This window comes from Sphingomonas sp. BE138 (assembly GCF_031456125.1).
Taxonomy (GTDB): Bacteria; Pseudomonadota; Alphaproteobacteria; order Sphingomonadales; family Sphingomonadaceae; genus Sphingomonas.
Genome location: NZ_JAVDUC010000005.1, coordinates 169,338 through 266,258, shown reverse-complemented (window position 1 = coordinate 266,258; position 96,921 = coordinate 169,338). Strand labels below are relative to the sequence as shown.

The following is a 96,921-nucleotide window of genomic DNA, read 5'->3' as shown; positions in this document are numbered from 1 at the left end:
ATCGCGGCGGCGGTTTCCTCGAGCGACGCCGCCTGCTGCTCGGTGCGCTGCGACAGGTCGTCGGAGGCCTGGCGGATGTCGCTGGCGCCGTTGGTGATGCCCGTCGCGCTCACCGATACCGCCGTCATGGCGGTCTCCACGGCGTCCATCGCGTTGTTGAAGTCGGCCTTCAGCTTCGCGAACGGCCCGGTCAGCTCGGCATCGACCCGCGCCGTCAGGTCGCCGCGCGCCAGCGCATCAAGTCCCGTCCCGACGCTGTCGACGATCAAGCGCGTCTGCTCCTCCTTGGCCTTCTCCGCAGAAGCGAGCTGATTGCGCAGGCCGGTCATGGCGCCGGCGAGGTCGCCGACCTCGTCGCTGCGCTCTTCCACCGGCACGTCGACGTCCATACGCCCGGCGGCCAATTGGCCCAGCGCGCCGGTCATCGCCGTCAGCGGTCGAGCGATTCCCCGAACAAGCATGCTCAGGATCGCCAGCAACAAGGCCGCAACGACGGCGACCGCCGCCATGGTCAAGCCGCGACTCCACCCGTATAGCAGTTGAGCATCGCGAGCGACGGTGTTCATAACCTCGGACTGAGCTTCCTGAACGGCAACCGCGCTCGAATTCGCCTGCTCGAAATCCGCGCGGATCGAATGATAGGTCGACAAGGCTGATTTGCTGTCGCCCTGTCGCGACAGGGCGAGCATGGCATCCGATCTCACCCGATACCGGGCCCAAGCCGCCTTGAATTTCTCGAGCGCCGCACGTGTCGTCGCCTTGTTGATGCGCGGCTCCAGGTACTTCAGCTTTTCCGCCACAAGGGACCGTTGCGCTTGCAGGGCCACTTCTGCCGACCGCATGTTCGACGGATCACTCGCCAAGACATGGGCGCTTTCTGCCACGCGATAATCCGACATCGCGGTGTTGATCGCGGCAGCCGCCTCCAACTTGGCGCGACGTTCGACACCAAGGTCAAACACCATGTCGTTCAAGCGACTCTGGTTGTATAGCGCCAGTCCGCCGATCGCCACGACCGCCAGGAACAGAATAGAGAAGCACAGGATAAGCTTTTTGCCGATGCGAAGGTTTTTCATTTCAGAAGCCATTTCGACGTTATCGCATCGATCCTAGCGCAACGACGTTAACACTTTCATTTTGATCCATGTTTTTGATTGTCGTGGCGCACAGGTCCGTAGCGATTCGCTGCTCAACGATGATGCCGTCACAAGTATGCTGCGCATCCGGTGAGATCAGGGTGGCGACAGCTTGGCGTTGCTGCGCAAGTTTAGCTCCGGACCTTTGCGCTAGCAGGCAGGAATGCCGCCGCAGCTGCATACCGATCTCAGGGAGAAAGGCGGCGGTCTGTCGATGGCGGCGCGATAGCGTGTCATCTGGATGATGGCCCCCCATGGCCGGGGACATTCGTGGCTCCGCCTGCGTTGGGCCGATATGCGTCAAGCACCGTCAATGCCCGCCGCCGACGCGCTGTCATGGGCGATCCTGCTCGGTATGCTCGGAAGCTGCGTATCGCTTGGCCTCGCAATGGGTTTTAGTATCGCAGCCGAGCGGGCGATGGCGCCCGCCGCCGGCCTGACCCTCCTCCTTAGCGGCGTCGTGATGGGCAGAAGGGCTGGGCGGAAGCATGTCTCCGCCGCTGCGGTGGCGCTCCTCCAGATGACGCTCTTCACTATCCTGGGCGTCACACTGGCGTATCTTTTCGCTGCCCGCGCCGAGCCGCTGTGGGACGCCGGTCTGGCCGCGGCCGACGCCAGGCTCGGGCTGCACTGGCCCGGCCTTCTCGCCGCTGCGGATCGATTGCCTGCGCCGCTGCTGATGTTGAGCGGTCTCGCCTATCATAGCCTGGCGGTGCAGATGGTGATCTGCATCCTCGTGCTCGCCGCGACGGGGCGGATCGAGCGGTTACGGCTGATGGTGGCGGCGGCCGTGCTGGCCGGCGTGGCGACGATCCTCATCTCCGGCCTCATGCCGGCGTTCGGCAATCTCTTCGCGCCGAGCGCCTACCGGCAGCTCTGGCCGTCGGTCGCCTGGCTGGAGCGCGATCTGATCGCAGGGCTGCGAAACGGCAGCCTCCGGCAACTCGATCTTTCGCAACTGATGGGGATCGTCAGCTTTCCGAGCTATCACGCGACCCTGCCGGTTATCCTGGCCTGGTCGCTGCGGCCGATCCGCGGCGCGTTCTGGCCTGGCGCGTCGTGGGCGGGGCTGACGGTGATGGCGACGCCGCTGTTCGGCGGCCATTATGCGGTGGACGTGATCGCGGGGCTACTGCTCGCCCTGATCGCCATCGCCGCCGTCCGCCCGCTCGCGGCGAGCGATGCGGGCGTGCCTGGCTCGGCGGGCGGGATCAGGGCGGTGCAGGCAAAGGGCACCCAAGCGATCCATGGTCTGGTATGAGACGCCATCGGTCGTCACAGCGGCAGCCTCGACCGTGGAATATTGCACCCTGCGGCGCATGATGGCGTCCTGTATGCTGTCGTTCACGACATGGTTCATGAGCGATTCGGATGAGATGGCGGCAAGCGTACCGCGTTCGCCATGCATGAAGCGCAAGGAGGCAAGGTGAGTTTCGGTATCCTCTTCGCGCCCGGCCCCGATCGGCCGAACGCCGCTTGCGGCTGCGAGTGGATCGGTGACTGAGCCAGCGATCCTTCGGCGACGCGGGCGACGCAGCATGGCGTTTGCCGCCGCGATCGGTGCTGCGTGGTCGACGATCCACATCGGCGGCATCTTCTTCTGGGAGTGGACGGCGGCGGGCCTGGCGCTCGCCATCGGACTGGTCCTGGTTCAGGCATGGCTCAGCACCGGGCTGTTCATCGTCGCCCACGACTGCATGCACGGGTCGTTTGCGCCAGGGCATCCGCGTTTGAACACGGTGGTGGGCTCGCTCTGTCTGGCGGCCTATGCCGGCTTGTCCTACGCTGCCCTGTTGCCGAAGCATCATGCGCATCACGCGGCGCCGGGGACTTCTGCCGATCCCGACTTTCACGTCACCGCTCCCAGCCGGGCCTTGCCCTGGTTCGTCGGCTTTTTCCGAAGCTATTACACGCACGGGCAGCTCGGGAGGATTACCCTGGCGGCGACCCTGTACGTGATCCTGGGCGCCTCGCTCCTCAACATCGTCGTCTTCTGGGCGATCCCTGCGCTGATTGCGCTCGCGCAGCTCTTTGTCTTCGGTACCTTCCTGCCGCATCGGCACGGCGACGAGCCGTTCACCGACGCGCATAACGCGCGCAGTTCCAGGCTGCATCCGAGCTTGTCCTTGCTCACCTGCTACCATTTCGGCGCCTACCATCACGAACATCACCTGCACCCCGGCACGCCGTGGTGGCGCTTGCCGGCGCTCAGGCGCGAGATGTCAGCGCCGCGTCGATGATCGCCGCCGCACCGGCTCCGCCACCGCCTGCGGCCATGGCGCCTGCGATCCGACGAGAGGCGTTTCTGTAACGCTCGTCATCGAGGAGATCGCGCAGCGCGCGCGCCAGTGATGCGGTGCTGAGCCGACGGGGCGACAGGACTTTGCCGGCGCCGATATGGGCGATGCGGGCCGCGGTGCCGGGCTGTTCGAACCCGATCGGCAGAACCATGACCGGGATCCCTGCGGCCAGTGCATCGAGGACCGAGTTGAACCCGCCGTGCAGGATCGCCGCAGCACATCGGTCGAGCACGGTACGTTGCGGCCAGAAGGCACGCACCAGGGGATCACCTGGTAACGAGGCCTCCTCCGCCGCGGAAAGCCCGCCGCCATGTCCGATCACCGCGCGTGCGCCCACGGCAGCGCAGGCCGCGGCCATGATGCGGAACAGGGCCGGACGCGCACCCTGCAGCGTGCCCAGCGAGCAGAAGATCAACGGGCGCCCGTCGCCGGCAAGCGCGACATGCTCCGCGTCGGGCAACCGCCATGGTGATCCGTAATGAAGGGCGGTCGAACGGGAAGGCCGAGGAAAGTCGAGTTCGCGCGGGCATTGCGCTACCTGCGTCGCGATCTGCGTGTCCCGATCGGCAAGCCGCCAGTCCCTCCGACGTGCCTCAATGACCGAAGCGATCGGCCGCATCAATTGCGCCGCGACGAGGTAGCCCGAACGGTTGCGAAAACGACCCCATGCGTCGTCACGGTAGCGCCAGCCTACGTACGGCGGTGGCACCGCGTCGTCCCTCGACAGCGGCAATCCCGTGACGACCCCGGCGCACGGCAGGCCGAGGCGTGCCGCGATCAGCGGCCCGGATGGCTCGACGGCATCCGCCAGCACGGCGGTGGCGCCGATCCGCTCGAGCACCGCTGGAGCCTGCGCCAACAGCAGTTCGGTCATTGTGGCCGTCATTCGGATCATCCGCCGCAATCCGATCGGTCCCGTCGGCTGTGCCAGGGCCGCGAGGTAGTTTGCGAACAGGTCGTCGCTCTCGCCGGGTAGCGCCGCGAAGTCGAGCGAGGAACGGGTCACCAGCCGCTGCGCCGCGGCGATGTGGACGATCGACACGCGCCAGCCGAGCCGCCGCAGATGGACACTCACGGCCGTAACCGGATTGAGGTGGCCCGACAGGGGCGCCGTGATGATCGCGATATGTCCGCTGGAGGGGGGACGGCTCATGCGCCGGCGCTAGCTTGAATGGCCCGTTGCGATCCATGCCTTCTATCAGTCAGTTATGCATTTCTCCCAAGGTTCTCCTCGCCACCTCGTCGTTCAGCAGCTGGAGTACGATGCTGCTCGGGGGCTGCGATCCCGCATCGCGGCAGCTCAGCGCTGGTCGGCCACCTCCGCGATCTCCACCACGCGATGTTCCCGCGCGCTGATTTCCGCGGCAGCGCCGATCTGAACGGCGCGCAAACCGTCGAGCGCGGTGACGTGTACCACCCCGTCGCCGCGCACTGCTGCCGCGAAGGCGCGATGCTGGAAGAAGGTCGCGCCTTCGTGGCTCCCGGCGGCGAGGGCGACCGGGTCGATCGCGACGCGCGTGCGTTCGACGCGCTTCGCCTGACCGAAGCCGACGCGAGGGCTGAAGACCAGCTCCCCCGGCGGGATCAGGACGTCGAGGCGGGCGGCGTCGCCCGTTGCGGTCATTTCCTCCTGGTGCTCGGCGCCATCGGCGAACATCGACAGATCGAGCATGGCGCGGACGCCATTCGCGAAATCGACGGTGGTGAAGCTGTTGTCGATGATGTCGGGACGGGCACCGTCATATCGCTCCTCGACATGGTTCACGTCCATCGCGCCCGAGCAGTAGACGCGGACCGCTTCGGACTGCACGATCAATCGCATCAGATCGAAGAAGTGGCAGCATTTCTCGACCATCGTGCCGCCGGTGTTGCGCGCGAAGCGGTTCCAGTCGCCGACCTTGGGCAGGAAAGGAAAGCGATGCTCGCGGATCGACAGCATCCGCAAGGCGCCGACACGCCCGGCATGGACCTGTTCGATAAACGCGGCGGCCGGGGGCATGAAGCGATATTCCATCCCGGTCCAGAACGGGCGCGGGTGCGCTGCGGCGCGATCGACGATCCAGCGCGCATCGGCCACGGTGGTGGCGAGCGGCTTTTCGCAGAGGATCGCAGCGTCCATCCCGAACAACGGTTCGAGCACGGCACGGTGGGTGTGGTTGGGCGAAGCGACGACGATGGCGTCGACCGACGCTTCCTGTGCGAACGTCTCGACGTCGTTGAAGGTCGCGACCGCATCGGCCTTGGCGCCCAGCGCGTCCCTCGCCCACCCCAGCGACGTCGCGACAGGGTCGACGACCGCGACGACCTCGGCATCGGGAAGGAGCGCGATGTTGCGCAGATGCTCGACCCCCATCATGCCCGTGCCCACCACGCCGTAGCGGATTTTCGCCGTCATCGTCGCTCCTTGCCCTTTCTTTGCGCGCGCTTTCCCGCCGATCATGGGCACGCGACAACAGGGCAAAGCTTTACGGAGGGAAAGCGCGGGCATGTGGCAGGCGCGGCGAAGCGCTGGCATGAACGCGGCCGGACAGGCCGATGGAGAGCAATATCGTGACGACGACCGCCGGGCCGTGCGAGATCAGCTGGTTCTCCGCCTTGTGCGACGACGACTATGAGTTCCTGGGCGTGCCGGACCCGGCGCTGCGGTCGAGCTGGGAGCATTGCCGCGACATCGTGCTGCAGGCCGAGACGGCGGGCTACGACAATTGCCTGCTGCCGTCGGGCTATGCGCTGGGGATCGACACGACCGCGTTCGCGGCAGGGATCGCGCCCATGCTGCGGCGGATGCGGCTGTTGATGGCGGTTCGGATCGGCGAGAGCTGGCCGCCGCAACTGGCGCGGCAGATCGCGACGATCGACCGCATGCTGGGCGGGCGGCTGACCGTCAACATCATTTCCAGCGACCTGCCGGGCGAAACGCTGGACAGCGCCCCTCGCTATGCGCGCACCGTCGAGGCGATGCACATCCTGCGCACGCTGCTCGACGGACAGCCGCTCGATCACGACGGTGACTTCTGGAAGCTGAAGCTCGATCCGCCGCGCGTGACGACGGCGTCGGGACGTTGCCCGCCCTTCTACTTCGGCGGCTTGTCGGAAGCGGCGCGCGAGGCGGCGGCGACGGGCGCCGACGTCTATCTGATGTGGCCCGACACGATGGACGGCGTGCGCGGGATCGTGTCCGACCTGCGCGCACGGGCGGCGCGACGCGGGCGGACACTTCGGTTCGGCTACCGGGTGCACGTCGTGGTGCGCGAGACCGAGGCGGAGGCGCGCGTCGCCGCCGACCGGTTGCTGTCGAAGCTGGACGACGCCGCGGGTGCCGCGATCCGCGCCCGGTCGCTCGACTCGCAATCGGCCGGGGTTCGTCGGCAGGCCGAGTTGCGCGAGGGCGCGGACGATGGCTATGTCGAGGCGAACCTGTGGACCGGTATCGGCCGCGCGCGTTCGGGCTGCGGCGCGGCGATCGTCGGCGATCCCGATCAGGTGCTCGCCAAATTGCAGGCGTATCGCGCCGCCGGGATCGATGCGTTCATCCTGTCGGGCTATCCGCACGCCGCCGAGGCCGATCTTTTCGCGCGCCATGTCCTGCCGCTGATCGATCATGCGCCGCTGACGCTGTGAGCCGTCCCGTCGCGGAACTGAGCGGGCGGCACCGCGCGCTGCTCTTCGCGCTGGTCATCACCGCCGGCGTTCTCAATCTGGTCGACCGGCAGGTGATCGCGGTGCTGAAGCCTGTGATCGCCGCCGATCTCGGCTGGAGCGACGACGATTACGGTACGCTGGCGGCCTGGTTCCAGGGCGGCGCGGCGGTCGGCTTCCTGTTCAGCGGCTGGATCGCGGATCGGCTGGGGGTGCGCTGGGCCAATCCGGTCGGGGTCGCGGCGTGGAGCGTGGCGGCGTTGCTGCACGGCTGGGCGCGATCGATGACCGAGTTCGTCGCGGTGCGCGTCGCGCTCGGCGCGACCGAAGCGATGGGGACGCCGACGGGGATCAAGACCGTTGCCGCGGTGCTGCCGCCGCGCTGGCGCTCGACCGGGTTCGGCGCGGGCAATGCCGCCAACAGCCTGGGCGCGATCCTCGCGCCGCTCGCGATTCCCGTGCTCGGGCTCTCGCTCGGGTGGCGGGGGACGTTCGTGGCGGTCGGGCTCCTCGGGTTGCTGTGGGCGTTGGCGTGGCTGGTCGCGGCGCGCGGCATTGTCTTCGCGCAACCGGTCGCCGCCATGGCTGCGCCGCTGCCGGACCGGCCGCTGCTGCGTGACCGCCGGATGTGGGCGGTGGCGGGTGCGAAACTGCTGTCGGATGCGACCTGGTGGCTGCTGCTGTTCTGGCTGCCCGATTTCTTCCATCGCCAGTTCGGGTTGTCGGGGGTCGCGCTGGGGGTGCCATTGGCGCTGGCCTATGGCGGTGCGGCGATCGGGTCGCTGCTGGGCGGGGTGATCCCGACGCGGTGGCTGGGGCGGGGCGCGTCGGTGAACCGCGTCCGCAAGGGCGTGTTGCTGGGCGCGGCGCTGGCGGTGATGCCGATCCCGCTGGCGCTGGCGACGCACAGCTATCCGCTCGCGGTGCTGCTGATGGCGCTGGCGCTGGCGGGGCACCAGGCATTTTCGACCAACGTCTTTGCGATGATCGCCGACATCGTGCCGCAGCGGCGCGTCGGGCGCGTCACCGCATTCGGCGCCTTCTGCGGCAATATGGGCGGCGTGGCGATCGCGAAGATCGCCGGGCTGACGCTGGCGGCGGGGCTGGGGTACCTGCCGCTGCTGTTGTTCGCCGGCGTCGCCTATCTGGCGGCATGGGGGTGGATCCAGTTGTTGCTGCCGCGGCTCACGCCCATTGTGGACGGGTAAAGTCGGGCTGAACATGGGCGAGGCGCTTCTTTATACCCGATCGGAGGACTAGGAGTTAGCGTTAGCATCGATTGAAAAGGGGAGCCGATGTTCGACCGACGCCTGCCTGCGCTGCTTGCCACCACTGCCTTCACGCTGTTCGCCACGCCGGCCGTCGCGCAGGACACGACGCCGCCGCCCGCCGAAGCGCCCGTAGCGAAGGACGAGGGCGATGTCGTCGTCACCGCGCGCTTCCGCAACGAGACGCTCCAGCAGGTACCGATCGCGATCACCGCGGTCGACGGACGATCGCTGGCCGAGCGGCAATTGAACAACCTGGAGCGGATCGCGGCGTCGATCCCGTCTGTCGGGTTTCGCAGCGGCGCGTCGAACAAGGACCGCACGATCTTCATCCGCGGCATCGGCACGATCACCACCTCGCCGGGCGTCGAGCCTTCGGTGTCGACCGTGCTGGACGGCGTCGTCCTGACGCGCCCGGGCCAGTCGACGCTCGACCTGGGCGAGGTCGAGCGGATCGAGGTGCTGCGCGGGCCGCAAGGTACGTTGTTCGGGAAGAACGCCTCGGCCGGCGTCGTCAACATCGTCACCCGCAATCCCACCGACGAATTCCATGCCTTTGGTGAGGCGGGGGCGACCACCGATGAGGAATATCGCATCAAGGCGGGGGTGTCGGGGGCGATCGTGCCGGGCAAGGTGCAGGCGCTGATCGGCGGGCTGTACAGCGACTTCGACGGCAATCTGCGCAACGTGGTGACGGGGAACGACGCCAACGGATCGCGGCGCTATGGCGCACGCGGCAAGTTGGTGGTGACGCCGTTCGACGTGCTAAAGCTGACCGCGATCGGTGACTATCTCAACACGCGCGAGACGGTCGCGGGCGTGTACCAGTCGACGCAGCAGATCGCCTATCCGACGCGCGCGATCACCGACTCCGCGCCGCTTGCCGCCGCGCTGGCGGCGCGCGGGATCGTGGCGGCGCCGGGCAACCGCCGGCTGGCGACCGACATCGACACGAGCGTCCGCGACGAGAATTACGGCGGGTCGCTGACCGCCGACCTGGCGCTGGGCGACTATCAGGTCACCTCGATCACCGCGTGGCGGCAATGGCTGAACCACCAGCGGCAGGATTACGACGGACTGGCGCAACTGACCACGACCTTTCCGTCGGGCGCCGATGACGGCAGCGTCGACAGCCGGCAATTTTCGCAGGAACTGCGGCTCACCTCGCCGCGCGGCGGGCTGATCGACTATGTGCTGGGCGCCTATTACCTGCGCGCGCGGACCGACGAGCGCTATCAGCGATCGCTGACGACGCTGGCGGGCACGACGCAGACCGCGACCACGGGTGTCGCCGATTACGGCATCACCAACCACAATTACGCGCTGTTCGGCGAGACGAACGTCAACTTCACCGAGCATTTCCGCGCGATCGCGGGCTATCGCTCGACATGGGACTCGCTCGACTTCTACCATGTCCGTACGTCCAGCAACGACCCGACGAACAGCGGTGCGGCCACGCTCGACCGTCCGGGTATACGCGCCTACCACAATGCGAAGGGCAGCACCGATGCGCGCGGCGACAGCTATCGGCTCGGCCTGCAGCTCGATCTCGGCGAGCATGCGCAGACGTATTTCACCTATTCACGCGGCTATAAGGGGCCGGCGTACAACGTCTATTTCAACATGCGCTCGCTCAACGCGACGACGCTCCTCGACGAAGTGCCGCTGAGCCCGGAGACGTCGAACTCCTACGAGGCCGGGATCAAGGGCAGCACCGCCAATCGCGCGCTCAGCTACGCGCTCGCGGTCTATACCACCGACTTCGACGGGTATCAGGCGAACTTCACGGATTCGGTGGGCGGCGCGCCGGTGACGCGGCTCATCAACGCGGGGTCGGTGCGGTCGCGCGGTGTCGAGGCCGACGTGACCTTGCGCCCGACCACCGGGTTCACGATCGACCTGTCGGGCGCCTATACCGACGCGACGGTGCGCGACTTCAATTGTCCGGTCGGGGCGCCGGTCAGTTGCAACATCAACGGACAGCCGCTCCCCTACGCGCCCAAGGTGCGGCTGTTCGAAAACGCGACCTATCGCTTCGCGCTGTCCGATGCGCTGTCGATGGAGCTGCAAAGCGACGTGACGTTCAGCAGCAAGGTGCAATATTCCCTGGCGCAGACGCCCAACACGATCCAGCCCGCCTATGCGATCTGGAACGCCAGCGTCGCGTTGCTGCGTCCGGGCGACGGTTGGCAATTGCGCGCTTACGTCAAGAACATCGCCGATACGCCCTATGCCAGCTTCCTGACCAACGGCACGTTCGCGGGCACGGTGCGGTTCGTGCCGCGCGACGATCGGCGCTATGCCGGACTGTTGCTGCGCAAGGATTTCTGATGACCGACGATACGACGCGCCGTGGCGTGCTGCTGGCCGGGACGGGCGGGGCGTTCGGGTTGTACTCGATGGCGGCCGGCGCCGTGCCGGCGGCGCGGCGGTCGCGGCGGTTGCCGCGCCTGCCGGGCGTGAAACCGCGCAACATCCTGGTCGTGCTGACCGACGATCATCGCTACGACGCGATGGGCTTCATGAAGGCACAGGATTTCGGCGACACCCCGACGCTCGACCGGCTGGCGCGCGAGGGGACGCATTTCCGCAATGCCTTCGTCACCACCGCCTTGTGCTCGCCCAGCCGCGCGTCGATCTTCACCGGACTGTACGCGCACCAGCACAAGGTGGTCGACAACAACCACCCGATCCCGCCGGGACTGGTCTTCTATCCGGAGTATCTCCAGGCAGCGGGCTACGACACCGCGTTCATCGGCAAATGGCACATGGGCGACGAGGGCGATGCGCCGCAGCCCGGTTTCGATCACTGGGTGAGCTTCAAGGGGCAGGGCAGCTACCTGCCGAGTGCCGACGGGCTGAACGTCGACGGCCGGCGCGTGCCGCAAAAGGGTTACATAACCGACGAGCTGACCGACTACGCACTCGACTGGATCGGCAAGCGGCCGGCGGGCAGGCCGTGGATGATGCACCTCGCGCACAAGGCCGTGCATTCCGAATTCATCCCCGCCGAGCGGCACAAGGGGCGGTACGACAAGGAGGTGTTCCGCTATCCGGCGTCGATGCAGCCGCGCGCGCCGGGGCGGCCGATGTGGGTCGAGAACCAGCGCAACAGCTGGCACGGCGTCGGCTTTCCGTATCACGGGACGCTCGACATCGGCGATTACTACAAGCGCTACATGGAAACGCTGCTCGCGGTCGACGAGGGGCTGGCGCGGATCATGGACCTGCTGGAGAGGCGCGGCGAACTGGACGACACGCTGATCCTCTACCTTGGTGACAACGGCTTCATGTTCGGCGAGCACGGGCTGATCGACAAGCGCACCGCCTATGAGGAATCGATGCGCATCCCGATGCTCGCGCGCTGCCCGGCGCTGTTCCCGGCCGGCAGCGTCGTCGAGCAGGTGGTCGCCAACATCGACATCGCGCCAACGCTGCTGGCCGCGGCCGGGCTACGCGCGCCGGACACGATGGCCGGCAGCAACGCACTGCCGCTGGTGCGCGACCCGCGCGCGCCGTGGCGGAGCGAACTGCTCTACGAATATTATTGGGAGCGCAACTTCCCGCAGACGCCGACCGTCCACGCGCTGCGCGAGGATCGCTACAAGTACATGCACTTCCACGGCATCTGGGACATCGACGAACTCTACGACCTCGCCGCCGACCCGCACGAGACCGACAATCTGATCGCGCGGCCGGGGCATGAGGATCTGGCCGAGCGGATGAGCGGAAAGCTGTTCGCGCTGCTGGAGAAGACCGATGGGATGGCGATCCCGCTGAGCGCGGATGCGGGCGTGCGCAACGCGCTGCGTGACCCCGCAGGCCCGGCACAGGCGCCGTTTCCCGCGATCCTCCAGCGCCCTGGGTAAGTCGCGCTCGTCCTGCGCTGATCGGCATCGCTCGTCGTCGCCATCGAGTCGGCGGGCTCTGCGAAGCGTCGGCGATCCTCGTCGATGGCTCGCCTGTTCCGGCTCCTTGCCCGCAGGCTCCAGGAGGCCAGCGAACCTGCCCGCATGCCTGCATCGCCGCCGCAGCCGGCAGTGCCATCGGCGACACGCCGCGATCCTCGCGTAGCAAGGGGCTGGGCGAAGCAGGTCGTTCGCGATATCCCGCGCTCGTGAGGATCGCGATCATCGATACCAGCACCACGCGCGCCGCGATCATCTCGGAGGGGTTGCGCGACGCCGGGCTCAGCGACCTCGTGGTCATCGATCCCGCCGGGCCGCTCGTCGCGCAGGTCGAGGCGAGCGCGCCCGAGGTGGTTTTGATCAACCTCGAAAACCCCAGCCGCGACCTTCTGGAGGACTTTTTCGCGATGTCGCGCGCCCTGGCGCGGCCGATCGCGATGTTCGTCGACCAATCGGATGCGCAAAGCACGATGGCGGCGGTGGATGCCGGCGTGTCGGCCTATGTCGTGGACGGGCTCGCCAGGCAGCGCATCAAGCCGGTGCTCGATTTGGCGATCCGCCGCTTCCAGGCGTTCTCGCGGCTTCAGACCGAACTCGCCGAGGCGAAGTCGGCGCTCGCCGATCGGCAGACGGTCGACCGAGCCAAGGCGATCCTCATGAAGCGCCGCGGGCTGGACGAGCCCGCCGCCTATGCGCTGCTGCGCGGCCATGCGATGAAGTCCAACCGCCGCATCGCCGAGGTGGCGGAGGCGATCGTGACCAGCGAGGCGCTGATGGGAGAGCTGCCGTGAGCGCCGAGTTGTTCCGCATCGGCTTCGTGCCGCTGGTCGATGCCGCGCTGCCGATCCTGGCGCACGAACTCGGCTTCGCCGCTGCCGAGGGCGTGCGGATCGAGCTGGTGCGCGACCTCACCTGGGCGACCGTGCGCGACCGGCTGCTCTACGGCCATACCGACGCCGCGCACATGGTCGCGCCGCTCGCGATCGCGACCGCTTTGGGGCGCGATCGCCCGGCGGTGCCGATCACGGTGCCGTTTGTGCTCGGGCTCAATGGCAATGCGATCACCTTCTCGACCGCCTTGGGAGAGGCGTGCGGACTGGGCGATTCGCTCGGCGATCCGCACCTGCTGGGCGACGCGCTGAAGGAGGTGGCGGCGCGGCGTCGGGCCGACGGCCGGCCGCTGCGCTTCGGCGTCGTCCACCGGTATTCCAGCCACAATTACATGCTGCGCTACTGGCTGGCCGGGGTGGGGATCCGTCCCGACAGCGATGTCGCGATCACCGTCACCAGCCCGACCTTCGCCGCCGACGCGCTGGCGGCGGGCGAGGTCGACGGCATTTGCGTGGGCGAGCCGTGGAACTCGATCGCGGTCGATCGCGGGGTCGGGCGTATCGCGCTGGCGACCGCGCAGATCTGGCGACGCGGCGTCGAAAAGGTGCTGGCGTTGCGCACCGATACCGCTGCGGCGCGCCCGGAGGCGCTCGCGGCGTTGCTGCGCGCGCTCCACGCCGCCGCGGCGCATTTCGTGCGCCCGGAGACGGTGCAGGACAGCGCGGCGCTGCTGGCGCGGCGCGACTATCTCGACGCGCCGGTCGACGCGGTCTTGCGCGCGATCACCGACCGGATCCGCGTTACCCCGGGCAGCGTGCCGGTCCACTATCCCGATTTCATGTTCCAGCATCGCGAGGCGGCGAACTTCCCGTGGCGCAGCCAGGCGGCGTGGCTCTACGCGCAGATGGTTCGTTGGGACGGCATGCCGTTCAGTTCCGATGATGCGGCCGCTGCGCAAGGCGTGTTCCGGCCCGACCTGTATCGCGCGGCGCTCGCCGGGTCGGGCGCACCGCTCCCCAACGCCAGCTCGAAGCTGGAGGGGGCGTTGGACGCGCCGATCGGCGCGGGCTCGACGCAGGGGCGGTTGCTGCTCGGGCAGGATCGCTTCTTCGACGGCCGCGCCTTCGATCCCGACGACATCGCCGGCTATCTCGCCCGCCTCCCGTAACCGCTGCGTGCTGCGCGTGCGAAGGGGACTTGCATCGCGGCCGCGAATCAGGCAGCTTCTCGGTCGCCAGGCAATGATGCCGGGCACGAGATAGCAGCGATACGCCTCTCCAGCGCCGGGGAGGTTCACGCTGGCGGAGCAGGGCGGCACGCCCCGCATCCGTACCGAGGCAACGACGCCGCCAGGACGCACCCGAGAAGGGTCGCCGTCCTGGCGGCTTTTTCTGTTTGGAGCACGGGCGATGGCGACGGCGTTCTGGGATCGCGAACGAAGCGGGGGGCGACAGGCGAGCGGCGGCGGAAGCTTCTGGGCGAGCGGGCACACCCCGACGCTCGTCGCCGCCTTCCTCTATTTCGACCTTGCCTTCATGGTGTGGGTGCTGCTGGGGCCGCTGGCGCCGTATATCGCCAAGGCGCTGGCACTCGGCCCGGCCGAGAAGGGGCTGATGGTCGCGGTGCCGACGCTGGCCGGCGCGGGGCTTCGCGTCGTCAACGGCCTGCTGGTCGACCGCATCGGGCCGAAGCGCTCGGGCGCGATCAGCCAGCTGATCGTCATCGCCGGTCTGTTTTCGGCGTGGACGCTGGGGGTCAGCAGCTTCGCGGGCACGCTGGCGCTCGGTGTCATCCTCGGCTTTGCCGGTGCCAGCTTCGCGATCGCGCTGCCGCTCGCCAGCCGTTGGTACCCGCCCGAGCATCAGGGCAAGGCGATGGGGCTCGCCGGCATGGGCAATTCGGGCACGGTGTTCGCGGCGCTGTTCGCGCCGGCGCTGGCGGCGCTGTTCGGGTGGAATGCGGTGCTCGGGCTGGCGTGCATCCCGCTCACGGTCGTGTTCCTCGTCTATATGGCGCTGGCCAAGGATCCGCCGAACCCGCCCGCGCCGAAGCGGCTGGCCGAATATCTCGCCCCGCTGCGGCAGGGCGACGCCTGGTGGCTGATGGCCTTCTATTCGGTGACGTTCGGCGGCTTCGTCGGGCTGGCGGCCAGCCTGCCGATCTATTTCACCGACCGCTTCGCGCTCAGCCCGATCCACGCCGGCTATGCCACCGCCGCCTGCGTGTTCGCGGGATCGCTGGTTCGCCCGATGGGCGGCGCGCTGGCGGACCGGATCGGCGGGGTGCGCGCGCTGACGGGTGTCTTCGCGCTCGCCGCGCTGGCGTTGGTGGGGGTCAGCATGGCCGGCACCTTCGTCGCCGCGCTCGCCTGCTTCGTCGCCGCGATGCTGGCGCTCGGCGTCGGCAACGGCGCGGTGTTCCAGCTGGTGCCGCAGCGCTTCGCCGCCGAGATCGGGGTCATGACCGGGCTGGTCGGCATGGCCGGCGGCATCGGCGGCTTCTACCTCGCCTCGTCGCTGGGCCTCGCCAAGCAATGGACCGGCAGCTTCGCGCCCGGCTTCCTGATCTTCGCCGCGCTGGCGCTGGTCGCGCTCGCCGGGCTGACGATCGTCAAGCGCGGCTGGCGTGCGCGCTGGGGCACCGCCGCCGGCGTGCGGATCTGAGGGGGCCACCATGAAGCACGAACCGATCCGCATCGACCAGGCCGACACCCGGCCGCACCTGATCGTCATCGGCAACGGCATGGCCGGGTGCCGGGCGGTCGAGGAACTGCTCGCCCGCGATCCCACGCGCTACCGCGTGACGATCGTCGGGGCCGAGCATCACCCCAATTACAACCGCATCATGCTGTCGCCGGTGCTCGCGGGCGAGAAGACCTTCGCCGAGATCGTCATCAACGATCACGACTGGTACGCCGCCAACGGCATCACCCTGCTGGCGGGCGACCCGGTGATCGCGATCGATCGCCCAGCGCGCACCGTCACCACGCGCGCCGGGATCGTGATGGACTATGACCGCTTGCTGATCGCGACCGGCTCCGATCCGTTCATCATCCCGGTGCCGGGCCGCGACCTGCCCGGCGTGATCGGCTTCCGCGACATGACCGATGTTGGCACGATGCTGGCCGCCGCCGAAAAGGGCGGGCGCGCGGTGGTGATCGGCGGCGGACTGCTGGGTCTGGAAGCCGCGCACGGCCTCGCGCTGCGCGGCATGACCGTCACCGTCCTCCACCTCATGCCGACCCTGCTCGAACGGCAGCTCGACGAAGCGGCGGCGTGGCTGCTGCGTCAGGCGCTGGAGGCGCGCGGGCAGACGATCCTGACCGGTGCCGACACCGCCGCGATCCTGGGCGCCACGCACGTCACCGGCGTTGCGCTGAAGGACGGGACCGAGCTTCCCGCCGACCTGGTCGTGATGGCGGTCGGCATCCGCCCATCGGTGGCCTTGGCGCGCGAGGCGGGGCTCGACGTCGGGCGCGGCATCCGCGTCGACGACCATATGGTCACCAGCGATCCCGCCGTGCTGGCGGTCGGCGAGTGCGTCGAGCACGGCGGGCAGGTGTATGGCCTCGTCGCGCCGCTGTGGGACATGTGCCGCGCGCTGGCCGATGGCCTGGTCGAGCAGCCCAGCGGCTACCGCCCCGCCCCCACGGCGACCAAGCTGAAGGTCGCCGGGCTTGACGTCTTCTCCGCAGGCGACTTCTCCGGCGGCGACGGCGCGCAGGACATCGTGCTGCGCGATGCCAGCCGCGGTATCTACAAGCGGGTGGTGGTGCGCGACGACCGCATCGTCGGCGCGGTGCTCTACGGCGATACCGCCGACGGCAATTGGTATTTCGACCTGCTCAAGAAGGGCGAGGACATTGCCTCGATCCGCGACTCCTTGATCTTCGGTCAGGCCTTCGCCTCCGGAGGTGGGCAGGCGGACCCTAGGGCGGCCGTTGCGGCGCTTTCCGACGAGGCGGAAATCTGCGGCTGCAACGGCGTGACCAAGGGCCGCGTGCTGGCGTGCATCGACGGCGGCGCGCGCAGCCTCGACGCGGTGCGCTCGGGCTGCAAGGCCTCGGCGAGTTGCGGGTCGTGCACCGGCATCGTCGAGAGCCTGCTGGCGCTGCGGCTCGGCGCGGAGGTCGAGGCCGGACCGAAGACGATGTGCAAATGCACCAGCTTCGGCCACGACCATGTCCGCCGCGAGATCGTCGCGCAGGGGATGCGCGCGATCCCGGAGGTCATGCAGAAGCTGCACTGGTCGACGCCCGACGGCTGCTCGTCGTGCCGCCCGGCGCTCAATTACTATCTGCTCTGCGCGCTGCCCGGCGATTATGTCGACGACCAGCAGAGCCGCTTCGTCAACGAGCGGATGCACGCCAACATCCAGAAGGACGGCACCTATTCGGTCGTCCCGCGCATGTGGGGCGGCCTCACCAGCCCCAAGGAGCTGCGCGCGATCGCCGACGTAGTCGAGAAGTTCAACGCGCCGATGGTCAAGGTCACCGGCGGCCAGCGGCTCGACATCTTCGGGATCAGGAAGGAGGATCTGCCCGCGGTCTGGGCGGATCTGAACGCCGCCGGGATGGTCAGCGGCCATGCCTATGGCAAGTCCCTGCGCACCGTGAAGACGTGCGTGGGAAGCGAATGGTGCCGCTTCGGCACGCAGGATTCGACGGGGCTGGGCGTGAAGATCGAACGCGCGACCTGGGGATCGTGGATGCCGCACAAGTTCAAGATCGCGGTCAGCGGTTGCCCGCGCAATTGTGCGGAGGCGACGATCAAGGACTTCGGCGTGGTCTGCGTCGACAGCGGCTACGAGCTGCACGTCGGCGGGAACGGCGGGATCAAGGTGCGCGCCACCGACCTGCTGTGCAAGGTCGCGACCGAGGCGGAGGCGATGGAGATGTGCGCCGCTTTCATCCAGCTCTATCGCGAGGAAGCCCGCTATCTGGAGCGCACCGCGCCGTGGATCGAGCGCGTCGGGCTCGACTATGTCCAGTCGCGGCTCCTCCCCGATGCCGAGGCGCGCGCCGGGCTCGCCGCGCGCTTCTTCTACTCGCAACGCTTCTCGCAGGACGATCCCTGGGCGCAACGCGCCGCGGGGGCCGAACGCGAGCATCACGCGCCGCTGGCGCGCTTCCAGCCGCAGGAGGAACTGGCATGATCCCCCCTCTTCTTACCGGCGACTGGCTCGACGTGGGTCGCGTCGACGAGATCCCGCTGCGCGGCAGCCGCACCGTCCAGGTGGCGGGCGGCGACGACATCGCGATCTTCCGCACCGGCGAGGATCAGGTCTTCGCGCTGCGCGACCGCTGCCCCCACAAGCACGGGCGATTGTCGCAGGGCATCGTCCATGGCGGCGCGGTCGCGTGCCCGCTCCACAATTGGCGTATCTCGCTCAGCACCGGCGAGGCGCTGGGCGAGGACAAGGGCTGCACCCCGACCGTGCCGGTGAAGATCACCGCCGGTCGCATCCTGATCTGCCGCGCCGGCACGCTGGCGGCCGCGGCATGAGCGCGCGTGTAAGCCCTCTCCCCTCCGGTGAGAGGGCTTCGCGATGATCAACACCACCTGCGCCTATTGCGGCGTCGGCTGCGGCATCCGCGCCACCGTCACCGGTCCGCGCAGCGTGGCGATCGCGGGCGATCCCGATCACCCCGCCAACCGCGGTCGGCTCTGTTCCAAGGGCACGCACCTGGGGGAAACGGTCGGGCTGGAGGGCCGGCTTCTCCACCCGCACATCGGCCAGCGCCGCGCCACCTGGGACAAGGCGCTCGATCTCGTCGCGCGCCGGTTCCGCGAAACGATCGCGCAGCACGGCCCCGACAGCGTCGCCTTCTACGTCTCCGGCCAGCTGCTGACGGAGGATTATTACGTCGCCAACAAGCTGATGAAGGGCTTCATCGGCAGCGCGAACATCGACACCAACTCGCGGCTGTGCATGTCCAGCGCGGTCGCCGGGCACCTGCGCGCATTCGGTGAAGACGTCGTACCCGCCAGCTACGACGATCTCGACGCCGCCGACCTGATCGTGCTCGTCGGGTCGAACACCGCCTGGTGCCACCCGATCGTCTATCAGCGCATCCGCGCGCGCTGCGCCGCAGGCGCGAAGCTGGTCGTGATCGACCCGCGCCGCACGGAGACAGCCGAGGAGGCCGACCTCCATCTCGCGATCCGACCCGGCAGCGACGTCGCGCTGATGAACGGTGCGCTCGCCTGGTGCCGCGCGGCCGGCGTGCTCGACGAACGCTTCCTCATCGATCACGTCGCGGCGCCCGAGGGGTTCTGGGCGGCGCTGGGCGAGGGATACGATCTCTGGTCGGTCGCGCGCACCTGCGACGTGCCCGCCGCCGATCTGCGCCGCTTCTACGAGCTGTTCGCCGCCACCCCGCGCACCGTCACGATGTTCAGCCAGGGCGTGAACCAGTCGCTGGCGGGCACCGATCAGGTCAATGCGATCCTCAACCTGCACCTGGCCACCGGTCGCATCGGCACGCCGGGTGCCGCGCCCTTCTCGATCACCGGGCAGCCCAATGCGATGGGCGGGCGCGAGGTCGGCGGGCTCGCCACCACGCTCGCCGCGCACATGGATTTCGCGCCGGAGAACCGCGATCTGGTCCAGCGCTTCTGGGCCTCGCCGACGATCGCGCCCAAGCCGGGGCTGAAGGCGATCGATCTGTTCCGCAGCCTCGGGGAGGGCCGCATCAAGGCCTTGTGGGTCATGGCCACCAACCCCGCGGTGTCGATGCCCGACGCCGGCCGCGTGCGCGAGGCGCTGGCGGCGTGCCCGTTCGTGGTCGTCTCCGACGTTATCGCCGACACCGATACCGGCGCGTTCGCACACGTCCGCCTGCCCGCCGCCGCCTGGGGCGAGAAGGACGGCACCGTCACCAATTCCGACCGCACCGTCAGCCGCCAGCGCGCGCTGTTCCCGCTGCCCGGCGAGGTGAAGCCCGACTGGTGGATCGTCTCGGAGGTCGGGCGCCGCATGGGCTGGAAGTCGGCCTTCGCCTACGATCGCCCCGCCGACATCTGGCGCGAGCATGTCCGCCTGTCGCGCTATGGCAACCACGGCCAGCGTCTATTCGCGCTGCCGGCGCCCAACGGCGGCAATGCCGGGTACGACGATCTCGCGCCGTTCCGCTGGGGCGGCACGCCGTTCGCCGATGGCCGCTTCTCCACCTCCGACGGTCGCGCACGGCTGGTCGCGGTCGCGCAGAAGCCGCTCGCCGCGCCGCTGCCGCTGTGGCCCTTGACGCTCAACACCGGCCGCTACCGCGACCATTGGCACACGATGACGCGCACCGGCCTCGCCCCGAAGCTCGCGCGCCACCGTGCCGAACCGTTGGTCGAGGTCCACCCCGACGATGCCGCGCGTCTCGGCATCGCCGACGGCGGGCTGGCGCGCGTCGCCACCCCGCAGGGCGACAGCCTGTACCGCGCCAGCGTCGTCGCGACGCAGCGCCCCGGCGAACTGTTCGTGCCGATTCACTGGACCGATCGCACCTCCAGCGGCGGGCGCACCGGCCTGCTGCCGCGCCCGCTCGCCGACCCGCACTCCGGGCAGCCGGGGTTCAAGGCCACCCCGGCGTCGATCGCCCCGGTCGCGACCCGCTGGCGCGGCTTCGCGCTGCTCGCCGACATGGCCGACAAGCGCCCCGACTGCCTGTGGGCGACGCGCGTCGCGGTGCCCGCGGGTACGCTCTGGGAGCTTGCGGGAGACGGGACGCCCGCCGTGCTCGACGCGATCCTGCCGCCGGGCGAGCGCGTCGAGGCGCTCGATCCGGCGCGCGGCACGCGCCGCGTCGCGGTGCTCGACGGCGGGCGGCTGGTCGCGGCCCTGTTCGTCACCGAAAGCGGCGAACTGCCGGCCCGCGACTGGCTGATCGCCCAGCTCGCCGAACCGCACGCCGCGCCCACGGTGCTCGCCGGTCGCGCGCCCGGCGCGACCGCCGGTCGCGGAGCGTTGGTCTGCGCCTGTTTCGACGTCGGCGTGCGCACGGTCGTCGCCGCGATCCGCGACCGACAGCTGACCGACGTCGCCGCGATCGGCGCCGCAATCGGTGCCGGCACCAATTGCGGCTCGTGCCGCCCCGCGCTCGCGCGCCTGCTCGCCCAGGAGAAGACCGATGCCGCATGACGATTTTCCGCCCGCCAGCGTATGGCTGGTCGGCGCCGGCCCGGGCGATCCCGAGCTGCTGACCCGCAAGGCCGCGCGGCTGATCGCCGCCGCCGAGGTGATTTTCTACGATGCGTTGGTCGGCCCGGACGTGCTCGAACTCGCATCGCCCGCCGCCGAGCGGGTCAGCGTCGGCAAGCGTTCCGGGCGGCACTCGAAGGATCAGGCGACGATCGATGCGCTGATCGTCGCCGCGGCGCTCGGCGGCCGCCGCGTGATGCGGCTGAAAGGCGGCGACCCGGCGATCTTCGGGCGGACGCCCGAGGAGGTCGCCGCCTGCCACGCCGCCGGCGTCCCGGTGCGCATCTGCCCTGGCGTCACCGCCGCCAGCGCGGCGGCGGCGGCGGGCGGCACCGCGCTGACCTTGCGCGGCACCGCCCGCAAACTGACCTTCGTCACCGCGCACGCACGCGCCGGCGAATCGCTCGGCCTCGACTGGCAGGCGCTGGCCGACCCCCACGCGACACTGGCGGTCTATATGGGCCGCGCCGCCGCGGCGACGGTCGCGCGGCAGCTGATGGCCGCCGGGCGTCGTGCGGACACGCCGGTGATGGTCGTCGTCAACGCCTCGCTGCCGAGTGAGCGGATCATCCGCGGCCGGTTGTCCGCGCTCGCCTTCCTGGTCGAGACGATCGGCGACCGCGATCCCACGCTGCTGCTGGTGGGTGAGGCGGTGCGCCAGCGGGAGGGCGCGGCGGCACGGTCGGGTGCCGAGCCGGCGGTGGCGGCGGACCTGCGATGAACCGCACGGCCCGCGCCTTCGCGACTCCGGCATGCGGATGGCCGCGCTTCCTTCTCTATGCCGCCTTGTGCTGCGTGGCATGCCTGCCGCTGCTGTAAGCCGCCGCATCCGTCATGCATATTGCAAGCGACTATCATAATTAATAAGCGCGTTCCAACGGCGGTGGACACGGCCGGTCAGGGGAACTCGCGATGGAATGGTTGGTGCTGGCGGCGCTCGCTGCCGGTGGTCTCGGCGCGCCTGCGCCCGATGCGCAGGCGGTCACGGCAGATGCGACGCCGCAACGCGACGAGCCTGCGCTCGACGAGGAGGCAGGCGACGGCCGGGACGTGCTGGTCGTCGGGCAGCGCAGCGCAGGCTTGCGCGCCGACACGGTACAGATCGGGGCGTTCCGCAACCGCGCGCTGCTCGATACGCCCGCCACCGTCGCGGTGATGACGCGCGCGCTGCTGGATGCACAGGGTGCGCAGGGGCTGGAGGACGCGCTGCGCAATACCGCCGGTGTCGGGCAGCAGTCGACCAGCCCGATCACCACCAACAGCTTCGTCTCGCGCGGTGTCTTCATCAACCCGCGCACCAACTACCGGCTCAACGGCGCGCTTCAGATCGTCAACATGGGGCCGATCCCGATCGAGAACAAACAGCGTGTCGAGATGCTCAAGGGCGTCTCTGCGCTCTATTACGGGCTGTCGACCCCATCGGGGATCGTCAACGTCGTGACGAAGCGCGCGGGCGACCGCCCGGTGACGCAGGTGCAGCTGACCGGCGATGCGGAGGGCAGCTATGGCGGCGGCGTCGACATAGGGCGGCGTTTCGGCACCGTCGGCGTACGGCTGAACGGCTATGCCGGGCACCTCGAATTTCCGATCGACTGCGTCGACGGCCGTCGTGCGATGGCATCGGGCGCGTTCGACTGGCAGGCGACCGCACGCCTGTCGCTCAAGCTCGACCTGGAATATTACCGCCGCGCGACGGACGAGCCCGGCGGCATCCGCCTGCCCGACGCGGTCGGCGCGGTGCGCGGCATCGGCGGCACGATCGCCTTGCCCGACATCCCCGATCCGCACCGGCAGCTCGCCCCCCGCGACGCGCCCTACGTCACCTGGGTCAACAACGTGCTGGCGCGCGGCGACTATGACCTTGGCGGCGGCTGGGGGATTCGCGTCGAGGGCGGACGCGCGCAGGCACGCCGCGACCGCGCGCAATCCAATCTGGAGCGCATCGACCTGGCGACCGGCGAGGGCGTGCTGGTCAGCGTCCAGACCCGCGACCAGGACTACCGCAACACGTACGTCCGTACCGAAGTGAGCGGCGCGCTCGGCACGTTCGGTATCCGCCACGAACTGCTGTTCGGCTACACGCGCAATCGCCAGGTGCAGACCGACCAGACCCGGCAGAGCTTCCGCAACGTCGCGCAGAACCTCTACGCCCCGCGCAGCATCGCCTTCGACACGCTCGTCCCCTCCAGCGTCCGCATCGGTGCGGGCAGCGTCAACGTCGACAGCGGCCTCTACCTCATGGACACCGCGCATCTCGGCGAGCGCTGGCTGGCGATCGCAGGCGTCCGCCACGTCGACTATGCGACGGAGGCGGGCGCGCAGGACTTCACCATCCGCACCTGGACGCCGACCGCGGCGCTGGTGTTTCGCCCGACCGCGCGCAGCAGCGTCTATGCCACCTACATCGAGGGGCTGGAGAGCGCCGGCACCGCGCCGGACGGCACCGCCAACGCGGGCGACGTGCTCGCCCCGGTGCGCAGCCGCCAGTATGAACTGGGTACCCGCATCGAGATCGCCGGCGCGATCGCCTCGCTTGCCGGCTTCGTCATCGACCGCGGGCTCGATTACGCCGATGCGCGCAACGTGCAGGTCGTCGACGGCCGCGCGCTCCACCGCGGGGTGGAGGCATCGTTGCAGGGACAGCTGCGCCCCGGCCTCTCGCTGCTACTGTCCGGCCAGTATCTCGACGCGGTGCAGCGCCGTACCGGCAACGCCGCGCAAAACGGGAAGCAGGTCGAGAACACGCCGCATTGGGCGGGCTCGGCCTTCGTCGAGTACCGCCCGGCGCGTCTGCCCGACCTGTCGCTCAGCGCCGGCGCCTATCACAGCGGGCGCCGCTGGTCGGATCCGCAGAACCGCGCGCTCCTGCCCGCCTATACGATCTACAGCCTTGGGGCGAGCTACGGCTGGACGCTGGCGGGCGGGGCGCGGATGACCGCGCGCGTCAACGCCGACAACCTGCTCGATGCGCGCTACTGGGCCACGGGCGGCACGACGCTCTATGCCGGGCTGGGGCGGACGGTGCGCGCGTCGCTGACGCTGGATTATTGATCGAGGAATATCGACCGGCGGCGCGTGACCCGGCGGCGCTGCCGGGGTACAGCCCCGCCATGCCTGCATCTCCGACGCGTCGCCGCTGGACCCTCGGGCGCGTCCGCGCGCTGCTCCGGTCGCGCGGGCCGACCTCCGTGCTGTTCCGGCGGCGCGTCGCGGTGGTGGCGGGTGCGATCGCGATCGGGGTGATCGCGGTGCTGTTCGCCGGCGCCGCCGACCGCGCGGGCGAGGCCTATGCAAGGCTGGCGCGTGACTGGCGCTGGCTGCCGCTCGCGCTCACCCCGCTCGGCTTCGTCGCGCTCGTCTGGCTGACGCGCCTGCTCGCGCCCGCCGCGCGCGGCTCGGGCATCCCGCAGGTGATCGCCGCCCGCGAACTCCCCGATCTCGGCGTCTCGACGCTCCTCACGATGCGCACGGCGATCGTGAAGGCGGTGCTGACGCTCGCCGCGCTCCTGACCGGCGCCAGCGTCGGGCGTGAGGGGCCCACGGTGCAGCTCGCCGCCTCGATCATGGCGCTGTTCCACCGCATGCTGCGCGTGCCGATGCGCGGCTCGGTGGTGATCGCGGGCGGCGCGGCCGGCGTCGCGGCGGCGTTCAACACCCCGCTCGCCGGCATCCTTTTCGCGATCGAGGAACTCGCCGCCGCCTACGAACAGCGTGTGACGCTGCTGGTGCTGTCGATGATCGTCATCGCCGGCATGGTCGCGCAAAGCCTGATCGGCGATTACGTCTATTTCGGCGTCAGCGGCGCGACGATCCCGCTGCACACCGCCTTGCTGGTGGTGCCCGTCGCGGGGCTGGTGGGCGGGGCCGCCGGCGGGCTGTTCTCGCGGTTGATGCTGGCGGCGGCGCTCGGCGACCATCCGGTGTCGCGCCTCGCCAAGGCGCGTCCGCTCGTCTTTGCCGGCGCGTGCGGGCTGGTCGTCGCTGCGCTCGGCGTCGCCAGCGGGCTGACATGGGGGACGGGCTACAGTGCGGCGCGCGCGATGATCCAGGGCGTGGACGCACCCTTGTGGTTCGGCCCCGCCAAGTTCGTCAGTACGCTGGCCACCGCGGTCGCGGGGCTGCCCGGCGGCATCTTCGCGCCCAGCCTGGCGGTTGGCGCCGGCGTCGGCAACCTGCTGCGCGCGGCGTTTCCGGACGGCCCGGCCGGCGCGATTGTGATCCTCGGCATGGTCGCTTATTTCACCGGCGTGGTGCGCGCTCCGCTGACCGCGGTCATCATCCTGGCCGAGACCACCGGCAGCCGCGGGCTGATGCTGCCGATGTTCGCCGCCGCGTTCGTCGCCGACTGGGCGAGCACGCAGGTATGCCGGGAGAAGCTGTACCACGGCCTGTCGCGAGGCTTCGCGCCCGCGACACCGGCGGCGCTGTCCGGCGCGCCTCCCGCGCAACCGCTATCATCGGAGTGATGATCTTCAGCGAGGATAGGCCATGAGCCGTGCAGCAAGGGCACCGGGTCTGTGCCGCAGGTCTGCGCAGATCGCACCGCGGTGGAGCTGCCGATGTAGCTCGGTCGGTCTCGTTTGCATGCATTCCCGCCGCGCAGGCGGCCGGGACGGCACCCCGGCGCCGTGATGCTCGGGCCTTCCGATGCGCCCCGAAGGGAATCTATGTCAGGAAAATGGTGCTGCCGGTGAGGATTGAACTCACGACCTCAGCCTTACCAAGGATGCGCTCTACCACTGAGCTACGGCAGCACTTCCCACCGCGTCGGCGGGAGCGGGCCTAAGAGCCGACGCGGGCGCCGTTGTCAAGGCCGTTCGCTCGCGGTAGCGGATATTCCCATGAGCGATCGCGACGAACGCGCCGCGCGGCTGGCCGCGCAATTGCGGGCCAATTTGCGCCGCCGCAAGGATCGCGCCCGCGCGGAGGCCGATTCGCCCGCCCCGCGCCCGACCGCCGCCGACGGGAACGACGATCCCGCCTGACGGCGGTGGTCAGCCGCGCGCGAGCGGCGCGCACCGCTCCTCGAGCCAGGCGCGGTCGCCCGCGTCCAGCAGCGGGCCCAGCTCGCGCGCGACGCGGGCGTGATAATCGTCGATCCACCGCAGCTCGGCGCGCGTCACCAGCGTGGTGTCGATCAGGTCGCGGTCGAGCGGCGCGAGCGTCAGCGTCTCGAACGCCAGCATCTCCGCCTCGCCGCCGTCTACCGTCCGCACGACGACCAGCAGCAGGTTCTCGATCCGGATCCCGTATTCGCCCGCCTTGTAATAGCCGGGCTCGTTCGACAGGATCATGCCTGCGCGCAGCGGCTCGGACGGGCCGGCGCCGGGGTAGCTCGGCTTGGCGATCCGCGCCGGGCCTTCATGGACCGACAGGAAGCTGCCGACGCCGTGCCCGGTGCCGTGCGCGTAATCGAGCCCGGCCTGCCACAAGGGCGCGCGCGCCAGCGCGTCGAGCTGCGCGCCGGTCGTGCCGTGCGGGAACACCGCGGTGGCCAGCGCGACATGCCCCTTCAGCACGCGCGTGTAGCGGTCGCGCATCTCTTCGCCCGGCACGCCGATCGGCACCACCCGCGTCAGGTCGGTGGTGCCGTCCTCATATTGTCCGCCCGAATCGACCAGATAGAGCTGGCCGTGCTCGATGGCGCGGTTCGACTCCGCGGTGACGTGGTAATGCGGCAACGCGCCGTTCGGCCCGGTCGCGCTGATCGTATCGAACGACAGGTCGCGCAGGTCGCCGCCGGCCTCGCGGAACCGCAGCAGCGCGGCGGCGGCCGACAATTCGGTCTGGCCGCCGCGCGGCGCTTCGGCGGCGATCCAGCGCAGGAAGCGCGTCACCGCCGCCCCGTCGCGCAGCGAGGCGGCGCGGTGCCCGGCGATCTCGACCGGGTTCTTGCATGCCTTCGCCAGGATCGTCGGGTCGCGCAACGCCACCGTCGTGCCGCCGCCCGCCTCGACGCCATCGAAGATCGCCGCCACCGCCAGCGCCGGGTCGATCGCGACGCGCTTGCCCGCGAAGCCGGTCAGCGCGTCGGCAAAGCCGTCCCGCGGGAACACGCGCACCGCGTTGCCGAGATGCTCGGCGACCGCCGGCGTCACCTTCTCGGGCGCGACGAACAGGTCGGCGGTGCCGTCGGCGTGGACGATCGCATAGGACAGCGCGACCGGGGTGCGGGCCACGTCCTGCCCGCGCACGTTGAACAGCCAGGCGATCGAATCGAGCGCCGGGACCACCACGGCGTCCGCGCCTTCCTGCTCCAGCCAGTCGGCGACCGCCGCGCGCTTCGCCGCGGACGACGCGCCCGCCACGGCGTCGGGCTGGACGATCATCGGCGCGGGCGAGGGGGCGGGGCGATCCTCCCACACCGCGTCGATCGGGTTGCGCGCGACCGGCACCAACGTCGCGCCGCGCGCCGCGAGCGCGGCGGCGGTCTCCTCGACCCAGCCGCGCGTGTGCAGCCACGGATCGTACCCGATCCGCGCGCCCGCGCCGACGCGCCCGGTCAGCCAGCCCGCCACGCTCTGCTCGGGCACGTCGACATACGTCCAGTCGTCGCCCGACACCTGTTCGCGCACCTGGATCGTATAGCGTCCGTCGGTGAAGATCGCGGCGCGGTCGGCCAGCACCACCGCACTGCCCGCCGATCCGCCGAACCCGGTCAGCCATGCCAGCCGCTGCGCATAGCCGCCGACATATTCGCTCATATGCTCGTCGGTGAGCGGGACGACGAAGCCGTCGAGGCGGTCGGCGGCAAGCCGGGCGCGAAGCGCGGCGAGGTTCCGGGAAGCGGTCATGCGCGGACAGGTGCCACAGACGCCCGCTGCCGTCATCCCCGCACCCCACCCGGTCGCCCACGTCACCAGTGGGGTGGCGCCGGCCCGCGAAATCCCCGCCCCTTGAAGCGATCGGCCGCGCCTGTCATCATGGCGTCACGCCACGGCGCGAAAGCACGCGGCACGACGAGTAGAAGGTAAGGGGGACGTTCTGACGTGTTCCATCCCGACCTGATGCGGCACCCGGACTCCTGTCCGACCCTGGTGCTCAATGCCGATTACACGCCGCTGTCCTATTATCCGCTCAGCATCTGGCCGTGGCAGACCGCGATAAAGGCGGTCTTCCTTGAGCGCGTCGATATCGTCGCGCACTACGAACGCGAGGTGCACAGCCCCAATCTGACGATGCGGCTGCCCTCGGTCATCGCGCTGCGGCAGTTCGTGCGGCCGTCGCAATTCCCCGCCTTCACGCGCTTCAACCTGTTCCTGCGTGACACCTTCGCCTGCCAATATTGCGGCAGCCACGTGCGCGACCTGACCTTCGACCATGTCGTGCCGCGCGCGCAGGGCGGGCGGACGACGTGGGAGAATGTCGTCACCGCCTGCGCGCCCTGCAATCTGAAGAAGGGCGGGCGGACGCCGAAGCAGGCGGCGATGCCGCTCGCGATCGAGCCGATCCGTCCCACCAGCTGGCAGCTGCAGGAACATGGCCGTCGCTTCCCGCCCAATTATCTGCATGAAACGTGGCACGACTGGCTCTACTGGGATGTTGAGCTGGACGCCTGAGCTTTTCAGGAACTGAGTCCATTCGGGAGACGTGACGGACATGCGGGTGTTGATCGTGGTTGCGGGTGCGCTGGCGCTCGTCGCATGTTCGAAGGCGAAGGAACCGAACCCCGAGGAACAGGCGGCGCTCGCCAATTACGTGCCGCCGTTCGTGATGTCGCGGCTCGACTTCGGCGGGGTGGTCGAGCGCCGCTTTCGCCGGCTCGACGTCAACCATGACGACAAACTGACGCGCAACGAAGTGTCCAAACGGCTTCAACCCCGCTTCGACGAGGTCGACCGCAACAAGGACGGCAGCATCTCGAACGAGGAATGGAGCGCGTGGATGATGGCGCGCTTCGATGCGCAGGACATCAATCACGACGGCACCGTCACCAGCGACGAGCGTGAACGCGCGCGCGAGCTGAACGACCCCGACCTGCCGACCCCTGCCGAGGAACCGGCGAACAACGCGGCGCTCCTGCGCAATTAATTGATAGTCGATCGGGGCTGCCGGGCAGCAATCAATCGTTGACCCGGCCGTTGCGGCAGCGCAGCAAGGCGCCATGAGCACGCTGCCCCCCATCACCAACAACCCGGACGTCCGCTACCTCGGCCGCGTCCTGGGCGACGTCATTCGTGCGTACGGCGGGGAGACGCTGTACGAGCGGACCGAGGCGATCCGCTCCGCATCGGTGGAGCGGCACCGTGGCAATCACCAGGGCTCGCCCGATGCCGAACTCGGCGCACTCGACCTCGACGAGACGCTCGATTTCGTCCGCGGCTTCATGCTGTTCTCGATGCTCGCCAACCTCGCCGAGGACCGGCAGGGGATTGCGGCAGAGGAGGGCGCCGACGTCGCCTCCGCGCTGGCGCGGCTGGAGGCCGCCGGCATCGGGCACGACCGCGTCCGCGCGCTGCTCGAACAGGCGCTGGTCGCGCCGGTGCTGACCGCGCACCCCACCGAGGTGCGGCGCAAGAGCATGATCGACCACCGCAATCGCATCGCGCAGCTGATGGCGCTCCGCGATGCCGGGCGCGACACGACCCCCGACGGCGATCTGGTCGACGAGGCGATCGTGCGCCAGGTCGCACTCCTCTGGCAGACGCGCGTGCTGCGCCGCGAGCGGCTGTACGTCGTCGACGAGGTCGAAACCGCGCTCAGCTATCTTCGCGACGTGTTCCTGCCGGTCATTCCGGCGCTCTACCAGCGTTGGGACCGCGCGCTCGGCGGGCGCGTGCCCGCCTTCCTGCGCCCCGGCAGCTGGATCGGCGGCGACCGCGACGGCAATCCGTTCGTCACCGCCGACTCGCTCCGCACCGCGCTGGCCAAGGCGGCGCAGGCGGTGCTCGGCTTCTACCTCGAACAGCTCCACGCGATGGGTGCCGAACTGTCGATCTCCGCGCACCACGCCGCGGTCGATGCCGGCGTGCAGGCGCTGGCCGAGGCGAGCGGCGACACGTCCGAGACGCGCAGCGACGAGCCGTACCGCCGCGCATTGTCGGGCATCTACGCGCGTACTGCCGCCACCTATGCGAAGCTGACCGGCCAGCCCGCGCCGCGCCCCGGCCCGCTCAAGGGCGAGCCATATCCCGATCCCAAGGCGTTGCGCGCCGACCTGATCGCGATCGCCCGGCCGCTGTCGGCGGGTGGCGACGGGCTGCTGGGCAGCGGCGGCGCGATCGGGCGGCTGATCCGCGCGGTCGACGTCTTCGGCTTTCACCTCGCCACGCTCGACCTGCGGCAGAACAGCGCGGTGCACGAACGCGTCGTGGCCGAGATGCTCAAGGTCGCCGGCGTCACCGACGATTATGCGGCACTGGACGAGGACGCGCGGGTCATGCTGCTGCGCCAGGAGCTGGCGACGCCGCGCCCGCTGACCACCCGCTTCGCCGATTACAGCGAGGAGACCGCCGGCGAGCTCGCGATCGTGCAGGCCGCTGCCGTTGCGCACGCGGCCTACGGCGCGCCCGCGATCCGCCAGTATATCGTCTCGATGACCAAGTCGGTGTCCGACCTGCTGGAGGTCCACCTGCTGCTCAAGGAGGTCGGCCTCTACCGCCCCGGCGATCCCGCGACCGCCGCGATCATGGCCGTGCCCTTGTTCGAGACGATCGAGGATCTCGAGGCCGCGCCTGCGATCATGGCCGAATGGTTCGCGATCCCCGAGGTGCGCGCGATCGCGAAGGCGCGCGGGCATCAGGAAGTGATGATCGGCTATTCGGACAGCAACAAGGACGGCGGCTACCTGACCTCGACCTGGCAGCTGTCGAAGGCGTCGACCGCGCTCAAGCCCGTCTTCGACGCGGTCGGCGTCGGGATGCAGCTGTTCCACGGTCGCGGCGGCGCGGTCGGGCGCGGTGGCGGCAGCAGCTTCGCCGCGATCCGCGCGCAGCCCCCCGGCACCGTGCAGGGCCGCATCCGCATCACCGAACAGGGCGAGGTGATCGCGGGCAAATACGGCACGCGCGAGAGCGCCGCGACCAATCTGGAGGCGATGGCCTCGGCGACCTTGCTCGCCAGCCTGGAGCCCGAAGCGCTGTCGAACGGCGACAACGAGACGTTCGCCGCCGCGATGGATCGCCTGTCGACCGCCGCGTTCCGCGCCTATCGCGGATTGGTCTACGAGACGGAAGGCTTCCGCACCTTCTTCCGCCAGATGACCCCGATCGCCGAGATCGCGGGGCTCAAGATCGGCAGCCGCCCGGCCAGCCGCAAGCAATCCGACGCGATCGAGGACCTGCGCGCGATTCCGTGGGTGTTCAGCTGGGCGCAGGCGCGCGTCATGCTGCCGGGCTGGTACGGCGTCGGCCACGCGCTGGCGCAGGTCGAGGATCGCGCGCTCCTCAAGGACATGGCGCAGGGCTGGCCGTTGTTCGCCGCGACGCTGGCGAACATGGAGATGGTGCTCGCCAAGTCCGACATGGGGCTGGCCGAGCGCTACGCCGGGTTGGTCGAGGACTCAGGGCTGCGGCATCACGTCTTCGGCCAGATCCGCGACGGGTGGCAGCGCACGCACGACGGCTTGCTGGAGGTGACCGGCCAGTCGCACCTGCTGGAGAAGCATCCCGCGCTCGACGCCTCGATCCGGCTGCGGCTCCCCTATATCGAGCCGCTCAACCTCCTCCAGATCGAGCTGATGAAGCGCCACCGCGCCGGCGAGGCCGACGAGCGCGTGCGGCAGGGCATCCTCCTGTCGATCAACGCGATCGCCACCGCGTTGCGCAATTCGGGATGATCGAACCGCATCTCTGGCTGGCGTTCGCCTCCGCCTGCTTCGTCGTCGGGGTGATCCCCGGCCCGGGCGTCGCGAGCATCCTCGGCTTCGCCTTCTCCTCCGGGCGCCGTACCGCGCTGGCGGGGGTCGCGGGCATGGCGGTCGGCAACACCGTCGCAATGACGTTGTCGCTGCTCGGTGCGGGCGCGATCCTCGCCACCTCCGCGTGGGCGTTCACCGCGCTCAAGTGGGTCGGCGCCGCCTATCTGATCGTCATCGGCACGCTCGCCATCGCCCGGAGCGGGCGGGTCGGCGACGTGAGCGCTACCCCGCGCCGCGCAGTGTCGCCGCGCGCCGCGTTCATGACCAACATCGCGGTCGGCACGTTTCACCCCAAGACGATCCTGTTCTTCGTCGCCTTCGCCGCGCCGTTCATCCGTCCCGACCGCCCGTTCCTGCCGCAGGCCGCGCTTCTGATCGCCACCTTCACCGCGATCGCCGCGACCACCGACACGCTCTACGCGCTCGCCGCCTCGCGCGCCTCGGGCTGGCTGAGCGACCCGCGCGCCCGCGTCTGGACGCAGCGCGCCGGCGGCGGCGCGGTGATCGGCGCCGGCGTCGCGATGGCGGCATTGCAACGCTGATACTGGAAATACCGTTCGCACCGAGCCTGTCGAAGTGCGTGTCCCAGGCGCGTCACCGGTTTAACGTACTTCGACACGCTTAGCACGAACGGGCTGGGGGTCATCCAGCCGATTAGGTGATCGCCCCCAGCCGTGCTACACCCCGCACATCGTCGGCATCTTGTCGCAAGCGTCGACGGCTGAGAGACGCTGCGCTCCCGCTTGTCAGTCGGGAGCCCGTCATGGACCTCAACTATCTTTTCCACCGCCAGCAAGTGTCGCTGATGATGGCCGACGCTGCCGGCGGGGTCGAGGCGCAGCGCGCGCACCGGGCGCTGGCGCAGGGCTATGCCGCCCGGATCGCGCGCGTGCGCGCCGCGGGCGGGGTCAGCTATCCGTTGCGCGGCCTGTGAGCGGCACCGATCAGCCGCGCGGCACGCGCACCTTCCGCGCCGCGCGCGTCCGCTACGATCCGGCGCGCGCCGAGCGGCAGAGTCGCGTCACCCGCCTCGCGATCGAGCGGATCGGCGCGCTGGCCGCGCTGCCGTTCCTCAACGCCGACCATGCCGAGCTGGGCGCGCGCCCGCTCGACCTGGCCGGGGACAGCAGCGAGGCGTGCGGTCGCGTCGAGGCGGTGATCGCCGGGCTACACCGCGCCTGAGACGAACGCCGAGCGCCGCTCTCGGGCCGAGCTTGCCGAAGCCCGCGTTCGCTTACGGCAAACGGATCGGGAATCGTTCAGCCGCGTTAATGCAGAACTACCCATCGCACGACGGGCGGCCTCGCCGCGCGCCTACGCTCGAGGAGCACGGTCATCAAGGAATATGAACGCTTCGAGGCAATCGCCGCCCAGCATCGCCGCGACGGAGAGGAAGCGACGCTCGACAACGTCCGCGAACGCTGCGCCCGCTCGGAGGTCGCCTGGCTGAAGATGGCCGCACAGTCGCGCCGGACCGAGGAACGCCGCACCGAACGCGAGCAGAAAGCGGCCATGACGATGACGATCCCGGCCTGACCGCCGACAAAGCGGTCGTCTCGTCCCGCCCGCCTGGCCACCGTCATCCCTGCCTCCGCAGGAATGGCGAAGGTACCAGGCGGACGCCGTCCTACCCTTCCAAACTCTTCGACGCCTGTTCGAACAGGTCCTTGCTGATCCCCGGCGTCGCGACGATCCGCTCCAGCTCGGCGCGCATCGCGTCCGCGCGCACCGGAGCGAACCGCCGCCACCGCCCCAGCGGCGGCAGCAGCCGCGCCGATGTCTGCGGATTGAGCTTGTCGAGCGCCAGCAACTGCTCGGTCAGCCAGCGATAGCCCGCACCTCCCGCGGCATGGAACGCGCGCTGGTTGACCGCAAACGCCCCGACCAGCGCGCGTGCGCGGTTCGGATTGGCCAGCGTGAAGTCGGGATGCTGCGCCAGTTCGGCGACCAGCGCCGGCGTATCGTCGCGTGACGACAGCGCCTGCGTCTGGAACCATTTGTCGAGCACCAGCGCGTTGTCGGCGTAGCGGGTGTAGAAATGGTCGAGCGCGCGCTCGCGCTCGGGCGCATGGCCGTTCACCAGCACCGTCAGCGCGCCCTGCCGATCGGTCATGTTGTCGGCCGCCTCGAACTGCGCCCAGGCGAGCGCCGCGGCATCGTCCGCCCCCGCCGCCGCGACATAGCCGAGCGCGACGCTGCGCAGCCGCCGGATGCCCTTGTCCTCGGGCGTATAGGCGTACGGGCGCCGCAGGCCTGCGTCGCACGCCGCCCGCCACCGCCCTTCCAGCGCGCGACCCAGCGCCCCGCGCAGGCCCTCGCGCGCGCGGAAGATCGCCTCGGGATCGACGACGCTCAGCTGGTCGCCGATGAAATTTTCCGACGGCAGCAGCACCGCCTCCGCCACGAACGCGCGGTCGAGCGTCGGGTCGTCGAGCGTGTCGGCAACCGCGTCGATCACCGCGCGCGGGTCCGCCTCACCCTCGACCGCGCCCGCGATCAGCGTGTCGAGCATCAATTGCTGCATCGCCTCGTAGCGCGCGAAGGCATCGTCGTCGTGGCGCGCGAGGAAGGCGAGGTCCTCCGCGCTGCGGTCGCTCTCGACGATGACGGGCGCGGAGAAGCCGCGGTTGAGCGAGACGACCGGGCGCTCGGTTACGGTCTCGAACGTCACGCTGGCGCTGGCGTCGGACAGGATCACCAACTGCTCCTCGCCCAGCGGCTGCGCGGTCTCGCCGCCGAACAACCGGATCCGCAAGGGCAGCACCTGCGGCTGCTTGACCGGCTGGCCGGGCGTCTCGGGCACCTTTTGCGCCAGGTTCAGCGTCGCACGCCCGCTGCCGGGCTCATGGACCAACGTCGCGGATACGCGCGGCGTGCCCGCCTGGCTGTACCACAGCCGGAACTGCGACAGGTCGACGTCGCCGGCCTCCTCCATGCACGCGACGAAATCCTCGCAGGTGGCGGCGGTGCCGTCGAACCGTTCGAAATACAGGTCGGTCGCGGCACGGAAACGCTGCGCGCCCAGCATCGTCGCCATCATCCGGATCAGCTCCGCGCCCTTGTTGTAGATCGTCGCGGTGTAGAAGTTGCTGATCTCGATATAGCTTTCGGGACGGACCGGATGCGCCAGCGGCCCGGCATCCTCCGGGAACTGCGCGGCACGCAGGCCCCGCACGTCCTCGATCCGCTTGACCGCCGCCGATCCCTGGTCGGCGGAGAAGCCCTGGTCGCGATAGACGGTGAAGCCTTCCTTCAGGCTCAGCTGGAACCAGTCGCGGCAGGTGATGCGATTGCCCGACCAATTGTGGAAATATTCGTGCGCGACGACCGCGGCGATCGCATCGTAATCGTAATCGGTCGCGGTGTCGGGGTCGGCGAGGATGTAGCGGCTGTTGAAGATGTTCAGCCCCTTGTTCTCCATCGCGCCGAAGTTGAAATCGTCGACCGCGACGATATTGAACACGTCCAGATCGTATTCGCGGCCATAGACGCGCTCGTCCCATGCCATCGACAGCTTGAGGGCGTTCAGCGCATGGTCCGTCTTGGGCACATCGCCGTCGCGCACCCAGATGCCGAGCTGCACCTCGCGTCCCGAGCGGGTCGTGAACGTGCCGCGGTTGACCGCCAGATCGCCGGCGACCAGCGCGAACAGGTACGACGGCTTGGGCCAGGGATCGTGCCATTCCGCCCAATGCGTGCCGTCGTCATTGTCGCCCTGCGCGACCGGATCGCCGTTGGCGAGCAGCACCGGGAAGCGCAGCCGGTCCGCGGTCATCCGCACCCGGTACGTGGCCAGCACGTCGGGGCGATCGGGGAAATAGGTGATCCGCCGAAACCCCTCCGCCTCGCATTGCGTGCACAGATTGCCACCCGAGGCGTAGAGGCCCATCAGCTGCGTATTGCGATCGGGCGCGATCTCCACCTCGGTCTCGACGACGTGGGTGTCGCCGTCCAGGTCGATGACGAGCTGCTCGCCCTCCACCCGCCAGTCGTCGCGCGCCACGCCGTCGACGCGCACGCCCAGCACCGGCTGCCCCGCGCCGTCGAGCCGCAGCGGCACCCCCGCAGCGCCCGCACGCTCGACAGTCAGCGTCGCGCGCACGCGCGTCGCGACCGGGTCGAGCGCGAAGTCCAGTTCGACCTGCGGCACCCGCCACGCAGGCGGCGCATAATCGCCGCGATGCGTCACGGCGGGGGCGGCGGGGTTGGTGCGTACGTCGGCCATGTCCCGCATTATCATCGGGGTGGCCATCGGTTCCATCCCTAAGCGCAGCCGTCCGGCCAAGGTGGTTTCAGCGCCAACCATTTCGGCCTATCGTGCAGCCACTCTGACCTTCTCACCCGGATGCCTCGATGTCGCGCACCCTTGCCTTGCCGCTCTTGCTGTCGCTCGCCGCCCCCCTCGCCGCGCAGTCCGCGCCCGACAGAGATACCGCCGCCGTGACGAACGCGACGATCAACGCAGCGTTGCCCGCCGATCAGGCGGCGATGAAGGCGCACGTCATGTTCCTGGCGGCCGACGCGATGAAGGGTCGCGACGTCGGCAGCCCGGAATATGACATCGCCGCGCACTATGTCGCCGCGCAATTCTACGCCGCCGGGCTCCGCCCGCTCGGCGACGACGGGGGCTATCTCCAGCGCGTGCCGCTGACCGGCTACAAGCTGGCGGGGCAGGGGCGCGCGCGCTGGACGCCGGCCGGCGGCACCGCGACGCCGCTGGCCTTCGGCACCGACATCGTCCCCGCCGCCAATCCGGGGGCGAAGGCGACTGCGGTCACCGCGCCGGTCGTGTTCCTCGGCTACGGGCTCGATGCGCCGCAATACGGACTCACCGACTATGCGGGGGTCGACGTGCGCGGCAAGATCGTCGCCTATGTCGGCGGCGCGCCGGCCGGGCTGCCGAGCGAGGTCGCCGCGACCTTCGGCAGCGCCGCCGCGCGCCAGCTGGCGGCGGCCCGGCACGGCGCGCTCGGCGTGATCGCGATCGCCGACCTGCGCAAGGCCGGTCGCGGCGCGCCGTCGTTCGCCGCCACCGCCAAGGGCTATGAGGCGGAGCGGATCACCTGGGCGCGCCCCGACGGCACCGGCAACGCCGGCGAGGTGCCGCTGCTCGGCACGCTGTCGCCGGCCGGCGCGGCGAAGGTGTTCGGCAAGGACTGGCGCGCGCTGGCGAAGGGCGCGGCGCGCACCACGCTGAAGGTGCGCCCGGTGACCGGCGCGGGCACGCTGACGATCGAGAGCGCCACGACCTTCCGCGCCATCCCCAGCGCCAATGTCGTCGGCGTGCTGCCCGGCAGCGACCCGGCGCTCGCGAAACAGGCGGTGGTGCTCTCCGCGCACCTCGACCACGTCGGAGTCGGCAAGGCGGTGAACGGCGACACGATCTACAACGGCGCGCTCGACGACGGCGTCGGCATCGCCAGCCTGATCGAGGTCGCCAAGCGCTTCAAGGCCGCCACCCCGCCGAAGCGCAGCATCATCTTCCTGGCGGTCACCGCCGAGGAGAAGGGGCTGGTCGGCAGCGACTTCTTCGCCAACCACCCGCCGGTGCCGATCCGCGACATCGTCGCCGACGTGAATCTCGACATGCCGATCCTGACCTATCGGTTCGAGGACATGGTCGCGTTCGGCGGCGACCGCTCGACGCTCGGCCCGATCATCGCGCGCGCGGTGGCGGGGATCGGCGTCGGCCTGTCGCCCGATCCGATGCCCGATCAGGCGATCTTCGTGCGCTCGGATCACTATCGCTTCGTGCAGAAGGGCGTGCCCTCGGTCTTCCTCTGGCCGGGCTACAAGGGGCCGGGGAAGGCGGCGGTCGAGCGCTTCATGGGCAATTGCTATCACCGCCCGTGCGACGACCTGACGCAGCCGATCCTGTGGGATCAGGGCGTGCGCTTCGTCGACGCCAACTACCGGATCGCGCGCGAGATCGCCGACGGCGCGGCGCGCCCGGTGTGGAACAAGGGCGATTACTTCGGGCTGCTGTACGGCGGGCCGATGGCGAACTGACCGCGTCGCACGGGCCCGCCCTTGCCAAGCGCGGCGTGCTGGCCGATGACGAGCGCGGTTAACCGGGGACGGCGCGTGACGAAGGGCGGAGGCGACGTGTGGCGTCGCACCACGATCGAGCTGGGGCCGCTGCGCATCACGCGCGAATATCGCTGCGCGCCGACCGGGCCGGATTATCCCTTCTGGGAGCCGACGCGCGCGCGTCCGGGCGGCGGCTGGCGCGCGGCGGGCGTGCTTGGCGTCGTGCTGGCGGTCAGCGCGGGCGGGCTGTCGATGGCGACGACCCGGCGGCCCGCGCCGCGCGCACCCGGCTATTCGGTCAGCCTCCCCGTGCCCGCCCGCGTGATCGCGCCCGCACGGCCCCTGCCGGTCGCGCCGAAGCCCGCGCCCGCCCCGGCCGCCGCCCCGCGCGCCACCGCGACGCCGGTGGCGGACGATCTTCCGGGCGACAGCGGCAGCCGCGCGGCGGCGATCGCGGCCGCGCTCACCAGCGGCGAGGTGCAGGAATGGTACGAGGCCGCCGGCCAGGTCCACGGCTTCGTCGTCGCGGGCGCGGCGGAGCAGGACGGCGAGCGGACCTGTCGCGCGCTCTCGGTCCTGACCCGCGCCCCGGGCGGCGCGGACAAGGTCGACCAGCAGCGCGCGTGTCTGCCGGTCGGCTAGACTCCGATCTTCTCGGGATCCGCCGACCTGGGTCCGCCGTCGATCGCTGCGCCGAGATACACCTCGACCCGCGCCGCAGCGTCCGCCGGGGCGTGCAGGCCGAGCTTGCTACGGCGGAACAGGATGTCCTCGGCGCTGCGGGCCCATTCCTCCGCCCGCAGATAGTCGACCTCGCGCGCGTGCAGCCCCGCGCCGAAATCCTCGCCGAGATCGGACGGCGTCCGTGCGTCGCCCAGCAGGCGCGTCACGCGCGTGCCGTAGCCGCGCGCGAGCCGGCGGAGCAGCGCGCGCGGCAGCGCGGGGTAGCGCTGCGTCAGATCGGCGAGGAAGCGGTCGAAATCGGCGTCGGGCATGTCGCCGCCCGGTAGCGCCGCGCCCGCGGTCCACGCCCCGCCCGCGCCGGGCAGGAACGGCGACAGTTCGCGCAGGGCGTGTTCGGCCAGCTTGCGATACGTGGTGATCTTGCCGCCGAACACGCTCAGCAGCGCCGGCCGGCCGTCGCCGCCGTCGACGTCCAGCACGTAATCGCGCGTCACCGCCGAGGCGTCGGCGGCGTGATCGTCATAGAGCGGCCGGATGCCGGAATAGCTCCAGGCGACGTCGTCCTGCGCCACCGGACGCTCGAAATAGCGGTCGATCGTCGCCAGCAGGTATGCGACTTCGCCCTGGTCGATCGCGGCGCGCCCCGGCGCGCCCTGCCACGCCTCGTCGGTGGTGCCCACCAGCGTGAACGCGCCTTCATAGGGGATCGCGAAGACGACGCGGCGATCGGGGTTCTGGAGCAGGAAGGCGTGCTCGCCCTCGTACAGTTTCGGCACGACGATATGGCTGCCCTTGACCAGCCGCACCCCGCGGTCGCGCCGCGCATCGGGAACGAGGCCGAGTACCTCGCCGACCCACGGCCCGGCGGCGTTGACCAGCACGCGGGCGCGCACCTCGCGCCGCCCGGCCGCATCCTCGATCGTCGCCCGCCAGGTCGCGCCGTCGCGCTCGGCGGCGATCAGGCGGGTGTGGGTCAGGATCGTCGCGCCGCGATCCGCGGCGTCGCGGGCGTTCAGGACGACCAGGCGGCTGTCCTCCACCCAGCAATCCGAATAGACGAACGCTTTGGGGTTGCCCGGCTTCAGCCCGCGGCCGACCGGATCGCGGTCCAGCGCGACGGTGCGCGTCGCGGGCAGCTTCTCGCGCCCGCCGAGATGGTCGTAGAGGAACAGCCCGAGCCGCACGAGCCACGCCGGGCGCGGCGACTGGCTTTGCGGCAGCACGAACTCGAGCGGCCAGATGATGTGCGGCGCCATCCGCCACAGCCGCTCGCGCTCGATCAGCGCCTCGCGCACCAGCCGGAACTCGCGATATTCGAGATAGCGCAAGCCGCCGTGGATCAGCTTGGTGGAGGCGGAGGACGTATGGCTGGCGAGATCGTCCTGCTCGACCAGCGTCACGCGCAGGCCGCGCCCGGCCGCGTCGCGTGCGATGCCGGCGCCGTTGATGCCGCCACCGACGATCAGCAGGTCGGTGTCGGTATCGGGGGATGCGATCGGATCAGCCACTAGCCACCTCGTGTCGGGCGCCCGGCGCCCGCGGACCTTGTGGCCGACGATATGGCAAGTCGCGCGGCGGCGATCAAACCGGCCATTGACCTTCCTTGCAAACGCAGGAAGGTGTCGACGATGTCCGGCAACGGCCGGGCGCGGGGAGGAACGGGATGAGCGGGCAACCGGGCTTGCGCGGCGAGCTGATTTCCGAGGCGCTGGCGGTGGCGATCATCATCACGCTCGGCAATTCGGCGGCGGCGATGCTGATCCTCTATGATCCCAGCCCGTACGCCACCGCTTACTGGGGCGTGTGCATCGCCTGGGGGCTGGCGGTGACGATCGCGATCTATGTCACCGGCGCCGTGTCGGGCACGCATGCCAATCCTGCGGTGACGGTCGCGCTGGCGCTGTTCCGCGACTTTCCGCGGCGCAAGGTGCTGCCCTATGTCGCGGCGCAGGTGGGGGGCGCGATGGTGGGCGCCGCATTGGTCTATCAATTGTTCGGGCCGGTGATCGAGGCGTATAATGCCGCGCACGGGCTGACGCGCGCGGCGGGTGGCGCGGCCGGGGTATTCTTCACCGCGCCGGGTGCGCATGTCACCGCGATCCACGCCTTCTGGGACGAAGTGGTGCTGACCGGCATCCTGCTGCTCGGCATCTTCGCGATCACCGACGAGTTCAACACGCAGGCGCCGATGGCGAATGCGAGCGCGCTGATCATCGGATTGCTGGTCGCGTGCATCGGCGCGTCGGCGGGGTATCTGGAGGGCTGGCCGATCAACCCGGCGCGCGATTTCGGGCCGCGGTTGTTCTGCTGGCTGCTGGGCTGGGGCGAGTCGGCCTTTCCGGGGCCCGATCATTACTGGTGGGTGCCGATCGCCGGCCCGCTGGTCGGCGGGGTGGCGGGTGCGGCGACCTATCAATATCTGGTGCGCCCGTATCTGCCGCCGCGCGCACGCCAATAAGGAAGGAGAGCGCCGTGTCCGGCCCGCAGCATATCCTGGCGATCGACCAGGGCACCACCTCGACCCGCGCGATCGTGTTCGACGCCGGCGCGCGCCCGGTGGCGACCGCGCAGCGCGAGTTCGCGCAGCATTATCCGCAGCCGGGCTGGGTCGAGCACGATCCCGAGGATATCTGGCGCGACACGCTGGCGACCGCGCGGGAAGCGGTGGCGCAAAGCGGGATCGGTGCGGCCGGGATCACGGGCATCGGGATCACCAACCAGCGCGAGACGGTCGTCATCTGGGACCGTGCGACCGGGGCGCCGGTCCACCATGCGATCGTATGGCAGGATCGTCGCACCGCGGAGCTGTGCGCGCGGTTGAAGCGCGAGGGGCGCGAGGCGGGGGTGCGTGCGAAGACCGGGCTGCTGCTCGATCCGTATTTCTCGGCGACCAAGCTGGCCTGGATCCTCGACCATGTCGAGGGCGCGCGCGGGCGGGCGGAGCGCGGCGAGCTGGCGTTCGGGACGATCGACAGCTTTCTGTTGTGGCGGCTGACCGGCGGCGCGGTGCATGCGACCGACATCACCAACGCCAGCCGGACGTTGCTGTACGACATTCATGCGCAGCGCTGGGACGAGGAACTGTGCGCGCTGTTCGACGTGCCGATGGCGCTGCTGCCCGAGGTGCACGACAATGCCCATGTCTTCGGTCACACCGCCGAGGGGCTGTTCGATGCCGCGATCCCGATCGCAGGGGTGGCCGGCGATCAGCAGGCGGCGCTGTTCGGACAGGCGTGCTTCACCGCCGGGATGGCGAAGTCGACCTATGGCACCGGCTGCTTCATGCTGCTCAACACCGGCGAGGAGGCGGTCGCGTCGGAACATCGCTTGCTGACGACGCCGGCGTACCGGCTGAACGGCAAGGTGACCTATGCGCTGGAAGGATCGATCTTCATCGCCGGCGCGGCGGTGAAGTGGCTGCGCGACGGCATCGGCGTCATCACGCACGCGCGCGATACCGACGATATGGCGACGCAGGTTCCCGACAGCCACGGCGTGTACATGGTGCCGGCGTTCGTCGGGCTGGGCGCGCCGCACTGGGACCCCGATGCGCGCGGCGCGATCTTCGGGCTGACGCTGGGATCGACGCAGGCGCATCTGGCGCGCGCGGCGCTGGAGGCGGTGGGTTACCAGACGATGGACCTGGCCGACGCGATGGTCGCCGACGGCGGCGATCCGCCCGCCATGATCCGCGTCGACGGGGGCATGGCGGCGAACGACTGGCTGTGCCAGTTCCTGGCCGATATGTTGCAGGTGCCGGTGGAGCGGCCGCTGCATCTCGAGACGACCGCGTTGGGGGCGGCGTTCCACGCGGGACTGGCGACGGGGGTGTGGAAGGATCTCGACGCGCTGGCGGCGACCTGGGTGCGCGGCGACTGTTTCGAGCCGACGATGGCGGCGGAGCCACGCGCGGCGCTGGCGGCGGGGTGGCGAGCGGCGCTGGCGAAGACGCTGACGACGCCGGGGCGGTAGGACGTTCTCGAACGCCCTGCGCGCGACCGACGCCACATGGCGTCGGGAGAAGGGGAAGAGGGGCGACGCCGCCGACCGGCATCGCCCCCGGCGCGATCACCGCCCGATGCTGGTGTACTGGAACCCCGCCGCCTTCACTTCGGCCGGCGTATAGATGTTGCGCAGGTCGATCAGGATCGGCGCCTTCAGCAGCGACTTCACTCGCGGCAGGTCGAGCGCGCGGAACTCGTCCCACTCGGTCACGATCGCCAGCGCGTCCGCGCCCTCGATCGCCTGATACGGCCCGTCGCAATATTCGACGTTCTCAAGCACGAGCTGCGCCTGCTCGGTGCCCTCCGGATCGAACGCCTTCACCTTGGCGCCCGCGTCCTGCAACGCCTGGATCACCGCGATCGCGGGCGAATCGCGCATGTCGTCGGTGTTCGGCTTGAAGGTCAGCCCCAGCACTGCGATCGTCTTGCCGCGGACGTCGTCGCCCATGGCATGGATGATCTTGCGGCCCATCGCGCGCTTGCGGTTGTCGTTGACCGCGACCACCGCCTCGACGATCCGCTGCGGCGCGTCGAAATCCTGGCTGGTCTTGAGCAGCGCCAGCGTGTCCTTGGGGAAGCACGACCCGCCGTAACCCGGCCCGGCGTGCAGGAACTTGGAGCCGATGCGATTGTCCAGCCCGATCCCGCGGCTGACGTCCTTCACGTCCGCGCCGACCTTCTCGCACAGGTCCGCGATCTCGTTGATGAAGGTGATCTTCGTCGCCAGGAACGCATTGCCCGCGTACTTGATCAGCTCGGCGGTGCGGCGCGCGGTGACCAGGATCGGCGCGGCGTTCAGGTACAGCGGGCGATACACCTGCCGCATCACCTCGGTCGCGCGCTCGTCCTCGGATCCGATGACGATGCGATCGGGACGCTTGAAATCGTCGATCGCCGCGCCTTCGCGCAGGAACTCGGGGTTGGAGACGACGCCGAACTCGGCGTTCGGCGCGGCCTCGCGGATGATCCGCTCGACCTCGTCGCCGGTACCGACCGGCACGGTCGACTTGGTGACGATCACGCTATAGCCGGTCAGCGACTCGCCGATCTCCTTGGCGGCGGCGTAGACGTACGACAGGTCGGCGTGACCGTCGCCGCGCCGGGTCGGCGTGCCGACGCCGATGAAGATCGCGTCCGCGCCGTCGACGGCTGCTTTCAGGTCGGTGGTGAACTTCAGGCGGCCGGCGGCGACGTTGCGCGCGACCAGATCCTCGAGCCCCGGCTCGTAGATCGGCATCTTGCCGGCGAGCAGCCGGTCGATCTTGCCCTTGTCCTTGTCGACGCAGATCACGTCATGGCCGAAGTCGGCAAAGCACGTGCCGGACACCAGGCCGACATAGCCCGAACCGATCATGGTAATGCGCAAGGCGGTCGCTCCCTCGATTGGACCGCCCCCGGGCGGCACCCCAGCCTTGTCCGCTAGCGAGTCGAGCGCGGGTCTGGCAAGCGTTCAGGTGGTTGCAATCGGGGGAACTCTGCTTGCCGCGGACGAAATCGCGGCGATCCGCGGCTCCGCTGCGACGGCCTTGCGCCACCGCCGCCGCCGCCATGCGCCCACCGCGGTGATCGCGGCCGGCCACAGCATCGTGAGTATGAAATCGGAGATGGTGTCGCCCCACGTCCATTGCGGCGCGCCTTCCAGCCAGTCCATCGCCTCGTTGCCCAGCTCCGCGGCCAGCACCACCTGCAACGCGATCGTGCTGCCGCGCCGGTTACGGACCACCATCAGGGTCGCGAGATAGATCGCCATGCCGACATGCACGTGCAGCAGCGCCGCCGATCCGGCCATGGCGACGACCGCGTCGATCATCGACTTGTAGAGGTGCACGATGTCCATGCCGGGCGGTTAACACACATAAGTTGACGGGGGGTAATCGTGCGATGCCGGGCAAGGTGCCGGAACCGTGCCGCTTTCCGGCGATTGTCGCAGATAATGACCGAATCGCCCGCGCAGGTCGGCGTCCTGACCTTTCACAGATGCATCAACTACGGCTCCTATTGGCAGGCGCGTTGCTTGGTGGAGGGGCTGCGCGCGCGCGGCCACGATGCGGTGCTGCTCGACCACCACGACCCCGCGGTCGTGCGGGCGGAATGGCGCTGCGCCTTGCAGCCGGCGCTGCCCGAGCGGACCCGCGCGGCGGACCTGCCCGCGTACAAGCGCAAGGCGCGCCGCTTCGTCGCGGCGATCGACGCACTGCCGCGCTCGGCCGGCTTCGCGCTCGACGATCCCGCGGCGCTGAACGGCTATGGCGCGGTGGTGGTCGGCAGCGACGAGGTCTGGAACTTCCGCCACCCGTGGTACGCCGGCAAGCCGCTGTTCTTCGGGGAGGGCGTGGAGACGCCGCGGCTGGTCTCCTACGCCGCCAGCTTCGGCAACCACGATGCGGCCGACGGCATCGGCCCCGAATGGGCGGCGCGGCTGCGGCGTTTCACCGCGGTGTCGGTGCGCGACGCGAACGCGCAGGACCTCGTTCGCCAGGCGCTGGGCACCACGCCGCCGCTCGTGCTCGATCCGGTGCTGCAATTCGCCGATCGCGTGCCGCGCGGCACGCCCGATGGCGACCGCTACGCGCTGATCTACGGCCACGGCCTGCCCGACTGGCTGGCGCAGGCGCTGCGTCGCTGGAGCGCGCGGCACGGCGTGCGGTTGCACAGCATCGGCTATCGCAACGACTGGGCCGACACGCAGGAGATCGACGCCGGGCCGGAGGATTTCGCCGCGCGCGTCGCCGGCGCCAGCGCGCTGGTCACCAACTTCTTCCACGGCTGCGTCTTCGCGCTGGTCCACGGCACGCCGTTCGTCACCGCGCCGTCGCCCTATCGCTTCAACAAGGTGCGCGATCTCACCGCGGCGCTGGACGCACAGCCGCACGTCGTTGCCCCCGACACCGACGACGCCGGCTACGACGCGCTGCTGACCCGGCCGCACGCGCCGCGGATCGCCGCGCAGGTCGCCCGGCTGCGCGCCGAATCGAACGCCTTCCTGGCCGCTGCGCTTGGCTGACGCGCTCTCCCCGCGCGCGATCGTCGATTCGGGGCTGTGCATCGGCTGCGGCGGGTGCGCGGCGGCGGGCGCGATGGCGATGGACCGCGACGGCCTGTGGAAGCCCGATGCGACCGTCACCGCCGGCCCCGATTTCGCGGCGCGCTGCCCGTTCTCGCCCGCCACCGCCGACGAGGACGCGATCGCCGCGGAACGCTTTCCCGCGCCCGCGCGCCGCACCGACCTGCTCGGGCGCCACGAATCGACCTGGGTCGGGCATGTCGCGGAAGGGCAGTTCCGCACCAACGGCAGCTCCGGCGGCATGGTCAGCTGGGTCGCCGCCGAGCTGTTGCGCACCGGTGCGGTCGATGCAGTCGCGCATGTCGCGCCGGTCGCGGCTCCGCAGGACGACGGTCGCTTCTTCGCCTACCGCCTGTCGCGCGCGCCGGACGAGATCGCGGGCGGCGCGAAGTCGCGCTATTATCCGGTCGAGCTGTCCGGCGTGATCGACGCGATCCGCGCGACGCCGGGGCGCTATGCGGTCGTCGCGGTCCCGTGCTTCGTCAAGGCGCTGCACCTGCTCCGCCGCACCGACCCGGTGATCGCCGGGCGCGTGACGCACCTGCTCGGCCTGTTCTGCGGCCACCAGAAAAGCGCGCGGCTGGTCGACAGCTTCGCGTGGCAGCTCGACACCCCGATCAAGCGCGTGCGCGCGGTGGACTACCGGATCAAGGACGCCGCGCGCCCCGCCAACTGGTACCGCGCGCACCTGACGCTCGACGACGGCAGCGCGCGCGCCGAGGATTGGTGGAACCTGGCGGACGGCGACTGGGGCGCCGGCTTCTTCCAGAACCCGGCCTGCGACTGGTGCGACGACGTCGTGGCGGAAACCGCCGACGTCGCCTTCGGAGACGCCTGGGTCGAGCCCTATTCCTCCGACGGGCGCGGCACCAACGTCGTGATCGCGCGCTCGCCCGCGATCCATGCGCTGATCGAGCGCGCGGTCGCGGACGGTCGGCTGGCGCTCACCGCGGTCGACGCGGCGTTCGTCGAGCAGACGCAGGCCGCCGGCTTCCGCCACCGCCGCGAGGGGCTGGCCTATCGCCTGACGTGGGGCAAGCGCGGCCTCCGCCCGGTCAAGCGCGTCGCCCCCTCCGCCGCGCTGCCGCTGCGGCGCAAGCTCGTCTACCGCATGCGTTACGCGATCGCGCGCGGCAGCCACCGGATGGCGCGCCATTCGCTACGCACCGGCCGCCCGGCGCTCTACACCGTCTGGGCGCGCAACATGCTGGCGGTGTACCGCGCGCTTGCCTGGTCGCACGGCCGGCTCGGCGCGGTGGTGGACCGGGTGCTGGCAAAGTAAGCCTTTCCCCGCTCGTCCTGAGCTTGTCGAAGGACGTGTTTCGAACAGGGCGTTCCCGACACGTGCTTCGACAAGCTCGGCACGAACGGGGAGGGTGGCGCAACCGCTCGACTCTTATCGCACCCCTCGCAGATGCGCCGCCAGCCGCAACGTCAGCGCCAGCAGCGTCAGCGTCGGATTCGCGAAGCTCGACGTGGGGAACGCCGCCGCCCCCGCCACGAACACGCCGCGCGTCCCGAACAGCTCGGCGTTCGCATCGCACACCCCCTCCGCCGCGCTGGCGGCCATCCGCGCGGTGCCGATGTGATGCCCGCCGACCGGCACCGGGTTGTCGCGCCACGCCTGCGCGTCCGCATCGTCCAGCGTGATCGTCGCCGCGCCGCTGCGGTTCACCGCCGCCGCGATCACCCGCACCCCCGCGATCATCCGCGCGCGATCCGCCTCGGTGCAGCGCCACTCGATGACCGCCCGGCGCATCCCCGCGGCATCGCGCTCGTCGCCCAGCAGCACGCGGCTGTCCGGATGCGGCTCCTGCTCGCCGTTCAGGTCGAGCGGATAGACCCCGCCGCGCTCCGCCAGCAGCACGCTGGGCAGCTTGCGCCTCGCGAGGATCCGGCGCCGCGTCCAGTCGACGCCGAACCTTGCCAGCCGCGGCGCACCGAGCACGACGTTGCGCAGGTGGGCGAGGTGGAACGCCGCCGACGATCCCCCGCGCCGTGCGCGCGCGTCATGTTCCAGCGCGGTCATCTTGCGCGCATATTCGGGGACGATCATGTTCTTGGCGAGGTACATCGCCGACAGGATCGGGTGGCGGTGCGCCGGATCGACGATGCTGGGATGCGCCGGGCGCAGCACCATTCCCGCCAGCCGCTCGCGCCGCTGCGCCTCCGGCGCCAGCCACAGGTACCGCCGGCCATAGATGCCGTCATGCGAGCGGAAATAGTCGAAGGCGGCATGCCCTTCCGGCGGATGGAAGGCGATCGTGCCCAGCGTCCCCTCCAGATGGCATTGGTAATAGCGCCCGACCAGATCGCGCTCGTTGCCCAAGCCGCAGCGGCGCGCATCGTCGCTGGCGAGCAGCAGCCGCGCGGTCTCGATCCCGCCCGCCGCGACCACCACGCGCGGCGCCGCGATCGTCAGCGCGCCGCCGTCCGCGCGCCGCACCAACGCGCCGCGCGCGACCGCGCCGGCGTCGTCGGTCAGGATTCGCTCGACCGGCGCATGGGTCAGCACGCGCAGCCCCGCCGCCTGCGTCAGCCGCTTGCGATACCACGCACCGAAATCGGTCGGATGGCTGAACCGCTCGATCCGCTCCGCGACCGCATCCGCGCCCAGCCCCGGCAGCGCCGGTTCGCGGCGCGGATCGGCCTCGCGGGTGGTGAATTCCGCCGCCCCCGCTTCCGCCAGCGCCATGGCCTGCGGGTAGAAGCGCGCGACCTCCTCATAGCCGATCGGCCAGCGCGCCGCCGGCATCCAGTCGCGGGTCTCGAAATCGATCGGATCGAACGGGATGCAGCGCCCGCCCCACACCGCGCTGGTCCCGCCCAGCTGCCGCCGGCGATACATCTCGCCCGGCGAGTGGCTCGCCGGCGACACCGACTGCGCGCGCAGGAAGTCCTGCCCCGCCTTGTCGAAGCGGTCGCCGCCCGCCTCGATCAGCACCACGTCCCATCCGGCATCGGCCATCGCCAGCGCCAGCGTGATGCCCGCCGGACCGCCGCCGACGATCGCGAGATCGGTCTCGATCCGCTCGGGCAGCGCAGGCTGGCGCGCGTCGAGGATCATCGCGCGGTGCCGCGCGCGATCGCGGCCAGCGCGCGCAGATGCTCGGGCTTGCCGGTGCCCACGACCGTGCAGTCGACCGCGGCATGCGCGATCGCACGCGACACCGCCTGCGCCGGGGTCAGTGCCGGCTGCTGCGTCACCACCTCGCGCGCCAGCACCAGATGCCCGCGCTTCGCGATCACCTCGGCGCGGTGGCCCAGCGTGGTCAGCACGTCCCACGGCAGCTCCAGCACGTCATAGCCGGGCTGCCCCAATGCGGCGTCCAGCGTGGCGAGATCGTTGCACGACACGCCGATGCGCAGCGCCTTGCCGCTCCCGCGTGCCGCGACCAGCGCCAGCGCCAGGTCGGGGTCGGCGGCGACATGCGCGGGCGGGCTGTGGAGCAGGAACGCCTCGACGCGGTCGGTGCGCAGCCGCTTCAGCGACGCCTCCAGGCTCGCGACGACCGCGCGCGGCCGCCAGTCGGCGCGCATCGCGTCGCCGCGGCTTGCGGTCACCGCATTGCCCGCCCCCCCGCGCCGCGCCAGCAGCGCGCGGATCAGCGGCTTGGCGGTGCGCAGCAGGCGATATTTCGCCGAAAAGGTCTGCCCGCCCTTGGTCACGACGAACGCGGTGTCGCGGCGTCCGGCGATCGCGCGCCCGATGATCCGCTCGCTGTCGCCCTGTCCGTAGATGCTGGCGGTGTCGAGCACGGTGATGCCCAGGTCGAGCGCGGTGCGCACCAGCCGCTCGCTGTCGGCGGCCGGGGCGGGGTTGCCGAACGATCCGAACTTCGACCCGCCCAGGCCCAGCCGCGACACCATCGTCACTTCTCCGCCAGCCGGTAGCCGCGCACCCGGTCGATCCGCATCCGCACCGGCCATGTCTGGTCGGCGGCGGGCGCCCCCGGCCAGTTGCCGCCGATCGCCAGGTTGAGCAGCAGGTACATCGGCCGGTGGTAATCCTTGTTGGGCACCCGGCGCACCACGCGGTCGTCGAAATACCAGACCAGCTCCTTCGGCGTCACCATCATGCCGTAGGTGTGGAAGCGCGACAGGTCCGCGCCGCTGTTCCACGCCATGCTGTCGGCCTTCTTCTGCTGGTGGGGCAGATCGGGGAAGCAGGTGAAGTACAGCCTGCCGGGCTGGCCGATCGATTCGAACACGTCGATTTCGGTCGGTGGCGGCTGTTGCGGCCGGCCCTGCTTCATCGCGGGCACGGGCAGCAGCCAGAAGGCCGGCCAGATGCCCTTGGCGGACGGGAACGCGACCCGCGCCTCGACATAGCCGTAGGTGAAATGGAACGATCGCTCGGTGGTGATCAGCCCCGAGAGGTAGGGCAGGTGGTTGGTCGCGGGGTCGGCCCGATACGGGTTGGGGCGCGCCGCGATCGTCAGCACGCCGGGCGTCCATTCGAACGCCGACATGCCGGCGTGCGGGTCGCCATAATATTGCAGCTCGCCGTTCGGGGTCAGCGTGCGCGGTTCCCAGCCTTTCTCGGCGCGGGTCGCCTGTACCCCGAACCAGTAATTGGTCTTCCAGCGCCCGCGCGGGTTCTTCTGCGCATCCTGGAAATCGGGCGCGCGGTCGAACTCCTCGCTGAAGACCGGGCGCAGGGTCGCGCGGTCGAGCGTCGCGGCGGACGGGGTGGCGGCGGGCGGCGTCGCGCTCCACCCGGCCCACACCGCGGCGGTCAGCAGCGCGAGGCGCACGATCATCGCCACACCGATCCGCCGCACTGGCGGATATAGTCCGCGGTCGCCCGCGAGATGGCCTTGCGCGGCGGTCGGTCCGAGCGCGCGCGCCACGCCAGGAACTGCTTGACCGCGCCGACGACGCTCGCCTGTCCGCGCTGACGCATCAGCAGATAGGGGGTGAAGAGCGCGGCGTTCACCAGCACCTCCGGAAACGGCATCCGAAGGTAGCTGATGATATATTTGTTCGCCAGCCGCTGCGTCTGCACGCGCTTCTTGGCGTCGCGCCCGGCGGGATGCTCCAGCTCCTCGCAGGCGACCGCCGGATCGTACCGGATCCGCCACCCGGCATCGATGATCCGGTACGACAGTTCGATCTCCTCCAGCCCGTAGAAGAAGTCGGGCAGGAACCCGCCGACCTCGCGCAGGCACGCGGCGCGGAACGCCACGCATCCCCCGACGAAGCGGAAGGTGAGGAAGGTCTGCGTCAGGTCGACGTCCTTCGCGGTATGCGGGATCAGGTCGACGCGCCGCCGCGTCTCGCCGCGCACATGCTTGCGCACCGTGATCGCGCCCAGCCGCTCGTCCTCGTCGAAGCGCGCGGCGAACAGGTCGAGCATCGCCGGCGTTTCGACGAGCACATCGTCGTCCAGCAGCACGATATACGCTCCCGTGGCTGCATCGAAGCCGTCGTTTCGTGCACGCACACCCTTATTTTCGCCCGAGTGAAGGTACCGGCGGTGCGCAAACCGTTCCAGCAGCGCCTCGCGGTTCGCAGGTTCGGGGTTGTTGTCGACGAGGATCACTTCGTAATCGTCCCGCACCCCCAGGCACATCGCCAGGCGCTGGAGCGTGTCGCTCAGTATCTGGTCGCGCGCATATGTCAGCACCACGACCGAGAAGCGGATCGTCATGCGGGAACCTCCGACAGGATATGGCGCCGCAGCGCATGCCGCTCCGCGACGCCGAGCAGCATGATATTCGCCAGCTGGCTCAGCGCGATAGCCACCGCCATCCCCGCGACGCCATACGGTATCGCGACGATCAGCGCCGCCAGCGTCACCAGCGCGGTCGCCGCGCGGGTCGCGAACATCGTCCGGCTCGCACGCAGCACGATCAGCAGCGTCTCCGACGGCTGGTTGAGGCAGAAAAGGAAGAACGCCGCGCACAGCAACTGCACGTCCCGCTCGACGCCCGCATATTGGCCGTGGAAAATCAACGCGATCAGCGGATGCGCGAAGAGCGCGACCAGCGCGAGATAGCCGCCGGTCAGCACGATCAGCGTGCGCCGGGTGTTGCCGATCGCGCGCCGCAGCCCCGCTCCGCCGCCGGTGGCGAGCGCCGCGGCGGCGCGCGGCTTGTCGGTCGAATCGATTGCCGACACGATGCTCACCGCCGGATTGGTCAGCGTCCGCGCCGCCGTGAACACCGCCGCAGCACCCGGGCCGAGCAGCGCGCCGATCAGGATCACCACCGTCGCGGTGCTGTAGACGGTATAGGGAAAGATATTGAGCGCCAGCCACCCGGCGAACCGTGCATGCGGCGCGAAGCGCGCCCACGCGCGCGCCGCAGCGGGGCGGGCGGGGCGCAGCATCGCCAGCGCGAACACCGTCGCCAATGTCGCCGCCATCCCCCAGGCGAGCGTGCCGGCCGCCGCGTCGGGGCGCAGCCGCGCCGCGACCGCCGCTCCCGCGACCAGCGCGACGAAGAACAGCGCCGATACCGCCGCCGCCCACCACGCGCGCTCCTGCTTGTAGAACCAGCGCCGCACGAAATCGGCGGCGAGCAGCGGCGGCGTGATCGCCGCCCCCAGCATCAGCGGTGCGGCCAGCCAAGCCTGTGCGGGCAGCACGATCCGCAACCCCGCGGCGATCGCGACCAGCGCCAGCGACAATGCCAGTGCGAAGGCGAGGTTCAGCCACCACCAGTCGGAATGATAACGGCGATCGTCGGCCGCATCGCTCCACTCGCGATGCTCGGTGACATAGGGCAACGTGATCAGCGAGCGGTGGAAGCCCGCGACGAAATAATAGGCGCCGATCGCGACGCCGACCGCGCCGAACGCATCGGGCGGCAGGTAGCGGCCGAGCAGCGCACTGGCGACGATGCTCCCGAGCCCCTGAAACCCCTGGTCGGCCAGCGCGAACAGCCGGGCCAGTCGCCGGTCGCGCAGGCGTGACGACCAGCTCAGGGGTGGGTGCGAGGCCATGCGGCGCGCCGCGGGCGATCCGGTCGCGCGCCGGTCACGACTTCGCGTAATAGTCCTTCATGTAATCGGCGTAGTAGGACGGGTCGCCGAAGCCCGACTGCGCCTGCACCTTCAGGTTGACCATCGTCAGCGCGACGCCGGTCACGCCGGCACCGACCGAGGTGATCTGGTGCAGCGCGGCGCGCGCGGCCCGCGCCGGGGTCGAACGCCAGCGCACCAGCAGCGCCAGCGCGTCGAAGTGGTGTGCCAGCACGCGCGTGTCGGCCACTGCCAGCACCGGCGCGGTATCGACGACGATATGCTCGTAGCGGCCGCGCAGCTCGGCGAGCAGCGCGGCGAACTCGGGCGTCTCGAACATGTGCGACGACGTGCCGATGGTCGGGGCGAGCGGCAGCACGTCCAGCCCGGTCGCCTCCTCGCGCAGCACGACATCGTCGATTGAGGCGCTGCCGGCCAGCACTTCGCCGAGCCCGACGCGCGCCTGCGGCGCCAGCGCCACCGACACCGAACGACGGCGCAGGTCGGTGTCGAGCAGCAAGGTGCGCGACCCGCCGGTCGCCAGCACCCGCGCGACCGAGGTCGAGGTCGTGGTCTTGCCTTCCTTGGGCAGCGCCGAGGTGATGCCGAGGATCTTGCCGCCCTGCGCGCTCGTGGCGGTGAAGCTCAGGCTGGTCGCCAGGTTGCGGTACGCCTCGGTATAGGCCGACAACGGGTGGAGCAGCGCGGCCTCCGCCGGGTCGCTGGTACGCGGCTTCTCGATCGCGCTGGCCGGTGTCGGCACGCTGTTGAAATAGTCGACGCCGAGCATCGTCTCAATGTCATCGACCGTGTCGAGCCCCTGCACCCAGCGTTCGCGGATGTAGGCGATCGCGAGACCGATCGCGAGGCCGAGCACCGCGCCCATGAACAGCAGCACCGGGACGTTCGGCGAGCTGGGGGTCAGCGGCAGCGTCGCGGGGGCCGCGAGGCGGCTGTCCGGGCGCATGATCGATTGCTGCGCATTCTGTTGCGTGCTGGTGGTCAGCAGCTGCTGATAGGCGTCGCGCGCATTCTGCGCGGTGCGCTGCAGGTCGGCGAGCTCCACCGAGGCGCGGACATTGTTCGCCAGCCGCGCCTGCGCGGCGGCCAGGCTCGCCTCCAGCGAGGCGGTGGTCGAACCGGCGGCCTGCGTGACGTTGCCCGCCGAGCGCGACAGGTCGCGCATCTCGCGCGACAGCTGCGCGTCGATCGCGTCAAGCTCCTTGCGCGCATCGGCCAGCGCCGGATAGCGCTCGCCATAGCGCGACTGGAGCGAGGCGACGCGTGCCGCGACCTGCGCACGCTGCTGGCGCAAGGTCGACAGCGTCTGCGTGCTGATCTGGCTCGCGCCGCCGCCGCCCACGATCGTCGTGCCGCTGGCCGCGCTGCGCGCGCGGGCTGCGGCTTCTTCGGCGCGCGCGGTGGCCAGCGCGTTGCGGATCCCGGAGATTTCCTGCTCGGCGGTTACCGAATCGGGCAGCCCCAGCAGGTTGTTGCGCACGCGGAACGCGGCGACCTGCGCATCGGCCTGCTCGACCTTGCGGCGCAGGTCCTCCAGCTGCCCGCCCAGCCGCTGGTCGACGTCGCGATACTGCTGGACCTTGGTCTGCATGTCTTCGGCCATGAAGGCCTGCGCGAAGGCGTTGGCCACCTGCATCGCCTTCAGCGGGTTCTTGTCGATGTAGCGCACCTCGAACAGCGAGGTCGTGCCGACGCGCGCGGCGCTCAGGTTGGCGAGCAACGCGCCGCCGATCGCCTGTTTCTCGGTCGCGGCGTCGGTGGCGAAGTTCTGCGCCGCGGCGCGCAGTTCGGGATCGCGGTCGAGCCGGAGCTGCTCCACGACGCGGACCGCGACCGGCAGCGACTTCATCGTCTGCACCTCCGCGTCGATCTTGGCGTCGCGCGCCAGATCGGACAGCGCCGGCGGCGGGGTGCCGGCGACCGCATCCTGCGGCGTGTATTCCAGCTGGGCCGACGCGGTATATTTGCGCGGCAGTACCTTGCTGACGGCCCATGCCAGCACCACGGCCACGATCACGCACGCCAGGATGATCGGCAGGTGCCGCCTCAGCCGGGAGAAGAGCCCGGCCAGGTCCTGGCGTTCCTCCGGCCGCATGTTCGTCGCATCCGCCATCGCTTACCCTCTTTACTCTCCGACACCCCGGCTCAGCGCCGCAGCGTCAGGCTCAGCCCTGCGCGTAGTTCGTTGAATCGCTGCCCAACCCGCGCGCCGCTGCTGTCGCGATTGGAATAGTCGATCGACGGCGTCAGCACCATCGACCGGTTGAGCGTGTACAGGGCACTCGCTCCGACATGGTACAAGGTGTCCTGGCGGTCGATCCGCGCGAAATCGTCGCGCTCCAGATCGGCGCGGCCGACCAGGATCAGGTTGCGCAGCAACTCGTGATCGACCTCCGCGGTCAGCCGCGACGCGGTATAGCCGGCGGCGTCGCGCACGATCGCGTCGCGCACGTCGCGGCGCGCGGTCAGCGTGATCGTGGTCAGTTCCGACAGCAGGTAATCGACCTGCGCGTCGAACGCGAGCCCGCTCAGACTGTTTATGCCGGCCTGCTCGTACTGGCGCGAGAGATAGCCGATGCCCAGCCGCGTGCGGATCAGCGGCGTCAGGTCGAACGCCGCGCCGCCGACCAGGCGCAGCTCGTTGCCGCTGCGGTCGAAGTCGAACGTGGCGTCACGGTAATCGTGGCGGGTGTAGACGCCCTGCACGAACAGCGACGTCACCGGGGAGATGTTATACTCCGCGCGCCCGGTCAGCCGCGTGGCGGTGCGGTCGAGATAATCCTGATCGATCACCGTGTCGGCCAGCGACAGCGTGTCGCTGAAGTTCAGCCGCGTGACGTTGACGTCGCCCAGCAATTGCAGGCGGTTGAATGCGTAGACCCCCTGGAGCGAGGCGACCTGCCGGTCGAGCGGCACCGACGCGGCGGAGAATTGCGGAAAGTCGCCCGACAGTTGGTTGATGTAGATGCGGTCGGCGTTCACCGCCGCGCGCAGCGTCGATTCGCCTGCAAGCTCCAGCCGGCCCTCGACCCCGACGTCATACCCGTCCTCGTTCTTGATCGGATAGGTCAGGAAGCGCCGGAAATTGCCGCGGACATGCGCGCTGAGCTGGTGGCGCGACCATTGGCTGCGTGCATCCAGCCGCGGTGCCACGATCGCGTAACCGTCCGCCACCGCATCGCGCGAGGCGCCGAAGACGTTGCTGGTGGCGTTGGCGCCCAGATCGACCTGCGGGAAGACCAGGAACGCCCCCGCACGCACGCCGGTCGCCGCGAGTTCGGGATGCGGGCGTTGCAGCACGGTGACCCGGTCGGTCACCGGCAGGTCGAACTCGATCCCGGTGTCCAGCACCGAGCGCGAGGTTTGCGCGCCGGCCTCGTGCGCGCCCATGGACGCGACCGTCGCCAGCAACGCCCCCGCCGCCAGCCGCCGCGACGCGCGCGGATGCAGCCGCCGCATGCGGCGGGCAGGGCGGGGGGCCATGCTGTTCATCGCCGATATCAGAAGAACCGCTCGGCCACGCGGATCGTGTCGCCGGGACGGACCGCCACTTCGGGCGTGGCCTCGACCTTCACCTCGCCGCCGCCGCTCTCGGGGCGGATGAAGACGTGGTTCTTCTGCGCGCGGTAGCTGTAGCCGCCGGCGAGCGCGACCGCGCCCTCAAGCGTCATGCCGGTCTGGAAGGGATATTGTCCGGGCTTGGCGACCTCGCCCAGGATGTAGAACGGTCGATAGGTGACGATCGAACCGGTCACGCTGGGATTGCGCAGGAAGCCGTCGGCCAGCCGCGTGCGGATCTGCGCGCTCAGCTGGTCGATCGTCATCCCCTGCGCCTTGACCGTGCCGATCAACGGCACCTCGATCGTGCCGTTGGGGTTGATCGCGTAGGTGCGCGAAAGGTCGGTCTCGCCGTACACCGTCAACGCGATCTGGTCGCCGACACCAAGCTGATACGTCGCATCCACCGGCGACACGCGATCGCGTCCCAAAGCCGAGGCGGTCTGCAACGGCAGATCGCTGCCGCGCCCGGCGCATCCTGCCAGCAGCGCCATCGCCGACAGCATCATCGCCAGTCTGGTCATGTCGATCGTTTCCCCGGTCAATGCCGCATGTGCGAAGTGCCGACGTGGTAAGCGATGCCGCTGCAAATGCAAGCGATCTCGCCGCTTGGCTTTCTCGCCGCGCCGCGCCGCGGGTTGCAGGAATGTGTTTAGTCGCTATGCGTTACGAGGAGGTGGCGCTTCGACGTCGTCGTGTGGCGGCGAAGCGGCGGCTAAAGCACCAGGCGCGCGCCGCGGCGCTGCTGAAAGGGATCGGCGAGACGCGAGCATGACCTGGGTGTGTGCCATCATCGCCGCGCTGCTGCTGGTGCTCGCGGTGCATCCATTCCTTATCTACCCGCTGACATTGCGCCTTTTTCCGCGCCGTCCGCTCGCCCCCCTGTCCCGCGACGGCACATATCGGCCGACGCTGGCGATCTGCATGTCGGCCTATAACGAGGCGCGGTCGATCCGCCGACGGATGGAGCGGCTGGTCGAGGCGGCCGAAGTCTATGGCAATGCCACCATCCACGTCTATGCCGACGGGCCGCAGGACGGGACGATCGAGATCCTGCGCGAGTTCGCCGACCGCATCGACCTGATCGTCTCCTACGAGCGCAAGGGCAAGACGTTCGGGATGAACCAGCTGGTCGCGCGCTCGACGAGCGACCTGCTGATGTTCACCGACGCCAACGTCCTGCACGACCCGCAGGTGATCGCGCCGCTGGTCGCGCCGTTCGCCGATCCGGACGTCGGCTGCGTCAGCGCGCGGCTGATCTATTCCAATGCCGACGACAGCCCGGCCGCGGCGACCGGCGCCGCATACTGGCGCGCCGAGGAATCGATCAAGGCGATCGAGAGCGGGACGGTGGGGCTGATCGGGGTGGACGGCGCGATGTTCGCGCTGCGCCGCGACCTGCACCGCGCACCGCCGCCGCACCTGATCGACGATCTGTACCTCAGCCTGATGGTGCTGGCGCAGAACAAGCGGGTCGTGAACGCCCCGGACGCGCTGGTCTATGAGCGCAGCGCCACCGCGGCCGACGAGGAACTGGTCCGCAAACGCCGCATCGCCTGTCAGGCGATCAACGTGCACCGCACCTTGTGGCCGCAGCTGCGCCGGCTGCCGTGGCCGGCGCTATATGGCTATATCTCGCACCGGATGCTGAAATGGATGACGCCGTTCCTGCTGGCAGGGGCGATGCTGTTCGCGCTGCCGGTGGCGATCGCGCTGCTCGGCGCCGAGGCGGTGGTGCTGCTGGCCGGCGGCGTCGTGCTCGCGCTCGCGGCCGGGCATGCGCTGCACATCGGACCGGCGCAGCGCATCGTCACCGCGATCCTCAGCCTGGCGGGGGTGGCGATGGGGGTGATCGATTCGGTCGCCGGCGGCAAGACCTATGCGGTCTGGGCGCCCGCGGAATCGGTACGCGACTAGGCGCGAGTTGCCGATCCCGGCCGCTGCCTCTAGGAAGCAGCCGCAGCATGGACGCGCCCGAGAGGGCGCCAGCCGGGGGATAAGATGATGAGCGGCCGTACCGATCCGATCCTGGTCACCGGCACCGCCGGCTTCATCGGCCATGCCGTCGCGCATCGTCTGCTCGACCGCGGCGAGCGCGTGATCGGCGTCGACATCGTCAACGATTACTACGACCCGCGGCTGAAGGAAGCGCGTCTGGCGACGTTCGAAGGGCGCAACACCTTCGCCTTCCACCGCGCCGACATCGCCGATGTGGAAGCGATGGCGAAGATCGTCCGCGACAATAACGTCCGCCGCGTCGTTCACCTCGCCGCGCAGGCGGGCGTCCGCTACAGCCTGGAGAACCCGTTCGCCTACGAACGCTCCAATCTGGCCGGGCATCTGTCGATCATGGAGGCCTGCCGCCACGCCGACGGGTTCGAGCATCTGGTCTATGCCAGCTCCAGCTCGGTCTACGGCGACAAGCCGATGGGCGGCGCCGGCTTCACCGAGGATGAGCCCGCCGCGTCGCCGGTCTCGCTCTACGCCGCGACCAAGCGCGCGTGCGAGCTGATGAGCCACTCCTACGCGCGCCTCTACGGCTTTCCGCAGACCGGGCTGCGCTTCTTCACCGTCTATGGCCCCTGGGGCCGCCCGGACATGGCCTATTTCTCGTTCACGCAGAAGATCATGCGCGGGGAAGCGATCGAGGTCTACGGTGAGGGCAGGATGGCGCGCGACTTCACCTATATCGACGACATCGTCGACGGGATCGTCGGCGCGCTCGACCATCCGCCCGCAACCGGCGAACACCGCGTGCTCAACATCGGCGACAGCCATCCGGTCGGGTTGATGGAGATGATCGAGGCGCTGGAGGATGCGATCGGGCGCAAGGCCGAGAAGGTGATGCGTCCGATGCAGCCCGGCGACGTCACCGCGACCTATGCCGACGTGTCGAAGCTCCACGCGTTGACCGGCTACCAGCCGAAGGTGATGCTGCGCGAGGGGTTGCAGCGCTTCGCCGAATGGTACCGCGGCTATTACGGCCCCGCGGCCTGATGGACACGCTTAGCGGCGCGTTAACCAATGCTTAGGCAGCGCGGGTGCAGGAACGCCATGCCCGGTGGCATGGCGGCCGTTCCGCCACGCCGGGCGTTGGATCGACCGGTAGGAAGGGCGACGCGATGCGCCACGACGCAGCTGTTTCGGCAACCCGCGCGCGGACGCGCCGTGCCATGGTGATCGCGCGCCGCGCGGGCGTGGCGAGCCTGCTGCTCGGCTTCTCGGCGTGCGGCAACAGCGCCGCGGGCAACGGCCCTGCCTCGTCCGCGGTCGTCGTCGTGCCGGTGGCGGCCCCGGTCGTCGAGGCCGCCCCTGCGCCGAGCCCGACCCCGGCCCCGACCCCCACCCCGTCCGCTACGCCGTCGCCCACCCCGTCCGCCACGCCCACGCCCGCTCCCTCGGCCGCTGCCGGCGCGCTCAAGGGCATCGTCGCGGAGGGTGATTCGATCTCGCTGTTCTGGGGCGGTTCGTACACCGGCATCTTCGCGCGCGAGCATCCGTCGATCCCGTTCAAGGGCATGGCGGTCAGCGGCTCGCACGTCACCGACGCCGCCACCGGCAACGGCCTGGTCGAGCGCCTGCCGCAGGTGCTCGCCGCCCGCCCCGCGCTCGTGACGGTGCTGATCGGCACCAACGATCTGGGCGCCAGCCGCGGGCTGACCCCGGTCATGTGGCTCAACAACCTGTGGGCCTATGTCGCGGCGGTGAAGGCGACCGGCGCGAAGGTGGTGGTCGGCACCGTGCTGCCGATCTGCCTGCCGCAATACCGCGACTATAACGACGGCCACAGCCAGCAGCGCCCGGTGGTCAACGACGACATCCGCGCCGCGGTGGGCACCAGGATCGACGGCGTGTTCGACGTCGCGGCCGATCCCGTGATGGGGTCGGATGCGGCGGCGTGCGACACGGCGCTCTACAGCGACGGGCTGCACCCCACCGCCAGGGGGCAGGAACTGATTGCCAAACTCTACACCCGCGCGGTCGAGGCGGCGCTCGCGAAATAGCCGCCGGCGCCGCTTATCCGTGTAGCGTCAGCCGGAACAGCTCCGCCGGCGCGCCGGTCAGCCCGATCTCGAACGTGACCCAGCGGATCGCATAGGCCAGCGCGATCAGTGCCGCGGTCGCCGACACGTCCTGCCGCACGAACGTCACCTTCTCGCGCGCCTGCCCGATCGCCAGACACAGGTACCGCATCGCCTCCGCCGCCACCGTCGCCACCGCCGCGGCGACGATCCCGTAATGCGTGAGTCCCAAGGGCAGGAACACGATCAACCCGGCCAGCTTCGCCACGCTGCCGAACGCGCTGTAATGCGGCTTGCCGAGCCCCAGCATCAGATTCTCGTTCAGCGTGCTCAGGATCATCAGCCACGCCGCCAGCGACACCCATGGCAGCAGTTGCGCCGCGTCGTGATAGCGCCAGTCGTACATCTGGATGACGACATCGGACAGCGCGATGAACCCCGCGATCGCGACCAGCGCGGCGGCCTGGAACTGGAAGCGGCGATGCGCCAGCTTGCGTTGCAGCTCCACCCCGCGCACGCTCGCGGCGGCGACGGTGGGGAAGACGATCTCGGCCCCCAGCTTCACGCTGAACTGCGCGAACACGTCCGCCAGCGACCGCGCCACGCCGTAGACGCCCAGCACCGCGAAGCTGACGTACTTGGTCAGGATCAGCCGGTCGAAATTCGCCGCCAGGAAAAAGACGATCGAGGAGACGAACACCCATTTGCCGAACCCGATGATCTCGCGTGCATAGCCCCAGTCGATCATCAGCCGGTGCTTCAGCCCCGGCTTGATGAAATAGGAAAAGGTCGTCGGCATCACTGACGCCAAAATGTTGCCGGCCATCAACCCCCAGATGGTGGGAAACAGCCACGATACGGTGATCAGCGCGGTCGAGCCGAGCAGCGTCGATATCACCTCGAATCGCGCGGTCCGATGCAGCGCCAGCTCCTTGATCGCCAGCGGCAGCCCGATCGAGGTGCAGCCGGTCAGGACGAAAAAGGCGGTGATGAACGGCAACAGCCGGTGCAGCGTCGGGTCGCCGTAGAAGCGCCCGATCACCGGCAGCAGCAGGAAGGTGATCAGGCACAGCGCGAATCCGCGCAGCACCTGCAACGTCCAGGCGGTGTTGTAGAAGCGCGGGTCGGTCGCGTTGCGGCTGCTGATGACGTTCTGTCCGATCCCGATGTCGGTGAACAGCTCGATGCCGACGCGCAGCGAGGTGAGCAGGATCATGATCCCGAACAGATCGGGCGCCAGGATCCGGGTCAGCACCAGATTGGTGACGAAGCGCAGGCCCTGCACGATCATATAGCCCGACGTCGCCCAGCCGAGCCGCTTCAGCAGCGCCTCGGGCACGTGCGCGCGCGCGATCAGCCGGGCGCGGATCGTGGAGGAGTCGGCCATGGCGCTGGGGTTATCCGTAACGGCGTTGATTCGGGGCGGCTAATCACGCCTGCCGTTTGACCGCAATCGCAAAAGGCGCATGCGGTGCCCGGGGCAGGGCCCGGGGCAGGGCGCGGGGCAGGCGGTCACGGCGCGGTGGCGGCGGGGCGCGGCGGGATCGGCACCAGCCGGCGCGGCGTCTTCCAGGCGAACTCGCCGACCTGTTTCATCTGGCGCCCGTCGCCCAGCTCGCCGGTGCTGCAATTCAGCATCTTGTTGATGCAATTCTCGGTCCAGGCGGTCATCACCTGATCGTCCCATGCGCCGAACCAGTCGGCGTGGAAGGTCGATCCGGCCGGCATCCGCTCCATGCCCGGCATCTCGTCGGACGACAGGTACCAGCTGTCGGCGCGCGCCTCGTCGACCGAATACCAGGCGCCCAGCGTGAACGACGGAATGACGTACGGATGCGTCGACGGGCAGCGCAGGACCCCCGTCTGCCCGTAACTGCCGAAGGCCAGATGGTCGCGGTGGTTGGGGCTGTCGAGCCGCGTGCCGTCCCAGCAGTTCGGTGCCGCGATCACCGCGCCCAGCCGCGCGCCCGCCGGACAATTCTTCGCCGCCTCGGTGATCGTCGCATAATGGCCGGGCGTCGCACCGGGGCCGTCGCAGTTGAAATAGGCCGCGTTCCTGTTCGCCTGGTGCGTGATCATGTCATAGCCGAAGATCATGCGCAGCCCGCGCGGCAGGTCGGTGCAGCCGCGCGCCGCTATCTTCCGGCACTCGGGCGAGATGGCCGGAAAGCGCTTGTAATAGATGGTGACGTAATCGGGGCGCACCACATGCCCCTTGCCGTCCAGCATCGCCGGCATCCAATAGGCCGAACGGTTGAGCACGTTCATGCAGGTGCTGTCGCCGGACGTACGCAGGCTGGCGTAGGTCGACGCCGCATTGGCGGCGGTGTTGCCGTACCATTGGTGCAGGTGGCTGCGTCCCGGCTGGTTCGGATAGACGATCGGGTCGTCATAGCTGATCTGCCCGGGCATGCAGATGAAGCGGAACGCGCCGACATTGTCGGGGGCCGATGACGGCGGGATGATCCCGGTCCCGCCGGTCGGGACCAGCAGCGTGGAGGGCCGTACCGTCGACGGGATCGACGCCGGCACCGCCAGCACGTCGGTGCTCAACGCCGGGCGGGTCTGGTCGCCGTGCTGGCTGCCGACATTGTGCGAGGCGCGGTCCCGGGCGGTGGCGTTCGCCTCGCCGGGCGCGCGCAGCTCGTACACCGCCTCGTCGGCGCGCAGCTGCGCCGGCGACGAGGCCGTGCAGGCGAGCAGCGACAAGGCGAGAAGCAGGCGGCGGTACAACGGACGATCTCCAGCAGGCTGCGTGCTTATACGCGCAGCTGTCCGGAGCGACAAATGCGGCGCTGTCCTACATGCGTGCCGGCGACTATCCTGCCCGCGGGCCGGAGGAGGGCTGTGAAAAACCGTGCCATCGTCTCAACATTCGCAACATTCGGCGACGCGGGGTGCTTTATTACAGAGACTTAGCCGTACAGCCCGATCGGCCCGCGTCCGTTGGTAGACCAGGTGCCCCAGTTCGGCACGACATACGGCATGTCGCCGTCGGCGACGCCGTGCCACTTCAGGATCGCGCCGAGATATTCCTCCTGCGCCATCGTCGGCAGGAAGCGGCCCTCGTTGCTGATATCGTCGGCGCCGCCCAGCGTGGGGTCGGGGTAGCGACCGAAGACGCCCTTGGGCGTCACCCCGCCGCCGATCACCAGGTGGTTGTTGCCCCACGCATGGTCGCTGCCGAACTGCGCATTGCCGCGGTACGTGCGGCCGAAGTCGCTCATCGTGAACGTCGTGACATTGTCCTGCAGGCCCAGCGACTGCATCGCCTTGTAGAAGGCGGCCAGCGCCAGCGCGAGGTCGCCGAGCAGGTTCGCGTGCGTGCCCGCAGCGACGTTGCCGCCCGTCACCTGGTTGTCGTGGGTATCGTACCCGCCCTGCGACACGAAGAACGACTGGCGGCCGTGCCCGAAGGTCGATCGCGCCTCGATCATCCGCGCGACGCGCTTCAGCTGCATCGCCACTTCGGACGTCAGCGCCGCGCCGGTCGACGGGTTGACGAAGAACGCCTCGACGCTGCCGGTCGCGCTCAGCACCGCGCTGGTCGCCGCGGTCATCGCATAGGCGTCCTTCAGCGTCTCGGCCGTCGACTGCGTCACGTCGTCGCCCAGGCCGGTGCCGCCGGCGAAGCTGCTCACCGCCGCCTCGATCGCGGGATTGCCGCTGTCGGCGCGCGTCAGCACGGTCCGCGACGGCAGGACCAGCGGCTGCGCCTGCTGCCCGATCAGCGCGACGTTGTTGCCCGCGAACGAGATCACCGGCGGCACCCCGCTGCCCGCGCCCATGCGGTCGTGCAGCCGGCCCATGAAGCCGTCGCGGTTCACGCCCTGCGCGCGCAGGCCCTGCCAATGCTCCTGCTCGTCGGAATGGCTCATCAGGTTCGACGGGCGCAGGTCGGGGCGGCTGACGAAGGTCGCCTTGGTCAGCGGCGCCGCCAACGTGCCGGCGTTGAGCACCAGCGCCATCGCGCCCGCGTCCCAGATCGGTGCCAGGCTCGCCATCGCCTGGTGCAGCCCCAGCCCGCTACCCGCCAGCGGCACGACCGCCGACGGCGGCAGGGCCACCGTCTGGCGCGAGGCGACATAGGCCGAATAGGCGGCCGGATCGGTGGGGACCAGCATGTTCCAGCCGTCGTTGCCGCCGAACAGGAACACGCCGACCATCGCGCGAAAGCCGCTGCCGGGCGCGCCATACGCGACGCCGCGGCCGAACATGCCGAGCGCGGCGGCCGCGCCGGCGCTCATCGCCATGTGATGGAAGTGACGGCGGGAAATCGAGGTCATTTGGATAGGTCCTCAGCGATCGACGAGGAAATTGGGGCTGGACGCGGCGATGTAGAGCAAGGCCTGCGCCCGGCGGCGTGCCTGGATCTGCGGGTCGCGGCTGGTGATCGACAGCGCGGCATTGCGCAGCGCCTGTTTCTGCGCCTCCGTCGCGGAGTTGTTCAGCATCAGCAGGTTCACGACCGCCACCAGCCGGTCGGTATCTCCTGCGATCGCCTCCCAGCCGCTCCACAGCGGCACCGTGCCGGTGAAGGTGTCGAGGTTGTTGTTGAAGTTCCAGTCGCCGCGATTGGCGTTCCCGCCCATCGTCCAATCGTAGACGAGGTTCTGGAGCGCCGTGCTGCCGCCCGCCGACAGCAGCTTCGATCCCGGGCTGACCAGCCCGTTGCTGCGCGCCAGCGGATAGTCGAACGGATAGAAGTTGAAGACCGACGGCGCCTGGAACACCGGCTGGCCGACCGCGGTGTCGCGCAACGTCCCGCTGATCCCGTCGGTCTGCACGCCCAGCGCGCGCAGGATGCCGGTCATCACCAGCACCGGCTCCTTCACCTTGCCGACGCCGCCGCTGCCCGGTTCGGCGCCGCGCGCCTCGGGGTCGAGCAGGATCGCGCGCACCACGGCCTTCAGGTCGCCGCGCACGCCCTTGCCGTTGTCGACGAACACCGCGCCGATCCGCGCGACATAGCCGGGCGAGGGGTTCGACTTCACCAGATTCTGGATCAGCAGCTTGGCGATGCGCGGCGGCGTGCTGGGATGGTTGAACGCGGCGTCCAGCGCGATCCGCACGCTGTCGGCGGGTGCCGCGCCCGCGGGCACGGTGACGCCGAAGAAGGATTTCGCCTGGCTGTCATAGGCCCAGTTGCCGCTGCGCTGGACCATCGGCAGCGTATAGTCGTTGCCGGTCCAGTCGGTCCGCCCGCCGCTGGTGGCGTAGACCCAGCCGGTCAGCGCGCGCGACACGCCCTTGATGTCGTCGGGCGTGTAATTGGGCACCAATGCGCCGTTGGCGGCCAGCACCGGCGTTCCGTCCGCGTTGAGCTGCATCGGCCCCATCGTGAACAGCTGCAGCATCTCGCGCGCGTAATTCTCGGACGGAGCGGCGCGGACGCTGCCCGCCATCGACAGGTACAGCCCCATCGACCCGTTCATCGTCACCTTGCCGAGCAGGTCGCGGTAATTGCCGAACGCGCCGTCGAGCAGCAATTGCTCGAAGGAGGCGATGCCGGCGGTGTTGCCGACCGTCGCGCCGGAGAGCACCATGATCTGCGACAGCGCGAACGCCACCCGCTGCCGCAGCTGATCGGGCGCGAGCGTGGCATTGGCGTAGAAGCGTGCCGCGACCGGGATGCGGGTGTGGTTCACCTGCCAGCAGTTCGCGACCCCGCGGCCGGTGCAATAATCGTTCGGCACCCATTTGACGAGATCGCTGTAGGTGCTGCCACGCACGCGGAACTGCTCGTCGATCCAGCCGGGGATGCCGAGCGCGGTGATGCGCGAGACGAGCTGCGGGGTCGGGCCGAACGACGCCTGGCGCGCCAGCCGCAGCACGTCGACCGGCACCGCCGCCGCGCCGCCCGCCGTCGTGACCGGCTGGTTGAACGCGGTCAGCCCCGCCGTCCACGGAACCGAGTCGCCGTTGGCGGTGAACAGCGCGATCATCTTCCAGAAGGCATCGACGATCGCGCTCGCCAGCTCGCTGGCACGCGCCGCGAGGTAGGCGAAGCCGTCGGTCGGCGCGCTTTCCTCCGGCAGCTCGATGGCCGGCGTCGGCGTCGGCTGCGGATCGGGCGCGACGACCGGAGAGGGCGTGGGCGTGGGTGTCGGCGCGACGCTGGTAGGCGTCGGCGTCGGCGTCGGCGTCGGTTCCGGGACAACGACGGGGGTCGGTGTCGGGGTGGGCGTCGGCGCCGGGGCGAGCGGCGACGGGGACGCGGTCGGCGTCGGGGTCGGCACCGGCGTGGGCGTCGGGGTGGGGCGCACGACCGGCACCGGGGTAGGCGTGGGCACCGGGGTAGGCGTCGGCGTCGGCGCGGGGGCGGGCGTCGGCGCCGGCGTGGCGGCAGGCGCCGGAGTCGGCGTCGCGGTCGGCACGGGCGTCGGGGTCGGTACCGGGGTGGGCGCGACGATCACGATTCCGCCGTCCGTCGGTGACGGTGTCGGGCTGGGGGAGAGGCCGGGCGCGGCGCTGCCCGAGCCGACCGACGGGGTCGGCGTCGCGGCGGGCGTCGGGGTCGGCGCGGGCACGACGACGACCGGCGCGGTCGACGACGTGCCGCCGCCGCTGCCACCACCGCCGCCGCCGCAGCTCGCCAGCGCGAGCGAGGCGGTCGCCAGAAGAAGTTGTGAACGTAACCGCAAGATCGCCACGCTGGTCTGCCCGAATCCGAACCGTCACCGCCCGATCGGCGGATGACGCAGCACTTACGGACAGCGGCTAAAGACGAGGTTAATTGGCTCGATACGAATTGTTTTACTCGCGTAACGGCCCGAAAGACTGGCGCCATAATGGCTTACGCGATCTTAACGCTTGTGCGTCATGATCCGCGACGACGACAATGACCGAGGACGGGCGCCATCATGGAAGCGACGAGCAAGCGGCAGCGTAGCCTGAACGACGATGCGGCAGCGGCGCTGCGCCGTGCGGTCGGGTTCGCCGGGCTGTTCGGGCTGGGCGGCGTCGCCGCCATCGCATGCACCGCGCGCACGCCGCAGCCGGTGGCCGGCGTCGCCGCCGACCGCTTGCTGGTGCAGGAAGCGCTATGGACGGCCGAGGCGAGCGGTGCGCCCGCGATCGCGCTGCCACGCGCGCTGGCGGTGCGCCGCGCCGATCCCGCGATCGCCGCCGAACTGGCCGCCGCGCAGCGCCGGCTGGTCGCGGACCGCGGTGCCGCGGCGGCGGGCCGCGACGCGGTGATCCGCCGGATGGACGAGGCACGCGCCGATCGCGACCTTCACGAGGCGCAGCGCACCGTCGCCGCGCTGAAGCTCGATCAGGCCTATGCGCAGCGCGAAGCCGCGGAGCAGCGGCACGATGCCGCGGCGCTGGCCGCACTCGACGCGCAGACGAAGATGCTGAAGATCGAGGCCGCGCGCGCCACCGGCGCGTCCGCGCGCGCCAGCCGCACGCTCAACGCGCTGAACGCCCGCATGCTGGCGATGGCGACCGCCGAGCACGCCCGCGTGGCGCACGAACTGGAAGCGGTGCGCAACAAACTGCGCGGTGCGTGAGGTCGCCGCGACGAGGCGCGGCGGCAAAGTGCGTCAGTAGGAGCCGCGCTGGAACAGCACGCTCGGCACGGTATAGGCGATGATCTTCACGTTCATCGCGCACGACCGCGCGCGGCTGTAGGTCACGTCATAGGCGACGCGGCGGCGGTACGATACGTCGTTGCGGCCGCCGACCTGCCACAATCCGGTGATGCCCGGGCGCACCGCGCAATAATGTTCGAAGTACCGGCCATACCGCCCGATCTCGCCGACCACGATCGGACGCGGACCGACCAGGCTCATGTCGCCGCGCACGACGTTCCACAGCTGCGGCAACTCGTCGAGGCTGGTCTTGCGCAGGAAACGGCCGATGCCGATCACGCGCGGATCGTCGCGCAGCTTGTGGTCGCGCTCCCACTCGGCGCGCGCCTCGGGGCTGCGCTCCAGCAGGTCGCGCAGCCGCGCATCGGCGTCGACCACCATGCTGCGGAACTTCAGGCACGGGAACGAGCGCCCGCCACGGCCGATCCGCTGGTGCGCGAAGATCACCGGGCCGGGATCGAGGATGTAGATGACGGCCGCGACGATCGCCATCAGCGGCGCCAGGATCACCAGCGCGATCACCGCCAGCGTCACGTCGAGCACGCGGCTGGCGATATCGTCCAGCCGCTGCCACCGCGCCGAGTCGGTCACCTGGTTCGCTACGCCGGTCCGTTCCGGCGCGGCCATGATGGTCGCTTCATGCACGGGTTCGCTCCCTGACGCTTCGCTGCAATGCAATAAATAGATCGATTCGCAAAAAATGGAAACCGGAAGAAAGTCACAGTTTCCTCGTTTTAACCCTCGATAACGGCGGCCTGTCGTGGCTTCCCTAACTTGCCGTTAACCGCAGGGTTCCACCGCGCCTCTGGCCTGGCGGCGCCGCGAGGGGCTCGGTGAAGCTCGAAGAAGGCGCTCGGGAAACGATGCTCGTCGGGGGACGGCGAACGGCGTTCGGCCGCTCGGCACCGGCGCCGAGCGGCATAAGGCAGCTGTCAGGAGTAGCGGTCGAGCGTGACGAAGCGCCAAGCCAGCGCTGTCCCGTTCCGGGACAAAGGTTGCAGCAAACCGGCGGCGCGCGCGCCGCTCAGAGCAGGCCGGCGATCGCCTTGATGATTCCGCCCCACAGCAGCGCGGACCCGCCGACGATCACGCCGACGCGCACCGCGCCCGGATAACGCTTGATCTCCGGGTCGGGCAGCGCCGGGCTGACCGGCGCGGTCGTGGTCATGTGGATCACGGTGCCGCCGCGGAAGGTCTGCATGATGTCGGCACGGCCCAGCGCGTCGACGAATTCGCAACCATAGCCGCCGTTCACCTGCCGCACGACGCGCGCATCGGCGCGGCCGCGACCCGGCAGGCCGATCGTCACCATGCTGCCGATCTCTAGCCGCGAATCGGTCGCGACGCTGAACCCGGTTTCGGACAGGTCGCGGACATACACGTCCGAGGCCCGCGCGCGCTCGTCGCGCAGCGTGGAGGGTTGATTGATCGTCTGCCGCTCGGCGGAGCGGCGATCGTCGGAATCGCTGGGTAGCAGTATCGCCGGAAGCAGCATCGCCGCGCCTTTCGTTGAGCGTGAATGGGTTAGCTGGAGCAGGGCTACCAGCGAGTTAACGCGCCGACATTTTTCGTCACGGAAACTTTGCCGCCGCGTTTCGTTCATCAATTATCAAGTTTGTGTGCCGAACCGGGACGGTTTCGGCACGTAAGCGCAGGGGAGAGGGGCCGAGTGCGCAGCAATCACATGGAACCTTATTCTTTAAGCGGCGTGCCCCTGGTCTTCGATCGCTTCGGAATGGTCGGCCCGTGGATTGCGGAGGTCGCCGATCCGCTGTCGGCGGCGCGCGGGATCGCGACGGGTCTGGCACTCGCGGGCATTCTCTGGCTCGTGCCCGCCGCGCTGATGATCTGATCGCGCGTCTGCCGGGCCGGGCCGCCGCCGCGTCAGTTCGGCACCGGCACGACGTGCGGCTTCGCGGTCCAGCTGAAGCCTGCAAACATCTTCAGCTGCTTGCCGTTGCCCAGGTCGCCGCCGCTGCAATTCAGCAGCTTGTTGATGCAATGGTCGGTCCACATCCGCATCACCGTGTCGTCCCACGCGCCGAACCAGTCGGCGTGGAAGGTGCTGCCCGGCCGCATCATCGGCATCCCCGGCATTTCGTCTGACGCCAGGTGCCAGGTCGAGGTGCTGCGATCCCAGCTGCCCGACGTGTCGAGGTCGGCATCGACGGTATACCACACGCCCATCGTGAACGTCGGGATCACATACGGGTGCGTGTCGGGGCAGCGCGGATAGCCCCAGTCGCCGTAGCTGGTATAGGCGACGTGCGCGCGATGGTCGGCGCTGTCGAGGTTCTTGCCGTCCCAGCAATTGGGTGCGCTGATGACCGCGCCGAGCTGGTTGCCGACCGTGCAGTTCTTCGCCGCCTCGACGATGTCGACGTAATGTCCCGACTTGGCGGTCGGACCCTGGCAATTGTAATAGCCCGCACCGGTCTTCGGCGTGCCGTTCAGCATGTCGTAGCCGAAGACGAAGCGCAGCCCGCGCGGCAGGTCGACGCACGCCTTGCCCATCCGCTGGCATTCCGGATCGTTCTGCGGGCGCCGCTTGTAATAGATGCTGATGAAGTCGGGACGCACGACGCCGCCCTTGCCGTTCAGCATCGCGGGCATCCAATAGGCGCTGCGGTTCAGCGGGCTGTTGCAGGTGCTGGCACCGCTCGTGCGCAGGCTCTGATAGGTCGAATTGCCGTTCGCCAGCGTGTTGCCGAAAAACTGGTGCAGGTGCGACTTGCCCGGCTGGCCGGGAAAGACGACCGGGTCGTCGCGCAGCTCGTGGCTCGGATTGCAGATGAAGCGGAACGCGCCGTCGGTGTCGGGTGCGGCGCTCGCCGGGATCTCGCCGGTGCCCCATGACGGAACCAGCTCGGCGTTCATGTCGAAGTTGCTGGCGACCTGCGAATAATCGGTCGCCGCCGACAGGCTGCCCGCGCTGACCGGCGACGGTGCCGGGGTCGGCGTGGGGGCCGGCGCCGGGGCGGGCGTCGGGCTGGCGGCCGGCGCGATCGCAACCGGCGTGGCCGCGGTCGGCGCCGCCGCGCCGCCGCCACCGCTGCCGCCGCCGCACGAGGCGAGCGCCAGCGCACCGGCCAGTTGCGTGAGGGTTCGGCCGGTGCGACGCGACAGCGTGCCCGGTGCCGCGTAGCGCAGCAGCGACGTCATGCGAGAGCTCCATGCCCTGGATGCCGGGGCGGGCCCGGCGGGGATGGCTCTTTCTAACCGCGGCTGGTTAGGTGTCGGTGAAGCGGCATGGTTACGCCGCGGTAAACATCGCCCCGCTCACGCTCCGGCGGGCACAGCGACCGGGGCGTCGCCGTCGGCCTCGGAAGCGTCGTCGGCGTCACGGCGACGCACCGGCTGCTTGCGGCGCTTCGGCGCCCAATAGCCCATCTGCTGCGCGATGGCGGCGATCAGCCCGACCGCGATGGCGTAGAAATATTCCAGCCCGGTGGTGACGAAGATCCATTCGTATTTGGAATGAAGTGCGACGACGATCAGCGCGGTGGCAAGGCCGAGCAGCAGCTCGCCGCGCGGATCGCGCCGGAACCGCCAGGCGCAGCGCAGCGCCGCGACGATCGGCCAGACCAGCATCAGGACGAACGCCACCAGCCCGATGTAGCCGGTCTCGGCGGCGTTGAGCAGATAGGCGTTGTGGACGTGCGCGCTGCGGCTGCCGAAGGTCGGGATCACCCCGGCGCGGTTCGAATAGCCCTTGGTGTTGGCGACGATCACATAGTGGTTCGATCCGACACCGAACGGATGGTCGTGGACCATCGCCCAGGCCGCGCGCTCGAACGCGGCGCGCTCGTCATAGCCGCCGAGCGGGATTTCCTTGAACCGCTCGCTCAGCGTCGTCATCGCCAGCGGCGCGGCGATCGCCAGCCCGATGATGCCCATCGCGGCGACCCCGCGCTTGCGCGCGGTCGGACGCCGGACCAGCGACAGGAACAGCAACAGGACGACGCCCGCCCCCGCCAGCCCCAGCGTGGCGCGCGAGGCGGCGAGGATCGCGATGATCGCGCCCGCCACCGGGCCCAGCCACATCCACTTCTCCTTCTTCGTCGCCAGCAATACCGCCAGCGACGGAAAGACGACGAAGTGCGTGATCATGCCCAGCGTGTTCTGGTGCCCGAACGTGCCCGCCGCCTGCAGCGCGCCCTGCGCACGGTCGACGATCGACATGACCGCCTGGAACGCCAGCCCAACGATCAGCCCGCGGATCAGCGCGGTCGGCACGCGCGGGTCGCGGCAGGCGATCGCCACCGCGGTGACCAGCAGGATCACGCGTCCCAGCTGCCAGGCATAGAACAGCGTCGGCAACGGCACGTCGGTCTGCGTCGCGCTCAGCAGCACGCACAGCATGTACAGCACGATCGGCCAGCGCAGGTGCGCGATGCGCACGCCCGCCGGGGCGGAGGCGATCAGCGCGATCGCGATGGCGTCGACGATCGACACCTCCAGCCCCTTGTTGAACCCCGGCCAATAGGCCCAGGAGATCGGGGCCACGTACATGTGGAGCAGCCCGGCCACGAACTGCAACACGCCCAGCGCGAACATCACCTGCGGCAGCTTGCGCGGGTTGGCGCGCAGCCAGCCGATCGCGACCGGCAGCAGCGCGAGCACCGCGAGGAGCGCGATCCACTTCATGCCAGCGCCAACGCCACCGCGGCCGCCGCGACGGCACCCACCGCACCCAGCGTCAGCGCGCGGCGCGGGTGGCGCGCGGCGAACCGTTTGGCATTGCGCGCGACCCCCACGCCCTCGCGCAAGCCGGGCCAGCGATCGAAGAAGCGCAAGCGGGCGATGTCGGTGCGCGACGGGCGCTGCGTCGCGATCGGCGGGACCGCGAAATGCGTCGCCACCTCCGGATGCGCGCGCCGGAACCAGACATAGGCGCCGTCGACCGGCGGATGGTCGTCGAGGTCGAGCAGCCCGCGCAGATACGCGACCATCACCGGCACCAGATCGGCGCTGAACCCCATGACGTGCGATCCCGCGATGTCGCTGTTGTGCAGGTCGTCGGGCCGCGCGGCGTGATAGCCGCCGTAGAAGATCTGCCAGCCGGCGGGCAGCACCGTGCCGCGCGCCGCCGGGGTGAAGTCGGCGTCGTCCTCCAGGATCAGCACGCTGTGCCCCCCGGCCGCGGCCTCCTCCAGGATCGCCAGGTGGCTGTGGTAGCAGCCGCGCGCGCCGATCGAGTCGAACGTCCCCGGCTGGTCGAAGCGGCATGCCGCGAAGAACGCGACCCGCGCGTCGCCCCCGGCACCGATCCGGCGCAGCTCGCCTTGCATCTGCGCGCGGCGGTCGGCGCGATGCGGCAGGTTGATGATCCGCACCTGGTCGAAATGGTCGAAGAGCATCGTCTCAATCCCTGCCGAACCGCCGCGCGAGCGGCCGCACCGCCGCCCGGATATCGAACTCGCCATGCACCTTCGCGCGCGCCGCCGCCGCCAGCCGTTCGCCGAGCCCCGGCTCGTCCAGCACGCGCGCGATCGCGCGGCGCAGGTCGGCCCAGTCGCCGGGGCGGAACAGCAGCCCCTCGACCCCGTCCTCGATCAGCTCGGGCACGCCCGCCACACGGCTGCCGATCACCGGCACGCCGATCGCCATCGCCTCCATCAGCACGATCGGCAGCCCTTCCATGAAGCTCGGCAGCACGAGCAGGTCGGCCCGCGCGATCGCCGCCAGCGTCGCCGCCTCGTCGAGCCGCCCGGCAAAGCGCACGCGCGCCGTCAGCCCCGCCGCCGCCACCGCCGCCTCGATCTCCGCCAGCATCGGCCCGTCGCCGACCAGCGTCAGCGTCGCGTCCAGCGGTGCGATCGCCTCCAGCAGCCCCAGATGCCCCTTCTCCGGCGACAGCCGCGCGACGCACACGATCTCGCGCCGCGGCCCTTCGCGCGCCGGCGCGGCGGGCAGCGCGGGCAGGTCGAGCCCGCAGCGCACCACCGTGAACTTGTGCCAGTGCGCGGGCGCGGTCACGCGCATCGCCTGCGCGCGCCCGAACCACGAGACGCAGGCGGCGAACTCGGCCGCCTCCAGCTTCGCGCCCAGCGTCAGCCCGGCGGGATAGTCGGTCTCCGAAATGCCGTGCAGCGTCAGGCTCCACGGCAGCCCCGCGAATCGCGCCGCCATCATCCCCACCGTCGCGCCGGCATTGGCGAAATGGTTGTGGACATGGGTGATGCCGTCCGCGCGCAGCATCCGCGCCAGCACCACCGCCTCCGCGAAATGGAACAGCGCCCACAACATCGCCTTCGCCCCCGGCGCGCGGTGGCGCAACGCCAGCCGCAGCAGCCCGGCCCACGCCAGCGGCCGCGTCGCCAGCGCGCCGACATGTGCCGCGAGCAACGCGCCCATGCCCAGCGGCAGCACGAAGCGGGTCTCCGCGAACGATGCCCGGTCCTCGGGCGCCTTCAGCTCGGCGGGCGCGGGCTTGCGGATGCTGTAGGTGCGCAGGTCGACGCCGTGGCGGCGCAGGCTGTCGACCTCGCGCCGGATGAAGGTGTGCGACGACGCCGGATACTGGCTGACGACATAGGCGATGCGCTGGTTCACCGGCGCGGGGGCGGGGCGGGACGATGTCATTTGTAGGTGATCGCCGATGTGGCCTGCCGCGCGCGGCGGTATCGGATCACGCCCTGCAATTCGGGTACCTTGGCCAGCATCGTGAAGAATGCATGGCGCCACGCCATCCCGCGTGGGCGGCCTCCGCGCAGCGCCATCCGCACCACCTGCGCCGCGAACGCGGCGACCGGCAGCAACAGGAACGCCGGATGGATCAGCATCGCCAGCACCACCGCCACGAACGGTAGCACGCCCGCCCAGAAGGCGGCGCGGCGCACCTCGGCGCGGTACAGCGGCTGCGGCAGCGTCGCGGTCGCGTCGCCGGCCTGCGCATAGCCGAACCCGCCGCGCACCGCGCGCCACCACCATTGCCCGAAGCGCAGCATCGCCGCGTCGTGGCGCGTCATCTCGGCATCGATCCGCCACACCCGCCAGCCTGCGGCACGCAGCCGCGCACACAGCTCGGGTTCCTCCCCGGCGGTCAGCGTGTCGCTAAACCCGCCTGCCGCGCGCACGGCTGCGGCACGCATCAGCGCGTCGCCGCCGCACGCCGCCGCCTCGCCGACCGGCGTGTCCCATTCCATGTCGCACAGCCGGTTGTAGACCGATGCCTCGGGAAAGCGCTCGCGCCGCCGGCCGCAGACGACCGCGACATCGGCGTGCGCGTCGAGGAACGCGGTCGCGGTTCCCAGCCACGCGGGATCCAGCTCGCAATCGCCGTCGACGAACTGCACCAGCTCGACGTCGCCCGGCTCCCCCCCGATCAGCGCCGCCAGCCCGGCGTTGCGGGCGCGCGCCGCGGTGAACGGCCGCGTCATGTCGAGGTCGACGACCTCCGCGCCCCAGTCACGCGCCCGCGCCGCGCTGCCGTCGGTCGACGCCGAATCGACGTAGACGACCCGCGCCCCGCTGCCCTCCAGCGCGCGCAGGCACCGCATCAGCCGCTCGCCCTCGTTGCGCCCGATCGCGACGATGCCGATCCGCGTCGGTGGAAAGGTGGAAGGCAAGGTCATGCGCGAGGCAGCGGATCGTCCAGCAAGCGTTTCGAATCAAGCCGACTTGATCCGTACGGGCGTCTCTAGCATCGCACCGGTTAAATTCGAGGGACCGCACGCCGTTATCGGACAGGTAAGGTGCGCCAGATAAGGAACGACGATGCGCATCCTGTTCGCCTTGCCCGGATTTCACCGCTTCGAGCGCGGTGCGGAAATCGCCTTGCTGTCGCTCGCTACCGAGCTGGGGCGCGCGGGCGAGCAGGTGGCCGTGATCGGTTCGGGTATCCCACGCGCCGACACGCCGTACCGCTTCATCCACGCAGGCTCGGTGCGCCGCGAGAAGCTCGAGCGGCTGCCGCGCGTGCCGGTCTTGCGCAGCGAAACGGGGTGGGAGGAGGCGACGTTCGCACCCGGTCTGCTGCGCGCCTATCGCCCGCACGACCATGACGTCACCGTCACCTGCTCCTTTCCGTTCACCAACTGGGTGCTGCGCCGCCCGGTGCTCGGCGGGCGGCGTCCCCCGCACGTCTTCGTCACGCAGAACGGCGATTGGCCGGCGATATCCGACGATGCCGAATATCGCAGCTTCGGGTGCGAGGGGCTGGTGTGCACCAACCCCGATTATCTCGCGCGCAACCGCGACCGCTGGCGTTGCTCGCTGATCCCCAACGGCATCGACGCGACCCGCTTCACGCCGGGCGCGCCCGAACGCGCGCGGCTCGGCCTGCCCGAACAGGGACCGGTCGTGCTGATGGTCAGCGCGCTGATCGCGTCGAAGCGTGTCGCCGATGGCGTGCGCGCGGTCGCGCAGCTGCCCGGCGCGCACCTGGTGGTGGCGGGCGACGGGCCGGAGCGCGACGCGGTCGACCGGCTCGCGGGCGAACTGCTCCCCGGCCGCTTCCGCCGCCTGACGGTGGCGGCGGCCGAAATGCCCGCTCTCTATCGCTCCGCCGACGTGTTCCTGCACCTGTCGAAGGAGGAATCGTTCGGCAACGTCTTCATCGAGGCGCTGGGCTGCGGCGCGCCGGTCGTCGGGCACGATTCGGACCGGCTGCGCTGGATCGTCGGCGACGACGCGGTGCTGCTCGACACGTCCGATCCGGCGGCGGTGGCACGGGCGCTGGGTGAGGCGATCGCGCGTCGCGAGACGCTGGTTCCGCGCGGCGTCGCCCGCGCCGCCGATTTCGCCTGGCCGCGGGTGGCGGCGCAATATCGCGACTTCCTCGCCGAGGTGATCGCCGCCGCGCGGTGACCGGGGTCGACACCTTCGTCATCCCCGCCTCCGCGGGGATGACGAAAGCGGGAAGCACGGCACCCGCCACAATGCGACGCAACGCCTGCTCGTGGGGCGGCATCACCCGAACCGTTCGTGCTGAGCCTGTCGAAGCACGTGCCCCACGGCAGGCCCCCACGCCCCAACGTCATCCCCGCGGAGGCGGGGATCCAGACCCTCTGATGCGTCGGCCCTACAAACGACCGAAGCGTATCTGGATTTCCGCCTGCGCGGGAATGGCGAGGGGTAAGTCCCGGCGCGGCCGACCCCAATTCCTACCGACCCTAGTTTGCGAAATCCCGGAAATACGCGATCGTGCGCTCTAGCCCTTCGCGCAGCTGCACCTTCGGCTCCCAGCCCAGCGTCTCGCGCGCGACCGCGATATCCGGCTGGCGCTGCATCGGATCGTCCTGCGGCAACGGTCGGAATTCCAGCGGCGACGACGATCCGGTCAGCTCGATCACCAGCTCGGCAAGCTCGCGGATCGTGAATTCGTTGGGGTTGCCGATGTTGACCGGGCCGGCGAAACCGGGCGCGGTGTCCATCAGCCGCAGGAAGCCCTCGACCAGGTCGTCGCGGTAGCAGAAGCTGCGCGTCTGCGATCCGTCGCCGTACAGCGTGATCGGCTCGCCCTTCAGCGCCTGCATGATGAAGTTCGATACCACGCGCCCGTCCGCCGGGTGCATCCTGGGACCGTAGGTGTTGAAGATCCGCGCGACCTTCACGTCCAGCCCCATCTGGCGGTGATAGTCGAAGAACAGCGTCTCGGCGCAGCGCTTGCCCTCGTCATAGCACGACCGGATCCCGATCGGGTTCACGTTGCCCCAATAATCCTCCTTCTGCGGATGGACGTGCGGGTCGCCGTAGACCTCGCTGGTCGACGCCTGGAAGATCTTGCACTTCAGCCGCTTGGCCAGCCCCAGCATGTTGATCGCGCCGATCACGCTGGTCTTGGTCGTCTGCACCGGATCGTACTGGTAATGGATCGGCGAGGCCGGGCAGGCGAGGTTGTAGATCTCGTCGACCTCGACGTAGAGCGGGAAGCACACGTCGTGGCGCATGAACTCGAAGCGCGGGTTGCCGTGCAGGTGGTCGATGTTGCGCTTGGCGCCGGTGAACAGGTTGTCGACGCACAGCACCTCGTCGCCGCGCTCCAGCAGCCGGTCGATCAGGTGCGAGCCCAGGAACCCCGCGCCGCCCGTCACCAGGATGCGCTTACGTGACTGATAATTCCGCGCCATTCGGCTCTCGTCCCCTGTTCCGGTGCGCCTGTTGTCGCGGCCGGGCGGCCGCTCACGAAGCGTTAGCCAGCCGCTACTAAGGAGGCGTTACGCCTCGCGCAAACATTGATATGGAAGCCGCCCTCATGCAGCGGATCGCGATCCTCGACGGCTGGCGCGCGCTCAGCATCCTCCTCGTCATGGCCGGGCATCTGCTGCCGCTCGGCCCGGCGCGCTGGGGGCTGAACGGCGCGGCGGCGGCCACCGGCATGGCGATCTTCTTCACGTTGTCGGGCTTCCTCATCACGCAGTTCATGGCGCACCGCCCCGACGTGCGCGCCTTCCTGATCCGGCGGCTGTTCCGCATCCTGCCGCTGGCATGGCTGGCGATGCTCGCACTGGTCGTCGCGAACCACGCCGATGCGGCCACGGCGCTCGCCAATTTGCTCTTCGTCGCCAATCTGCCGCCGACGCGGCTGATGCACGGCGGTCAGCATCTGTGGAGCCTGTGCGTCGAGGTGCAATTCTACCTCGGCATCGCGCTGCTGGTCGCGCTGGCGGGCGCGCGCGGGTTGCGCGTCCTGCCGCTCCTGTGCGTCGCGGTGACGATCGTGCGCATCCTGCAAGGCGCGGTCATCAGCATCTACACCTGGCAGCGCGTCGACGAGATCCTCGCCGGCGCGACGCTGGCGCTGCTCGTCGGTCGGTTCGGCGACCGCGAGCGCGCGTGGCCGCAATGGCTGCCGCTGATGCTGTTCGTGCTGACGCTGGCCTCGGCGCATGCCGACACCGGTGCGCTCGGCTATCTCCGGCCATATTTCGCCGCTGCGGCGGTGGGTACCTCGATCGTCGCGGCGCCGGCGTGGCTGCGTGACGCGTTCGCCTCGCGCCCGGCGCGCTACGTCGCCGACATCTCCTACGCGCTCTACGTCTTCCACGAACTGTTCAACGCGACCTGGCTGGGCAGCGGCGACAAGGCGATCCGCTATGCGAAGCGCCCGTTGCTCTTCGCCGCCACCTTCGCCGCCGCGCACCTGTCGACGACGCGGCTCGAACATCCGATGATCGCGCTCGGCAAGCGGATCGAGCGCCGCCGTGCGCTAGCGCCCGGCGCGTAGCCAGCCGGTCGGCCGCTTGCGCGCCAGCCCCAGGTAGAGCGGGATTTTCCACAGCACGTACAACGGCAGGCGGATGGCGGCACCGCCCGACAGAAATGGCCGCCCCACGCGCATCCACGCGATTCCCAGGCCGCTAATCGCGACGACCAACAGGCACCCGAGCAGCAGGAGCGGCCACGCGGACGCACCCAGCAGCATCAGCCCGCCCAGCACCACAAGCCCGGCGATGTCGAGCAGCAACAACAACGTAAGCGGCGGCACCGCCAGGCTGAGCCCGGCCCACAAGGCTCGAAAATCCTTCGATCGCAACGCGTTGCCGATCGCCGGCAACGCGCGCGTCCGCGACGTGGCGAGGAACCCGCCCTCCCAGCGCGTCCGCTGCTTCAGCGTCCCCTCCGCGCTGCTCGCCGCGCTCCACACCGTGGCATCGGCAACGAATCCAGGCAGCTGCCCGCGCCGCGCCAGTTCGAGCCCCAGTGCCAGATCCTCGACGATATCGGCGGTCGCCAGCCCCGCATCCCGAAATACCGCCCACGGAAACGCCATCCCGGTCCCGGTCAGGTTCACGCGCCCCGCCAACCGCCAAAGGCCGCGCTGGCGGACCAGGTTCTTGATCACGAACGCGAAATTCGACACCTGCACCATCGGTGCGGCCGACAGGTCGGGGCTGAGGAGGTTCACCGCCTGCACCGGCCGCTGCGTCGCGGCGCGCGCCATCGTCGCGATCGATGCGCGGTCGGTGGAGCCATCGGCATCAAGCACCATCACCACGTCCGGTGGCGCATCGGCGAGGTGGTCGCGGGCATAAGCCAGCGCAAACCCCTTGCCGCGCCGAACCGGATCGTCGCGGCGCAGCACCTCCGCGCCGCCCTGCGCGGCGATTGCGGCGGTATCGTCGGCGCAATTGTCGGCAACCACCAGCACGCGGCACGCGGGCGGAAGCTCCGGCATCAACCGCGCGAGCGTGGCGGCAATGATCGTGGCCTCGTCGTGCGCCGGCATCACGATCACCGTTCCGGGACACGAATCGGTCGCCACGCCGCGCGTTCGGGCGGTCCCGCGCAGCCCGGCGATCACCTCGACCGCAAAGGTCGCGGTCATCACGATCAGCGGCGCGGCCAGCGCCGCCGCCACGACCGTCGCGATTACTCCCAAAGCCGACACGCCCGATCCTTCCGCTTGCCCGCCCCGCCTCTAGGCGGTGCCATCGTCCGCCGCCATGCCATGTGCACAGTTTACCGGACCTTGAGGAAGGCGCTGCATGAGGGGCAGGCAACCGCGAGAATCCACGGGCCGCGCGTTGCACCTTGGTTGCAGCGGAGCACGTTGATGTCTATCAGGGAGCGGCCGGATGGGCGCCGGTGCCAGCTCGGACCGTACCCGAGCGTCGAAAGCGGACAAGGTGAATAACGAAGCCGTCGGAACCTGGAAGGTTGCGGACCGCGAGCCGGTTCGGGGGCGCGCGCGCCCGGTCAAGTGGCCGAAGCTGTCCGCGGCCGCCTGGCTGCTGATCGTCGGCATCGTGGCGCTCGCTCTGCCGACCATGCTGACGGTCGCCAAGGTCAGCTGGTCGACGGAGCAAGGCGGCCATGGCCCGCTCGTGCTGGCGACCGGCGCGTGGCTGCTGTGGCGCGAGGTGCCTGCTGCGCTGCGGCTGCGTAGCGCTGGCAATGCGCTGCTCGGCGGCGCGTTCGTCGCGCTCTGCCTGATCGCTTACCTGGTGGCGCGGATCACCGGCATTATCGAGATCGAGGGCTTCGCGCTGTACGGTGCGTTGCTGGGCGCGGGATATCTGCTGTTCGGCGGCGCGGTCCTGCGCGAACTGTGGTTCCCGCTGTTCTACCTCGGCTTCATCTTCCCGCCGCCGGATCAGGCGGTGACGATCATCACGCAGCCGATCAAGATCGCGATCTCCGAACAGGCGGTGAACCTGTTGTATGCGCTGGGCTATCCGATCGGCAGCTCGGGTGTCTCGATCCAGATCGCGCAATACGACCTGCTGGTTGCGGCCGCCTGCGCCGGGCTGAATTCGATCATCAGCCTGACCGCGATCTGCCTGTTCTACGTCTATGTCCGTCACCGCGCGAACTGGCGCTATGCCGCGTTGCTGATGCTGACGATCGTGCCGATCGCGGTGTTCGCAAATTTCGTGCGCGTCATCTTGCTGATCCTGATCACCTATTATTTCGGCGATGCCGCGGCGCAGGGCTTCGCGCACGATTTCGCGGGATTGGTGATGTTCCTGATTTCGGTGCTCACGATCTTCGCGCTGGACGGGCTGGCGACGCCTTTGCGCCGCGCGCTGGGGAACGGCCATGACGACTGACGGCAAGCCACTGTTCAACCGCCGGCAGGCGGTGCTGGGCGGCGCATTCCTGATGACCGCGGGGGTTGCGGCGGCGCGCGTACCGGATCACCACATCGACCTGTTCGGCGATCGCAAGCTCGAGAAGCTGGTGCCGAACGTCATCGGACCGTGGCAATTTTATTCCAAGAGCGGGCTGGTCATTCCGCCGGCCGACCAATTGAGCGAAGCGCTCTATTCGCAACTGCTGACGCGCGTGTATCTGGCGCCGGACGCGTTGCCGATCATGTTGCTCGTCGCGCAGAGCGGCGGGCAGACTGGCGTATTGCAGGTCCATCGCCCGGAATATTGCTACCCCGCCGGTGGCTTCTCGCTGGCCGACAAGGCGGTGGTGCCGATCCGCTTGCCCGGGAACGGCGCACTGGATGCGATCGCGATGTCCGCGCGTTCGGACGACCGGATCGAGCAATTGCTCTATTGGACGCGGGTCGGGAACGACATGCCGCAGACATGGGTGCAGCAGCGCCTGGCGGTGGCGCGCGCCAACCTGATGGGCGACGTGCCGGATGCGGTGCTCGTGCGCGTCTCGGCGCTCACCCCCGATCGCGAGGCGGGGATGGCCGCGCTGACGCGGTTCGTGCAGGCGATGTTCGCGGCATTGCCGCCGGACGTCCGACGCATGTTCGACGCCGACGCGCGGTGATGCGGAAGGGCGGCGGTGTCGCTTTCCGCCGCGGTACGATCAGGACCGGCGGCGCAGATCGATCGGCTTCAGAACCAACAGGATAAAAGCCAGATTAGCGACGATCAGCAAAGTCGCCAGCAGGTCGTGCCCTTCGTTGCCGAGATAATTGGCCAGCCCGCAGATGCCGGCGCCGGCCAGATAGGCGAGCATTGAATCCCGGTGGTCATCCCCCATCGAACGCTGCAGGAACAGCACGACCAGGCCAGCGAAGATGGCCAGCGTGACCCAATCGTAGACCGTTTCCATTCAAAGTTCCCGTAGCTGTAGCGGGGCACTACAGGATTTGTTCAGCCGGTGCTAGTAACGCCGCCATACCGATTGACCCAAGGGGGGATGAGATGATGTTGAAGCGTGGTGCCTTGCTCGCGATGGTGGGCCTGTCGCTGGCGACCGCGGCCTGCGATCGCAAGGCGACCGGCCAGAGCGTCGCGGTCGTGAACGGCGAGGAGATTTCGGCCGGCGAACTGAACACCGAGTTGCAGCTCGCGAACGTGCCGCCGGGCGCCGACCAGAAGCTGGCGCGCCAGCAATTGCTGCAGGGCCTGATCGATCGCCGACTGCTGGCGCAGGAAGCGCGCAAGAACGGCGTCGACAAGTCGCCCGACTTCATCGGTCGTCAGCGCCGCATGACCGAGGAATTGCTGATCGCGATGAATGCGGAGCGGCAGGCCGGCAGCCAGAAGTTGCCCGATCCGGCGGCGGTCGACGCCTTCATCGCGCAGAATCCCTATTCCTTCGGCCAGCGCCAGATCCTGGCGTTGCAGCAGATCGCGATCGAGCCGCCGTCGGACCCCAAGGCGCTGGCGCCGCTGGCCGACGCGCATTCGCTGGATGCGGTTGCCGCGACGCTGACCCGGCTGAAGATCCCGTTCACGCGCACCAGCGGGCGTCTCGACACCGCCAGCGTGCCGCCGGAGGCGCTGAAGCGGATCTTCTCGCTGCCGCCGACCGAGCCGTTCGTGCTGCCCGCTAATGGCAAGCTCTACGCCAACGTCATCACCGCGCGTGAGCCCGTGTCGATGTCGCAGGACGACATGCGCAAGGCCGCGTTGGCCGGGCTGCGGCAGCAGAATGCGCGCAGCGGGCTGACCAACGAGGTCAAGCAGCTGCGCTCCAAGGCGAAGATCGAGTACCAGCCGGGCTATGCGCCGGCCGCAAACGCCACCCCGGCGGCGGCTGCGGCGACGAAGTAAGCGCCTACGGGGCCGGCGTTCCGGCCGGCCCCCAATGCCTCGCTCGCGAAGGCGCGGCACTTGCCGCAAGGCGTGTCGCTTCTATGATACACCTCCATGATACTGGGGGGTGACGATGCGGTTCGGACAAGGCGTGATGCTGGGCGCGGCAACGATTCTCTGCGGGATGCTGGCGGTGGCTGCTTCCGCTCAAGAATATCGCCCCACCTTTCGTCCCGATCGCATGAAGGGGCCGCCGGCCGGTCCTCCCAACCAGGTGCTGGTGCTTGGCGGCCCGCATCTGTCCGCCTATAAGACGCTCCGCCGCGACGCGCTGGCGCCGCTTCTCGATCGGCTCGCGGCATGGAAGCCCGAGGCGATCGCGACCGAAAACCTCTCCGGGCTCCTGTGCGATACGATGCGCCGCTTCCCGGTGCGCTATTCTCAGAGCGTGGCGATATATTGCCCCGATCCGTCCGCCGCCGGCAAGGCGCTGAACCTCGACGTCCCCGCGGCGAATGCGGAAGCCCAGCGGCTACTGGCTGCCTGGCCGGCGTCACCCGGCGCCGCGCAGCGCCGGCGCCTCGCCGCGGTGTTCCTTGCCGCGGGCGAACCGGGATCGGCGATGGTGCAATGGCTCCGCTTGCCGTCCGCTGAGCGGCGGGTCAGCGACGGGCTCGACGTCGCGATGGTCGCGGAACTGGAGCGTCGCTGGGCGCGGCCGGGCGAGACCGAATGGGTCGGCGCGGCGCTGGCGGCGCGCGTCGGCCTCGAACGGCTCTATTCGGTCGACGACCACAGCGCGGACAGTCCGACCCCGCCGGAGCAGGAAGCCGCCTCCGATGCGGCGATCTCGCATGCGTGGGACAATCCCGCGGCACGCGAGCGACAGGCGATCGCGAGGCAACTCGACGCCGATATCGGCGCGTCTGGCGGCGTGCTGGCGCTGTATCGCGGTGCGAACACGGCACGTGCCCAGGCACTCGCCTTTCAGGGCGATTTCGGCGCGACGCTGGTCGAGCCGTCGCCGCAGCGGTTCGGACGCCAGTATGTCGGCTATTGGGAGACGCGCAACCTGCGCATGGTCGCCAACATTCGGGATGTGCTCGGGCTGCATCCCGGCACGCGGTTGCTCGCGATCGTAGGCGCGTCGCACAAAGGCTATTACGAGGCCTATCTCAACCAGATGCACGACGTGCAGTTGATTGATGCGGAGAAGATCCTGCGTTGACGCGCGAACCGTCGCGGAGGCGGCGCGCCGATCGCGCCGCCCCCTCCGGCTCACTTGTTGTAATAGTCGCTGTAGCCGGCGCCGTAGCCATAGCCGTAGTTATCGGCCAGCAGCCCGCCGTCGAAGCGGTTGAGCACCACGCCCGCGCACGGCGCCTGGTCCAGCACGTGCAGCGCGTCCTGGATTTGCTTGCGCGTGGTGCGGCCCTCCTCGACAACCAGGATGAACGCGTCCAGCTTCGTGGTGACGATCGTGGCATCATCGTTCGCGAACACCGGCGGCAGGTCGCACAGAAACAGGCTGTGCGTCGGGCGCGCGCGCATCGCGGCGACCATCGCATCCATGCGCGGCGACGACAGCAACTCCGCCGAGCGCGCAGGGGCGTTGTCGGTCGGCAGGATCACGAGCCGTTCGCCTTCGGGATGCACCGCCAGCGCGTCAAGCGCCGGCACGCTGCCTTCCAGGAAGTGGCGAATGCCGCGCTCGACCGGCAACCCGAAATTGGCCGCGATCGAGCCGCGGCGCAGGTCGAGGTCGACCAACGTCGTGTCGATCCCCGGCGTGCGCGACAGCGCCGCCGACAGGTTGGTCGCGACGAACGACTTGCCGACCGCCGGGGTCGCCGAGACGACCCCGAACAGCCGCCAGCCCTTGTTCCGGTGCAGCTTGAGGAGCCGCGACCGCATCAGGTTGAACGGGCGTGACCGCACGTCGCGGCTGTCGAAGCCGTAGATGCCGCGCTGCTTGGCGACTGCGGTCGACCACGCGAACTGCTCCGCGTCCTGAAGCGTCGGGATCGGCGCCTCCGGGCGCAGGTCGCTGGTGATCTTCGTCATCACTACCTCGGTCATCACAGCCCCTCCTGCGCGGCAACGCGACGGCGCGCGCGCCGCAGCGTCGGCAGCCGGAAGCGACGCGGCTTCTCGCCGGGCGCCAGGTCGGGAGTGAAGGTCGGCACCAGCGCTAGCGGCTCCAGCCCGAGCGACTTGATCTGGGCGACGCCGCGGATCGGGCGCAGCAAGAGCTCGAGCGCCAGCGCCAGGATCACGCCCAGCCCGAGCCCGGCGCCGATCCCGCCGCCGATCAGCAGCAGACGGTTGGGCGACACCGGCTTGTCGGGCGAGGAGGGCGGATCGACCACCGACAGGCGCTCGCCCTTCTGCTCCTGCGCCATCCGTGCCGAATTCTGCGCGCGCAGCACGTTGCCCGAAATGTCGCGAAGCTGCTCGCGCAGGCCGCTGGCGCGCGCCTCCAGCTGCGACACTTGCTCCTGCAGTACCGGCGCACGCGACTGCGCCGCCATGCCGGCCGCCGCACGCGATTCGTCGGAGGCGCGATATTGCTGGAGCTGCGCGATCTGGGCGTTGTTCGCCTGGATCTGGCTTTGCACCAGCGCATTGTCGGAGCTATCGCCCTGCGACGCGGCGATTTCCTTGGCCTGTTGCAGCCGCGACTTGGCGCGCACCACGTCGGGATGGCTCTCCGCGAAGACCGCGCGCGCCGCCACCAGCGCCGCCTCGGCCTGCTGGACCATCGGGTCCTTGCCGCCGCTGCGCTGCATCTGCGCCATCAGCTGGCGATTTTCGCTCTGCAACTGCGCGATCTGCGCGCTGTAGCTGCCCGTGTTGGCGGGCATCACCACGCCGCCGGTCGCCAGCGCGCTGCCGTTGCGCGCCTTGATCGCGGTGATCTGCGCCTCGATGCGGTTGATCTCGTCGGTCAGTTTGCTGGACTGGTCCTGCAGGAAGTCGACGGTGTTGTTCGCCTGCGCCGCCATGGTGGTGGCGTCGATTTCCAGGAAGCGGCTGACGAAGCTCTGCATCACCGCCTGCGCCTTGGCAGGATCGGAGTAATCGTAGCTCATCGTGAACGCGATGGTGTTGGTGCCGCCGGGCTGCGCGCCGCCGCCGCCGATATCGCCACTGACCGCGGCGAGATTGGTGGCGTCCTGCATCTTGGTCACGATCGACGACAGCGGTTTCGACCGGCGCTCGTCGGCGTACAGGTTGTTCTGCTCGATGAGCTCGATCAGGTCTCCGCGGCTCAGCACCTGCTCGCGGATCTTGGCGATCCGCTGGTCGATGATCGTGTTGATCGGCGAGGTGACGAGCGTTGAGGGCAGTTCCTGCGATTCGACCAGCAGCGTCGCACTCGACCGGTAGATGCGCGGCAAAAGCAGCGCCGCCGCGACCCCGGCGATCGACAGCACCACGAACGGTACGATCACCAGCCATTTGCGCTCCCACAGGATGCGCGGGATGTAATTGATGAAGCCGCCGCCGTCGGTCGACGACTCTTCGGTATCTACGCTGTCACTCACCGGCGGTCGCCCAATCTGGTACGAAGGAAAAGCCTGAAGATCGTGTCGGACGGCGTACCCAGCCCGCTGACGCTCGCCTGGCGATAGCCGACCGAGGCGCCCGCGAAGAGCCGCCGCGTGACCGCGCGCTCATAGGCGACGCTGGCGTTCAGATACTCGACGCGCGGCGCCTGCAACGTGATGTCCGACGTGGCGGTCAGCCGCGAATAGTCTACCGAGGCGCGCAGAACGTCGTTTTCGCGCAGGCGGTACGAATAATCGAACGCGCCCCCCCAGCGGCGCGAGACGTCCCCCAGCCCGGTCGGCTGCGCGTCGCTATAGGCGCGCACGCACTGCGTCGAGCGGCCGGCGGTGCGGCACCCGTTGAAATTGCCCGAGAAGCCGGTGACGTTCGAGGTGCCGGCCGGCGTCGTCGACGACACGAAGATCACGCCGGCGCCCAGGGTGAAGTTCAGCTGCTGGTTGACCTGATGCGTCAGCGTCGCCTGCGGCGCATAGGTGTGCCCGGAATAGCCGGGCCGGTCGTAGTCGATCCAGGTTCCCGACCCTTGCAGGCCGACGCTGGTCCGCTCCGATAGTGCTCGGCTATAGCCGACCGTCGCCGCGGTGCTGCGCGACGACAGCAGCGCGCCCGATTCCCGGCCGTAGCTGATACGATTGATGCTGACCTGCCCGGTCAGCGTGTCGCGAGGCGCGACCCGCCAGTCGGCGCCGAGCGCGGCGACGATCGCATTCTGGCGCTGGTTCAGCCCGATGACCGCGATGTCGGGGGTGCCGAGATCCGGGCCCGGGGTCGGGTCGACCACGCCGACGACGCCCAGCCCGTTCTGGCCGATGATCGAGCTGTCGAACGATAGATCGGCGCGCGCGTTCAGTGTCGGGGTCATGGCGCGGCGCGCCTGCGCGGCGACACCGTACAATTCGGCGGCGCTGTAGCGGGTCAGATAATCGCTGCGGCTGTAACGGGCGAGCAGCGTCGCTTCGTTGCGCTCGTCCAGGAACGTGACCTGCGGGGTGATCGCCAGTTCGGTCGCGAAGGCGCCGGTATCGCGGCCGCGGTCGCGGATCAGGAACGGGTTCGTCGAATAGCTCGCGCCCGCCGACACGTCGACGGCGGCGCGCGTTTCCTGCGCACCGACCGGCGCGGCGGAAAGTGTCGCCAGCGCGCCGGTCAGCAGCGCCGCGGCGGCGCCGCGCGAGAGCGTTGCGGCGCGCATCACGGGACGATCACCGTATCGCCGCCGCGCACCAGCGGCAGCGAATCATTGCTGACGTCGCTGACCGAGCCCTTCAGGATATCGTTCAGCTTGACGCGGATCGCCTGCGCGCCCGTCGGCGTCTTGCGGATGATGACGACGTTGCCCAGCTGCGCGAACTCGGCCGGGCCACCGGCAAAGCTCAACGCTTCCAGTACGTTGACGTAGCGGCCGGGGTTGAACGAGCCCGGGCTGCGCACCTTGCCCAGCACCGAGAATTGCAGCCCTGCCGGGGTCTTCACCGACACCGTGACCTGCGGCACCGCGGTGCGATACTGCGATTCCAGCCCCTTGGTGATGCGCGCCTCGATCTCGCCCGGCAGCGCGTTCAGCGCGTCGACCTTGCCGACCAGCGGAAAGGAGAAGGTGCCGTCGGGCAGCACGCGCACGGTGCGTTGCAGGCGCTCCTCACCCCATACGAAGATGTCGAGCTCGTCGCCCGGATTGATGCGGTAGGCGGCCAGCGCGGCCGGCTGCGCCGCGGCCTGCGGCCGGGCGGCCGTCTGCTGCTGCGCGGACGCCGGCAGTGCCGGAAGCAGCAACAGGGCGATGCCGCCGAAAAGCCTGGTCTTCATGTCATCCCCCTTGCCGAGCGGCGGGCGCCGGCACCGCCAACCTGCCCTTCGGCTTCCATCGTTTGCCAGCCCGCCCCTTATCGGGTAAAGCGCTGACCGTCAGGTGCCTTACAGCATTTTCCTTACGAAGTACGTACGAGATTGTCGGGGATGGGCAGCATTCTTGTGCGTGCTATTATGGTACAGCGGGTCGCGGCGCGACGGCCGGCGCGGCGCGTGACGGTGGCGGCGTGTGCCGCCTTGATGTTGCTCACCGGGTGCCGCTCGCGCGAGGAGCGCGCCGCCAAGTTTGCGGCGATGTACGAATCGGCGATGGCCGACAACAACCCGTTCATGGCGCGGCTGGCGATGCAGAAGGCGGTCGCCTACGACGACGCCAACCCCGATTACTGGCAGCAACTGGGCAGCGTGCAGCTGGCGCTCGGCGACTATTCGGGCGCGTTCAACGCCTATCTTCGCGCCAACGAGCTCGATCACAGCAATCCGGCGGTTCTGCAGGCGCTGGCCGATCTGGCGGTGATCGGTGGCCATAGCGAGGATGCGCAGCGTTACGCCAGGCAGGTGCTGCTGCTGCGTCCCGACGATCCGGCGCCGCAGACCACGCTCGGCTTCGTGGCGCTGCGCAACCGCGATTATGACGGAGCCTTGAAGCGCGCGGAGACGGTGCTGGCGTCGCGCGTCGACGACTCGAACGCCACCATCCTGAAGGCGCGCGCGCTGGCGGGGCAAGGGAAAGCGGAGCCGGCCCTCACGCTGCTGCGCGATTTCGTCGCCGGCCACCCCCGCGATGCCTCGGCGCTCGATGCGCTCGGCGACCTGTCGGGACGGTTCGGCAACCTGCCCGGGCAAAAGGATGCGCAGAGCCGCGAACTGGAACTTCGTCCCAAGGACGTCGGTCTGCGCGTCAATTATGCGCGAACGCTATATCGACTGGGCGAGCGCGACGCGGCGCACGACATGTTGCTGCCGATGATGCGCAGCGGCGAGCATGGCGGCCTGCTGATCGACATGCTGGCATTGTTCCTGCGGTATGAACCGCGCGACCGTGCGCTGGCGGAGGTGCGCGCGCTGGCGCCGCAGGCGTCGGCGGGCGACAAGATGCGCTACGCCTATTTCCTGATGATGGCCGGGCAGGCGGCCGAAGGGGAGGCGCTGGTCGCGCCATTGGTGTCGCTGCCGGTCACCGCCGCCAACGCCGCGCCGCTTGCGCTGCTCGCGCAGGCGCAGGCGATGCAGGGGCGCAACGATGATGCGTTGAAGCTGCTGGATGCGGTGCTGGCGTTCGACGACGGCAACATCACTGCGTTGCGCGCACGCACCGACCTGTATCTGCGCACCGGACGCGGGCGGCAGGCGGTCTTCGATGCGCAGCGGCTGGTGGCCAGCAAGCCGCGCTCGGCCGACGATCGCGTGCGGCTGGCACGCGCCTACACGCTCGCCGGGCAACCGCAGCTGGCCGAGAACACGTATCGCGCGGGTATCCAGGAGATCGGCGGCGCCGATCCGCTGCTGTTCGCCGGTTTGCGGAATTTTCTGGTCAAGGCCGGCCGCAACGACGAGCTTGCCGCGGTTCAGAAGCAATTTGTTGAACAAACACAGCTAGCACGCGCGCAATGGTAGCGCGGCGCGCGGGTGGTCCGGACGATCCGGGCGGGGCAGGACGGGAACGGGTGGCGAGTTCGGGATCGGTACAGGCGCGGCGTTTCACCTCCAACGTGATCCCTTCGATGGTGTTCGCGATCGACCTGCTGTGCCTGATCGTCAGCGTACCGGTGGCGTTCCTTCTGTATACCGTTATCGTCGGACAGACGGTGGTGCCGGGCGTGCACACCGCCGCCGGCTTCATCGCCGGCGTCGCCTTTTTCCTGATCCGCCAGTCGCGCGGGGTATACAGCCAGTCGTTCTCGCTGCTGCAATCGGGCGACACCGCAGTCGCGCTCGACTATTTGATGTCGGCGCTGCTCAGCAGTGCGATCGTCTGGCAGTTCGGGCTGGTCGACGAGGTTTCGCGCGGGCTCACCCTGGCTTATGTCGGATCGGCGACGGGCTTGCTGTTCGTCAGCCGCTTCGTGCTGCGCGCCACGCTGCGGCGGCTCGCCAACCGCGGCCGGATCCGGCAGCGCGTGGTGCTGTACGGCGCCGACCAGGACACGGTAAAGCGGACGTGTCGGATGCTCGAGATGCAGGCGCTGCCGCAACTGATGCTGGTGGGGGTCGCCGACGATTATTCCCCGGTGGAGCGTCCGCAACTGCCCGGCAACCTGCCCTTCATCGGAGGCTTCGCCGAACTGCTGGCGATGGCGCGCGATGGCGAGGTCGATCAGGTGCTGATCGCGTTGTCGGACATGACGCGCGAGCGGATCGAGCTCATCATCGAGAAGCTGAGCGAAGTCGCGATCGACGTCTCGCTGATCCCGCGCGAGGCGATCGCGCTCGCTCCCGACTACCGCGTCAATTTCGTGGGGCAGATCCCGGTGCTGACGTTGTGGCAGCGGCAGATGCGCGACGGCAACACGATCGTGAAAGACCTCGAGGATGTCGTGGTCGCCACGCTGGCGCTGGTCTTCCTGTCGCCGCTGTTGCTGTTGACTGCGGTGGCGGTAAAGCTGACCAGCCCCGGTCCGATCATCTTCAAGCAGAAGCGCTTCGGTTTCAACAACCGCGAAATCATGGTGTGGAAGTTCCGCTCGATGTACGTCGATCGGCAGGACGTGAGCGGTGCGGCGCGGACCACCAAGGGTGACGCGCGCGTCACGCCGGTCGGCCGCCTGATCCGCAAGCTGAGCATCGACGAGCTGCCGCAATTGTGGAACGTGCTGCGCGGCGACATGTCGATCGTCGGTCCGCGCCCGCACGCCACGCACATGAAGGTCGGCGACCATTATTATTTCGACGCGGTCCGCGGCTATGCGGCGCGCCACCGCGTCAAGCCGGGCATCACTGGGCTGGCGCAGGTCCGTGGTCTGCGCGGCGAGATCCAGACGATCGAGCGCGCCAAGCGCCGGGTCGAGCTGGACCGCTATTATATCGACCATTGGTCGCTGGGTCTCGACCTCAGGATCATGGTCGAGACGGTCGTGAACCTGGCGTTCGACAAAAATGCCTATTGAGGCCGCGGCTCTGCGCCGCGAATTTCTGGGGATCGACTTCGATCTGCTCGACGCCGATGCGGCGGTCGCCTGGCTGTCCCGGGTCCATGCGGGCGACGCCTTCTCCTATGTCGTTACCCCCAACGTCGACCATGTCGTCCGCCTGGAGGCACTGGGGGAGGCGGATGCGCTCGGCCGCGAACTATGGCAGGCGTACCGCGCGGCGCGGCTGGTGCTGTGCGACAGCCGGGTGCTGGTGCGCCTCGCGCGCGTCTATGGCGTCGACCTACCGCTGGCGCCCGGCAGCGACGTGACGGTACGGTTGTTCGACGAAGTTGTCCGACCGGGCGATCGGATTGCGATCATCGGTGGTGACGCCGCGCTCCTCGCCGCGTTGCGCGTGCGCAATCCCGCGCTCGACCTCGTGCAGCACGTCCCACCGATGGGGATGCTCCGCGATCCCGACGCGCTGGCCGCGGCGGTCGCGTTCGCGCGCACCGCGGCTGCACGCTTCGTGCTGCTCGCGGTCGGCTCGCCGCAGCAGGAGGTGCTTGCCGGGCGCATCGCGGCGGCGGGCGGGGCGACCGGCTGCGCCTTGTGCATCGGCGCCTCGCTCGACTTCATCGCCGGACGGCAGCGCCGCGCGCCACGCGTCGTGCAGCGGCTCGGACTGGAATGGGCGCACCGGCTGGCGTCGCAGCCCGGGCGCTTGTGGCGGCGCTACCTTGTCGACGGGCCGCGGGTCTTCCGGCTCGCCCACGCCTGGCAGCGCGCCCGCACCCGGTGAGCGGGCGCTGGACGCCGGGGATCGGCGACCCGAGTGCGCTGGGATGGATCACCGTCGTCGCTTATCTCGCCGCCGCCGCGATGTGCGGGCTGGCCGCCCGCGCCGATCCGACCGACCGTGGCGCCGCCCGGTTCTGGAGGGCGGTGGCGCTCCTGATGTTGCTGTTGGGGATCAACAAGCAGCTGGATCTTCAAACCCTGCTGACGCAGATCGGCCGCGCCGTGGCGCTGCGATATGGCTGGTACGAGCAGCGCCGTGCGCTTCAGGCGGCGTTCATATTGATGGTCGCGGTGGGTAGTGCAATTGCGATAGGCATGTTGTGGCAACGTGCGGCGGCGCTGCAACGCAACATACGTTATGCGCAGGCGGGTGTAATCTTCGTGACTACTTACGTCGTGATCCGTGCAGCATCGTTTCATCATGCCGACATCTACATCAGTGCCCGTCTATTCGGCATGAGGCGCAACTGGATCATTGAATTGTCAGGACTTGCCGTCATCATCGGAACGGCGATGCGCGCCGGGCGGAGCGGCGCAGGGCGACGGTAACACACGAATTGAACCCTCCGCACGCACGCCGCTGGCCCACTTTGTCTGACCATCATGTCGATCCGTCCCATTTAAGGACGTTCTGACCCATGTTGCGGTGCGTCGAAACGCCGCTTCTCGCATTTTACCTGCGCGCCGTGCCTGCGCGCGTCATCGTAGAGCCAACCTGCCTCGGATTGTCCCGATGTGGAGCGGCCGAACAAATTAGCGATGGTTTGGAAAGCATTAAGATGCAATAGAGCGACTCAGCGGTGCCTCGGGACAAGGTTGCACCGACGCCAGGAATCGGCGGGTCGCGGAAGTGGTACGGACGGACGTTCAACAGGGTGCAAGGGGATTTTTGATATGAAGAAATTTTTTGGGGCTGCCGCGGTCGCGGCGTCGCTGATCGCCGCGGCGCCGGCGATGGCGGCGGACTATACCATTCCGCTCGATCTGTCGTCGTCCGGTTTGTATAACGGCGGCAAGATCGTCGATGTCGACACCAACGGCTCGTTCACCGACGTGTTTTCGTTCACGACGCCGACCCCGATGGGCAACCTCGGTGCCAGCGTGATCACGCTGACCCTGACGGGCGGACTGTCGTTCACCTCGGTCCTGCTGAACGGAACGCCGCTCAGCCTGAAGCAGAATCTCGACCAGTATAACGCGGTCACCCCGACCGGTGGCCTGATTGCCGGCCCGAACCCGCAGAAGCTGACCGTAAATGGTTCGTTCGCGAAGACCACCGACCAGCCTTTGGGACAGTACAGCGTGCTCGTGCAGTTCCGCTCGACCCCGGCCGTGCCGGAGCCGGGCACCTGGGCGCTGATGATCCTGGGCTTTGGCGTCGTCGGCTACGCGATGCGTCGTCGTCCGTCGGTGCGCTTCGCGCAGGCGATCTGATGACCTGATCGTCCGCGGCGGCGACCGCTGCGGGCGACGATCGGTAGAAGCGGCGGCATGTCCCGGCGGCATGCCGCCGTTTCTTCGTCCTGCTCCGCTCGCTACGGTGCAGCCGGCGTATCGCGCCGGTCCGGCGTGATCGGTGCCAATGGTAGGGCCTGATTAGGATCATGGTGCTATAGCGCCGGTCCTTGTGACCCCGCACCGACGCGTCCTCGACCTGTTCTCCGCCGCGCCACGCGCTTGCCCCCGCGTCGCGCGGCCGTGATCAATATCCGCCACCTGCTCGGCCTCCCGCCGGCACGACGCGCACAGGTGCCGCCGGGCGTGCGCGTGTATGCGATCGGCGACGTGCATGGCCGCGCCGACCTGCTGCACCCGCTGCTCGGCTGGATCGCCGACGACCACGCGCGACGCGGGCCCGTTGACGCCTTGCACGTCGTGCTGCTCGGCGACCTGATCGACCGAGGCCCGGCCTCGTCGGCGGTGATCGACCTGCTGGCCCGACCCGGTCGGCAACAGGCGGAGCGCTACGTCCTGCGCGGCAACCACGAGGAGATGCTGCTCGCCATCCTCGACGGGGAGACCGGCGGCGTCGTCGACTGGTTGCGGCACGGCGGCGCCGATACGCTGGCCAGCTACGGCATCGACGCCGCACCGTATTGGGACGATCCGGATGCCCTGCCGCCGATGTTGCGCGGCGCGATGCCGGAGGGTCACGCCGCCTTCCTGCGCGCCACGCTCGATCAGGTACGGATCGGGGATTATCTGTTCGTTCACGCCGGCATCCGCCCCGGCGTCCCGCTCGACGCGCAGGACGGGCGCGACCTGCGCTGGATCCGCAAGCCCTTCCTGAACAGCCGTGCCGATCACGGCATGGTCGTGGTGCACGGCCACACCATCGTGCCCGCGGTCGATTACCGCCACAACCGTATCGCGATCGACACCGGTGCCTATCGCTCGGGGCGGCTCACCGCGCTGGGGCTGGAGGGCGAGTCGCGCTGGACGCTGACCAGTCGGCTCGATCCGGCATGATGCGCGCTTCCCTCGCTCCCCGATCGTGCGTAGCGAGGCGGGCATGATCGTGTTCGTCCTAGCGCGCGCCGACAATGGCGTCATCGGGGTCGACGGCCGCCTGCCGTGGCGGCTGCCGGCCGATCTCAAGCGTTTCAAGGCGCTGACCATGGGCAAGCCGATGGTCATGGGACGCAAGACGTTCGAGAGCTTTCCCGCACCCCTGCCGGGCCGCCGCCACATCGTGCTGACGCGCGACCCGCTGTGGTCGGCGGCGGGCGCGGAGGTGGCGCATGACGTCGACGCAGCGCTGGCGCTCGCCGGCGCCGGCGACGTGGCGGTGGTCGGCGGTGCGGAGATCTATGCGCTGTTGCTGGACCGCGCCGATCGCATCGAGTTGACCGAGGTGCATGGCACGCCGACGGGCGACGCGGTCGTTCCCGGGTTCATCGGCTGGCGCGAGGTGGCCCGCGAGTCGCATCCCGCCGATGGCGACCGCCCGGCATTCGATTTCGTGACGCTGGTACGGTGACGATGCTCCGGCTAAGGGCGCGCGATGCAGCGGCTTGACGGCGGCGCGACGGTGCCTGCGCATCTGGCGGGCGGGATCGTCGCGCTCGGCAATTTCGACGGTTTCCACCTGGGGCATCAGGCGGTGGTCGCGCGCGCGGTCGAGCGGGCGCGTGCCGAGGGGCGGCCCGCGCTCGTCGCCACCTTCGATCCGCATCCGGTCCGTCACTTCCGCCCCGACGCCGAACCGTTCCGGCTGACCACGCTCGACCAGCGCGAGCGGCTGTTCGCCGCGGCGGGGGCGGACGCGATGGTCGTTTTTCACTTCGACGCCGCGCTCGCCTCGCTCACCGCCGACGCCTTCGTCGCCGAGCGGCTCGTGGCGGCGCTGCGGATCGGCGGAGTCGTGACCGGCGAGGATTTCACCTTCGGCCACGCCAAGAGCGGCGACATCGCCACCTTGCGTCGGTCCGGCGCGGCGTCCGGCTTCTCGGTCGACACGGTCGGCGCGGTGCTGCTCGGCGGTGAGCCGGTCTCCTCTACCCGCATCCGCGCCGCGCTGCGCGGCGGCGACATGCGCGGCACCGCGCGGCTGCTCACGCGACCCTTTGCGATCGAGGGCGTGGTCCAGCACGGCGACAAGGTCGGACGGACGATCGGCTATCCGACCGCCAACCTCGACATGGGGCCGTACCTTCGCCCGGCGTACGGCATCTATGCGGTGCGGGGGCGGCTGCGGGACGGTCGGGTGCTGGACGGTGCCGCGAACCTCGGCATTCGACCGACGTTCGATCCGCCCAAGGAGCTGCTGGAGCCGTACTTCTTCGATTTCAGCGGCGACCTGTACGGCCAGACGATCGAGGTTGAGCTGATCGAGTGGCTGCGCGCCGAGGCGAAGTTCGACGGGCTCGGCGCATTGATCGCGCAAATGGACAGGGATTGCGTCCGCGCCCGCGAGTTGCTGGCGCGCTGACGCATGGTTAAGGCATACGATAACATGGCCGACGCATCCGATAACGCGCGCGACTGGCGCGACACCGTCTTCCTGCCGAAGACCGACTTTCCGATGAAGGCGGGGCTCGCGCAGAAGGAGCCCGCGATCCTGGACCGCTGGACGCGGATCGGACTGTACGACCGGCTGCGGCGCGAGCGGCTGGGGCGCGAGCGCTGGATCCTGCACGACGGCCCGCCCTACGCCAACGGCGACATCCACATGGGCCATGCCATGAACAAGGTGCTG

General features: G+C 69.5%; 83 protein-coding genes and 1 tRNA gene (1 of these 84 cut by a window edge). 49 read left to right on the top strand and 35 right to left on the bottom strand.

Going from position 1 to position 96,921, the window contains the following annotated elements; genetic code table 11:
- A partial coding sequence (locus J2Y58_RS09370) for an MCP four helix bundle domain-containing protein (protein WP_310101966.1) occupies positions 1 to 1,076 on the bottom strand: 1,076 nt, incomplete at its 3' end.
- 373 nt (positions 1,077 to 1,449) lie between these two features.
- Between J2Y58_RS09370 and J2Y58_RS09365 the strand changes: the two genes are divergently transcribed.
- Positions 1,450 to 2,397: a phosphatase PAP2 family protein gene (locus tag J2Y58_RS09365; RefSeq protein WP_310101964.1), complete on the top strand. Its 948-nt coding sequence runs from the start codon at positions 1,450 to 1,452 to the stop codon at positions 2,395 to 2,397.
- 277 nt (positions 2,398 to 2,674) lie between these two features.
- Entirely contained in the window at positions 2,675 to 3,376 is a 702-nt protein-coding gene (locus J2Y58_RS09360; protein ID WP_310101961.1) for a fatty acid desaturase, read from the top strand.
- On the opposite strand, the gene J2Y58_RS09355 is transcribed toward J2Y58_RS09360, so the two are convergent.
- A complete protein-coding gene (locus tag J2Y58_RS09355) occupies positions 3,345 to 4,442 on the bottom strand; it encodes a glycosyltransferase (RefSeq protein WP_310101958.1) in 1,098 nt (365 codons plus the stop codon). The genes J2Y58_RS09360 and J2Y58_RS09355 overlap by 32 nt on opposite strands.
- A gap of 294 nt (positions 4,443 to 4,736) precedes the next feature.
- Positions 4,737 to 5,831, bottom strand: a complete 1,095-nt coding sequence (locus J2Y58_RS09350) for a Gfo/Idh/MocA family oxidoreductase (protein WP_310101954.1) — start codon at positions 5,829 to 5,831, stop codon at positions 4,737 to 4,739.
- A gap of 140 nt (positions 5,832 to 5,971) precedes the next feature.
- Between J2Y58_RS09350 and J2Y58_RS09345 the strand changes: the two genes are divergently transcribed.
- The 13 genes from J2Y58_RS09345 to J2Y58_RS09285 all read left to right on the top strand — a co-directional run bounded on the left by J2Y58_RS09345 (position 5,972) and on the right by J2Y58_RS09285 (position 25,738).
- Entirely contained in the window at positions 5,972 to 7,057 is a 1,086-nt protein-coding gene (locus J2Y58_RS09345; protein WP_310101952.1) for an LLM class flavin-dependent oxidoreductase, read from the top strand.
- Entirely contained in the window at positions 7,054 to 8,283 is a 1,230-nt protein-coding gene (locus tag J2Y58_RS09340) for an MFS transporter (protein ID WP_310101949.1), read from the top strand. The genes J2Y58_RS09345 and J2Y58_RS09340 overlap by 4 nt, the downstream gene beginning before the upstream one ends.
- Positions 8,284 to 8,370: 87 nt before the next feature.
- Positions 8,371 to 10,674, top strand: coding sequence for a TonB-dependent receptor (locus J2Y58_RS09335; RefSeq protein ID WP_310101946.1), 2,304 nt, complete (start codon positions 8,371 to 8,373; stop codon positions 10,672 to 10,674).
- Positions 10,674 to 12,212: a sulfatase gene (locus J2Y58_RS09330; protein ID WP_310101944.1), complete on the top strand. Its 1,539-nt coding sequence runs from the start codon at positions 10,674 to 10,676 to the stop codon at positions 12,210 to 12,212. The genes J2Y58_RS09335 and J2Y58_RS09330 overlap by 1 nt, the downstream gene beginning before the upstream one ends.
- Before the next feature lie 248 nt (positions 12,213 to 12,460).
- The gene (locus J2Y58_RS09325; RefSeq protein WP_310101941.1) at positions 12,461 to 13,042 is read left to right on the top strand and encodes an ANTAR domain-containing protein; all 582 of its coding nucleotides are present in this window, start codon (positions 12,461 to 12,463) and stop codon (positions 13,040 to 13,042) included.
- A complete protein-coding gene (locus tag J2Y58_RS09320; protein WP_310101938.1) occupies positions 13,039 to 14,250 on the top strand; it encodes an ABC transporter substrate-binding protein in 1,212 nt (403 codons plus the stop codon). Before J2Y58_RS09325 ends, J2Y58_RS09320 begins: the two co-directional genes overlap by 4 nt.
- A gap of 241 nt (positions 14,251 to 14,491) precedes the next feature.
- Positions 14,492 to 15,745 (top strand): nitrate/nitrite transporter, encoded by a 1,254-nt coding sequence (locus J2Y58_RS09315; protein WP_310101936.1) that lies wholly within the window; start codon positions 14,492 to 14,494, stop codon positions 15,743 to 15,745.
- A 10-nt stretch (positions 15,746 to 15,755) separates the two neighbouring features.
- Positions 15,756 to 18,236, top strand: a complete 2,481-nt coding sequence (gene nirB, locus J2Y58_RS09310) for a nitrite reductase large subunit NirB (RefSeq protein WP_310101933.1) — start codon at positions 15,756 to 15,758, stop codon at positions 18,234 to 18,236.
- Positions 18,233 to 18,586 carry a nitrite reductase small subunit NirD gene (gene nirD / locus J2Y58_RS09305; RefSeq protein WP_310101932.1) on the top strand — a complete coding sequence of 118 codons (354 nt, stop codon included), beginning with the start codon at positions 18,233 to 18,235 and terminating at the stop codon, positions 18,584 to 18,586. The genes nirB and nirD overlap by 4 nt, the downstream gene beginning before the upstream one ends.
- Before the next feature lie 43 nt (positions 18,587 to 18,629).
- Complete coding sequence (locus tag J2Y58_RS09300; protein ID WP_310101930.1) at positions 18,630 to 21,212, top strand: molybdopterin-dependent oxidoreductase; 2,583 nt, start codon at positions 18,630 to 18,632, stop codon at positions 21,210 to 21,212.
- A complete protein-coding gene (gene cobA / locus J2Y58_RS09295) occupies positions 21,202 to 21,993 on the top strand; it encodes a uroporphyrinogen-III C-methyltransferase (protein WP_310101928.1) in 792 nt (263 codons plus the stop codon). The genes J2Y58_RS09300 and cobA overlap by 11 nt, the downstream gene beginning before the upstream one ends.
- 191 nt (positions 21,994 to 22,184) lie before the next feature.
- A complete protein-coding gene (locus tag J2Y58_RS09290; RefSeq protein WP_310101926.1) occupies positions 22,185 to 24,323 on the top strand; it encodes a TonB-dependent siderophore receptor in 2,139 nt (712 codons plus the stop codon).
- A gap of 59 nt (positions 24,324 to 24,382) precedes the next feature.
- Positions 24,383 to 25,738, top strand: coding sequence for a chloride channel protein (locus tag J2Y58_RS09285; protein ID WP_310101924.1), 1,356 nt, complete (start codon positions 24,383 to 24,385; stop codon positions 25,736 to 25,738).
- A gap of 213 nt (positions 25,739 to 25,951) precedes the next feature.
- On the opposite strand, the gene J2Y58_RS09280 is transcribed toward J2Y58_RS09285, so the two are convergent.
- Positions 25,952 to 26,026 (bottom strand) — tRNA-Thr (locus J2Y58_RS09280).
- An 87-nt stretch (positions 26,027 to 26,113) separates the two neighbouring features.
- On the opposite strand from J2Y58_RS09280, the gene J2Y58_RS09275 reads away from it, so the two are divergent.
- Positions 26,114 to 26,257, top strand: a complete 144-nt coding sequence (locus tag J2Y58_RS09275; protein WP_310101921.1) for a hypothetical protein — start codon at positions 26,114 to 26,116, stop codon at positions 26,255 to 26,257.
- Between the two features lie 9 nt (positions 26,258 to 26,266).
- Here the strand turns inward: J2Y58_RS09275 and J2Y58_RS09270 are convergent, their stop codons facing one another.
- A complete protein-coding gene (locus tag J2Y58_RS09270; protein WP_310101918.1) occupies positions 26,267 to 28,066 on the bottom strand; it encodes an aminopeptidase P family protein in 1,800 nt (599 codons plus the stop codon).
- A gap of 195 nt (positions 28,067 to 28,261) precedes the next feature.
- Between J2Y58_RS09270 and J2Y58_RS09265 the strand changes: the two genes are divergently transcribed.
- From J2Y58_RS09265 to J2Y58_RS09240, 6 genes are all read left to right on the top strand, one after another.
- Positions 28,262 to 28,831: an HNH endonuclease gene (locus J2Y58_RS09265; RefSeq protein ID WP_310101915.1), complete on the top strand. Its 570-nt coding sequence runs from the start codon at positions 28,262 to 28,264 to the stop codon at positions 28,829 to 28,831.
- Positions 28,832 to 28,871: 40 nt separating this feature from the next.
- The gene (locus J2Y58_RS09260; RefSeq protein WP_310101912.1) at positions 28,872 to 29,303 is read left to right on the top strand and encodes a hypothetical protein; all 432 of its coding nucleotides are present in this window, start codon (positions 28,872 to 28,874) and stop codon (positions 29,301 to 29,303) included.
- 73 nt (positions 29,304 to 29,376) lie between these two features.
- A complete protein-coding gene (gene ppc, locus J2Y58_RS09255; RefSeq protein ID WP_310101909.1) occupies positions 29,377 to 32,049 on the top strand; it encodes a phosphoenolpyruvate carboxylase in 2,673 nt (890 codons plus the stop codon).
- Positions 32,046 to 32,672 (top strand): LysE family translocator, encoded by a 627-nt coding sequence (locus J2Y58_RS09250; RefSeq protein ID WP_310101906.1) that lies wholly within the window; start codon positions 32,046 to 32,048, stop codon positions 32,670 to 32,672. The genes ppc and J2Y58_RS09250 overlap by 4 nt, the downstream gene beginning before the upstream one ends.
- A gap of 221 nt (positions 32,673 to 32,893) precedes the next feature.
- Entirely contained in the window at positions 32,894 to 33,064 is a 171-nt protein-coding gene (locus J2Y58_RS09245) for a hypothetical protein (protein ID WP_310101903.1), read from the top strand.
- Complete coding sequence (locus J2Y58_RS09240; RefSeq protein ID WP_310101900.1) at positions 33,061 to 33,312, top strand: hypothetical protein; 252 nt, start codon at positions 33,061 to 33,063, stop codon at positions 33,310 to 33,312. Before J2Y58_RS09245 ends, J2Y58_RS09240 begins: the two co-directional genes overlap by 4 nt.
- 445 nt (positions 33,313 to 33,757) lie before the next feature.
- On the opposite strand, the gene pepN is transcribed toward J2Y58_RS09240, so the two are convergent.
- Positions 33,758 to 36,355: an aminopeptidase N gene (gene pepN, locus J2Y58_RS09235; protein WP_310101993.1), complete on the bottom strand. Its 2,598-nt coding sequence runs from the start codon at positions 36,353 to 36,355 to the stop codon at positions 33,758 to 33,760.
- Between the two features lie 128 nt (positions 36,356 to 36,483).
- Between pepN and J2Y58_RS09230 the strand changes: the two genes are divergently transcribed.
- The gene (locus tag J2Y58_RS09230) at positions 36,484 to 38,139 is read left to right on the top strand and encodes a M28 family peptidase (protein WP_310101897.1); all 1,656 of its coding nucleotides are present in this window, start codon (positions 36,484 to 36,486) and stop codon (positions 38,137 to 38,139) included.
- A 75-nt stretch (positions 38,140 to 38,214) separates the two neighbouring features.
- Complete coding sequence (locus tag J2Y58_RS09225) at positions 38,215 to 38,802, top strand: hypothetical protein (RefSeq protein ID WP_310101894.1); 588 nt, start codon at positions 38,215 to 38,217, stop codon at positions 38,800 to 38,802.
- Here the strand turns inward: J2Y58_RS09225 and J2Y58_RS09220 are convergent.
- Positions 38,799 to 40,352: a glycerol-3-phosphate dehydrogenase gene (locus tag J2Y58_RS09220; RefSeq protein WP_310101890.1), complete on the bottom strand. Its 1,554-nt coding sequence runs from the start codon at positions 40,350 to 40,352 to the stop codon at positions 38,799 to 38,801. The genes J2Y58_RS09225 and J2Y58_RS09220 overlap by 4 nt on opposite strands.
- A 155-nt stretch (positions 40,353 to 40,507) precedes the next feature.
- Here J2Y58_RS09220 and J2Y58_RS09215 point away from each other — a divergent pair, with 155 nt between their 5' ends.
- Positions 40,508 to 41,302 carry an MIP/aquaporin family protein gene (locus tag J2Y58_RS09215; RefSeq protein WP_310101887.1) on the top strand — a complete coding sequence of 265 codons (795 nt, stop codon included), beginning with the start codon at positions 40,508 to 40,510 and terminating at the stop codon, positions 41,300 to 41,302.
- 14 nt (positions 41,303 to 41,316) lie between these two features.
- The gene (gene glpK / locus J2Y58_RS09210) at positions 41,317 to 42,816 is read left to right on the top strand and encodes a glycerol kinase GlpK (protein ID WP_310101883.1); all 1,500 of its coding nucleotides are present in this window, start codon (positions 41,317 to 41,319) and stop codon (positions 42,814 to 42,816) included.
- Between the two features lie 96 nt (positions 42,817 to 42,912).
- Here the strand turns inward: glpK and J2Y58_RS09205 are convergent, their stop codons facing one another.
- Together J2Y58_RS09205 and J2Y58_RS09200 are read right to left on the bottom strand one after the other, a co-directional pair.
- Positions 42,913 to 44,214, bottom strand: coding sequence for a UDP-glucose/GDP-mannose dehydrogenase family protein (locus J2Y58_RS09205; protein WP_310101881.1), 1,302 nt, complete (start codon positions 44,212 to 44,214; stop codon positions 42,913 to 42,915).
- Between the two features lie 84 nt (positions 44,215 to 44,298).
- Complete coding sequence (locus J2Y58_RS09200; protein WP_310101878.1) at positions 44,299 to 44,685, bottom strand: hypothetical protein; 387 nt, start codon at positions 44,683 to 44,685, stop codon at positions 44,299 to 44,301.
- Between the two features lie 96 nt (positions 44,686 to 44,781).
- On the opposite strand from J2Y58_RS09200, the gene J2Y58_RS09195 reads away from it, so the two are divergent.
- Positions 44,782 to 45,852 (top strand): polysaccharide pyruvyl transferase family protein, encoded by a 1,071-nt coding sequence (locus J2Y58_RS09195; RefSeq protein WP_310101876.1) that lies wholly within the window; start codon positions 44,782 to 44,784, stop codon positions 45,850 to 45,852.
- Positions 45,845 to 47,194, top strand: a complete 1,350-nt coding sequence (locus J2Y58_RS09190; RefSeq protein ID WP_310101873.1) for a Coenzyme F420 hydrogenase/dehydrogenase, beta subunit C-terminal domain — start codon at positions 45,845 to 45,847, stop codon at positions 47,192 to 47,194. The genes J2Y58_RS09195 and J2Y58_RS09190 overlap by 8 nt, the downstream gene beginning before the upstream one ends.
- Positions 47,195 to 47,308: 114 nt before the next feature.
- Here J2Y58_RS09190 and J2Y58_RS09185 read toward each other — a convergent pair whose 3' ends face one another.
- The 8 genes from J2Y58_RS09185 to J2Y58_RS09150 are packed head-to-tail and all read right to left on the bottom strand — an operon-like array spanning position 47,309 to position 56,981.
- On the bottom strand, positions 47,309 to 48,979 hold the full coding sequence (locus J2Y58_RS09185; RefSeq protein WP_310101870.1) for an FAD-dependent oxidoreductase: 1,671 nt from the start codon (positions 48,977 to 48,979) through the stop codon (positions 47,309 to 47,311).
- Positions 48,976 to 49,782 (bottom strand): aldo/keto reductase, encoded by an 807-nt coding sequence (locus J2Y58_RS09180; protein WP_310101867.1) that lies wholly within the window; start codon positions 49,780 to 49,782, stop codon positions 48,976 to 48,978. Before J2Y58_RS09180 ends, J2Y58_RS09185 begins: the two co-directional genes overlap by 4 nt.
- A 2-nt stretch (positions 49,783 to 49,784) precedes the next feature.
- Complete coding sequence (locus tag J2Y58_RS09175) at positions 49,785 to 50,765, bottom strand: glycoside hydrolase family 16 protein (protein ID WP_310101863.1); 981 nt, start codon at positions 50,763 to 50,765, stop codon at positions 49,785 to 49,787.
- Entirely contained in the window at positions 50,672 to 51,565 is an 894-nt protein-coding gene (locus J2Y58_RS09170; RefSeq protein ID WP_310101860.1) for a glycosyltransferase, read from the bottom strand. The genes J2Y58_RS09175 and J2Y58_RS09170 overlap by 94 nt, the downstream gene beginning before the upstream one ends.
- Positions 51,562 to 52,860, bottom strand: a complete 1,299-nt coding sequence (locus J2Y58_RS09165; protein WP_310101858.1) for a hypothetical protein — start codon at positions 52,858 to 52,860, stop codon at positions 51,562 to 51,564. The genes J2Y58_RS09170 and J2Y58_RS09165 overlap by 4 nt, the downstream gene beginning before the upstream one ends.
- A gap of 34 nt (positions 52,861 to 52,894) precedes the next feature.
- Entirely contained in the window at positions 52,895 to 55,012 is a 2,118-nt protein-coding gene (locus tag J2Y58_RS09160; RefSeq protein ID WP_310101856.1) for a polysaccharide biosynthesis tyrosine autokinase, read from the bottom strand.
- A gap of 32 nt (positions 55,013 to 55,044) precedes the next feature.
- On the bottom strand, positions 55,045 to 56,391 hold the full coding sequence (locus J2Y58_RS09155; protein WP_310101854.1) for an outer membrane beta-barrel protein: 1,347 nt from the start codon (positions 56,389 to 56,391) through the stop codon (positions 55,045 to 55,047).
- 8 nt (positions 56,392 to 56,399) lie between these two features.
- A complete protein-coding gene (locus J2Y58_RS09150) occupies positions 56,400 to 56,981 on the bottom strand; it encodes a polysaccharide biosynthesis/export family protein (RefSeq protein ID WP_310101852.1) in 582 nt (193 codons plus the stop codon).
- Positions 56,982 to 57,228: 247 nt separating this feature from the next.
- On the opposite strand from J2Y58_RS09150, the gene J2Y58_RS09145 reads away from it, so the two are divergent.
- The 3 genes from J2Y58_RS09145 (at position 57,229) to J2Y58_RS09135 (ending at position 60,461) form a co-directional block, all read left to right on the top strand.
- A complete protein-coding gene (locus J2Y58_RS09145) occupies positions 57,229 to 58,374 on the top strand; it encodes a glycosyltransferase (protein WP_310101849.1) in 1,146 nt (381 codons plus the stop codon).
- An 87-nt stretch (positions 58,375 to 58,461) separates the two neighbouring features.
- Complete coding sequence (locus J2Y58_RS09140; protein WP_310101843.1) at positions 58,462 to 59,454, top strand: NAD-dependent epimerase/dehydratase family protein; 993 nt, start codon at positions 58,462 to 58,464, stop codon at positions 59,452 to 59,454.
- A gap of 125 nt (positions 59,455 to 59,579) precedes the next feature.
- A complete protein-coding gene (locus J2Y58_RS09135; protein WP_310101840.1) occupies positions 59,580 to 60,461 on the top strand; it encodes an SGNH/GDSL hydrolase family protein in 882 nt (293 codons plus the stop codon).
- Between the two features lie 13 nt (positions 60,462 to 60,474).
- Here the strand turns inward: J2Y58_RS09135 and J2Y58_RS09130 are convergent, their stop codons facing one another.
- From J2Y58_RS09130 to J2Y58_RS09115, 4 genes are all read right to left on the bottom strand, one after another.
- Positions 60,475 to 61,866, bottom strand: coding sequence for an oligosaccharide flippase family protein (locus J2Y58_RS09130; protein WP_310101837.1), 1,392 nt, complete (start codon positions 61,864 to 61,866; stop codon positions 60,475 to 60,477).
- Between the two features lie 125 nt (positions 61,867 to 61,991).
- Entirely contained in the window at positions 61,992 to 63,212 is a 1,221-nt protein-coding gene (locus J2Y58_RS09125; protein ID WP_310101834.1) for a DUF1996 domain-containing protein, read from the bottom strand.
- Between the two features lie 182 nt (positions 63,213 to 63,394).
- Entirely contained in the window at positions 63,395 to 64,765 is a 1,371-nt protein-coding gene (locus J2Y58_RS09120) for a DUF1501 domain-containing protein (RefSeq protein WP_310101833.1), read from the bottom strand.
- A gap of 12 nt (positions 64,766 to 64,777) precedes the next feature.
- Positions 64,778 to 66,772 carry a DUF1800 family protein gene (locus J2Y58_RS09115; RefSeq protein ID WP_310101830.1) on the bottom strand — a complete coding sequence of 665 codons (1,995 nt, stop codon included), beginning with the start codon at positions 66,770 to 66,772 and terminating at the stop codon, positions 64,778 to 64,780.
- On the opposite strand from J2Y58_RS09115, the gene J2Y58_RS09110 reads away from it, so the two are divergent.
- Entirely contained in the window at positions 66,765 to 67,178 is a 414-nt protein-coding gene (locus tag J2Y58_RS09110; RefSeq protein ID WP_310101828.1) for a hypothetical protein, read from the top strand. The two genes, J2Y58_RS09115 and J2Y58_RS09110, sit on opposite strands and share 8 nt — an antisense overlap.
- Before the next feature lie 164 nt (positions 67,179 to 67,342).
- Positions 67,343 to 67,993 carry a hypothetical protein gene (locus tag J2Y58_RS09105; RefSeq protein ID WP_310101825.1) on the top strand — a complete coding sequence of 217 codons (651 nt, stop codon included), beginning with the start codon at positions 67,343 to 67,345 and terminating at the stop codon, positions 67,991 to 67,993.
- A gap of 33 nt (positions 67,994 to 68,026) precedes the next feature.
- On the opposite strand, the gene J2Y58_RS09100 is transcribed toward J2Y58_RS09105, so the two are convergent.
- Together J2Y58_RS09100 and J2Y58_RS09095 are read right to left on the bottom strand one after the other, a co-directional pair.
- Positions 68,027 to 68,719 (bottom strand): sugar transferase, encoded by a 693-nt coding sequence (locus tag J2Y58_RS09100; protein WP_310101822.1) that lies wholly within the window; start codon positions 68,717 to 68,719, stop codon positions 68,027 to 68,029.
- A 379-nt stretch (positions 68,720 to 69,098) separates the two neighbouring features.
- Positions 69,099 to 69,569: a PilZ domain-containing protein gene (locus J2Y58_RS09095; RefSeq protein ID WP_310101819.1), complete on the bottom strand. Its 471-nt coding sequence runs from the start codon at positions 69,567 to 69,569 to the stop codon at positions 69,099 to 69,101.
- Between the two features lie 213 nt (positions 69,570 to 69,782).
- Between J2Y58_RS09095 and J2Y58_RS09090 the strand changes: the two genes are divergently transcribed.
- Complete coding sequence (locus J2Y58_RS09090) at positions 69,783 to 69,926, top strand: hypothetical protein (protein WP_310101816.1); 144 nt, start codon at positions 69,783 to 69,785, stop codon at positions 69,924 to 69,926.
- Between the two features lie 32 nt (positions 69,927 to 69,958).
- Here the strand turns inward: J2Y58_RS09090 and J2Y58_RS09085 are convergent, their stop codons facing one another.
- The 5 genes from J2Y58_RS09085 to J2Y58_RS09065 all read right to left on the bottom strand — a co-directional run bounded on the left by J2Y58_RS09085 (position 69,959) and on the right by J2Y58_RS09065 (position 75,651).
- Positions 69,959 to 71,236: a DUF1996 domain-containing protein gene (locus tag J2Y58_RS09085; protein ID WP_310101813.1), complete on the bottom strand. Its 1,278-nt coding sequence runs from the start codon at positions 71,234 to 71,236 to the stop codon at positions 69,959 to 69,961.
- A 117-nt stretch (positions 71,237 to 71,353) separates the two neighbouring features.
- Positions 71,354 to 72,721: an O-antigen ligase family protein gene (locus J2Y58_RS09080; RefSeq protein WP_310101810.1), complete on the bottom strand. Its 1,368-nt coding sequence runs from the start codon at positions 72,719 to 72,721 to the stop codon at positions 71,354 to 71,356.
- Positions 72,718 to 73,434, bottom strand: a complete 717-nt coding sequence (locus J2Y58_RS09075) for a hypothetical protein (protein WP_310101807.1) — start codon at positions 73,432 to 73,434, stop codon at positions 72,718 to 72,720. The genes J2Y58_RS09080 and J2Y58_RS09075 overlap by 4 nt, the downstream gene beginning before the upstream one ends.
- 4 nt (positions 73,435 to 73,438) lie before the next feature.
- A complete protein-coding gene (locus J2Y58_RS09070) occupies positions 73,439 to 74,659 on the bottom strand; it encodes a glycosyltransferase family 4 protein (protein ID WP_310101804.1) in 1,221 nt (406 codons plus the stop codon).
- Positions 74,656 to 75,651, bottom strand: coding sequence for a glycosyltransferase (locus J2Y58_RS09065; RefSeq protein ID WP_310101803.1), 996 nt, complete (start codon positions 75,649 to 75,651; stop codon positions 74,656 to 74,658). The genes J2Y58_RS09070 and J2Y58_RS09065 overlap by 4 nt, the downstream gene beginning before the upstream one ends.
- 142 nt (positions 75,652 to 75,793) lie before the next feature.
- Here J2Y58_RS09065 and J2Y58_RS09060 point away from each other — a divergent pair, with 142 nt between their 5' ends.
- The gene (locus J2Y58_RS09060; RefSeq protein WP_310101801.1) at positions 75,794 to 76,885 is read left to right on the top strand and encodes a glycosyltransferase family 4 protein; all 1,092 of its coding nucleotides are present in this window, start codon (positions 75,794 to 75,796) and stop codon (positions 76,883 to 76,885) included.
- Between the two features lie 305 nt (positions 76,886 to 77,190).
- Here J2Y58_RS09060 and J2Y58_RS09055 read toward each other — a convergent pair whose 3' ends face one another.
- The gene (locus J2Y58_RS09055) at positions 77,191 to 78,147 is read right to left on the bottom strand and encodes an SDR family oxidoreductase (RefSeq protein WP_310101798.1); all 957 of its coding nucleotides are present in this window, start codon (positions 78,145 to 78,147) and stop codon (positions 77,191 to 77,193) included.
- A gap of 125 nt (positions 78,148 to 78,272) precedes the next feature.
- Between J2Y58_RS09055 and J2Y58_RS09050 the strand changes: the two genes are divergently transcribed.
- Positions 78,273 to 79,244: an acyltransferase gene (locus J2Y58_RS09050; protein ID WP_310101794.1), complete on the top strand. Its 972-nt coding sequence runs from the start codon at positions 78,273 to 78,275 to the stop codon at positions 79,242 to 79,244.
- On the opposite strand, the gene J2Y58_RS09045 is transcribed toward J2Y58_RS09050, so the two are convergent.
- Positions 79,227 to 80,408 carry a glycosyltransferase family 2 protein gene (locus tag J2Y58_RS09045; protein WP_310101788.1) on the bottom strand — a complete coding sequence of 394 codons (1,182 nt, stop codon included), beginning with the start codon at positions 80,406 to 80,408 and terminating at the stop codon, positions 79,227 to 79,229. The two genes, J2Y58_RS09050 and J2Y58_RS09045, sit on opposite strands and share 18 nt — an antisense overlap.
- Positions 80,409 to 80,646: 238 nt before the next feature.
- On the opposite strand from J2Y58_RS09045, the gene xrtV reads away from it, so the two are divergent.
- Positions 80,647 to 81,570, top strand: coding sequence for an exosortase V (xrtV, locus tag J2Y58_RS09040; protein ID WP_310101785.1), 924 nt, complete (start codon positions 80,647 to 80,649; stop codon positions 81,568 to 81,570).
- Complete coding sequence (gene epsI, locus J2Y58_RS09035) at positions 81,560 to 82,252, top strand: exosortase-associated protein EpsI, V-type (RefSeq protein WP_310101782.1); 693 nt, start codon at positions 81,560 to 81,562, stop codon at positions 82,250 to 82,252. Before xrtV ends, epsI begins: the two co-directional genes overlap by 11 nt.
- 39 nt (positions 82,253 to 82,291) lie before the next feature.
- Here the strand turns inward: epsI and J2Y58_RS09030 are convergent, their stop codons facing one another.
- On the bottom strand, positions 82,292 to 82,540 hold the full coding sequence (locus J2Y58_RS09030) for an XrtV sorting system accessory protein (RefSeq protein WP_310101779.1): 249 nt from the start codon (positions 82,538 to 82,540) through the stop codon (positions 82,292 to 82,294).
- Between the two features lie 92 nt (positions 82,541 to 82,632).
- On the opposite strand from J2Y58_RS09030, the gene J2Y58_RS09025 reads away from it, so the two are divergent.
- Entirely contained in the window at positions 82,633 to 83,487 is an 855-nt protein-coding gene (locus J2Y58_RS09025; protein WP_310101776.1) for a SurA N-terminal domain-containing protein, read from the top strand.
- Between the two features lie 115 nt (positions 83,488 to 83,602).
- Positions 83,603 to 84,697, top strand: coding sequence for a DUF5694 domain-containing protein (locus J2Y58_RS09020; RefSeq protein ID WP_310101773.1), 1,095 nt, complete (start codon positions 83,603 to 83,605; stop codon positions 84,695 to 84,697).
- Between the two features lie 50 nt (positions 84,698 to 84,747).
- On the opposite strand, the gene J2Y58_RS09015 is transcribed toward J2Y58_RS09020, so the two are convergent.
- The 4 genes from J2Y58_RS09015 to J2Y58_RS09000 are packed head-to-tail and all read right to left on the bottom strand — an operon-like array spanning position 84,748 to position 88,848.
- Entirely contained in the window at positions 84,748 to 85,548 is an 801-nt protein-coding gene (locus J2Y58_RS09015; RefSeq protein ID WP_310101771.1) for a CpsD/CapB family tyrosine-protein kinase, read from the bottom strand.
- Positions 85,548 to 87,017: a Wzz/FepE/Etk N-terminal domain-containing protein gene (locus tag J2Y58_RS09010; RefSeq protein ID WP_310101769.1), complete on the bottom strand. Its 1,470-nt coding sequence runs from the start codon at positions 87,015 to 87,017 to the stop codon at positions 85,548 to 85,550. Before J2Y58_RS09010 ends, J2Y58_RS09015 begins: the two co-directional genes overlap by 1 nt.
- The gene (locus tag J2Y58_RS09005; protein ID WP_310101767.1) at positions 87,014 to 88,237 is read right to left on the bottom strand and encodes a hypothetical protein; all 1,224 of its coding nucleotides are present in this window, start codon (positions 88,235 to 88,237) and stop codon (positions 87,014 to 87,016) included. The genes J2Y58_RS09010 and J2Y58_RS09005 overlap by 4 nt, the downstream gene beginning before the upstream one ends.
- Positions 88,234 to 88,848: a polysaccharide biosynthesis/export family protein gene (locus J2Y58_RS09000; RefSeq protein ID WP_310101764.1), complete on the bottom strand. Its 615-nt coding sequence runs from the start codon at positions 88,846 to 88,848 to the stop codon at positions 88,234 to 88,236. The genes J2Y58_RS09005 and J2Y58_RS09000 overlap by 4 nt, the downstream gene beginning before the upstream one ends.
- A 177-nt stretch (positions 88,849 to 89,025) precedes the next feature.
- Between J2Y58_RS09000 and J2Y58_RS08995 the strand changes: the two genes are divergently transcribed.
- The 9 genes from J2Y58_RS08995 to ileS form a co-directional block, all read left to right on the top strand.
- On the top strand, positions 89,026 to 90,468 hold the full coding sequence (locus J2Y58_RS08995; protein ID WP_310101762.1) for a tetratricopeptide repeat protein: 1,443 nt from the start codon (positions 89,026 to 89,028) through the stop codon (positions 90,466 to 90,468).
- Positions 90,462 to 91,958, top strand: a complete 1,497-nt coding sequence (locus tag J2Y58_RS08990; protein WP_310101759.1) for an undecaprenyl-phosphate glucose phosphotransferase — start codon at positions 90,462 to 90,464, stop codon at positions 91,956 to 91,958. The genes J2Y58_RS08995 and J2Y58_RS08990 overlap by 7 nt, the downstream gene beginning before the upstream one ends.
- Positions 91,948 to 92,724 (top strand): WecB/TagA/CpsF family glycosyltransferase, encoded by a 777-nt coding sequence (locus tag J2Y58_RS08985; RefSeq protein WP_310101756.1) that lies wholly within the window; start codon positions 91,948 to 91,950, stop codon positions 92,722 to 92,724. The genes J2Y58_RS08990 and J2Y58_RS08985 overlap by 11 nt, the downstream gene beginning before the upstream one ends.
- A 155-nt stretch (positions 92,725 to 92,879) precedes the next feature.
- Positions 92,880 to 93,272, top strand: coding sequence for a hypothetical protein (locus tag J2Y58_RS08980; RefSeq protein ID WP_310101754.1), 393 nt, complete (start codon positions 92,880 to 92,882; stop codon positions 93,270 to 93,272).
- Positions 93,273 to 93,617: 345 nt separating this feature from the next.
- The gene (locus J2Y58_RS08975; RefSeq protein ID WP_310101751.1) at positions 93,618 to 94,157 is read left to right on the top strand and encodes an FxDxF family PEP-CTERM protein; all 540 of its coding nucleotides are present in this window, start codon (positions 93,618 to 93,620) and stop codon (positions 94,155 to 94,157) included.
- A 264-nt stretch (positions 94,158 to 94,421) separates the two neighbouring features.
- Positions 94,422 to 95,192: a metallophosphoesterase gene (locus J2Y58_RS08970; RefSeq protein ID WP_310101749.1), complete on the top strand. Its 771-nt coding sequence runs from the start codon at positions 94,422 to 94,424 to the stop codon at positions 95,190 to 95,192.
- 43 nt (positions 95,193 to 95,235) lie between these two features.
- Positions 95,236 to 95,703: a dihydrofolate reductase gene (locus J2Y58_RS08965; RefSeq protein ID WP_310101745.1), complete on the top strand. Its 468-nt coding sequence runs from the start codon at positions 95,236 to 95,238 to the stop codon at positions 95,701 to 95,703.
- A 24-nt stretch (positions 95,704 to 95,727) separates the two neighbouring features.
- Positions 95,728 to 96,654 carry a bifunctional riboflavin kinase/FAD synthetase gene (locus tag J2Y58_RS08960; protein WP_310101742.1) on the top strand — a complete coding sequence of 309 codons (927 nt, stop codon included), beginning with the start codon at positions 95,728 to 95,730 and terminating at the stop codon, positions 96,652 to 96,654.
- Positions 96,655 to 96,678: 24 nt separating this feature from the next.
- A protein-coding gene (gene ileS / locus J2Y58_RS08955; RefSeq protein WP_310101739.1) for an isoleucine--tRNA ligase crosses the window boundary here: on the top strand, positions 96,679 to 96,921 show its 5' portion. 2,646 nt of this gene lie beyond the right edge of the window; the window shows 243 of its 2,889 coding nt (coding positions 1-243); it begins with the start codon at positions 96,679 to 96,681; the stop codon falls past the right edge of the window.

Bases quoted from the DNA above. Each gene is read 5' to 3' on its own strand.
- J2Y58_RS09055 (WP_310101798.1), bottom strand. From the start codon at position 78,147: ATGGCGCGGAATTATCAGTCACGTAAGCGCATCCTGGTGACGGGCGGC.
- J2Y58_RS09155 (WP_310101854.1), bottom strand. From the start codon at position 56,391: ATGAACAGCATGGCCCCCCGCCCTGCCCGCCGCATGCGGCGGCTGCAT.
- J2Y58_RS09160 (WP_310101856.1), bottom strand. From the start codon at position 55,012: ATGGCGGATGCGACGAACATGCGGCCGGAGGAACGCCAGGACCTGGCC.
- J2Y58_RS09165 (WP_310101858.1), bottom strand. From the start codon at position 52,860: ATGGCCTCGCACCCACCCCTGAGCTGGTCGTCACGCCTGCGCGACCGG.
- J2Y58_RS09145 (WP_310101849.1), top strand. From the start codon at position 57,229: ATGACCTGGGTGTGTGCCATCATCGCCGCGCTGCTGCTGGTGCTCGCG.
- J2Y58_RS09070 (WP_310101804.1), bottom strand. From the start codon at position 74,659: ATGACATCGTCCCGCCCCGCCCCCGCGCCGGTGAACCAGCGCATCGCC.
- J2Y58_RS09025 (WP_310101776.1), top strand. From the start codon at position 82,633: ATGATGTTGAAGCGTGGTGCCTTGCTCGCGATGGTGGGCCTGTCGCTG.
- J2Y58_RS09095 (WP_310101819.1), bottom strand. From the start codon at position 69,569: ATGCTGCTTCCGGCGATACTGCTACCCAGCGATTCCGACGATCGCCGC.
- J2Y58_RS09230 (WP_310101897.1), top strand. From the start codon at position 36,484: ATGTCGCGCACCCTTGCCTTGCCGCTCTTGCTGTCGCTCGCCGCCCCC.
- J2Y58_RS09360 (WP_310101961.1), top strand. From the start codon at position 2,675: ATGGCGTTTGCCGCCGCGATCGGTGCTGCGTGGTCGACGATCCACATC.
- J2Y58_RS09030 (WP_310101779.1), bottom strand. From the start codon at position 82,540: ATGGAAACGGTCTACGATTGGGTCACGCTGGCCATCTTCGCTGGCCTG.
- J2Y58_RS08975 (WP_310101751.1), top strand. From the start codon at position 93,618: ATGAAGAAATTTTTTGGGGCTGCCGCGGTCGCGGCGTCGCTGATCGCC.
- J2Y58_RS09170 (WP_310101860.1), bottom strand. From the start codon at position 51,565: ATGACGATCCGCTTCTCGGTCGTGGTGCTGACATATGCGCGCGACCAG.
- J2Y58_RS09300 (WP_310101930.1), top strand. From the start codon at position 18,630: ATGATCAACACCACCTGCGCCTATTGCGGCGTCGGCTGCGGCATCCGC.
- J2Y58_RS09120 (WP_310101833.1), bottom strand. From the start codon at position 64,765: ATGACCTCGATTTCCCGCCGTCACTTCCATCACATGGCGATGAGCGCC.
- J2Y58_RS08980 (WP_310101754.1), top strand. From the start codon at position 92,880: ATGTTGCTGTTGGGGATCAACAAGCAGCTGGATCTTCAAACCCTGCTG.
- J2Y58_RS08965 (WP_310101745.1), top strand. From the start codon at position 95,236: ATGATCGTGTTCGTCCTAGCGCGCGCCGACAATGGCGTCATCGGGGTC.
- ppc (WP_310101909.1), top strand. From the start codon at position 29,377: ATGAGCACGCTGCCCCCCATCACCAACAACCCGGACGTCCGCTACCTC.
- J2Y58_RS09365 (WP_310101964.1), top strand. From the start codon at position 1,450: ATGCCCGCCGCCGACGCGCTGTCATGGGCGATCCTGCTCGGTATGCTC.
- J2Y58_RS09330 (WP_310101944.1), top strand. From the start codon at position 10,674: ATGACCGACGATACGACGCGCCGTGGCGTGCTGCTGGCCGGGACGGGC.
- J2Y58_RS09075 (WP_310101807.1), bottom strand. From the start codon at position 73,434: ATGCTCTTCGACCATTTCGACCAGGTGCGGATCATCAACCTGCCGCAT.
- J2Y58_RS09020 (WP_310101773.1), top strand. From the start codon at position 83,603: ATGCGGTTCGGACAAGGCGTGATGCTGGGCGCGGCAACGATTCTCTGC.
- J2Y58_RS09270 (WP_310101918.1), bottom strand. From the start codon at position 28,066: ATGACCGCTTCCCGGAACCTCGCCGCGCTTCGCGCCCGGCTTGCCGCC.
- J2Y58_RS09200 (WP_310101878.1), bottom strand. From the start codon at position 44,685: ATGGACATCGTGCACCTCTACAAGTCGATGATCGACGCGGTCGTCGCC.
- J2Y58_RS09345 (WP_310101952.1), top strand. From the start codon at position 5,972: ATGGAGAGCAATATCGTGACGACGACCGCCGGGCCGTGCGAGATCAGC.
- J2Y58_RS09315 (WP_310101936.1), top strand. From the start codon at position 14,492: ATGGCGACGGCGTTCTGGGATCGCGAACGAAGCGGGGGGCGACAGGCG.
- J2Y58_RS09150 (WP_310101852.1), bottom strand. From the start codon at position 56,981: ATGACCAGACTGGCGATGATGCTGTCGGCGATGGCGCTGCTGGCAGGA.
- J2Y58_RS09080 (WP_310101810.1), bottom strand. From the start codon at position 72,721: ATGAAGTGGATCGCGCTCCTCGCGGTGCTCGCGCTGCTGCCGGTCGCG.
- J2Y58_RS08995 (WP_310101762.1), top strand. From the start codon at position 89,026: ATGGTACAGCGGGTCGCGGCGCGACGGCCGGCGCGGCGCGTGACGGTG.
- J2Y58_RS09105 (WP_310101825.1), top strand. From the start codon at position 67,343: ATGGAAGCGACGAGCAAGCGGCAGCGTAGCCTGAACGACGATGCGGCA.
- J2Y58_RS09285 (WP_310101924.1), top strand. From the start codon at position 24,383: ATGCCTGCATCTCCGACGCGTCGCCGCTGGACCCTCGGGCGCGTCCGC.
- J2Y58_RS09250 (WP_310101906.1), top strand. From the start codon at position 32,046: ATGATCGAACCGCATCTCTGGCTGGCGTTCGCCTCCGCCTGCTTCGTC.
- J2Y58_RS09350 (WP_310101954.1), bottom strand. From the start codon at position 5,831: ATGACGGCGAAAATCCGCTACGGCGTGGTGGGCACGGGCATGATGGGG.
- J2Y58_RS09185 (WP_310101870.1), bottom strand. From the start codon at position 48,979: ATGATCCTCGACGCGCGCCAGCCTGCGCTGCCCGAGCGGATCGAGACC.
- J2Y58_RS08985 (WP_310101756.1), top strand. From the start codon at position 91,948: ATGCCTATTGAGGCCGCGGCTCTGCGCCGCGAATTTCTGGGGATCGAC.
- J2Y58_RS09275 (WP_310101921.1), top strand. From the start codon at position 26,114: ATGAGCGATCGCGACGAACGCGCCGCGCGGCTGGCCGCGCAATTGCGG.
- J2Y58_RS09060 (WP_310101801.1), top strand. From the start codon at position 75,794: ATGCGCATCCTGTTCGCCTTGCCCGGATTTCACCGCTTCGAGCGCGGT.
- J2Y58_RS09180 (WP_310101867.1), bottom strand. From the start codon at position 49,782: ATGGTGTCGCGGCTGGGCCTGGGCGGGTCGAAGTTCGGATCGTTCGGC.
- J2Y58_RS09260 (WP_310101912.1), top strand. From the start codon at position 28,872: ATGCGGGTGTTGATCGTGGTTGCGGGTGCGCTGGCGCTCGTCGCATGT.
- J2Y58_RS09335 (WP_310101946.1), top strand. From the start codon at position 8,371: ATGTTCGACCGACGCCTGCCTGCGCTGCTTGCCACCACTGCCTTCACG.
- J2Y58_RS09000 (WP_310101764.1), bottom strand. From the start codon at position 88,848: ATGAAGACCAGGCTTTTCGGCGGCATCGCCCTGTTGCTGCTTCCGGCA.
- pepN (WP_310101993.1), bottom strand. From the start codon at position 36,355: ATGGCCGACGTACGCACCAACCCCGCCGCCCCCGCCGTGACGCATCGC.
- J2Y58_RS09085 (WP_310101813.1), bottom strand. From the start codon at position 71,236: ATGACGTCGCTGCTGCGCTACGCGGCACCGGGCACGCTGTCGCGTCGC.
- nirB (WP_310101933.1), top strand. From the start codon at position 15,756: ATGAAGCACGAACCGATCCGCATCGACCAGGCCGACACCCGGCCGCAC.
- J2Y58_RS09050 (WP_310101794.1), top strand. From the start codon at position 78,273: ATGCAGCGGATCGCGATCCTCGACGGCTGGCGCGCGCTCAGCATCCTC.
- J2Y58_RS09290 (WP_310101926.1), top strand. From the start codon at position 22,185: ATGGAATGGTTGGTGCTGGCGGCGCTCGCTGCCGGTGGTCTCGGCGCG.
- J2Y58_RS09065 (WP_310101803.1), bottom strand. From the start codon at position 75,651: ATGACCTTGCCTTCCACCTTTCCACCGACGCGGATCGGCATCGTCGCG.
- cobA (WP_310101928.1), top strand. From the start codon at position 21,202: ATGCCGCATGACGATTTTCCGCCCGCCAGCGTATGGCTGGTCGGCGCC.
- J2Y58_RS09140 (WP_310101843.1), top strand. From the start codon at position 58,462: ATGAGCGGCCGTACCGATCCGATCCTGGTCACCGGCACCGCCGGCTTC.
- J2Y58_RS09215 (WP_310101887.1), top strand. From the start codon at position 40,508: ATGAGCGGGCAACCGGGCTTGCGCGGCGAGCTGATTTCCGAGGCGCTG.
- J2Y58_RS09130 (WP_310101837.1), bottom strand. From the start codon at position 61,866: ATGGCCGACTCCTCCACGATCCGCGCCCGGCTGATCGCGCGCGCGCAC.
- epsI (WP_310101782.1), top strand. From the start codon at position 81,560: ATGACGACTGACGGCAAGCCACTGTTCAACCGCCGGCAGGCGGTGCTG.
- J2Y58_RS09015 (WP_310101771.1), bottom strand. From the start codon at position 85,548: ATGACCGAGGTAGTGATGACGAAGATCACCAGCGACCTGCGCCCGGAG.
- J2Y58_RS09195 (WP_310101876.1), top strand. From the start codon at position 44,782: ATGACCGAATCGCCCGCGCAGGTCGGCGTCCTGACCTTTCACAGATGC.
- J2Y58_RS08960 (WP_310101742.1), top strand. From the start codon at position 95,728: ATGCAGCGGCTTGACGGCGGCGCGACGGTGCCTGCGCATCTGGCGGGC.
- J2Y58_RS09135 (WP_310101840.1), top strand. From the start codon at position 59,580: ATGCGCCACGACGCAGCTGTTTCGGCAACCCGCGCGCGGACGCGCCGT.
- J2Y58_RS09245 (WP_310101903.1), top strand. From the start codon at position 32,894: ATGGACCTCAACTATCTTTTCCACCGCCAGCAAGTGTCGCTGATGATG.
- nirD (WP_310101932.1), top strand. From the start codon at position 18,233: ATGATCCCCCCTCTTCTTACCGGCGACTGGCTCGACGTGGGTCGCGTC.
- J2Y58_RS08990 (WP_310101759.1), top strand. From the start codon at position 90,462: ATGGTAGCGCGGCGCGCGGGTGGTCCGGACGATCCGGGCGGGGCAGGA.